This window comes from Burkholderia sp. HI2714 (assembly GCF_002223085.1).
Lineage (GTDB): Bacteria > Pseudomonadota > Gammaproteobacteria > Burkholderiales > Burkholderiaceae > Burkholderia > Burkholderia lata_D.
On the sequence record NZ_NKFM01000052.1, the window covers coordinates 57,672 to 139,996 of the forward strand.

67 protein-coding genes and 1 pseudogene (1 of these 68 only partly in view) are annotated in these 82,325 nt (G+C 66.4%); 30 read left to right on the top strand and 38 right to left on the bottom strand.

What is annotated here, in order from left to right; all coding sequences use genetic code 11:
• The 5 genes from CFB82_RS26440 to CFB82_RS26460 form a co-directional block, all read left to right on the top strand.
• Window positions 1–574, top strand: the 3' portion of a protein-coding gene (locus CFB82_RS26440; RefSeq protein WP_089485918.1) for an ABC transporter permease. Its footprint begins 527 nt before the window's first position; 574 of the gene's 1,101 nt are visible here — the last part of the coding sequence; its start codon lies beyond the left edge, outside the window; the stop codon is at window positions 572–574.
• Window positions 568–1,395: an ABC transporter ATP-binding protein gene (locus CFB82_RS26445; protein ID WP_089485919.1), complete on the top strand. Its 828-nt coding sequence runs from the start codon at window positions 568–570 to the stop codon at window positions 1,393–1,395. Before CFB82_RS26440 ends, CFB82_RS26445 begins: the two co-directional genes overlap by 7 nt.
• A 50-nt stretch (window positions 1,396–1,445) precedes the next feature.
• Window positions 1,446–2,630, top strand: coding sequence for a c-type cytochrome (locus CFB82_RS26450; RefSeq protein WP_089485920.1), 1,185 nt, complete (start codon window positions 1,446–1,448; stop codon window positions 2,628–2,630).
• 36 nt (window positions 2,631–2,666) lie between these two features.
• Window positions 2,667–3,620, top strand: a complete 954-nt coding sequence (locus CFB82_RS26455; RefSeq protein WP_089485921.1) for an ABC transporter substrate-binding protein — start codon at window positions 2,667–2,669, stop codon at window positions 3,618–3,620.
• Between the two features lie 88 nt (window positions 3,621–3,708).
• Window positions 3,709–4,575, top strand: coding sequence for an MOSC domain-containing protein (locus CFB82_RS26460; protein ID WP_089485922.1), 867 nt, complete (start codon window positions 3,709–3,711; stop codon window positions 4,573–4,575).
• 84 nt (window positions 4,576–4,659) lie between these two features.
• On the opposite strand, the gene CFB82_RS26465 is transcribed toward CFB82_RS26460, so the two are convergent.
• From CFB82_RS26465 to CFB82_RS26475, 3 genes are all read right to left on the bottom strand, one after another.
• A complete protein-coding gene (locus CFB82_RS26465; RefSeq protein WP_089485965.1) occupies window positions 4,660–6,078 on the bottom strand; it encodes a sensor histidine kinase in 1,419 nt (472 codons plus the stop codon).
• A gap of 178 nt (window positions 6,079–6,256) precedes the next feature.
• A complete protein-coding gene (locus CFB82_RS26470; protein ID WP_089485923.1) occupies window positions 6,257–6,937 on the bottom strand; it encodes a response regulator in 681 nt (226 codons plus the stop codon).
• 123 nt (window positions 6,938–7,060) lie between these two features.
• A complete protein-coding gene (locus tag CFB82_RS26475) occupies window positions 7,061–8,299 on the bottom strand; it encodes a multidrug effflux MFS transporter (RefSeq protein WP_089485924.1) in 1,239 nt (412 codons plus the stop codon).
• A gap of 102 nt (window positions 8,300–8,401) precedes the next feature.
• Here CFB82_RS26475 and pdxR point away from each other — a divergent pair, with 102 nt between their 5' ends.
• The 5 genes from pdxR to CFB82_RS26500 all read left to right on the top strand — a co-directional run bounded on the left by pdxR (window position 8,402) and on the right by CFB82_RS26500 (window position 15,405).
• A complete protein-coding gene (pdxR, locus tag CFB82_RS26480) occupies window positions 8,402–9,892 on the top strand; it encodes a MocR-like pyridoxine biosynthesis transcription factor PdxR (protein WP_089485925.1) in 1,491 nt (496 codons plus the stop codon).
• Between the two features lie 217 nt (window positions 9,893–10,109).
• Complete coding sequence (locus CFB82_RS26485; RefSeq protein ID WP_089485926.1) at window positions 10,110–11,210, top strand: ABC transporter substrate-binding protein; 1,101 nt, start codon at window positions 10,110–10,112, stop codon at window positions 11,208–11,210.
• A gap of 112 nt (window positions 11,211–11,322) precedes the next feature.
• Window positions 11,323–13,095, top strand: a complete 1,773-nt coding sequence (locus CFB82_RS26490) for an ABC transporter permease (RefSeq protein ID WP_069251434.1) — start codon at window positions 11,323–11,325, stop codon at window positions 13,093–13,095.
• Window positions 13,088–14,155, top strand: a complete 1,068-nt coding sequence (locus CFB82_RS26495; protein WP_089447513.1) for an ABC transporter ATP-binding protein — start codon at window positions 13,088–13,090, stop codon at window positions 14,153–14,155. The genes CFB82_RS26490 and CFB82_RS26495 overlap by 8 nt, the downstream gene beginning before the upstream one ends.
• Before the next feature lie 158 nt (window positions 14,156–14,313).
• Entirely contained in the window at window positions 14,314–15,405 is a 1,092-nt protein-coding gene (locus CFB82_RS26500) for a porin (protein ID WP_089485927.1), read from the top strand.
• 169 nt (window positions 15,406–15,574) lie between these two features.
• Here the strand turns inward: CFB82_RS26500 and CFB82_RS26505 are convergent, their stop codons facing one another.
• Both CFB82_RS26505 and CFB82_RS26510 read right to left on the bottom strand, forming a co-directional pair.
• A complete protein-coding gene (locus tag CFB82_RS26505; protein WP_089485928.1) occupies window positions 15,575–16,540 on the bottom strand; it encodes a quinone oxidoreductase family protein in 966 nt (321 codons plus the stop codon).
• A gap of 46 nt (window positions 16,541–16,586) precedes the next feature.
• The gene (locus tag CFB82_RS26510) at window positions 16,587–16,838 is read right to left on the bottom strand and encodes a hypothetical protein (protein WP_046547662.1); all 252 of its coding nucleotides are present in this window, start codon (window positions 16,836–16,838) and stop codon (window positions 16,587–16,589) included.
• Window positions 16,839–16,933: 95 nt separating this feature from the next.
• Here CFB82_RS26510 and CFB82_RS26515 point away from each other — a divergent pair, with 95 nt between their 5' ends.
• Window positions 16,934–17,725 (top strand): AraC family transcriptional regulator, encoded by a 792-nt coding sequence (locus tag CFB82_RS26515; protein ID WP_089485929.1) that lies wholly within the window; start codon window positions 16,934–16,936, stop codon window positions 17,723–17,725.
• An 81-nt stretch (window positions 17,726–17,806) separates the two neighbouring features.
• On the opposite strand, the gene hpaI is transcribed toward CFB82_RS26515, so the two are convergent.
• The 7 genes from hpaI to CFB82_RS26550 all read right to left on the bottom strand — a co-directional run bounded on the left by hpaI (window position 17,807) and on the right by CFB82_RS26550 (window position 23,870).
• Window positions 17,807–18,613, bottom strand: coding sequence for a 4-hydroxy-2-oxoheptanedioate aldolase (hpaI, locus tag CFB82_RS26520; protein WP_089485930.1), 807 nt, complete (start codon window positions 18,611–18,613; stop codon window positions 17,807–17,809).
• A gap of 12 nt (window positions 18,614–18,625) precedes the next feature.
• A complete protein-coding gene (gene hpaH, locus CFB82_RS26525; RefSeq protein WP_069251426.1) occupies window positions 18,626–19,429 on the bottom strand; it encodes a 2-oxo-hept-4-ene-1,7-dioate hydratase in 804 nt (267 codons plus the stop codon).
• A gap of 20 nt (window positions 19,430–19,449) precedes the next feature.
• Complete coding sequence (locus CFB82_RS26530) at window positions 19,450–19,842, bottom strand: 5-carboxymethyl-2-hydroxymuconate Delta-isomerase (RefSeq protein ID WP_039356869.1); 393 nt, start codon at window positions 19,840–19,842, stop codon at window positions 19,450–19,452.
• A gap of 33 nt (window positions 19,843–19,875) precedes the next feature.
• Window positions 19,876–20,724 (bottom strand): 3,4-dihydroxyphenylacetate 2,3-dioxygenase, encoded by an 849-nt coding sequence (gene hpaD, locus CFB82_RS26535; protein WP_046547658.1) that lies wholly within the window; start codon window positions 20,722–20,724, stop codon window positions 19,876–19,878.
• 209 nt (window positions 20,725–20,933) lie between these two features.
• The gene (gene hpaE, locus CFB82_RS26540) at window positions 20,934–22,397 is read right to left on the bottom strand and encodes a 5-carboxymethyl-2-hydroxymuconate semialdehyde dehydrogenase (RefSeq protein WP_089485931.1); all 1,464 of its coding nucleotides are present in this window, start codon (window positions 22,395–22,397) and stop codon (window positions 20,934–20,936) included.
• 22 nt (window positions 22,398–22,419) lie between these two features.
• The gene (locus tag CFB82_RS26545; RefSeq protein WP_089485932.1) at window positions 22,420–23,184 is read right to left on the bottom strand and encodes a fumarylacetoacetate hydrolase family protein; all 765 of its coding nucleotides are present in this window, start codon (window positions 23,182–23,184) and stop codon (window positions 22,420–22,422) included.
• The gene (locus CFB82_RS26550; protein WP_089485933.1) at window positions 23,181–23,870 is read right to left on the bottom strand and encodes a fumarylacetoacetate hydrolase family protein; all 690 of its coding nucleotides are present in this window, start codon (window positions 23,868–23,870) and stop codon (window positions 23,181–23,183) included. The genes CFB82_RS26545 and CFB82_RS26550 overlap by 4 nt, the downstream gene beginning before the upstream one ends.
• A 152-nt stretch (window positions 23,871–24,022) precedes the next feature.
• Here CFB82_RS26550 and hpaR point away from each other — a divergent pair, with 152 nt between their 5' ends.
• The gene (gene hpaR / locus CFB82_RS26555; RefSeq protein ID WP_039356885.1) at window positions 24,023–24,463 is read left to right on the top strand and encodes a homoprotocatechuate degradation operon regulator HpaR; all 441 of its coding nucleotides are present in this window, start codon (window positions 24,023–24,025) and stop codon (window positions 24,461–24,463) included.
• 55 nt (window positions 24,464–24,518) lie between these two features.
• On the opposite strand, the gene CFB82_RS26560 is transcribed toward hpaR, so the two are convergent.
• On the bottom strand, window positions 24,519–25,730 hold the full coding sequence (locus tag CFB82_RS26560; RefSeq protein ID WP_089485934.1) for an SDR family oxidoreductase: 1,212 nt from the start codon (window positions 25,728–25,730) through the stop codon (window positions 24,519–24,521).
• A 650-nt stretch (window positions 25,731–26,380) separates the two neighbouring features.
• On the opposite strand from CFB82_RS26560, the gene CFB82_RS26565 reads away from it, so the two are divergent.
• The 4 genes from CFB82_RS26565 (at window position 26,381) to CFB82_RS26580 (ending at window position 31,021) form a co-directional block, all read left to right on the top strand.
• Window positions 26,381–26,725 (top strand): DUF3564 family protein, encoded by a 345-nt coding sequence (locus tag CFB82_RS26565; RefSeq protein ID WP_069251422.1) that lies wholly within the window; start codon window positions 26,381–26,383, stop codon window positions 26,723–26,725.
• 409 nt (window positions 26,726–27,134) lie between these two features.
• A complete protein-coding gene (locus CFB82_RS26570) occupies window positions 27,135–29,033 on the top strand; it encodes a peptidoglycan D,D-transpeptidase FtsI family protein (RefSeq protein WP_089485935.1) in 1,899 nt (632 codons plus the stop codon).
• A gap of 208 nt (window positions 29,034–29,241) precedes the next feature.
• Window positions 29,242–30,237 (top strand): arabinose ABC transporter substrate-binding protein, encoded by a 996-nt coding sequence (locus tag CFB82_RS26575; RefSeq protein ID WP_089485936.1) that lies wholly within the window; start codon window positions 29,242–29,244, stop codon window positions 30,235–30,237.
• A 19-nt stretch (window positions 30,238–30,256) separates the two neighbouring features.
• On the top strand, window positions 30,257–31,021 hold the full coding sequence (locus CFB82_RS26580) for an SDR family oxidoreductase (protein WP_089485937.1): 765 nt from the start codon (window positions 30,257–30,259) through the stop codon (window positions 31,019–31,021).
• Window positions 31,022–31,096: 75 nt separating this feature from the next.
• Here CFB82_RS26580 and CFB82_RS26585 read toward each other — a convergent pair whose 3' ends face one another.
• The 4 genes from CFB82_RS26585 to CFB82_RS26600 all read right to left on the bottom strand — a co-directional run bounded on the left by CFB82_RS26585 (window position 31,097) and on the right by CFB82_RS26600 (window position 36,948).
• Window positions 31,097–32,815 (bottom strand): cation:proton antiporter domain-containing protein, encoded by a 1,719-nt coding sequence (locus tag CFB82_RS26585; protein WP_069251419.1) that lies wholly within the window; start codon window positions 32,813–32,815, stop codon window positions 31,097–31,099.
• Window positions 32,816–33,023: 208 nt separating this feature from the next.
• The gene (locus CFB82_RS26590) at window positions 33,024–34,436 is read right to left on the bottom strand and encodes a c-type cytochrome (RefSeq protein WP_089447500.1); all 1,413 of its coding nucleotides are present in this window, start codon (window positions 34,434–34,436) and stop codon (window positions 33,024–33,026) included.
• Entirely contained in the window at window positions 34,433–36,211 is a 1,779-nt protein-coding gene (locus tag CFB82_RS26595) for a GMC family oxidoreductase (protein ID WP_069251417.1), read from the bottom strand. Before CFB82_RS26595 ends, CFB82_RS26590 begins: the two co-directional genes overlap by 4 nt.
• Window positions 36,211–36,948, bottom strand: a complete 738-nt coding sequence (locus CFB82_RS26600; protein ID WP_039356908.1) for a gluconate 2-dehydrogenase subunit 3 family protein — start codon at window positions 36,946–36,948, stop codon at window positions 36,211–36,213. Before CFB82_RS26600 ends, CFB82_RS26595 begins: the two co-directional genes overlap by 1 nt.
• Before the next feature lie 601 nt (window positions 36,949–37,549).
• Here CFB82_RS26600 and CFB82_RS26610 point away from each other — a divergent pair.
• A complete protein-coding gene (locus CFB82_RS26610; protein WP_089485938.1) occupies window positions 37,550–38,137 on the top strand; it encodes an RNA 2'-phosphotransferase in 588 nt (195 codons plus the stop codon).
• A 9-nt stretch (window positions 38,138–38,146) separates the two neighbouring features.
• On the opposite strand, the gene CFB82_RS26615 is transcribed toward CFB82_RS26610, so the two are convergent.
• Entirely contained in the window at window positions 38,147–38,563 is a 417-nt protein-coding gene (locus CFB82_RS26615; protein ID WP_089458066.1) for a DUF3995 domain-containing protein, read from the bottom strand.
• A 351-nt stretch (window positions 38,564–38,914) separates the two neighbouring features.
• Between CFB82_RS26615 and ald the strand changes: the two genes are divergently transcribed.
• A complete protein-coding gene (ald, locus tag CFB82_RS26620) occupies window positions 38,915–40,030 on the top strand; it encodes an alanine dehydrogenase (RefSeq protein ID WP_089485939.1) in 1,116 nt (371 codons plus the stop codon).
• Between the two features lie 54 nt (window positions 40,031–40,084).
• Here the strand turns inward: ald and polX are convergent, their stop codons facing one another.
• The 5 genes from polX to CFB82_RS26645 form a co-directional block, all read right to left on the bottom strand.
• Window positions 40,085–41,854 carry a DNA polymerase/3'-5' exonuclease PolX gene (gene polX / locus CFB82_RS26625; RefSeq protein WP_089485940.1) on the bottom strand — a complete coding sequence of 590 codons (1,770 nt, stop codon included), beginning with the start codon at window positions 41,852–41,854 and terminating at the stop codon, window positions 40,085–40,087.
• A 155-nt stretch (window positions 41,855–42,009) separates the two neighbouring features.
• Window positions 42,010–42,402 (bottom strand): TraR/DksA family transcriptional regulator, encoded by a 393-nt coding sequence (locus CFB82_RS26630; RefSeq protein WP_039357354.1) that lies wholly within the window; start codon window positions 42,400–42,402, stop codon window positions 42,010–42,012.
• Window positions 42,403–42,714: 312 nt separating this feature from the next.
• The gene (locus CFB82_RS26635) at window positions 42,715–43,887 is read right to left on the bottom strand and encodes a glycosyltransferase family 4 protein (protein WP_174943768.1); all 1,173 of its coding nucleotides are present in this window, start codon (window positions 43,885–43,887) and stop codon (window positions 42,715–42,717) included.
• A gap of 153 nt (window positions 43,888–44,040) precedes the next feature.
• The gene (locus tag CFB82_RS26640; RefSeq protein WP_089485942.1) at window positions 44,041–45,426 is read right to left on the bottom strand and encodes an undecaprenyl-phosphate glucose phosphotransferase; all 1,386 of its coding nucleotides are present in this window, start codon (window positions 45,424–45,426) and stop codon (window positions 44,041–44,043) included.
• A gap of 32 nt (window positions 45,427–45,458) precedes the next feature.
• A complete protein-coding gene (locus tag CFB82_RS26645) occupies window positions 45,459–46,241 on the bottom strand; it encodes a Crp/Fnr family transcriptional regulator (RefSeq protein ID WP_089485943.1) in 783 nt (260 codons plus the stop codon).
• Between the two features lie 918 nt (window positions 46,242–47,159).
• Between CFB82_RS26645 and CFB82_RS26650 the strand changes: the two genes are divergently transcribed.
• The 6 genes from CFB82_RS26650 to CFB82_RS26675 all read left to right on the top strand — a co-directional run bounded on the left by CFB82_RS26650 (window position 47,160) and on the right by CFB82_RS26675 (window position 54,081).
• Window positions 47,160–47,942 carry a Crp/Fnr family transcriptional regulator gene (locus tag CFB82_RS26650; RefSeq protein WP_174943771.1) on the top strand — a complete coding sequence of 261 codons (783 nt, stop codon included), beginning with the start codon at window positions 47,160–47,162 and terminating at the stop codon, window positions 47,940–47,942.
• 179 nt (window positions 47,943–48,121) lie between these two features.
• Complete coding sequence (locus tag CFB82_RS26655) at window positions 48,122–48,373, top strand: acyl carrier protein (protein ID WP_046547642.1); 252 nt, start codon at window positions 48,122–48,124, stop codon at window positions 48,371–48,373.
• Window positions 48,370–49,566, top strand: coding sequence for an acyl-CoA dehydrogenase family protein (locus tag CFB82_RS26660; RefSeq protein ID WP_089485944.1), 1,197 nt, complete (start codon window positions 48,370–48,372; stop codon window positions 49,564–49,566). Before CFB82_RS26655 ends, CFB82_RS26660 begins: the two co-directional genes overlap by 4 nt.
• Window positions 49,563–50,537, top strand: a complete 975-nt coding sequence (locus CFB82_RS26665; protein WP_089485945.1) for an amino acid--[acyl-carrier-protein] ligase — start codon at window positions 49,563–49,565, stop codon at window positions 50,535–50,537. The genes CFB82_RS26660 and CFB82_RS26665 overlap by 4 nt, the downstream gene beginning before the upstream one ends.
• Window positions 50,534–51,601, top strand: a complete 1,068-nt coding sequence (locus CFB82_RS26670; protein ID WP_089485946.1) for a DUF1839 family protein — start codon at window positions 50,534–50,536, stop codon at window positions 51,599–51,601. Before CFB82_RS26665 ends, CFB82_RS26670 begins: the two co-directional genes overlap by 4 nt.
• Window positions 51,598–54,081, top strand: coding sequence for a glycoside hydrolase family 2 protein (locus CFB82_RS26675; RefSeq protein ID WP_089485947.1), 2,484 nt, complete (start codon window positions 51,598–51,600; stop codon window positions 54,079–54,081). The genes CFB82_RS26670 and CFB82_RS26675 overlap by 4 nt, the downstream gene beginning before the upstream one ends.
• A 47-nt stretch (window positions 54,082–54,128) precedes the next feature.
• Here the strand turns inward: CFB82_RS26675 and CFB82_RS26680 are convergent, their stop codons facing one another.
• From CFB82_RS26680 to CFB82_RS26685, 3 genes are all read right to left on the bottom strand, one after another.
• Complete coding sequence (locus CFB82_RS26680) at window positions 54,129–55,520, bottom strand: sigma-54 dependent transcriptional regulator (protein ID WP_174943777.1); 1,392 nt, start codon at window positions 55,518–55,520, stop codon at window positions 54,129–54,131.
• Window positions 55,521–55,666: 146 nt separating this feature from the next.
• Window positions 55,667–55,867, bottom strand: a complete 201-nt coding sequence (locus CFB82_RS43395; protein WP_174943781.1) for a hypothetical protein — start codon at window positions 55,865–55,867, stop codon at window positions 55,667–55,669.
• A 343-nt stretch (window positions 55,868–56,210) separates the two neighbouring features.
• Window positions 56,211–57,434 (bottom strand): glycosyltransferase family 4 protein, encoded by a 1,224-nt coding sequence (locus CFB82_RS26685; RefSeq protein ID WP_235986499.1) that lies wholly within the window; start codon window positions 57,432–57,434, stop codon window positions 56,211–56,213.
• Window positions 57,435–57,638: 204 nt separating this feature from the next.
• Here CFB82_RS26685 and CFB82_RS26690 point away from each other — a divergent pair, with 204 nt between their 5' ends.
• Window positions 57,639–58,301: a GNAT family N-acetyltransferase gene (locus CFB82_RS26690; RefSeq protein ID WP_089485949.1), complete on the top strand. Its 663-nt coding sequence runs from the start codon at window positions 57,639–57,641 to the stop codon at window positions 58,299–58,301.
• Window positions 58,298–59,878, top strand: a complete 1,581-nt coding sequence (locus tag CFB82_RS26695; RefSeq protein WP_089485950.1) for a mannose-1-phosphate guanylyltransferase/mannose-6-phosphate isomerase — start codon at window positions 58,298–58,300, stop codon at window positions 59,876–59,878. The genes CFB82_RS26690 and CFB82_RS26695 overlap by 4 nt, the downstream gene beginning before the upstream one ends.
• 36 nt (window positions 59,879–59,914) lie before the next feature.
• Here CFB82_RS26695 and CFB82_RS26700 read toward each other — a convergent pair whose 3' ends face one another.
• From CFB82_RS26700 to CFB82_RS26715, 4 genes are all read right to left on the bottom strand, one after another.
• Window positions 59,915–61,177 carry a right-handed parallel beta-helix repeat-containing protein gene (locus CFB82_RS26700; protein ID WP_089485951.1) on the bottom strand — a complete coding sequence of 421 codons (1,263 nt, stop codon included), beginning with the start codon at window positions 61,175–61,177 and terminating at the stop codon, window positions 59,915–59,917.
• A gap of 44 nt (window positions 61,178–61,221) precedes the next feature.
• Window positions 61,222–62,367: an acyltransferase family protein gene (locus tag CFB82_RS26705; RefSeq protein WP_089485952.1), complete on the bottom strand. Its 1,146-nt coding sequence runs from the start codon at window positions 62,365–62,367 to the stop codon at window positions 61,222–61,224.
• 210 nt (window positions 62,368–62,577) lie between these two features.
• The gene (locus CFB82_RS26710) at window positions 62,578–64,002 is read right to left on the bottom strand and encodes a DUF6418 domain-containing protein (RefSeq protein WP_089485953.1); all 1,425 of its coding nucleotides are present in this window, start codon (window positions 64,000–64,002) and stop codon (window positions 62,578–62,580) included.
• A gap of 72 nt (window positions 64,003–64,074) precedes the next feature.
• Window positions 64,075–66,390 (bottom strand): GNVR domain-containing protein, encoded by a 2,316-nt coding sequence (locus tag CFB82_RS26715; RefSeq protein WP_089485954.1) that lies wholly within the window; start codon window positions 66,388–66,390, stop codon window positions 64,075–64,077.
• Window positions 66,391–66,959: 569 nt separating this feature from the next.
• Here CFB82_RS26715 and CFB82_RS26720 point away from each other — a divergent pair.
• Entirely contained in the window at window positions 66,960–68,141 is a 1,182-nt protein-coding gene (locus CFB82_RS26720) for a polysaccharide biosynthesis/export family protein (RefSeq protein WP_089485955.1), read from the top strand.
• Between the two features lie 127 nt (window positions 68,142–68,268).
• Here the strand turns inward: CFB82_RS26720 and CFB82_RS26725 are convergent, their stop codons facing one another.
• The 6 genes and pseudogenes from CFB82_RS26725 to CFB82_RS26750 all read right to left on the bottom strand — a co-directional run bounded on the left by CFB82_RS26725 (window position 68,269) and on the right by CFB82_RS26750 (window position 76,919).
• Entirely contained in the window at window positions 68,269–69,522 is a 1,254-nt protein-coding gene (locus CFB82_RS26725; protein ID WP_089485956.1) for a flippase, read from the bottom strand.
• A 55-nt stretch (window positions 69,523–69,577) separates the two neighbouring features.
• Window positions 69,578–70,753 (bottom strand): glycosyltransferase family 4 protein, encoded by a 1,176-nt coding sequence (locus CFB82_RS26730; protein WP_089485957.1) that lies wholly within the window; start codon window positions 70,751–70,753, stop codon window positions 69,578–69,580.
• A 331-nt stretch (window positions 70,754–71,084) separates the two neighbouring features.
• On the bottom strand, window positions 71,085–72,860 hold the full coding sequence (locus CFB82_RS26735; protein WP_089485958.1) for a serine aminopeptidase domain-containing protein: 1,776 nt from the start codon (window positions 72,858–72,860) through the stop codon (window positions 71,085–71,087).
• A gap of 581 nt (window positions 72,861–73,441) precedes the next feature.
• Window positions 73,442–73,659 (bottom strand): annotated as a pseudogene (locus CFB82_RS26740) (polysaccharide biosynthesis/export family protein); the annotation flags it as partial.
• Window positions 73,660–73,965: 306 nt separating this feature from the next.
• Complete coding sequence (locus CFB82_RS44120; protein ID WP_256990481.1) at window positions 73,966–74,442, bottom strand: hypothetical protein; 477 nt, start codon at window positions 74,440–74,442, stop codon at window positions 73,966–73,968.
• A 47-nt stretch (window positions 74,443–74,489) separates the two neighbouring features.
• Entirely contained in the window at window positions 74,490–76,919 is a 2,430-nt protein-coding gene (locus CFB82_RS26750) for a glycosyl hydrolase family 28-related protein (protein ID WP_089485959.1), read from the bottom strand.
• A gap of 589 nt (window positions 76,920–77,508) precedes the next feature.
• Between CFB82_RS26750 and CFB82_RS26755 the strand changes: the two genes are divergently transcribed.
• The gene (locus tag CFB82_RS26755; protein ID WP_089485960.1) at window positions 77,509–79,710 is read left to right on the top strand and encodes a glycoside hydrolase family 3 C-terminal domain-containing protein; all 2,202 of its coding nucleotides are present in this window, start codon (window positions 77,509–77,511) and stop codon (window positions 79,708–79,710) included.
• A gap of 76 nt (window positions 79,711–79,786) precedes the next feature.
• On the opposite strand, the gene CFB82_RS43400 is transcribed toward CFB82_RS26755, so the two are convergent.
• Window positions 79,787–79,957, bottom strand: a complete 171-nt coding sequence (locus tag CFB82_RS43400) for a hypothetical protein (RefSeq protein WP_179255457.1) — start codon at window positions 79,955–79,957, stop codon at window positions 79,787–79,789.
• A complete protein-coding gene (locus CFB82_RS26760; RefSeq protein WP_174943791.1) occupies window positions 79,957–80,535 on the bottom strand; it encodes a DUF4865 family protein in 579 nt (192 codons plus the stop codon). Before CFB82_RS26760 ends, CFB82_RS43400 begins: the two co-directional genes overlap by 1 nt.
• Window positions 80,536–80,662: 127 nt before the next feature.
• On the opposite strand from CFB82_RS26760, the gene CFB82_RS26765 reads away from it, so the two are divergent.
• Together CFB82_RS26765 and CFB82_RS26770 are read left to right on the top strand one after the other, a co-directional pair.
• Entirely contained in the window at window positions 80,663–81,520 is an 858-nt protein-coding gene (locus tag CFB82_RS26765) for a LysR family transcriptional regulator (RefSeq protein ID WP_089485967.1), read from the top strand.
• An 8-nt stretch (window positions 81,521–81,528) separates the two neighbouring features.
• Window positions 81,529–82,200 (top strand): DUF2625 domain-containing protein, encoded by a 672-nt coding sequence (locus tag CFB82_RS26770; protein ID WP_235986500.1) that lies wholly within the window; start codon window positions 81,529–81,531, stop codon window positions 82,198–82,200.
• Window positions 82,201–82,325 lie beyond the last annotated feature (125 nt).

Below are 82,325 nucleotides of genomic sequence, written 5' to 3' on the forward strand. Positions count from 1 at the left end.
CGCGCTCGGCTTCGCGTACGGCGTCGCGGTCGGTTTCGCGGTCGGCGTGTCGATCGGCTGGTCGCGCCGGATCGGCTACTGGGTGCATCCGGTGCTGCGCGTGCTCGGCCCCGTGCCGGCCACCGCGCTGCTGCCGCTCACGTTCTACTTCTTCCCGTCGAGCTATTCGGCGGCCGCGTTCCTGATCGCGCTCGCAACCGGCTTCCCGGTCGCCGTGCTCACGTGGTCGGGCGTCGCGAGCGTCAACAAGCAGTATTACGACGTCGCGCGCACGCTCGGCGCGAACGCGCGCTTCCTCGTGCTGCGCGTCGCGATTCCGGCCGCGCTGCCGCACGTGTTCGTCGGCATCTTCATGGGGCTGAGCGCATCGTTCACGGTGCTGGTCGTCGCCGAGATGATGGGCGTCAAGTCGGGGCTCGGCTGGTACCTGAGCTGGGCGCAGGGCTGGGCATCGTACGTGAACATGTATGCGGCGCTGATCGTGATGGCGCTGCTGTTTTCCGGGCTGATCGCGCTGCTGTTCGCCGTGCGCGACCGCGTGCTCGCCTGGCAGAAAGGAACCGTCAAATGGTGAGCGCCGCCGGTCTCGAATCGTCCGTTGCATCGTCCGTTGCCGCTGCGCCCGCCGTCACGGCGCCGCGCGGCGCGCGCATCGACATCCGCCGCGTGAGCCATGCGTTCGACGGCCCCGGCGGCGCGCTGCCGGTGCTCGACGACGTCACGCTGTCGGTCGCGGCCGGCGAATTCGTCGCGCTGCTCGGCCCGAGCGGCTGCGGGAAGTCGACGCTGCTGCGCCTCGTCGCGGGCCTCGATGCCGCGCGGCAAGGCACGATCGCGCAGGACGGCGTGCCGATCGAGCAACCCGATCCGTCGCGCATCGTCGTGTTCCAGGATCCGACGCTGTATCCGTGGCGGCGCGTACGCGCGAACGTCGCGCTCGGCCTCGAGGCGCGCGGCGTGGCGCGCACGGCGCAGCATCGCGTCGACGATGCGCTCGCGCGCGTCGGGCTGCAGGAATTCTCGAACGTGTTCCCGCATCAGCTATCCGGCGGGATGGCGCAGCGGGTCGCGCTGGCCCGCGCGCTCGTCAACGATCCGCGCCTGCTGATTCTCGACGAGCCGCTCGGCAAGCTCGATTCGCTGACGCGGCTCACGATGCAGGCCGAGCTCACCGCGCTGTGGCAACGCGACGGCTTCTCCGCGCTGCTCGTCACGCACGATGTCGAGGAAGCGCTGTTCCTCGCGCAGCGCGTGATCGTGTTCGGGCCGCGCCCCGCGCGGATCGTCGCCGAATTGCACGTCGACCTGCCCTACCCGCGCCATCGCGGCGACCCGCGCCTCGCCGAACTGCGTCACGACGCGTTGCGGCACCTCGGGCTCGATGCGAGCTGGTAGATGCGCGGTGCCGTTCGACGAACGGCCGCCAGGCGGCCGGAACATAGCCGATGAACGCGCCGACGTTCGCCGACTGGGCGCTCGTGTTTCTGCAAGGGCTGTATCGCGCGCAAATCGCGCTGGCGCGCGTGCTGCATGCGATCGGGCTGACGGGCGACGCCGACGGTCAAGCCGCGTGGCCGTGGGCCCATCGCATCGCGCTCGAAACGCTGCGCATCGACGCGGGACTCACGCGGCAGCTCGCGTTCGCCGTGGCGGCGACGGCGCTCGCGGTCGTACTCGCGGGCATCGCACTCGCTTCGCGCAAGTGGCGTCTCGTATCGGCAGTCGCCGCACTGGCGGTTGCGTGGTTCGCGCCGTGGCCGCCGTCGTCGCTGTGGCTCTCGCCTGCCGTACCGACGAGTTTCCAGCGCGATCCCGCGCCGTTTTCCGTATCGAACGTGATGCGCGGCGCACACCTGTATGCGCAGCACTGCGCGGCGTGCCACGGCGCGGACGGACGCGGCGAAGGGCCGCTCGCGGCCACGCTCCCGCACTGGCCGCCGACTTTCGCCGGCGCGCTGCTCGCCCGTCGCCTCGACGGCGAGCTGTTCTGGCGCGTACGCCACGGCACGCGCGACGAACGAGGCGGGTCGACGATGCCCGGCTTCGCCGCGACGCTCGGCCCCCAGGACACCTGGGCCGTGCTCGACTACCTGAAAGCGCTCGCCGCGGGCAGCGGCGCGCAGGCGGAAGGCGCGTGGCCCGTGCCCGTCCCGCTACCGGCGCTCGACGTGCGCTGCGGCGCCGCCGCGCCCCAGCCGCTCGAGCGCTGGCGCGAAGGCCAGCGCGTGCGCATCGTCGCGCTCGCACCGGGCGCGCCGCCGCCGCCGGAAGACGCGCGCTGGCAAACCTTGCTCGTCACGGCAAGCGGCGCGCCCGTGGCGCAGGCAACCGGCACCGCGCGAGCCGATTGCGTCGCATCCACGCCCGATGCGTGGCGCGCATTCGCGACGATCGCCGGCATCCCGCCCGACGCGCTCGGCGGCACGCAGCTCCTCGCCGATCGCCGCGGCTGGCTGCGGGCACGCGCGTTGCCGGGCAGCACCGGCTGGTCGGATGCCGACCTGCTGTGCCGCTCGGACGCCACCGCACGACCGGCCGGACCGGCAGCGACCGGCGATCCGCTGACTGCGCTGCTGCTGCGCGTCGATACGGAGCCCGTGCGCGATGTACAGGCCGGGCTCCCGCATTGATGAATCCCTGAACTTCTCTTCCGACCGAGTTTCCCGATGAATCCGACCCGACGCCATTTCCTCGCACAGGCGAGCGCCCTCGCCACGATCGCCGCGGCCCCGGCTGCCCTGCGCGCGCAATCGGGCACGCGGCCGCTGCTGCGCGCCGGCGACCAGAAAGGCGGGCTGCGCGCGCTGCTCGAAGCGGCCGGTGAACTGAACGGCCTGGCGTACGACATTGCGTGGACCGAGTTCCCGGCCGCCGCACCGCTCGCCGAAGCGCTGAACGCGGCCGCCGTCGACTGCGGCCCGATCGGCGACGCGCCGGTGATCTTCGCGCTCGCATCGGGCGCACGCATCAAGGTGATCGGCGCGAACCGCTCCGACCCGTACGGCACGGCCGTGCTCGTGCAGCCCGATGCGGCATTGAAAGGCGCGGCCGACCTGAAGGGCAAGCGCATCGGCACCACGCGCGGCTCGATCGGCCATTTCGTCACGCTGAAAGCGCTCGATGCGGCCGGCCTGCCGCCCGACGCCGTGTCGTTCCGCTTCCTGCCGCCGGCCGACACGATGCTTGCGCTCGCAACCGGTTCGATCGACGCGTGGGCGACCTGGGAACCCTATACCGCGCTCGCCGAAACGAGCGGCCGCGCGCGCGTGCTCGTCAATGGCCGCGGGCTGTGGTCGGGCCTCAGCTACCTCGCGGCGACCGACGCGGCGGTCGCGTCAAAGCGCGACGTGCTGCACGATTTCCTGCGGCGCGTCGTCCGCGCGCAGGCCTGGTCGTACCGCCATGTCGATGCGTATTCCGCGGCACTCGCGCGCATCATCGGTATTCCGCCGGCGGCCGCGAAGCTGCAGTTCGAGCGCCGCAACACGCGCTGGCTGCCGATCGACGCGACGCTCATCGCGGAGCAACAGCGCACGGCCGACTTCTACCTGAAGGCCGGACTGCTGCGCCAGCCGCTCGACGTGCGCACGACGTTCGACTCCGGCTTCCCGCTCGCATGACCGGTCGCGCGACGGCGCGCAGCCGCCCAAACGGCTGCGGCGCGATCTGGCACAATCGCAGTCTCATTATTCGCCTTCAGCCAGCGTCATGCCAGCCATCGCCGAACTCTTCGTCTACCCGATCAAATCCTGCGCCGGCATCGCGCTGTCGCGCGCGCAACTGCTCGAAACGGGCCTGGCGTACGACCGCCACTGGCTGATCACCGACCCGGCCGGGCAGATGATCACGCAGCGCACGCACCCGCGCCTCGCGCTGATCCGCACCGCGCTCGACAGCGATGCGCTCGTGCTGAACGCGCCGGGCATGCGCGAGATCCGCACGCCGCTCGACGGCGATGTATCGCCCGCCACGCCGAAAATGGCTGCGACCGTGTGGCGCGATACCGTCGACGCGATCGACACGGGTGCCGAAACGGCCGCCTGGCTCACCGAATTCCTCGGCACGCCCACGAAGCTCGCGCGCTTCGGGCCCGACGCGCGCCGCGGCTGCAACCGCAAATGGACCGGCGAGATCGATACGCACACGCAGTTCGCGGACGGTTATCCGCTGCTCGTGATCGGCCAGTCGTCGCTCGACGACCTGAACGCGCGGCTCGCCGCGAAAGGTGCGCCGGCGATCCCGATGAACCGCTTCCGCCCGAATATCGTCGTGTCGGATCTCGATGCGTACGAAGAAGATTTTGTCGAACATCTCGACACCGAAGGCGCGACGCCCGTGCGGCTGCGCCTCGTGAAGCCGTGCACACGCTGCCCGATGCCGACGATCGACCAGGTCACCGGCGCACCCGATCCGGCGTGGCCGCACGAGCCGACCGACACGATGCAGACCTATCGCGCGAACCCGAATTTCAACGGTGAACTGACGTTCGGCATCAATGCGATCGTGGTCGAAGGCGCGGGCACGTGGCTCGAAGTCGGCCAGTCGCTGGAAGCGGAAATCGGGTTCGGCGATTAAGCCGGGCACACTGAACCGCTCGCCCCCTTCACTGCCGGGATGCCGCGACTCACGGCGAGCCGCTTCCCGCTTCGCTGATCGCCATCACGCAGCGCGCGGCGCGGCGTCGTTCGCCGCCGGCAGCCAGATCGTCACGACCAGCCCGCCACCAGCCGCATCGTCAAGCGTCACATTGCCCTGATGCACGCGCGCGATCTCGCGCACGATCGACAGCCCGAGCCCCGTCCCTTCGACCGTCTGTGTCTTGCTGCCGCGATGAAAGCGCTCGAACACCGCGTCGCGCTCGTCCGCCGGAATGCCGGGCCCGTTGTCGATGACGTCGAGCCGCGCGTGCTCGCCGTCGCGCGACACGCGCACCGTGATCACCGCGCGATCGCCTGCATAACGGATCGCGTTGTCGATCAGGTTGCCGATCATCTCGCCGAGCAGGTCGGACTGCCCGTGCACGTCGAGGTCGGCCTCGTGCTCGAAACCGAGATCGATGTCGCGCGCGCGGGCGACCGGCGACCAGTCGAGCGTCACGCTGCGCGCGAGCCGGTGCAGCGCGACCGGCTTGTGCGCGACCGTATGGCCGCTGTCCGAATCGAGCCGCGACAGCGACAGCAGTTGCTGCACGATCTTCGCGGCCTGCCGCACCGCGCCGTTCGCACGCCGCAAGTGCCCGTTCGCGCGCGGCTGCTCGTCGGGCCGCAACGCGAGCTCGACGCCCGCCTGCACGGCCGCGAGCGGCGTCTTCAGCTGATGGGCCGCGTCCGCGAAGAAGCGGCGCCGCGCGACCTGCATCCGCTGCGTGCGGCCGATGTACTGGTTGATCGACTCGACGAGCGGCGCGAGTTCGCTCGGCACCGCGCCGGTATCGAGCGGCGTCGTATCGTCCTCGCTGCGCGCGGCGACCGTCGCCGACAGCCGGTTCAGCGGCCGCAGCCCGCGCCCGACGCCGAGCCACACGATGCCGAGCGCGAGCACGACGAGCAACCCTTCCTGCAGCAGCGAGCCCACCAGGATCTCGCGCGCGAGCGCCTGGCGCGCCTCGATCGTCTCGCCGACCATCACCCACACGATGCGCGACTGCGCGGTCGGCACGTCGTGCACCGGGATGCGCAGCGCGGCCATCCGCAACTGCTCGCCGCGATAGACGACGTCGTAGTAGCGCGTGACGAACAGCGCGCCGTCGCCGGCGTCGCGCCCTTGCGGCAGCGGCAGGTCCGGGTAGCCGGTGATCGTGTGGCCGTTGTCCTCGCGGATCAGGTAGTAGATCTTGCCGCCGTCGCTCGACTCGAGCATTTCGAGCGCGAGATACGGCAGGTCGACCTCGATCTCGCCGTCGTTGAGCCGCACGCCTTCGCGGATCGACTTCAGCGACGACGACAGCGTGCGGTCGAACGCGACGTGCGCGGCGCTCATCGCGCGCTGATACGTCAGCCACGAGTCGAGCGCGAGCAGGCCCAGCAGCGGCAGCAGCAGCCACAACGCGACCTGGGCGCGCAGGTTCGGGCGGGTCACTCGCCCCCCCGGCAGGCCGCCCGATGAGGCATGACGGCGCATGCACGGCGCGCCTCTCCGCGCCCGCGCGGTCGGCCGGGAATGGCATGCGTGTCGTTGGCGGCCCGCGAACGTGTCGATCCGGCGTCGCACGTCAACGCATCCACCGGTCCCGGGCAAGGATCGTGAGCGCGGTGGTTCATTCAGCCGTCTCCGCCTTCGCTTCCAGCAGATAACCGAGCCCGCGCAGCGTGACGATCGCGACGCCCGTGCTCTCGAGCTTCTTGCGCAGCCGGTACACGTAGATCTCGATCGCATCGGCATTGACCGACTCGTCGAGCCCGAAGATCTTCTCCGACAGCGTTTCCTTGTTGATCGCGCGGCCGTTGCGCAGGATCAGCACCTCGAGCACCGAGCGCTCGCGCGGCGTGAGCGACAGCGGCTCGCCCGCGAGATGGAAGCTGCGGTCGATACTGTCGTACGAAAGCGGGCCGCACTCGACCCGCGAATGCTCGTGGCCGAGGCTGCGGCGGATCAGCGCGCGGGCGCGTGCCTCCAGTTCGGTCAGTTCGAACGGCTTCGCGAGATAGTCGTCGGCGCCGAGATCGAGCCCTCTCACGCGATCCTCGACCGATCCGTGCGCGGTCAGGATCAGCACCGGCACCGGATTGCGGCGCGCGCGCAGCCGCCGCAGCACTTCCAGCCCGTCGAGCTTCGGCAGCCCGAGATCGAGAATCACCAGCGCGTAATCCTGCGTGCGCAGCACGTGGTCGGCCGCCTCGCCGTCCGCCATGTGGTCGACCGCGAAGCGCGCCGCGCTCAGCGCGTCGTTCAGCGACTGGGCGAGGTTCGGATTGTCTTCGACGAGCAGCACACGCATGGGGATTCCGGTAAGGTCAGCGACAGGCCGCTACATTACATGATCCTTTCCATGGCGACGCCTCGCGGAAACACGGGTTGCGCCGCCCGCGCGGGCGCACGTCGGCGTCCCGCCGACCGTCGCTCAGCGCTCGGCGGCGGGACGAATCCGCGTCGCGACGCTCGAATCGTCGTCTGCCCGGCGTCGCTCGCGCAGGCCGACCGCGACCGCCAGGAACGCGACGCTCGCACCGGCCGTGACGACGATCATCGGGCGCGCGGTGCCGTCCGACAGCCACGCCAGCACGCCGCCGCACGCGGCCGTGATCGCCATCTGGATAAAGAAGAACAGCCCGGACGCCGTCCCGGCGATCGTCGTGTACGGCTGCATCACCGCAAACTGGCAGGCCGGGATCGCGATCCCGACGGCGACCATCACGAAGAACATCGGGACGACCAGCGCCGCGACCGCCGTCGGCGCGATCGCACCGCCGATCCACAACCCGGCCGCGCTGGCCAGATTGAGGCCCGCCGCCGCCGCGATGACCGAATCGGCCTTCCAGCGGGTACCGGTCCGCGCGAACAGGTTCGAGCCGATCAGGTAGCCGAGCACGGTCAGGCCGAAGATCGCCGCATACACCGGGCCGGATACGCCGCGTTGCCGCTGGAACAGCGTCGACGATTCCGCGATGAACGGGTAGTACGTGCAGTACGCGAAACTGATGGCGAGCGAGTAGCGCAGGAAACTGCGTTCGCGCAGCAGGCCCGCGTACGTCCGCAGAAGCCCCGCGCCCGGTGCTGGCCGTGCGTCGCGTGCGCGCGTCTCCGGCAGGTAGCGCAGCACCATCGCCGTTGCGATCAGCCCGCCCGCGGCCAGCAGTCCGAACACGCCGCGCCAGCCGAGCCATTCGGCCACCGCGCTGCCGGCCAGCGGTGCAATCACCGGCGACAGCGCCATGCCCGCCGAGATCCGGCCCAGCATCGTGGCCTGCATCGCGGTCGGGAAGCGCTCGCGCACGATCACCCGCCCGATCACCGTTCCGCTGCAGCCGCCCAACGCCTGGAAGATGCGGGCGGCGACGATCGCCGTGATGCTGGCCGACCACGCGCAGGCGACGCTCGCGACCACGTAGAGACACAGGCCGCCGAGCAGGACGGGACGGCGGCCGTAACGGTCGGACAACGGCCCCGACACCAGCATCGACAGCGCATAGCCGACCATGTATAGGGTCAGCGTGAGCTGCAACTGGGCGTCGGTGCCATGCAGCGCGTCGGCCATCGCCGGCAGCGACGGCAGGTAGGCATCGATCGTGACCCGCGGCAGGCACACGACGAGCATCAACAGGAGCAGCCAGCCCCACTGGGGTAATGAACGCGTTTTCATGCGGTGAGCCCGTCTCCGGTCGGATTGATGTGGTCGACAGCAATCTAAGGTCAAAGTGATATAAGCTGAAGGGCCATTAAATCCGCAACTGAATAGACCACTATGCCGCGAGGCAAAGCCGCGATTCCGCTTGATCTGCCGTGCCCGGCCGGGCTGTCCACGGGCAGTCCGCAATCGAAGCAGGAGTGCATCGCCGACGCGCTGCGCGACGCGATCCTGAAGCGCCTGCTGCCCGGCGACAGCCCGCTGCCGTCCAGCCGCACGCTTGCCGCGCGCTGGGGCGTCGCGCGGGGGACCGTCGAAGCCGCGTACGACCGGCTGTGCTCCGAGGGCTACATCGCCCGCACGCAAGGGTCGGGGTCGCGGGTATGCGCGGTGGTGCCGGACAGCTACTTGTGCGCGGCCGCGCAATCGCGCGACACCAACGGCCTTCCCCCTCCCGATGCGCGCCCTGCCCAGGCGCGCACGACCGACGCCGCCGCGCCGGAACAAGGCGTGCGCCCGGGCGTTCCGTTCGTCGCGCGGCTTGCCGATCCCGGCCTGCTGCCGATGCAGCAGTGGAAGAAGGCGCTCGGGGCCAGCCTGCTTGCCGCGACCGCGAACGACCTCGGGGCGACGCCGGCACAAGGCGTCGAGAGCCTGCGCGACGAAATCGCCGCGTACCTGCGCGAATACCGCGGCATCCCGTGCGACGCCGGAGACATCTTCATCACGACCGGCATCCGCCATTCGATCGATCTCGTCGCGCGCACGCTGCTCGCGCCCGGCGCGACGGTGCTGATGGAGGATCCCGGCTATGCGTCGGCATGGCAGATCTTCACGATCGCGGGCGCGGCCGTGATCGACGTGCCGGTCGATCGGGAAGGCATCGACACGGCGTCGCTGGACCGCTATCGCGACGCGCGCGCGGCCTACGTGACGCCCGCCCATCAGGCGCCGCTCGGCGTCACGATGTCGGTGTCGCGCCGGCTCGAACTGCTCGACTGGGCGCAGCGCACCCGCGCGTGGATCATCGAGGACGACTACGACGGCGAATTCAGCTACCAGACCGCCCCGCTGCCCGCGCTGAAATCGCTCGACGCGTGCGATTGCGTGATCTACTGCGGCTCGTTCAACAAGACGCTGTTCTCGGGGCTGCGCATCGGCTTCATGGTCGTGCCGGCGGAGCTGCGGCCGGCGCTTTCGGCCGTGTGGCATGCGACCGCGCGCTCGGTCGGCGTGGCGCCCCAGCTGGCGCTGGCGCGCTTCATCGCGCACGGTGATTTTGCGAAGCACCTGCGTGCCGCGCGTCACGCGTACCGCCAGCGGCGCGACCTCGTGCTCGACCAGCTGGCGAAACACGCGGGCGGGCGGTACACGGTGTCCGGCGAGCACGCGGGCTTTCATTTCGTGCTGTGGCTGCCGCCCGGGATGGACGACGCGACCTATGTCGCACAAGCCCGGGCGGACGGCGTCGAATTACAGCCGATCCGCGGATTCTGTCGAAGCGCCCGGTGTGACGCGGGTGTCGTCGTCGGGTACGCCGCGCTGACGGCCGCGCACGCGCGGCATGGCGGCCGGCTGCTCGGCAAGCTGCTCGCGCAACCCGCCTAACCGCTCCTGTCATCGTTGCCGCACCCCGCGGCAACCCGCCACGCTCCCTTGTCCGACCGCGCCGCACGCTGCAAAACGCGCGGCCTCCGCCGCTTCGACCTCGGGAAATCCATGACACGAACGACGCGATTGTGAACAGAAATGAAAGCGGGCTGAAAGTGCGCCGCAATTAACATCCGCTCCACTCGAACAACACTAGACGTAACTGGAGGAAGACATGCCGTTTGCACCGAAGCACCTCGCCGCCGCGCTGGCGGTCGTTCTGGGCACTGCCGCCGGCAGCGCCTTCGCGCAGGTTCCGGCCGGATATCCGGGGAACTACCAGGGCGTGATCGACGCCGCGAAGAAAGAAGGCAAGCTGATCGTCTACTCGACGACCGACACGGGCCTCGTGCGCCCGCTGCTCAAGGACTTCGAAAGCCTGTACGGCGTGAAGGTCGAGTACAACGACATGAACAGCACCGAGCTGTACAACCGCTACATCAGCGAGAACGCGGCGAGCAGCACCAGCGCCGACGTGCTGTGGAGCTCGGCGATGGACCTGCAGGTCAAGCTCGTCAACGACGGCCTGATGGCGTCGTACGATTCGCCCGAGAGCGCGAACGTGCCGCAATGGGCGCAGTACCAGAAGCAGGCGTACGGCACGACGTTCGAGCCGCTGGCGATCGTCTACAACAAGCGCCTGATCCCCGAGAACGAAGTGCCCAAGACGCGCGCCGAGCTGATCAAGCTGCTCGCGTCGCAACCGGACAAGTTCAAGGGCAAGCTCACGACGTACGACGTCGAGAAATCCGGCGTCGGCTTCAACGCGCTGACGCAGGACGCGCACCTGAACGAGAAGGTCACATGGGAACTCGTGAAGGCGATCGGCGCGACCGGCCCGAAGCTGCAGTCGAGCACGGGCGCGATGATGGAGCGCATCTCGTCGGGCGAGAACCTGATCGGCTACAACATCATCGGTTCGTATGCGTACGCGAAGGCGAAGAAGGACAAATCCATCGGCTATGTGTTTCCGAAGGACTACACACAGATCGTGAGCCGCCTCGCGACGATCTCGAAGAAGGCGAAAAACCCGAACGCCGCCAAGCTGTGGGTGGACTACCTGCTGTCGAAGCGCGGCCAGACCATGATCGCAAACCAGGCGAACCTGTACGCGATCCGTACGGACGTGACCGGCGAGACGTCGGCCGCGAGCCTCACGAAGGAACTCGGCGATTCGCTGAAGCCGATCCAGATCGGCACCGGCCTGCTCGTCTATCTGGACCAGTCGAAGCGGCTCGCGTTCCTGAAGCAATGGCAGCAGGCAATCAAGAGCTGATCCGCTGATCGGCTTCGGCCGGCCAACGGCCGCCCGCCACGTCGCGCGGGCGGCCCCTTCCCCATACCGACTTCCTAGAGGCGGCCATCCGGATGGCCGCAGGGGTGAACTCATGCTTTCAACCAGCACACGCGGCACTGCACCGGCCGTTCCGCCCGCCACCGGCCCGCGCGACGCGATTCCCGCGCTGCCGGTCAGCAGCCTGCAGCCGCTCGCCGGCATGCTGCGCTGGATCGTCGTCGCGGTACTGACCATCGCGGTCGCGCTGCCGCTCGGCTTCATCCTGTTCCAGAGCCTGCTGTCCGCGCCGTTCTTCGATGCGAACAAGACGCTCGGCATCGAGGGCTTCCGTTTCGTCTTCAGCGATCCCGATTTCTGGTCGGCCGTGAAGAACTCGTTCATCATCGCCGGCGGGATGCTGTTCATCTCGATCCCGCTCGGCGGCATCCTCGCGTTCCTGATGGTGCGCACCGACCTGCCCGGCCGCCGCTGGCTCGAACCGCTGCTGCTCACGCCCGTGTTCGTGTCGCCGATGGTGCTCGCGTTCGGCTACGTGGTCGCGGCCGGCCCGGTCGGCTTCTACTCGGTGTGGTTCAAGGCACTGTTCGGGGTGCAAAGCGTGCCCTGGAACGTGTACTCGATCTTCGCGATCACGGTGATCGTCGGCCTCACGCACGTGCCGCACGTGTACCTGTACTCGTCGGCCGCGCTGCGCAACCTCGGCTCGGACGTCGAGGAAGCCGCCCGCGTGACGGGCGCCCGCCCGTTCCGCGTCGCGCTCGACGTCAGCCTGCCGATGACGATGCCCGCGCTGCTGTTCGCCGGCGTGCTCGTGTTCTTCCTCGGCTTCGAGGTGTTCGGGCTGCCGCTCGTGCTCGGCGATCCGGAAGGCCACCTCGTGCTCGCGACCTACCTGTACAAGCTGACCAACAAGCTCGGCGTGCCGTCGTATCACCTGATGGCCGCGGTCGCCGTGTGCATCGTCGCGATCACGTTCCCGCTCGTGCTGCTGCAGCGCCGCCTGCTGAAGACCGCCAACCGCTTCGTCACCGTGAAGGGCAAGGCCGGCCGCGCGACGGTGCTGCCGCTCGGCGTATGGCGCTGGGTCGCGCTCGCGATCGTCGCGCTGTGGCTGATGCTGACGGTGATCGTGCCGATCTCGGGCATCGTGCTGCGCGCGTTCGTGACCAACTGGGGCGAAGGCGTCGCGCTCACCGAGGTGCTGACGCTGGCGAACTTCGTCGAGCTGTTCGAGCAGGACAACCTGGTGCGCGCGATCGTCAATACGCTCGGCATCGGCGTGATCGGCGGCGCGCTCGCGATCGGCTTCTACTCGCTCGTCGCGTTCGCCGGCCACCGCCGCCCCGACTGGGCCACCAAGCTGCTCGACTACCTCGTGCTGCTGCCGCGCGCGGTGCCCGGCCTGCTCGCCGGTCTCGCATTCCTGTGGATCTTCCTGTTCGTCCCGGGCCTGCGCGAGCTGAAGAATTCGATGTGGAGCATCTGGATCGCGTACACGGTCGTGTGGCTCGCGTACGGGATGCGGCTCATCCAGAGCGCGCTGCTGCAGGTCGGCCCCGAACTCGAGGAAGCCGGCCGCAGCGTCGGCGCGACGCGCAGCCGCGTGTCGCTCGACGTGACGCTGCCGCTCGTGCGTTTCGGCCTGCTCGCCGCGTGGCTCCTGATCTTCATGATCTTCGAGCGCGAATACTCGACGGCCGTCTACCTGCTGTCGCCCGGCACCGAAGTGATCGGCGCGCTGCTCGTGTCGCTGTGGGCGACCGGCGCCGTCGACCAGGTCGCCGCGCTTTCTGTCATCAACATTGCGATGGTCGGCGCCGGTCTCGGCGTGGCCCTGCGTTTCGGAGTGAAACTTCATGGATAAGCTCATCGTCGACGACCTGCACCTCAGCTACGGCACCAATCCGATCCTCAAGGGCGTGTCGTTCGAACTGAAGGCCGGCGAAGTCGTGTGCCTGCTCGGCGCATCGGGCAGCGGCAAGACCACGCTGCTGCGCGCGGTGGCCGGCCTCGAACAGCCGTCGGACGGCCGCATCCAGCTCGATGACCGCGTGTTCTTCGACGGCGCGCAGCGCGTTGACCTGCCCGTCGAGCAGCGCTCGCTCGGTCTCGTGTTCCAGTCGTACGCGCTGTGGCCGCACCGCACCGTCGCCGACAACGTCGGCTACGGGCTGAAGCTGCGCCGCGTCGCACCGGCCGAACAGAAGCGCCGCGTGCAGACCGCGCTCGACCAGCTCGGCCTCGGCCATCTCGCGGAGCGCTTCCCGCATCAGCTGTCGGGCGGCCAGCAGCAGCGCGTCGCGATTGCGCGCGCGCTCGTCTACAACCCGCCGGTGATCCTGCTCGACGAGCCGCTGTCGAACCTCGACGCCAAGCTGCGCGAGGAAGCGCGGGCATGGCTGCGCGAACTGATCGTGTCGCTCGGGCTGTCGGCCCTGTGCGTCACGCACGACCAGACCGAGGCGATGGCGATGTCCGACCGCATCCTGCTGCTGCGCAACGGCCGCATCGAGCAGGAAGGCACGCCGGCCGAGCTGTACGGCGCGCCGCGCTCGCTGTACACGGCCGAGTTCATGGGCAGCAACAACCGGATCGATGCGCGCGTCGCGGCCATCGACGGCGAACGCGTGACGCTCGCCGGCGACGGCTGGGAACTGCAGGCGCTCGCCCGCGACACGTTCGCGCCGGGCCAGGACGCGCAGGCCGTGATCCGCCTCGAGCGCGTGCAAGTCGCCGACGGCCCGGGCGCGAACCGGCTGCAGGCCGACCTCGTCACGTCGATGTATCTCGGCGACCGCTGGGAATACCTGTTCCATTGCGGCGAGATGCGCCTGCGCGCATTCGGTCACGTGCCGCGCGCAGCGGGCAAGCACTGGATCGAATTCCCAACCAACGACTGCTGGGCGTTCGCGAAAGCGGGCTGACCCACGCGGCGGGCGCTCCGCCCGCCACCTGCGCGCTTTCCGTCGTGTCACGACAAGCCTTTCCGGCGGACGTCTTCTGGCGTCCGCCGCGGCGTGCTGCGCGCCGCATTCGCTTTACCCCGTTTCACCCACTCACAAGAACCAAGGAGACACCGTCAATGAAGTCACGCGCAGAACGTTCCCTTCGCGCCGCCGTCCTGACCGGCTCGGCCGCCGTCGCCGGCCTCGCGGCAAGTGCCGCGCACGCGCAGTCGTCGGTCACGATGTACGGGATCATGGATGCTGGCATCGAGTTCGCCAACCACGCGGCGCCGCAAGGTGGCAATTCGTACAAGCTCAAGTCCGGCAACAAGAACACGTCGCGCTGGGGCTTGCGCGGCGTCGAGGATCTCGGCGGCGGGCTGAAGGCCGTGTTCCGGCTGGAAAGCGGGATCGACCTCGCGAACGGCGCGTCCGACGACGGCCCCGATTCGATCTTCGGGCGCCGCGCAACCGTCGGCCTGAAGGGCAAGTGGGGCGAGATCTCGCTCGGCCGCAACTTCACCGTCACCTACGACTACATGCTGCCGTTCGACCCGATGGGGTATGCGCAGAACTACTCGTGGGCGACGTCGTCGATGGCGACCGGCGGCCGCAAGGACGGCATGTTCACGCGCTCGTCGAATGCGGTGCGCTACGACGGCGAATTCAGCGGCTTCAAGTTCGGCGCGATGTACGGCTTCGGCAACGTGCCGGGCAGCGTGAAAACCAGCTCGAAGTACGACGCGGCGATCGGTTACGAGGGCGGCCCGTTCGCTGCGGTGGTCGCATTCGACCGGCAGAACGGTGCGTCCGACAGCGTGACGCCGGCCGATCCGGTCAACTACATCCAGGGGATTCATGCGGGCCTGAGCTACGACTTCGGCAACCTGAAGACGATGGCCGGCTATCGCAACTACAAGCGCACGTATCGCACGAGCGCCGCGAACCAGTTGAGCGACATGTACTGGGTCGGCGGTTCGTATCAGTTCACGCCGACATTCTCGTTGATCGGCGCCGTGTATCACCAGAACATCAAGGGCGGCACGGATGCCGATCCGACGCTCGTGTCGATGCGTGCGAATTACGCGCTGTCGAAGCGCACGGTGCTGTATGCGGCCGGTGCGTTTGCGATCGGGAAGCATGGGCAGAAGGTCGGTGTATCGCGCGATGTCAATGGATACGGCACCACGCAGGTCGGGGTGACGGCCGGGATTCAGCAGCGGTTCTGAGTCTGATGCGGCGGGCGCGTTGTGCGCCGCCGCCCGCCCGTTCGCGACGGGCCACCCTACCCTTGGTCGTTGCACGAACCGATTCGCAGGACCCGTCGGTATCCTGACGAGATCGCGTGCGCAAACGGCCCCAGCCGTGCGTGCGGACAGGCGGTGCGCTGCCTGTTCGTCATCCGCCTTCGCGCATCGTGAACACCGGGCGCACGAGACTGTTCACATCGCCCCAGTGTTCGCTGACCGCCGACAGCGGCACCATGCGCGTCTCGATATCCAGGCGCGCCGGCCCTGCCGCGTCGAATACGCCGCCCACCGAGGCCAGCAGGCGTGGCAGCGACACACTGCCGAGGCCGCTGCCCATCAGCTCGATGGCCGTCGCCCGCAACACCGCGCCCGGCAACAGCACGTCCGCGCCGCCGATCGAGCCGATCTGCACGAAACGCAGCCGCCGGCCATCGGGGGTCGCCTTCGCGGCGGCAACCAGTAGCGTCTGCGCGCTGCGCCCCCACAAATAGTCGAGCACGACATCCACACCGGCGCGGAAATGTGCCTCGAGCGCACGTGCCAGATGCGCGTCATCCTGCTGCAACGACACGACGGCATCCGCGCCCGCGCTGAGCAATGCCTGCAGCGCCGCCGCGTTGCGGCCCGTCGCGATCACCTTCGCGGCACCGAGATACTTCGCGATCCGCACCGCCAGCCGCCCCGACGTACCCGTCGCACCGTTGACGAGCACCGTCTCGCCCGCGACGAGCCGCGCACGTTCGGTCAACGCGGCCCACGACGACATCCCGGGAATCGCGATCGCAGCGGCCGTGACGTCGTCGAGCGTGTCGGGTAACGGCACGCACCGCGTATCGGGCACGATCGTGCGCTCGGCCATCGCGCCGAACGGTGCGGGCGCACCGAAGAAATAGACGCGCTGCCCATCGTCGAGGCGGCCGACGCCGTCGACGCCGACGACGAACGGATAACGCCCGTCCGACGAGTAATGCGTACCGGACGCACGCCCCTGCGCGATCCGGCTCAGTGCGGACGCCGTCACGTCGATCAGGCGATGGCCCGGCATCGCGCGCGGCGCTTCGAAGTCCATATGGACGGGACGCTCGCCGGCGCCCGTCACGACTGCTGCTTTCATGATTGCTCCTCGAATCGGGGATTTCGATCAACGATTGCGGCGCCCGTCATCGCGCATCGAGCCACGCGCGCAGCGCGGGATCGCGTACGTCCAGCACGTCGAACAGCCCAAGCGCGCGCAACGCGGGTAATGCATCGATCGTGTCGGCTTCCGCGCGCGCCCGGTCGGCAGGCGCGGCGTTCGGGTCGGTCAGCACCCGCGCGTTGACCAGGAACGCGCCGACGGTGCCCTTGCGGATCGTCGTTCCGTCGGCCTCGATCCGGTCGGCATGGTCGGGAAGCATCTGTTCGGCTCGCATCGTGTCGTACTCCGGTTGTCATCGATGGACGCAGTGTAGGCGTGCGATTCCGGCCAATCTCCGGTATAACGGCCAGTCGATCCCGATATCCGGCCATGTCCGATCCACTCCTGCCCGCCCGATTCGTCACGTCCGACGACGGCCCGTTCGTCGTCGCGGCCGTCCTGTCGCAACGCGATCCGCGCGTGACACCCTCCCACTCGCACGGGCGCGGCCAGCTCGTCGGCGCGCTGAGCGGGCTGCTGACGATCGGTCTCGACGATCAGGACTGGGTCGTGCCGGCGATTCACGCGATCTGGATTCCGCCGCATTGCCGCCATTCGTTGCGCTCGTTCGGGCCGATTTCCGGCTGGTCGGCGTTCGTCGCGGAAGCGCGCTGTGCGGCCCTGCCGGATACGCCGCGGGCGATCCGCACGACGCCGCTGCTGCGCGAAGCCGTGCAGCGCGCGGCGAGTTGGGATGGTTCGGCGCTGGATGCCGCTCGGACGCGGATTGCCGACGTGATCCTCGATGAAATCGCGTCGTCGGAAGTCGAGGCGCTGGGGCTGGTGCGACCGCAAGATCCGCGGCTGATGAAGATCACCGATGCGCTTGCCGCCGATCTCGCGGACAACCGGCGGCGGGAGGAATGGGCCGAATGGGCCGGCATCAGCGCGCGGACGATGAGCCGCCGCTTCGTCGCGGAGACGGGGTTGACGTTCGCGCAGTGGCGTCAGCAGGCCAGGCTGCTGCGGGCGCTGGAGCGCATTGCCGACGGCGTGCCCGTGACGACGATCGCGCTCGATCTCGGGTACGACAACGTGAGCGCATTCATCGACATGTTCCGGCGCGCGTTGGGGACGACGCCGGGGAGGTATATGGAAACAGGGCGCCGTGGAGAGGAATAAGCGTGGCGACTTGCAAATGTGAATCCGCCGTGCGGAAGGCTGGCGCCCGGTAGACGGAAAACGCCAGCTCCCGCCATTGGCTCAATACGTCCCATCCCCCTTCTTCACAGCCTCGCCGCTGGTCCCCTTGAACAACGCAGCCAACCGCTCCGCACTCCGCGCCAGCAGCGTCGTATCGACACCGACCGCAACGAACAACGCCCCCGCCTCCAGATAGCGCCGCGCGGCCGCCTCATCAGCGCTCAGAATGCCCGGCGCCTTGCCGGCCGCCTTGATCGTCCGGATCGCGCCGTCGATCGCCGCCTGCACGTCCGGGTGCCCCGGATTGCCGAGATGCCCGAGATCAGCCGCGAGATCCGCCGGCCCGATGAACACGCCATCCACACCTTCGACCCGCGCGATCGCATCGATCGCCTCAAGCCCCGCCCGCGTCTCGACCTGCACGAGCACGGCCATCTCGTCGTTCGCGCGATGCAAGTAATCACCGACGCGATTCCACCGCGACGCACGCGCCAACGCGCTACCCACGCCACGAATCCCATGCGGCGGATAACGCGTCGCCGCCACCGCGGCGCGCGCCTCGTCGGCACTCTGCACCATCGGCACGAGCAACGTCTGCGCCCCAAGGTCGAGCACCTGCTTGACGATCACCGGATCGTTCCACGGCACGCGCACGACCGGATGCGACGGATACGGCGCGATCGCCTGCAGTTGCGCGAGGATCGTCGGCACCGTATTCGGCGCATGCTCGCCGTCGATCAGCAGCCAGTCGAAACCGGCGCCCGCGACCACTTCAGCGCTGTACGGATTCGCGAGCCCGAGCCACAGCCCGATCTGCGCATCGCCGCGCGCCAGTGCGGCCTTGAAGACATTCGAAGGAATCTGCATCGCTCGCTCACCTCATTCGAAGTAGCACTGGATCGTCCCGAGCGGGCCGTAGTCGACGCTGAACGTGTCGCCCGGCCGCGCCGCGCACGGCCGCGTGAACGAGCCGCCGAGCACGATCTGCCCCGGCTCCAGCGCGACGTCGAAGCGAGCCAGCCGGTTCGCGAGCCACGCAACCCCGTTCGCCGGATGGTTCAGCACGCCAGCCGCGACGCCCGTTTCCTCGACCACGCCATTACGCGACATGATCGCCGCGACCCAGCGCAGGTCCACGTCCTGCGGCTTCACCGGCCGCCCGCCGATCACGACGCCCGCGTTCGCCGCGTTGTCGGCGATCGTGTCGAACACCTTGCGCGGCCGCTTCGTATCGGGGTCGATCGACTGGCTGCGCGCGTCGATGATCTCGAGTGCCGGCACCACGTAGTCGACCGCGTCGTACACGTCGAAGATCGTGCAGTCCGGGCCGCTCAGCCGCTTGCCGAGCACGAACGCGAGCTCGACCTCGACGCGCGGCACGATGAAGCGGCCGGTGGGAATCGTGCCGCCGTCGGCGAAGAACATGTCGTCGAGCAGCGCGCCGTAGTCGGGCTCGTCGATCTGCGACGTGTTCTGCATCGCCTTCGACGTCAGGCCGATCTTGTGGCCCTTCAGCGTGCGGCCTTCCGCGAGCTTGAGGGCGACCCACGTGCGCTGGATCGCGTACGCGTCGTCGATCGTGATGTCGGGATGGTCGAGCGAGATCTGGCGGATCTGCTTGCGCTCGCGCTCGGCGTCGTGCAGACGCTGCGCGAGCTGGTCGATGATGGCGGGTTCGAGCATGGTCGGATCGGGAATGGGGTTCAGCCTGCCCGCTTGTAGCGGGCGTGGATGTTGTTGTGCTTGTACGAGCCGCTTTCGCTGAACTCGGTCAGTTCCATCGACAGCGCCAGGTAGCGTTTCGCGTACAACGCCGCGAAATGCGCCTTGATCGCGTCGAACAGTGCGTCACACGCGGCCTTTTTCTGCTCGTCGGTGCGGCCCGAGCCGATCTTGAGCGTCACGTGGACGAATGCGTCGTCCTCCGTGCCGTCGGCCACGCAGTAGTCCTGCAGTTCGATCGCGCGTGAGCGGATGCCGCCCGTCGGGAACACGCCGCCCTGCGCGATCAGCGTGGCGTTGATCGTGCGCAGCAGCGCGGGAATGCGCGCGTCGTCGCGGATGTTCGCGGTGTATTCGACGACGATGTGTGGCATGGCTAGTCTCCTGTCGAATGCGTGGCGCAGCGCTCAGGACAACGGAAAGATCGCATTGATCTGCCCGGTGCCCGAACTCGCGAAATAGTCGGTGACGATCTCGACAGGCTTGTCGTAGCGATCCCAGCCGAGCAAGCCGAGCAGCATCGCCGTGTCGTGCATCCCGCCTTCGCCGTGGCAATGCGTGTTGTACTCGGGCAGCATCGCGCAGAAGGTCTTGAAATCGCCCTGCTTCCACAGCTCGACCACGCGCAGGTCGACCTGCCGGAAGAATTCGCGGCTGATCTCGTGGATCGATTCCTCGGGGCTGCCGTTGTCGTTGAAGCGGTGCGACAGCGACCCGCTCGCGAGGAACGCGACGTTCGAATCGCTCTTCTCGATCGCTTCGAGCAGCGCCTCGCCGAAGCGCCGGCTTTCGTCGAGCTGATGCCACATGCACCAGCCGGCGATCGACACGACCTTGAAGTGCTGGTCGGCGTTCATGTAGCGCATCGGCACGAGCGTGCCGTATTCGAGTTCGAGGCTGTCGATCTCGTGCGCGCGCGTCGCGATCCCGCGCTCGGTGGCCGTCTCGGCGATCAGGCGACCGAGTGCCGGGTTGCCCGGATAGGCGTACTGCATGTCGCGGATGAAATGCGGCAGCTCGTTGCTCGTGTATGTGCCCGAGAACTGCGCATTGCAGTTCACGTGATAGCCGGCGTTGACGAGCCAGTGCACGTCCGACACGACGATCGTGTCGACGCCGAGCGCGCGGCAGCGCTCGCCGATCAGTTGATGGCCGCGGATCGCCGCTTCGCGGCAGCCGTGATGCCTGCCGGGCATTTCCGACAGGTACATCGACGGCACATGCGTGATCTTCGCGGCGAGGGACAGCTTGCCCATCGTTCAAGTCTCCTGTCGGTTGGAGTTAGCGCTTTAGCGGTTACTCCAACCCCATGCTTCGCGGTCGGTTGGAGTTAGCGCTTTAGCGCTTACTCCAGCCCCATGCTTCGCGGTCGGCTGGAGTTAGCGCTTTAGCGCTTACTCCAGCCCCATGCTCGGCCGGCTTGCCGGCCAAGGAATCATTTGTGCTGCCAGACGACCCGCGCCCGTCACACGCCCCAGCGCGGAATGTGGTGCGAACCCATCGAGATGCACACGTTCTTGATCTCCGCGAACACCTCGAAACTGTACTCGCCGCCCTCGCGCCCGGTGCCCGATTCCTTCACGCCGCCGAACGGCTGGCGCAGGTCGCGCACGTTCTGGCTGTTCACGAACACCATCCCGGCCTCGATGCCGCGCGCGAGGCGATGCACCTTGCCGACATCCTGCGTCCAGATGTACGAGGCGAGTCCGTACGACGTGTCGTTCGCGAGCCGCAGCCCTTCTTCCTCGTCCTCGAACGGGATCAGGCACGCGACCGGCCCGAAGATCTCTTCCTGCGCGACGCGCATCCGGTTGTCGACGTCGGCCAGCACGGTCGGCCGCACGAAGTTGCCGTTGCGCAGATGGTCGGGCAGGCCCGCCGGCTTGTCCGCGCCGCCCGCGACCACACGCGCGCCTTCCTGCTCGCCGATGCGGATATAGCCGGTCACCTTCTCCCAGTGCTGGCGCGTGATCATCGCGCCGAGGTTCGTGGCCGGATCGGACGGATCGCCGACCACCAGGTTGTTCGCGCGGCGCGCGAATTCCTGCACGAAGCGGTCGTAGATCGTGCGCTGCACGAAGATCCGCGAGCCGGCCGTGCAGCGTTCGCCGTTGATCGAGAAGATCGTGAACAGCGATGCATCGAGCGCACGGTCGAAATCGGCGTCGTCGAAGATCAGCACCGGCGACTTGCCGCCAAGCTCCATCGAATACTTCTTGAGACCGGCACGCTCCATGATCCGCTTGCCGGTGACGGTGCCGCCGGTGAACGACACCGCGCGCACGTCCGGATGGCGCACGAGTGCATCGCCGGCTGTCGCGCCATAGCCCTGCACGACGTTGAGCACGCCTGGCGGAATGCCGGCTTCGAGCGCGAGGCGGCCGAGCTGGTCCGCCGTCAGCGGCGACAGTTCCGACATCTTCAGCACGGCCGTGTTGCCGAGCGCGAGACACGGCGCCGTCTTCCACGTCGCGGTCATGAACGGCACGTTCCACGGCGACACCAGCGCGCACACGCCGACCGGCTGGTACAGCGTGTAGTTCAGCATCTGGTCGTCGACCGGATAGGTGCGGCCGTTCATCTGCACGCACACTTCCGCGAAGAAGTTGAAGTTCTCGGACGCGCGCGGAATCAACTGTTTGCTCGTCTGCGCGATCGGCAGGCCGGTGTCCTGCGTCTCCAGCGCCGCGAGCATCGGCACGTTCTTCTCGATCAGTTCGCCGAGCTTGCGCATCAGCTTCGCGCGCTCCTTGGCGGGCGTGTTCGCCCATTTCGGGAACGCTTCCTTCGCCGCGCGCACGGCCGCATCGACTTCGGCCTCGCCGCCCGATGCGACGTCGGTTATGACATCGCCCGTCGCGGGATTCAGCGTCGTGAACGTCTCGCGGCTCTCGACTTCGTGGCCGTCGATCCAGTGCTTGATGGTCATGCTCTCTCCTTGGGCGACGGGCTCAGCCGGCGCGATAGTAGTCTGCTTCGCCGACGATCGTGTTCACGAGCCGGCCAATCCCTTCGATCTCGGTCACGACCTCGTCGCCCGGCTTCGTGTCCGCCAGCCCCTCGGGCGTGCCGGTCAGGATCAGGTCGCCCGGCGAGAGCGTCATGAAGCCGCTGATGTGCTCGATCAGCGCGGGCACGTCGAAGATCATGTCGCGCGTGCTGCCGCGTTGCGTCTCCTGGCCGTTCACCGTCGTGCGCAGCGTCAGGTCGCCCGCATCGCCGATCTCGTCGCGGCTGACGAACCACGGCCCGAGCGGCGTGCAGGTGTCGCGGTTCTTCACGCGCAGGTTCGGGCGGTAGTAGTTCTCGAGATAGTCGCGGATCGCGTAATCGTTCGCGACCGTATAGCCGGCCACGTAGTCGAGCGCCTGCGCGCGGCTCACGTTGCGCGCGGGCCGGCCGATCACGACGGCCAGCTCGCACTCGTAATGCATGTGGGTGGCATCCGCCGGGCGCACGGTGCGCGACCGGTGGCCGATGAACGTGCTCGGCCCCTTCAGGAAGATCAGCGGCTCGCTCGGCGCCTTGAACGCGAGCTCCTTCGCGTGGTCGGCGTAGTTGAGACCGAGCGCGAACGTCGTGCGCGGCGCGACGGGCGGCAGCCATTCGACCTTCTCTTCCGCGACGATTCGCCCCGTATCGAGGCGGATCGCACCGTCGCCGGCCGGTTCGGCCGCATGCAGTGCGCCGTTGTAGATCACGCGCGCCGTCTTCATCGTGCTTCCTCCGCAATCAGCGTGTGCCGCAACGTGCCGATGCCGTCAGCCGAAATCTCGATCGTGCTGCCCGCGCGGGCGCGCGGTGCGCCGCCCGGGACGCCGAGCAACAGCACGTCGCCCGCGTCGAACGACATGAAGGCCGTCACGTCGGCGATCAGCTCGCGCACCGGACGAATCAGCGTGGCCGTCGAAGCGGACACAGACACCTCGCCATCGATCCGCACGGTCAGGCCAATCGCGTCGACATCGCCCAGCGCAGAGGCCGGCACGATGGCCGGGCCCAGCGGGCAGAAACCATCGCGGCACTTGAAGCGCACGGCCGGACGGTAGTAATCGGGATGCGGCACCGACACGTCGCTCACGAGCGTGAAGCCGTGAAGGTAGTCGAGCGCCCGTTCGGCCGGCACGCGTGTCGCGCGGCGGGCAAACACGACGGCCACCGACGCACCGATCTCCAGCGCGTCGACACCGGCCGGCACGACGACGGCCGCGCCGTCGCCCGCATGCGTATTGGCGGGCTTGATGTACAGGATCGGCGCCTGTGGCGGGCGCCCGTAAGGCGGTGCGTTCACGGCGTCGCCGAGCGCGTCGAGCGCCGCGCGCTCGTTGAGCAGCGCACCGTAGACGGTACCGATGGCGACCGGCAACGGCGGCGCCGCGGCGGTCGTACAAGACAGCTCCATGCGTCATTCCCCTGCCGCGCGTCGCGGCGCATCGTCAATAGTTAATATCTTAAGTAAACAATCGAACGCTGGCAACCTCGATTACCCTGATAGGCGAAATTCACTCCCCGCGGCTGTTAAGATTGATGCGTCCCCGTCCTCTGCCCTCCCCGATGAACCGTACGCTCGACCACCGCAACCTGGCCATGCTGCTGCTCGAGGCCCGCGAAACGCTGATGGGTCTGTTTCGCCCCATTCTCAAGGAATTCGCGCTGACCGAACAGCAATGGCGGATCATCCGCGTGCTCGACGGCGAACCGGCGCAGGCGCTCGAAGCGGGACAGATCGCGCGACGCTGCTGCATCCTGAGCCCGAGCCTTACGGGCGTGCTGGAACGGATGGAGCGCGACGGCCTGATCACGCGCACGCGCGCGCAGGAAGATCAGCGCCGGCTGTTGGTCAGCCTGACGCCGCAAAGCAGGAAACTGGTCACGGAAATCGGTCCGAGGATCGACGAGCAGTACCGGCAGCTCGAATCGCGGTTCGGCCAGGACGGCCTCGAAGACATCTATCGCGCACTCGACCGGCTCATCGAGCTCGGCGGCAACACGTGAAAACGGCGCCCGTTCCCGCCAACCGCGGGAACGGGCGCCGGTGCGGCGCGGGCGGTCAGTGCACCGTGCCGCGGATCAGCTCGGTCACGGCCACGCCGCGCGACGTGCGCATGCATTCCTCGACGTAATCGATGAACGGCAACGGCTCGAAATCGATTTCGTCGCGCACGCGGCGGTTGTCGAACACGCGATCGACCGTCGCGAATTCCCCGCAGCGCTGCAGTGCCCGGCCGATCACGCGTTCGAGTGCCGGATCGGTCCGCCCCAGCACATCGCGCACCACGAGCGGCAACTCGGCCGGCGCACACGCCGCATAGCGCGGCGCGCCCGTCATGCCCGCCGCCTCGTCCATCGCACGCACGATCTGGGCGACCTGCGGCGCCTCGTCGCCGGCCGACACGTGATACAGGTCGTGCGCGAGCGTCGGCTTGACGGCCAGCAGCATCGTCGCACGCGCCACGTCGTCCACCGACACGATGTCGATGCGCGTCATCGGCCGCGCGGTGAAGCGGCGCGCGGCATGCGCGAGCCGGAACATCCAGAACGAATTCGGCGCGGGCCGCGTACCGAGCACCGTGTGGCCGACCACATGCGACGGCCGCACCACGACGAGCGGCAGCCCGAGCGCCCGCAGGCGCTGCTCGGTCTCGGCCTTCGCATGCAGGTAGCCCGCCGCGAGCACCGCACCCGGCAAGCCTTCTTCGTCGCGCGCGACGTCGTTCGCCGCATCGGCCGCGGCTTCTTCCTGCACGATCCCGCCGCGGCCCGCATGCGCATAGGCCGTGCCGACGTACACGAAGCGCTGCAGGCGCGGCGCCCGGGCGAAGCGTTCGGCGAAGCGCACCGCATCGGCGATATCGGCCCGCAGGTGCGCGCCGTCGGCCGGCGACGCATGGCCTGCGCAATGAATCACGTGCGTCGCGGCGGCGAGGCGCGGGGCGTCGGCGCCCTGCCACACGTCGCCGAGCGCACCGACGATCACGTTCGCATCGGTCAGGCGCGACGCCCAGTACGGCGCCAGCCCCGCGCGCAGCGCCGCTTCGCGCAGCCGCGCGATGGCGTGGCCGCGATCCTGCGCACGCACGACGCAGACGATGCGGTCGAGCAGCCCCGCATTGACGAGCGCCGTCAGTACGGTACTGCCGATGAAGCCGGTTGCGCCGGTCAGCACCAGCCGCCCGACGTTCGCCGCCGCGACCGGTGCGCTGGCCGGCGACACGAGGCTCGTCCGCCAGTTGAGCGACAACGCGGTTTTCCAGATCAGCACGATAGTCTCCTTCGAAGAGTCGGCCGGGCGGCGCGACGCCCGCGGTTGCGGGCTGCGCACGGCTCACCGGCCGGGCCGGGGCCTGACGCGCGCCCCGGCAGTCCCGATCGGGCGTGCGGCCTGCGATCGCGTCGATCGCGTCTCTGGCACGAGGCGGCGGCAGCCGCCGAGGACGGGCGTCCGCGGCACTGGATCGGGAACATCCCAGTGTGGGGCCGGACCGCAGGCAAGTCTGTCCCGAAAGTTTCGTGAAAGTGTGCCGATTTGTATGGGATTGTCGGAGTCTGTCGTCCCGGGCGCGCCGTCAAGACGCCGCAACCTCCGGTCGGGCCGCTTTTCGGCGGTGCGGTACGTCTCGGCTCGACCCGGTTTCCGCAGCCGGCCGCACGCGACAGATCGACGCGCCTCGCGGCCATGTCATCCCATGTCTCGATGATCGGCCCGGCACGCATCAGCACCGCGATCGCCGGTACGCGCGGGTTTGCGCACGGTGCCGGAATAACCATGCATCATCAGACGTCGTTCCATCTGAAACCGCGATGCACTCGATATGAATTTATTGCGGATTATCACTTGCGTTTCACACCAGTCTATCTAGACTGGTCAAGTCAAAACGGTCGAATGCATCACTTTTTTAGGAGACGATCACAATGCGCCTCACCATTCGGATTAATGGCAGCGAATCGGCAACCCGGAACGCCTTCGCGGTACTGTGGGTCGATACCGACGAGGGGCTGTGGTCGCGCGAAGCACACCAAGGCATGGATCTCCCGACCTGGGGCAAGGTCCGCGACGTGGAGGGCGCAATGGCGCTCTGCGCGGCCGACAGCGGGAATGCCGTGTGCCAGTTGAAGGGACTGTCGTTCGACGCGACGCAGCGCGAACAGGGCCCCGCGGTGCTCGCCGGCAATCACCCCGCCGCGTGGCGACTGCAGGCGGTCGACCGCTGCACGAGTGAGCCGGAATACCGGGAATTCATTTCCGTCGACCGATAGAAATTATCGATGTAATTCGTCTGCGGTTTTCGGGTTTATTCCGGTTTCAGCGATATTTATTTCGATATTCAGCATTAACGGCGCCCCGTTTCGGGGCGCTTTTCATTTTCCGGTTTAAAGAAATAACCGCGAACCGATCAATTGATCGCCCACCGGGGAGATCGGCATCGATCCGTACCTGAAATCGCCAGCCCTCCGATTTACAGGTCGCGAATCGCCGGCCTTTCATCGTCCGCCGCATCCGTGAAAGGCCGCTTCCCGCGCACCTTTTCCGCCCTGTGTCAGCGCGCCGATAGCCGCTTTTTCTGGGGGCCGGAACATACTTTCCCCACACGGCGTTTACTCCTTTATTACAATCCCATTATTCAGACTGACTCGCCGCCCTCGGGCGGCCCGACCCGGCCATTGCATGAGCGTGAAAAAGAAGACCCACCCCGCCGATCCGTACGCGGCCGCGACCAAGAATCCGATGCTTGCGTCGCGCCTGCCGATGTGGCGCTCGAAGCTGATCGTGATCATCGTGTTCCTCGCGTTCGCCGCGCTGATCGGCCGCGCCTTCTGGGTGCAGGTCGCGAACAAGGAGTTCTACGTCGGCCAGGGTCAGAAACGCTACCAGCGCACGATCGAGCTCGACGCGACGCGCGGGCGCATCGTCGACCGCAATGGCGCGATGCTCGCCGTCAGCCTGTCGACCTATGAAATCTGGGCGAACCCGAAACAGGTCGCCGACACCGACTACCCGCAGATCTCGAAGCTGCTCGACATGCCGCTCGCCGAGGTCAAGCGGCGCCTCGGCAACGACAAGACGTTCGTGCTGCTCAAGCGGCAGGTCGACGCGGACACCGCGGGCAAGCTGGACAAGCTCGCGATCGACGGCATCACGCAGATCGCCGATTCGAAGCGTTTCTACCCGGAAGGCGAATCGGCCGCGCACGTGGTGGGCTTCACGAACGTCGAGGACAAGGGCCAGGAAGGCGTCGAACTCGCCGCGAATGCGCGCCTGGTGGGCACGTCCGGGCAGCGCGAGGTGATCCGCGACCGGCTCGGCCGCATCGTGTCGGACACGCGCCCGCTCGTCCCGGCGCAGCACGGCGCCACGATCGAACTGACGATCGACCGCCGCATCCAGCAGCTCGCGTTCAGCCAGCTCAAGGCGGCCGTGGTCGAGAACAACGCCGTGGCCGGCAGCGTCGTGGTGCTCGACGCGCAGAACGGCGAGATCCTCGCGCTCGCGAACTATCCGACCTTCGACCCGAACGACCGCGCGCGCCTCACCGGCCAGCAGTTGCGCAATCGCGCGGTGATCGACACGTTCGAGCCGGGCTCGACGATCAAGCCGCTCGTCGTCGCGCTGTCGATCGACGAGCGCAAGGTCACGCCGAACACGATCATCAACACGTCGCCGGGCACCTACAAGATCGGCCCGGCCGTGATCCACGACACGTCGAATCACGGGTCGCTGACGGTGTCGCAGGCGTTACAGAAGTCGAGCAACGTCGCGCTCGCGAAGCTCGCGCTGAACCTGCCCGCCGAAACGATCTGGAACAAATACCAGGAATACGGGATCGGCCGCGCGCCGGAACTCACGTTCCCGGGCGTCGCGTCGGGCCGGCTGCGCGGCTACAAGCGCTGGCGGCCGATCGAGCAGGCGACGATGGCATACGGCTACGGGCTGTCGATGTCGCTGCTGCAGATCGCGCAAACCTACACGGCCTATGCGGGCGACGGCACGCTGCACCCGGTGTCGCTGCTGAAGAACGGCACCGACCAGCAAACGATCGATGCGCATCGCGGCCACCGCGTGACGTCGCCGCAAACGGCCGCGGCGATCCGGTCGATGCTCGAGATGGCGGTCGGCGAAGGCGGCACGGGGCGCCGCGCGCGCGTCGACGGCTACCGGATCGGCGGCAAGACGGGTACCGCGCGCAAGCAGGTCGGCGCAACCTATGCGAAAGGCAAGTACCGCGCGCTGTTCGCCGGGATGGCGCCGATGAGCAACCCGCGCCTGATCGTCGCGGTGATGATCGACGAGCCGCGCGGCAAGGGCTATTACGGTGGCACGGTGGCCGGCCCGGTGTTCGCGTCGGTCACGAGCGGCTCGCTGCAGTTGCTCGGCGTGCCGCCCGACGCACCGGTCGAGCCCGAGAAAACCCCGCCGGCGAAAGCCGTTGCGCCGCAGAAGACGGTGGCGGCACCGAAAACGGCGGCGACGCAGGCCAGGACAGCCGCTGCGCCGAAAACCACCGCATCCCTGAAGACTGCCGCGCCGTCGAGAACACCAGCGCAGGCAAACACGGCGGCGGGGTAATCGACCCAGGCCGAGCGACGCGCCGCCCCGCCGTGTCGCACCCCGACAACCTCGTCGCCGCCTCACACTTCCCCGCCATCGGGCACCGTCCCACTTTCCAGGAACGCCGCGCATCATTTGAGCGTTCCCGCTGCCTCCTCCTACAATTTTTTTGCGCGCGTCGGGCAGCCCTGCCCGCGTGCGCGACTACAACAAAGGAGAGAGACGCATGCGATTCCACTGGAAGACGCTCGCACTGGCCACCGCGAGCGCGGCACTGGTCGTCGGGGTGCCCGCCCATGCCGCCGACCCCGCCGACGTGAAAATCGGCTTCCTCGTCAAACAGCCGGACGACCCGTGGTTCCAGGACGAATGGCGCTTCGCCGAGCAGGCGGCGAAGGAACGGCACTTCACGCTGATCAGGATCGCGACGCCCAGCGGCGAAAAGGTGTCGACCGCGCTCGACAGCCTCGCCGCGCAAAAGGCGCAGGGCGTGATCATCTGCGCCCCCGACGTGAAGCTCGGCCCCGGCATCGCCGCGAAGGCGAAGCGCGCGGGGATCAAGCTGATGTCGGTCGACGACCAGCTCGTCGACGGCCGCGGCGCGCCGCTCCAGGGCGTGCCGCACATGGGCATCTCCGCGTACAAGATCGGCCAGCAGGTCGGCCACGCGATCGCGGACGAGACGAAGCGGCGCGGCTGGAATCCGGCCGAGGTCGGCATCATCCGGATCGCATACGACCAGTTGCCGACCGCGAAAGAGCGCACGACCGGCGCGGTGGACGCGCTCAAGGCCGCCGGCTTCCCGGCCGCGAACGTGATCGACGCGCCCGAAATGACGGCCGACACCGAAGGCGCGTTCAACGCGGCGAACATCGCGCTCACCAAGCATGCGAATTTCAAGCGCTGGGTCGCATTCGGCTCGAACGACGACACGACGGTCGGCGCGGTGCGCGCCGCCGAGGGGCGCGGCATCGGCGCCGACGCGATGGTCGCGGTCGGCATCAACGGCAGCCAGGTCGCGCTCAATGAATTCGCGAAGCCCAAACCGACGGGTTTCTACGGCTCGATCCTGCTGAATCCGCGCCAGCACGGCTACCAGACGAGCATCAACATGGTCGACTGGATCACGAAGAACCAGGCGCCGCCGCCGCTCGTGCTGACGTCCGGCACGCTGATCACGCGTGACAACGAAAAGCAGGCGCGCGCCGCGCTCGGCCTGTGAGCCGGTACAAGGAGCCGACATGACACGCACCACCCTCGTGACGGGCGCCGCCGGCGGCATCGGCCAGGCGCTGTGCCGCACCTTCCTCGCCGCGGGCGACCGCGTGCTCGCGCTCGATCGCGACCGCGCGGCGCTCGACCGCTTCCTCGATACGCTCGACGACGCGCACGCGACGCCGGTCGTCGACGACCTGACCGACGTCGAGCAGCTGCGTTCGCTGCTCGAATCGCAGCCGCCAGTCGACGTGCTCGTCGCGAACGCGGGCACGGCGGCGTCGACCACGCTGCGCGACACGACGCCCGCCACCTGGCGCACGGATCTCGACGCGAACCTGACGGCCACCTACGTGAGCGTCGAAGCCGTGCTGCCCGGCATGCGGGCGCGCGGGCGCGGCGCGATCGCGATTATCGGTTCGGTCAACGGCGTGCATGCGCTCGGGCATCCGGCGTACAGCGCGGCGAAGGCCGGGCTGATCAGCTATACGAAATCGCTCGCGATCGAATTCGGCCGCGACGGCGTGCGCGCGAACATCGTGCTGCCGGGCACCGTGAAGACACCCGCGTGGCAAGCGCGTGTGGCGCGCAACCCGCAGGTGTTCGAGGCGTTGAGGAAGTGGTATCCGCTCGACGATTTCGCGACACCCGACGACGTCGCGCAGGCTGCGCTGTTCCTGTGCTCGCCGGCTGCGCGGATCATCACCGGTGTGGCGCTGCCCGTCGATGGCGGCCTGCTGGCCGGCAATCGCGTGATGGCGCAGGAACTGACGCTGGAGACGTTCTACTGAAACGGAAGCACGCAGGGCCGGCGGCCGCCCGGGCCGCCGCGCCCCGCCCGGCACGCGGCGCGATGCCGCGCGCCGTCAATGCGCAGCGGCCGCAGCCGGCTTCGTCATCCTGCCGAGCACGTGCTCGGTCATTCCGCGCGCGAGTTCGGTCTCGCCCATGAACACGGTGCCGATGCCCTCGTTCGACAGCAGCGCGGCCTCGTCGCCGCTGTTCGTGCACAGCACGACCTCGAGCGCCGGATTCAAGGTGCGCGAGATCTCGACGATCTGCCGCACGTCGAACACGTCAGGCAGCGTGACGACCAGCATCCCGGCACGCGCGATATGCGCCTGCACGAGCACGATCGGCTCGATCGCGTCGCCCGACACGGCCGCCACACCTTCTTCACGCAGCTTCTCGACGAGCTCGCGATTCTGCTCGACGACGACATACGCGATGCCGCGCTCGTCCAGCGCGTGCGCGATGCGCGTACCGACCTTGCCGTAGCCGACGATCACGACCTGCCCCGTCAGGTGCGTCTGCGGCGTCGACATCGGCAGCGCGGCGAGCGGATCGTCGCGCGCCTCGAGCTTGCGCGCGAACGCCGAATGCTTGCGAATCCACGCGAGCGCCGGATCGATCATCGCGAACAGCAGCGTGTTCATCGCGATCGAGATCAGCGCGACGGCCAGAATCAGGCTCTGCCCCTCGGCCGACAGCAGCCCGAGCGCACGGCCGAGCCCGGCGAGGATGAACGAGAACTCGCCGATCTGCGCGAGACCCGCGCCGACCGTCAGCGCGGTATTCAGCGGATAGCGGAACGCGATCACGAGCGCGACCGCCGCGAGCGTCTTGCCGATCACCACGATCGCCGCGACCTCGATCACGTGCAGCGGCTCCGCGAGCAGGATCTTCGGGTCGAACAGCATCCCGACCGAAATGAAGAACAGCACCGAGAACGCGTCGCGCAGCGGCAGCGTCTCGTCGGCCGCGCGCCGGCTGAACTCCGACTCGCGCATCATCATCCCGGCGAAGAACGCGCCGAGCGCGAACGACACGTCGAACAGCTTCGCCGCGCCGAACGCGATGCCGACCGCGGCCGCGATCATGCACAGCGTGAACAGTTCGCGCGAGCCGGTGCGAGCGACGAGCCACAGAATGCGCGGAAACACGCGCTTGCCGACCACCAGCATCAACGCGATGAACGCCGCGACCTTCAGCATCGTGACGCCGAGCGTGCCCCACACGCTGCCGCCGGCCGCATGCGCGTCGCCGGGCGGCGTACCGCCGAGCAGCCCCGCGACGGGCGGCAGCAGCACCAGCACGAGCACCATCACGAGATCCTCGACGACGAGCCAGCCGACCGCGATGCGCCCGTTGACCGTCTCGACCAGCCCGCGCCCTTCGAGCGCACGCAGCAGCACCACCGTGCTCGCGACCGACAGCGCGAGCCCGAACACGAGCGCCGCGCCAACGCTCCAGCCCCAGGTGAGCGCGAGGCCGCCGCCCAGCAGCGTGGCCACCGTAATCTGGACGATCGCGCCCGGCAGTGCGATCTTGCGCACCGCGAGCAGATCGCCGAGCGAGAAATGCAGGCCGACGCCGAACATCAACAGCATCACGCCGACTTCGGCGAGCTGCTGCGCGAGCGACAGGTCGCCGACGAAGCCGGGCGTGCCGGGGCCGATCACGATCCCGGCGAGCAGATAGCCGACGAGCGGCGGCATTTTCAACAGCGACGCGAAATAACCGAAGACCATCGCGAGACCGAAACCGGCCGCGAGCAACGCAATCAGGCTGACGTCATGAGGCATCCCCCCTCCCGAAGTTCTTGTAACTATTTAGTAAGGTTCAAGAATGAAAGGATAAGGGATGAGGCGGAAAAATGGCGCGCCGCCGCGAAAAATTCACGCGGTGGCGCGCCTTTGCGGGGTGCAACCCCGGCGAAAAGAAAGGCGCCGCGCGGATGCGGCGGCGCCCTGAAGCCCATCGGACAGGCGGGGCTGGCGCCCCGCCGCCCCGTCAACGCGACGCTTGCGGGAACCGTGCGCCCGGCGGCGCTTCGGGCCGGGTCGACGGCACGCTCTTGCGCACCTTCGCGACCTGCGCGGCCGTCACGGCAGCACCCGTGTTGCCCCAGCTCGTGCGCACGAAGTTGGACACGTCCGCGACTTCCTGGTCCGACAGGCGCCAGCCGAACGGCGGCATCGTGAACGTCGACGGCGCGGTGCGCGTCCCCTGCAGCGCGCTGCCTTCCAGCACCACGTGGATCAGCGAGGTCGGATCGTCACCCTGCACGACCGGGTTGCCGGCCAGCGCCGGGAACACGCGCGTGTAGCCGTGGCCGTCGCTGCGGTGGCAGGCCATGCAGTTGTCGCGATAGACGGCCGCGCCCGGCTTGCTCGCGTCGCCGGTCTGCAGCGCCTTCGCGGCGGCCGCGTCGTACACGTGCGGCTGCTCGCCCTGCACGCGCGGCGGCAGGGTCTTCAGATAGCGCGCGATCGCGTTCAGATCATCGTCGGTCATGTGCTGCATGCTGTGGCCGACCACGTCCGTCATCCCGCCGAACGCGGCCGTGCGCAACGTGCGGCCCGTCTTCAGGAACTGCACGATCTCGGTTTCCGTCCACGTGCCGAGGCCCGTGCGCGGCTCGCCGCGCAGGCTCGTCGGCACCCAGCCGTCGATCGCCGCGCCGCCGGCCAGGAAGTCCGGGCCGTCCGCGTCGGTCAGCCCGCGCTCCTGCATGGTCGGCGCGCGCGGCGTATGGCATGCGCCGCAGTGGCCGAGACCCTGTACGAGATACGCACCGCGCGCGACCACCGGATCGGTGTACGGCGCCGCGTCGAACGGCTTCGGCGTCGGCGCGAACATCTTGCGCCAGATCCCGAGCGGCCAGCGCATCGACAACGGCCACACGATGTCGACCGCGCGGTTCTCGTGCTCGACCGGCGCGACGCCGTGCATGAAGTACGCGTACAGCGCCTTCATGTCGTCGTCGGTCAGGCGCGCATAGGACGGGAACGGCATCGCCGGATACATCGTGTCGCCGTTCTTGCGCACGCCTTCGCGCACCGCGCGCGTGAAGTCCTCGACCGTCCAGCCGCCCAGGCCCGTTTTCGGGTCCGGCGTGATGTTCGTCGAGTAGATCCCGCCGATCGGCGTGTCGAATTTCAGCCCGCCCGCGAACGGCTTGCCCCCGCTCGCGGTGTGGCACGCGATACAGTCGCCTGCCCGCGCGAGGTATTCGCCGCGCTTGATCAGTGCCGCGTCGGCGGATGGGGCCGCGGGTGCGGCCGCCGGGCCGGAAGCCGCCGCGGGTGCGGCCGGCTGCGCCAATGCCGCCGTGCCCGCGAAGCCGAACGCGGCCCAGGCCGCACCGGCCGCCAGCGCGCGCGTCATCCGGCGCGCGACGTTGTGGTTCATCGTCCTCTTCATACGGTCACCAGCGGGGCGGGATTTTTCAGGTATTGCTCGCGGATCGCACGTGCCGACCAGTAGGCCAGCGCCGCGATGATCCCGGTCGGGTTGTAGCCGATGCCCTGCGGCAGCGCCGATGCGCCCATCACGAACACGTTGTGCACGTCCCAGCACTGCAGGTAGCGGTTCAGCACGCTCGTCTTCGGGTCGGTGCCCATGATCGCGCCGCCGACGAGGTGGGTCGTCTGGTACTGGCGCGAGTCGAAGTGCTTGCCGAATTCGCGCGTCGATACGCCGATCGCCTTCGGCCCCATCGCTTCCGCGATCTTCTTCATCTGGCCGGTCACGTACTGCGCCATCTTGATGTCGTTGTCCTTCCAGTCGAAGGTCATCCGCAACAGCGGCTGGCCGTACGAATCGCGATAGGTCGGATCGAGGTCGAGATACACGTCGCGGTACGACATGTTGGTGCCGTGCGCGTCCATCGAGATCGTGTGCGCGTAGTTGTCCTTGACCGCCTTCTTCCACGCCGAGCCCCACTGCGGCGTGCCGGGCGGCGTCGCGATGCCGCTGATCGGCTTCACGCCGGCCTGGTTCACCCACAGCGGCGAGCCGCCGACGAAGCCGAGCGGGCCGTGGTCGAAGTTGTCCGCGTTGAAATCGTCCACCGCGACGCCGTTGCCGCCCGCGCCGATGAACGGATTCGTGTAGGTGTCCTTGTCGAAGTACGCCTTGATCGTCGACAGGTTCTGGTACGCGAAATTGCGCCCCACGACGCCTTCGCCCGAGATCGGGTCGTACGGCTTGCCGATGCCCGACAGCAGCAGCAGGTGCACGTTGTGATACTGGAACGCGGCCACGATCACGAGATCCGCCGGCTGGTGCACTTCGCGCCCGGCCGGGTCGACGTAGGTCACGCCCGTCGCGCGCTTCTTCGTATCGTCGAGGTCGACGCGCAGCACGTGGCACTTCGAGCGCAGCTCGAAGTTCGGCGCCTGCTTCAGCGCGGGCAGGATGTTCAGGTTCGGCGACGCCTTCGAGTACATGTAGCACGCGTAACCGCTGCAGTAGCCGCAGAAGTTGCACGGGCCCATCTGCACGCCGTACGGGTTGGTGTACGGGCCCGACGTGTTCGCCGACGGCAGCCGGTACGGATGCAGGCCGAGCGACTTCGCCGCATCGGAGAAGCGCTGCGCCGAATAGGTATTGAGCTGTGCCGGCAGCGGGAAGTTGTCGCTGCGGTTCGCTTCGAACACGTTGCCGTCGCCGACCACCTTGCCGCCAACCTTGTACGCCTGCCCCGACGTGCCGAACACCTTCTCGGCGAAGTCGAAATGCGGCTCGAGCTCCTCGTAGGTCACGCCCGTGTCCTGGATCGTCATCCCTTCGGGGATGAACTTCTTGCCGTAGCGCTCTTCATAGTGGCTGCGCAGGCGCAGCTCTTCCGGCGTGATCCGGAAATGCACGCCCGACCAGTGCAGCCCCGCGCCGCCGACGCCTTCGCCCGGCAGGAACGCGGCGAGCTGCCGGTACGGCAGCGCGGTGTCCTGCAGGCCGTGACGGATCGACACGGTCGTCTTCGACAGGTCGAGGAACAGCTTCTTGCGGATGTTGTAGGTCAGCTCGTCGATCGTGTTCGGATACGCGCCGTCCGGATAGGTGTCGCGATACTCGCCGCGCTCGAGCGCGACGACGTTCAGGCCCGCTTCGGTCAGTTCCTTCGCGAGAATCGCGCCGGTCCAGCCGAAGCCGACGATCACCGCATCGACATGCGGTTTTTTCTCTGCGGCCATCAGCTGCGCTCCCCGTTGATCGAGACGGGGCCGTACGGATACGACTTGCCGTTCTGGTTGACGAAATCCATGAAGTCCGCGCGCGCGCCCGGAAAGCCGATCATCTTCCACGCGGCCATGTCGTGATTGCCGCCATGCACCGGATCGCAGAAGTACCCTTCGCGCGTGTTCTGCAGCAACTGACCGAAGAACACGCCGGGCGGCACGTCGTCGATCTGCGCACCGCCCTTCTCCAGCGCGCCGAGCACGGTGTCGCGCGTCGGCGCGTCGAGATCCGCGAACGCCTTGCCGTGGGTCTTCTCGCAATAACGGTTGACCGCCGCGATGCCGAGCCGGTAGATGTCGCGCGGCACCAGCTTCAACTGGTAGCCGAGCTCGGGCACGCCTTGCTGGAACGGGCCCTGCATATACCAGGTGGCGCCGTGCGCATACGGCGTCTCCATCTGGCGGTCGATGAATTCGGGCACGCCCGATTCGAGCGCGCCGGGACCTTCGGCGTCGGCCGGAATCAGCCGGTCGACGGCGGCCTGGACGAACGCCCATTCCTTCGCATCGAAGAAGGTCGGCTTGTACGGCGCGCGTTCGGCGTTGGCCGATGCACCGGGCGCGTTGCCGGTCGTCGCGGAAGGCGACGACGAACGCAGGTCGCAGCCGGCGACCGACGCGATCGGCACGAGCGCGACCGACGTGCGCAGGAAACGGCGGCGCGAGTTGGGTTTGTCAGGTGGCGTGGACATGGTCGGATGTTGATCGTTGGGGCTCGGGGCCCGGACGCGCGCACTCCGCATGCGGCATGTCCGGCATGGCAGCCATGCCGCATGCGGCTGGCCGTCCTGTTCTTTCGTCTGTTGCGAACAACCTCGCTGCAGGCGCCGCCCGTGCCGTGCACGACAGCGCCTTCATGCAGCCGCGCATCGCGCCAATTCAGGTCGCGCTGCACGGATCGGCTTCTTTGCGAGCCTTATCATCTGACAAATACCGGCATCTGCCTGCATCTGCCCTTCATCGCTCATGACCCTCATTCAACTTAGACGCCGCGTTTGCCGACAGCAAGCGCGACGTGCACGACCCTCTTTAGGGTCCGGCGACAAGTGCCGCGAATTATAAATGGAACCGGTTCCATTGAGTGTCGTATCAATGCAATTCAATGCATCGAAAATCGCAACAATTGAAAAATCCGGGAGTCGGAACCGACAAGAATCGCGTGATGACCGCCTGATGCAGGCGTCAGCTAGACGATTGTTGTGTGGCGAGCGGCGCCGAAGGCTGTCTCTTTCCAGCCACGCGGGGTGCCCGGGGGTGCCCTTTTGCGCGGTGCTCTGGTAGCCTCCGCGTCTCATGAAACCACACAAGAAGAATGAACTGCCGGCGACCGACGCGACCGGCATCAGCCGAATGCTCAGCTACCTGCTGCGCCACGCGCCGCAGTCGATCGGGCTGCAACTCGACCCGGAAGGCTGGGCCGACATCGACGAACTGATTACCGGCGCGGCCCGCCACGGGCACCGCCTCGATCGTGCGACGCTCGAAACCGTCTGCGCGACGAACGACAAGCAGCGCTTCGCCCTCTCCGACGACGGCCGCCGCATCCGTGCGGTACAAGGCCATTCGACGCCCGTCGTGCAACGCCGCTATCCGGCCGCGCAGCCGCCCGAGCGCCTGTATCACGGCACGGCGACGCGCTTCCTGGATTCGATTCGGGCGCAAGGGCTGAAACCCGGCGCCCGTCATCACGTGCATCTGTCGCCGGACATCCGGACGGCACTGGCCGTCGGCACGCGCTACGGCGTGCCCGTGATACTCGAGGTCGATGCGCAGCGCATGCATCTGCAAGGCCATACGTTCTTCGTCGCGGAAAACGGCGTATGGCTGACCGACACCGTGCCGGCGGAATTCCTCAAAGAGATGGACGGGCCCGCGCGCTGAGACGCGCGCTCACCACGGCCAGAACATCGACGCGATGGACAGCGCCAGCGCCGCGCAAAGCGGCGAGTAATACAGCGTGTCCATGCGTGCGAAACGCGACCCGCGAATCCGCTTGAAGAAGCCGACGTAACGGAAATCGCCGACGGCCCGCACCGCGAAGATCAGTGCGAACGCAACGACCGCGAACGAGATCGTGCCGGGATACGTGTTCGGCCCCAGCCAGCCGGCACGCGCGGCAACCACGCACGCGCCGCCCAGCAATGCCACCGCGACCGCGAGCGTGCCGATTGCGGTCGGCCGCAATAACGGCTCGCCGTCCTGCTCCGGAATGGCCGCCCCCTTGCCGCGCCGCCCGCCCAACGCCCAGTAGACGTGAACGAGCGCGATTGCGCAAAGCGTCGGCACGCTGAAATACGCTCCGGTCATGTCGGTCAATGCCCTCGTGTCGTTGTCTCGTTATCTCGATGTGTTGCCGGCAGCGTTCCGGCGCGCGGCCTCGGCCCGCGACACACGTGACGATACCGAAACCCGGCAACCCGTGCATTGCGACCGCCGGTCGCAACCCGCCACCCGTCACCCGTCACCCGCGGCAGCAATGTTGCGATGCAGTGCGCGCGCCGGTGCACGCGGCCCGGCCGCTTGACTTCCCTCCGCGCACTACTACCCTGTTATTCCAGTACTGCGGTCGATACGCCGCTGCGCGATCGGCCGCACGGGCATCGTTCGCCGCATGGCGCACCTGCACGACAACGATAACGAAGGCCATGGAGGCGACTCATGCTGATCGGTGTGCCGAAAGAGATCAAGAACCACGAATATCGCGTGGGCCTCACGCCGGCCGGCGCGCGCGAACTGACGCGGCACGGCCATCGCGTATTGGTGCAGCGCGGCGCGGGTACGGCGATCGGCCTGCTCGACAACGACTACACGGCCGCGGGCGCATCGCTCTGCGACGGCGCCGACGAAGTCTTCGCGCGCGCCGACATGATCATCAAGGTCAAGGAGCCGCAGCCGGCGGAATGCGCGATGCTGCGACGCGGGCAGATCCTTTACACGTACCTGCATCTCGCACCCGATCCCGACCAGGCGGCCGCGCTCGTGAAGTCCGGCGCCGTCTGCATCGCCTACGAAACCGTGACGGGCCCGGGCGGCGGCCTGCCGCTGCTCGCGCCGATGAGCGAGGTGGCCGGGCGCATGTCGATCCAGGTCGCGGCGACCCACCTCGAAAGCCCGCGCGGCGGGCGTGGCCTGCTGATGGCCGGGGTGCCCGGCGTGCCGGCCGCGCATGTCGTCGTGCTCGGCGCGGGCGTGGTGGGCACCGGCGCCCTGCAGATGGCGGTCGGCCTCGGCGCACGCGTCACCGTGCTCGATACCAACGTGAACCGGCTGCGCCAGCTCGACCTCGTCTTCGCCAACCGGATCGCAACCGTCTGCTCGAATGCACACACGATCGACGAAGCCGTGCGCGACGCCGACGTCGTGATCGGCGCCGTGCTCGTGCCGGGCGCATCGGCGCCGCGGCTCGTCACGCGCGACATGATCGCGACGATGCGCACGGGAGCGGTCGTCGTCGACGTCGCGATCGACCAGGGCGGATGCTTCGAGACCTCGCATGCGACGACGCACGCGGACCCGACCTTCGTCGTCGACGGCGTCGTGCACTACTGCGTCGCGAACATGCCCGGCGCAGTCGCGCGCACGTCGACCTTCGCGCTGAACAACGCGACGCTCACCCATGCGCTCGCGCTCGCCGACAAGGGCTGGAAGCAGGCGATGACCGACGATCCGCATCTGCGCGCGGGCTTGAACGTGTGCGACGGACACATCACGTACGAAGCCGTCGCGCTGGCGCTCGGCCTGCCCTATGTGCCGGCGACCGGCGTACTGGCATGACGTGACCGCATTCATGACCGGCCAGCCGCCGACGGCACGCGCCGCCGGCTGCGTTCACGCGCCCTTCGCGCCGCCGCTGCGCTTCGACGCGCCGCCCGCTCCCATCGTGCGTGCAAGCAGCGGCTTCAATTGCGCGAGCGTGCGCGTGTTCAGCACGTCGGGCCGCGTGAGCCAGCCACGTCGCGCCTGATCGACGCCGTACGCGAGATTGTCGAGTTCGTCCGCACTGCACGCATCCGAGCCGATCGCCACCGGCACGCCGGCCTTCGCGGCCTCGCGGCACCAGACGTCCGGCAGGTCGAGCCGCCGCGGCTGCGCATCGAGTTCGACGAAGCAGCCGCGCGCCGCGGCGTGCGCGATCACGCGCGGCACGTCGAGTTCGCATGCGTCGCGCTCGCCGAGCACGCGGCCCGTCGGATGCGCGAGAATCGTGAAATGCGGATGGTCCATCGCGCGCAGCATGCGCGCGGTCTGCGCGTCGCGCGACAGTTCGAAGCCGTCGCGTACCGCACCGACCACGAGATCGAGCCGGCCGAGCATCGCATCGGGCACATCGAGGCTGCCGTCCTCGCGAATGCTCGCCTCCACGCCCTTGAGCAGCACGAAATCGTCGAACGACGCGTTGAGGCGATCGATCTCGTCGAGCTGCCGGGCAAGCCAGTCGAAGTCGCCGCGGCTGCCGCCCGCGTGCGGTGCCCGGTCGGTGATGGCCAGGTACGCGAACCCGCGTGCGCGTGCCGCATCGGCCATCGCACGCAGGCTGTCGCGGCCGGCCGACGCGTCGGTATGCGCATGCAGATCGCCGTGCACGTGCTTGCGCTCGACCAGTGCCGGCAGCTCGCCTACCCGCGCGGCGTCGATCTCGCCGCGATCCTCGCGCAACTCGGGCGGCACGTCGTGCAACCCGATCGCCGCATAGACCGACGCCTCGGTCGCGCCGGCAATCCGTTCGTCGCCGCGAAACACGCCGTATTCGTTGATCTTCAGCCCGCCGGCCTGCGCGATCCTGCGCAACGCGATGTTGTGCGCCTTCGATCCCGTGAAGTAGACGAGCGCCGCGCCGAACGCATCGGCATCGACGACGCGCAGGTCGACCTGCAACCCGCTGGCGAGCACGACGCTCGACTTCGTCTTGCCGTGCGCGAGCACGCGCGCGACCTCGCCATAGCCGACGAACGCTTCGGCGACGGCCACCGGATCACGTGCGGTGACGAGGATGTCGAGATCGCCGACCGTCTCGCGCCGGCGGCGGAAACTGCCGGCTGCCACGGCCTGGCCGACGCCCGCGATCGCGCGCAGGCGGTCGAGCAGCGGCAGCAGCGAGTGCGCCGCATCCGGCAGCAGGAAACGTTGGGGTTCGCGCTTCAGCCGGTCGTCGATCGCTTCGAGCAGATGCGCTTCGGTTTTCGGGCCGAAGCCCGGCAACTCGCGCACGTGCCCGCTCTTCGCTTCCGCGCGAAGCTGCTCGAGCGAATCGACGTGCAGCATGTCATGGAGCGCCTTCACCCGCTTCGCGCCGAGCCCCGGCACGTCGAGCAGCTCGACGATCGCGCCCGGCAGCGCGTGGCGCAGCGTTTGCTGTAGTTCGCAGGTACCGGTCGCGGCGATCTCGCGCAGCTTCGACGCGAGATCGGGCCCGATCGACGGAATCTTCCCGAGATCGTCGCCGTTCGCGATCATCGTCGGGATATCGCGCCCGTAGTCGGCAATCGTCCGTGCTGCGTTGCGATAGGCACGCACCCGGAACGGATTGGCGCCCTGGATCTCGAGCATGTCGGCAATCTCGGCGAACACGGCCGCGCATCCGGCATTGTGGATCGGCATGATCGGCGTGGCTCCCTTCCACGTGGATGGCGCCGCACGCATGCGCGACGGCGTCTGCCCGCCCGGCGCCGCATGCTGACGCCGCCGGGCGCCCGTTCATCATCGTACGCCGGCCGCGCCGCGCGTGCAGCGCCACGATCGCGACGACGTCAGCGTCAGAGGGAGGCACGCGGCGTCGTGGCGTATTGCCGCTCGTAGATCGACTGGCAATGCGTGCAGCGTTCGGCGGCCGGGCGCGCCAGCAGGCGCTCGTAGCCGACCGAGCCGTCGCAGTCGATGCACTCGCCGTAGCTGCCGTCGCGCATCCGCTGCTGCGCGCGGCCGATCGCGCGCAGCTCGGTCAGTTTCATGCCGATCAACGCATGATCGACGTCGACGAACAGATCCGCATTGGCCTCGTCACCCTCGTCCGGCGCCGCGCCGGCGAGGTCTGCATAGGACTCCGACGCGCGCTGGTCTTCGCTGGTACGGATCTCCGCTCGCAACGTCTGCTCGCTCTCGTTCAGCCGCTGTTTCAGCGTCTGCCGTTGTTGTGGGTCGAGCGCCATGGCCGTCTCTCCTGTTCCGGGTTCCGCGCGGAGCATTGCGGCGCGCGGTGTCGCGCCGGTGCGCGGCGGGCCGGCGTCACCGCCTGCCACCGTGTCCGGATGTGCGCCCGGCGACACGCAGTGCCGGACGCATTCGACGCAGGATAAACCCATTGAACACGCGTGTGTTGACCGGAATCAGCGTGCGCTGCAGCACTCGCCCGACGCGCGCCGGAACTGGGGACCGACGGTAAATCGCGACATCGTCGAATGCGGTTATCGCAGACGCCGCCGGGGTCGCCCGCCCCGTGTGCAACGTTGCGTCATCGCACGTCAAGCATCGGCACGGACGATGTCGATCAACGTGCGCGCCGAGCGCTGCCAGCTGTACCGGTGCGCGTGCTCGCGGCCCAGCGTGCGCAGCCGTGCCCGCAGTTCGGGATCGTCCATGACGCGGGCAATCGCCGCGGCGATATCCGGCGGTGAATAGGCGTCGCAGAACAGCGCTGCACCGCCGCAGACTTCGGGAAGCGCCCCTTCGTGCGACACGATGACCGGGCAGCCGCACCGCATCGCCTCGAGCGGCGGCAACCCGAATCCTTCGTAAAGCGACGGAAACACGAAGCAGCCTGCGTGCTCGTACAGCGCCTTCAGCTCGCCGTCGGTCACGTAACCGGCCCATGTGACGTACGGATCGTCTTCGCGCAGGCCCGCCGCGCGTGCGCCGAAGACCTTCGCATTGGCGCCCCCCGCGATCACGAAGCGCAACGTCGGGTGCGACTCGCGCATCAGCGCCACCGCAGCCAGTGCGCGCACGAGATTCTTGCCGGGCGCAAGCGACCCGACAAACAACACGTAGCGGTCCGTCTCGAGATTCAGGCGCGACAGCACGCCGGGATCGGCATCGATGCGGTCGATATGATCGACCGCCCCCGGCACGACCGACAGGCGCGCCGGCGGCACGCCAAGCCGCGCGGCCAGCCGCGCCCGCGAAAAATGCGAGACCGTCACGATATGGCGCGCACGTCGCTTCATGATCGAGAACGCGAAGCGGTACCAGAGGCGGAACGCCATCGAATAGCCGGCCGGCAGATCGAAAATCGCCGCGTCATGAATCATCAGCAGTTGATCGCGCTTGACCAGCGGGCCAATGTTGCAAAGGCTCAGCAAGGTCCGGCCGCGCGTCGTGCGCGGCAGCGTCCATTGTTCCCACAGCGTGCCGTGCCGGCGCCCGGACGTCAGCGATCGCGCGCCGGCCGGCATGGCCGCCGGATCGTGATCGGACGGCACGACGAGCGACGGGGCATCGTCGGCGTTCGCGATCCGCGCGAGCTCGGCCGTCAGTTCGTATGCCACGCGCTGAACGCCCGTCATGCGCTGCGCGGTGAATTTCCCGTTGATGGCGAGCCGGCGCGGCCGCGCGGCATACGCGGCCGTGCCGGCGCCCCGCTCCGCGCGCGCTTCCTGCAATACCGGTGCGCTTCGCTCTCGAATCGACGTTGACATGATCGTGACCATTCCGATGGCTGCGGCGCGCCGTTGCGCCGCCGGACACCCCGTTGCGCGGGATGCTGCTGTGCCGTCAGTGTGTCCGTCACCTGCACTCCGGTCGGTACGTTCGATCGCACAACGCGCCGCTTTCCGGATGATTTGACATCCTTAGAATGCATTGCGTCCGATGAATCCCCGCACGATCGTCAACAGGATGATCTTCATGTCGAACCAGAAGCTCCAGTTCTGCATGTAGAACAGATCGAACTTCACACGCGCTTCCATCGCCTCGACCTTGCGCGTCTCGCCGCGATAGCCGTTCACCTGCGCCCATCCGGTGATGCCGGGCCGCACGCGGTAGCGGTACATGTAGCAGTCGATCAGTTGCCGGTAGAAGTCGTCGTGTTCGATCGCGTGGGGGCGTGGGCCGACGACCGACATCTGCCCGAACAGCACGTTGAAGAACTGCGGCAGTTCGTCGAGCGATGTACGCCGCAGGAACGCGCCGACGCGCGTGATCCGCGAATCGTTGCGCGACGCCTGTCGCACGACGCCCGGTTGGTCGCGATGCACGCGCATCGTCCGGAACTTGAGAATGTCGAACTCCCGGCCGTCGACACCCTTGCGGCGCTGCCTGAACAGCACGGGCCCCGGCGACGACAGCTTGACCGCGATCGCCAGCATCGACAGCAGCGGCAGCAACGGAATCAGCACGCCGAATGCGAACAGCCGGTCGAACGCGAACTTCGCCCACAGCTCCGGCGCCGAGCGCGGCGTGGTCGCGAGGTTGATGGCCGGCATGCCGAGCACGTCGGTCGCCGAGCGATCGACCACCGCCATCTGTCGCACGTCGGGCAACAGCCGCAGCTCCACGAACTCGTCGCGCAACTCGCGGACGATGCGCTGGATCCGCCACTCGTGCGACATCGGCAGCGTGAGCCATACCTCGTCGATCTCGCCGCCGCGAATCAGGTCGCGCAACGCGTTCCAGTCGTCGATCACCGGCACGCCGCCGATGCCGCCGGACGCAGCCTGCGCGTCGTCGTCGAATACGCACGCCGCCACGAAAGGCCCCTGCGGCGCGAGCTGCATCCGCTCGACCGCGACACGCCCGTACGCCGTCGCGCCCACCACCGCGACGCGGCGCTGCCGCGCGCGCGGGTCGTCACGCGTCAGCGCGAGCGCCAGCAGCGCGGCGCGGCCGAGCAGCAATGCGGCGTCGCCGGCCAGCACCGTGCGCACGATCCAGTGCGTCGTGATCGTGCCGCCGCGGTTCATGATCCACATCGCGGCAGTCACCGTCAGCACGCTCGCGCAGACGAGCGCCACCATCGTCTGCGTCAGTGCATGCGTGCCGCCTTGCGGCGCCACGCTGCCGCGCACGGTGCGCAGGTCGCGCGGCAGCAAGGCCACGGTCAGCACGCACAGCAGCGCGATCGTGCCGCGCTGCGCGTCGGACAGCGCGTGCCACGCGAGGCCCGACGCCGCCTGCGCCGCGAGCGCGCCTGCCAGCACGAGCACGACGTCGGCAACTGCGATCACAGAACGCCGCATCGAATTCGCCCCACTGGACGTCGATTGCATCTTCACGCACCTTGTGCCGGGAACCCGCGATGCGCGTCCGGCATGCGGGGCCGAACCGGTGTCGGCCTCGCCGTCCCGCGCGTGCCAAGCAGCCTGCGATAGTCCGCGCGAATCAGGTTGTAGCATTCACACGCGTGATGTTCGAGGCCGTCGCGGTCGAGCACCGTGATGCGGCCGCGGCGCTGCCGGATCAGCCCGGCTTCCTGCAGGTTGCCCGCCGCTTCCGTCACGCCTTCGCGGCGCACGCCGAGCATGTTCGCGATCGTCTGCTGCGTGACGGCCAGCTCGTCGCCGTCGATGCGGTCATGCGCAAGCAGCAGCCAGCGGCTGAGCTGCTCGCTGACCGAGTGATGCCGGTTGCACAGCGCGCTGCGCGAGATCTGCGCCATCGCCGCCTGGCAGTAGTTGAGCAGCAGCCGGTAGGTTTCCGGCGAGCGCTCGAATTCGGCGCGCATCACGCAACTCGGCACGCGATAGGCCATCCCGCCGATGCGGACCTCGACCCGGTGCGACGCCGCGGCGCCACCGACCATCGTCGCGAGCCCGACCACGCCCTCGCGGCCGACCTGCGCCACCTCGACCATCGCGCCGTCCTCCATCAGATGCTGCACCGACATCATCGACGTCGTCGGGAAATGCACGTGGCGCATCGGCTCGCCGACCCGGTCAAGCATCCCGGCCTTGGTCCTGACCAGTTCGAGATGCGGTGCGATGGTGCGGATGCTGTCCTCGGGGAGGGCATCGAGGATGGCGTTCGCCGAGTAGCTCGAGTGAAGATGAAGCATGTCTGTATCCCTTTTATCGTCCGCGCCGCCTGCAGCCGCGTACACGGAACTCGTTATCGCGATGCGTGCTCGGACTGACCGTGGTTGCGGCCACAACCCTGATTCCGACTGACCAACGGCTTATCGCCCGGATCGAGTCGGCCGTCCCGTTTCGACACGCCAGCCCGAATAAGCGATTTACGTGCCAAACCATGCCCGTCCTTAATATATGAATCACGCCTGATTTAGATCGCCCGAATAACCGGCCCAAAAACAAAAAAAACGTCTCATTTCCGGACACTCTTCCGTGCGGCGGACACCGCATGCGATTCGACTGATCAATTCACCTGCATCGGACCGAGACAGGCGAACCGGTGCCGCATGGCTTGTCGGTCATATACTTACAGTCGATTTTCAATTGTTTCCATGATGTTCCGGAGAGCACTCCGCTACGGCGTCGCGTCTCACACGGTTGTTTGAAACTGTCTCAAATTTGAATCGGCACACTAATTTCAGGCTCTGTCATCCATCGCACAATTCATCCGCAACCATTTGATTTGTATAGCGATTATTGCGAGCACCATTTAATTGTCAAACAATGTTCAATATTCGCCCGGCACTTTTCCCATGGCGAGGTGCGTCCCAACCCGATTGATTCGCGGCCGACATGGAATGAATCTCCGAAGTTGCATTCAACTTCCGGATGATTAATTTCACGGAAATGAATCATTAAATCCGGATAACGTTTGCATGCACCAAAATCGTCAAACATTGTGAAATGACGTAATGTGCAATTGATCGATTTCAATGGCGTGCTAGCCTTTTCGCCAGTATCGTCACTCCATTTTTGACGAACACAAGTCCGCACGATCGTGCGAATTCCCAATTTTCGGGATATCGCCGGGACGACGCGTGACCGCCACCCTACGAGGATGCGCCGTGACTCACCAGGCCCCTGACGCCGTCGCGTACGCGAACGGCATGATCGAACTGCCCCACAGCTTCGACGCGAACCGCTTTCTCGCGGCCATCGACCGCGACGAGCTCGCGACGCTGGTCCCCCACCTTCAACTCGTCCACCTGAAATCCGGGCAAGTGCTCTGCGAACCCGGCGAAATGCTCGCCGCGGTCTACCTGCCCGTCACGACCGCGATTTCGCTGCAGTACGTGTCGTCCGGCGGCATGACGCTGGAAGTCGCGGAGATCGGCAGCGAGAGCGTGGTGTGCGACGACGTGATCGGCGGCAGCGGGCGAATGCCCTGCCGCGCCGTGGCCTGCCGCGACGGTTTCGTCTACCGGCTCGACCGGCGCGTGTTCGCCGCCGCGTTCGACACATCGCCGGTGATCCGCCATCTCGTGTTCATCTGCGTGCGGCTGCTGATGGCGCAGGTCTCGCAGATCACGTTCTGCAGCCGTCATCACGTGCTCAAACATCAGTTATGCAGATGGTTCCTGCTCGCGTACGACCGGACCCGCAGCATCGAGATCCAGGTGACGCACAGCATGCTGGCGCAGATGCTCGGCGTACGGCGCGAAACGGTCACCGATGCCGCCGGCGAAATCCAGAAGCTGGGCCTGATCCGCCAGTACCGGAGCTCGATCGAGCTCGCCGACCTCGACGGCCTCGAAAAAATGTCGTGCGGTTGCCGCGCGATCGTGCGCGACGAGATGAAGCGCATCCTGTCGGCCGATTCGGGCGTGCCGGCCGCGTCGCGCACCTGACCGGCGTGCCGCATCGGGACCGCACGTGCGGTCCGGTGCCTGCCGGGTCAGCTGTTTGTAGGGTGACGAACAGAACGACGTGTCTGCCAATGGTCTACTGATGCCGGACTGCCGGGGGGACGTCAGCGCGTGTCGCGCGTCTGCCCGAGCGGACGACACCACGCACGCCGGAGCAGCACGTGAAAAACGAAATCAGAACCATCCTGAAGCACGTCGCCCATCTCGAAGCCGCGATCGATTCGATCGGCGACGGGGACGACCTCTACGAAGCGGGCCTTTCGTCACTCGACACGATCCAGCTGATGCTCGCGATCGAGAAGCAGTTCAACATCGAGATTCCCGACGAGATGCTGAACCGCAACCTGTTCCGCAGCATCGACGCGCTCGCGGACACGATCACCACGCTGCAACGCACCGAGCATTCAGCATGAGCGCGCTGCTTCCCGAACTCGCGGCCGACAGCGATGCGCGTCGGCTCGACGAGGCCGCGCATGCCGTCGCGCAGATCGCCGCGCAGCACGCGGACGCGGTCGACCGCGACGCGCGCTGCCCCGTCGAGGCGATCGAGGCGATGCGCGCGCGCCGCCTGCTCGGCGCGATGGTGCCGACCCATCTCGGCGGTGCGGGCGCGTCGCTGGAAGACATCGCATCGGCCTGCTCGATTCTCGGCCAGGCCTGCGCATCGTCGGCGATGGTGTTCGCGATGCACCAGATCCAGGTCGCCTGCATCGTCGATCACGCTGCCGACCAGGGCTGGCACAAGCTGTTCCTGCAGCAGCTCGTGCGCCACCAGTGGCTGCTCGCATCGGCCACGTCGGAAGACGGCGTCGGCGGCAACCTGCGCGCGAGCCAGTGTGCGCTCGAAACCAGCGGCGGCGAGTTCCGGCTGCGCAAATCCGCGCCGACGATCTCGTATGGCGACTACGCGGACGGCATCCTCGCGACCGCACGACGCGATGCGGACGCGCCGGCTTCCGAGCAGGTGCTCGTCACGCTGCTGCGCGACGGCTACACGCTCACGCGCCGCGGCGAATGGGACACGCTCGGGATGCGCGGCACCTGCAGCAACGGCTTCGAGCTCGATGCGCAAGGCGCCGCCGTCCAGTGCCTGCCGGTCCCGTTCGCGAAGATCGCCGAGGACACGATGGTGCCGGTGTCGCACATCCTGTGGGCCGCGGTCTGGATCGGCGTGGCCGGCGACGCGTTCCACCGCGCGCACCAGTTCTTCCGCGCCCAGGCGCGCCAGACCGACGGCGCACCGTCGCCCGCGTCGCGGCGCATCGCCGAATCGCTCGCGCTGATGCAGGCGATGCAGGCCCGCGTCGACACCGTGCTGCGCCTTCATGCGAATCCGGCGTCCCGCTCGTGGTCGGCCGGCATGGCCCGGGCCGCCGAGATCAATACGCTGAAGACCTACGTGTCGACGACCGCGCTGGAAGTCGCGCACCAGGCCATGATGATCTGCGGGATGGCCGGCTACAAACAGGGCACGCCGTTCAGCATCGGCCGCCACATTCGCGACCTGCTCGCGGCGCCGCTGATGATCAGCAACGACCGCATTGCCGTCAACACCTCGAACCTGCTGCTCGCGCTGCGTCCTGCGACGCTGGAGAAACATACGTGAACGATCGCCTTGCCGTGCCCTCCGCCGCCTCCGCTCCCGCCGATGCACCGATCGACCGCGCGGGCGTCAACCCGCTGCGCGACGAACTGATCGACGCGGGCCTGCTGGTCTCGACCGGCATCCAGGGCTTGTTCGGCCGCAGCGAACGGTTCGAGCGCGTGGTCGAAGCGCTCGACGCATTCGTCACGCGCCTCGGCGCCGACCAGCAGGCCGAAGTGCTGCGCTTCCCGCCGGCGATGAGCCGCACCGAGTTCGAGCGCAGCGAATACATGAAGAGCTTCCCGCAGCTCGCGGGCAGCGTGCATGCGTTCTGCGGCGACGAACGCCAGCACCAGCGCGTACTGCAGTGCCTCGATCGCGGCGACGACTGGACGGAAAGCCAGAAGCCGACCTACGTCGTGATGACGCCCGCCGCGTGCTACCCGGTCTATCCCGTCGTCGCACGCGCGGGTGCGCTGCCGGCCGACGGCCGGATTGTCGACGTCTTCTCGTACTGCTTCCGTCACGAGCCGTCGCTCGACCCGACCCGCATGCAGCTGTTCCGGATGCGCGAGTACGTGCGGATCGGCACGCCCGAGCAGATCGTGTCGTTCCGCCAGACCTGGATCGAACGCGGCACGCGGATGATCGAGGCGCTGCGCCTGCCCAACGCGATCGACCTCGCGAACGATCCGTTCTTCGGGCGCGGCGGCAAGATCGTCGCGCACAGCCAGCGCGAGCAGAACCTGAAGTTCGAGCTGCTGATCCCGATCGAGCACGACGATCGCCAGACCGCGTGCCTGAGCTTCAACTATCACATGGACCATTTCGGGCTGCTGTGGGACATCCGCACCGCGACGGGCGACGTCGCGCACACGGGCTGCGTCGGCTTCGGCCTCGAACGGCTCACGCTCGCGCTGTTCCGCCATCACGGCTTCGACATCGACGCATGGCCGCGCGAAGTCCGCGACGTGCTGTGGGGCACGCCATGAGATTCGTGTCCCGCGACGGCGAAGACGCGTCGTTCGAGGATGTGCGCCACCGCGCGCGCCACTACCGGCCGCATCCGCTGCATAGCCAGGAGATGGTCTGGAAGCAGACCAACTGCTACGTCGACATGTGGCTCGAGGTGCTCCGGTGGTGGGGCTTCAATCCGTATGCGGCGCTGCCGTTCACGATCGCGCTCGATTTCGAGGGTGACCAGTTCACGTTCTTCAAGTTTCCGCACGACGAACTGGAGCGGCTGTACGGCATCGTCGTGCAGGAGCACTCGATCTACGAACCGCTCGACCAGCACATCGAGACGCAGGTTGCGCGCGGCCACCTGATGATCGTCGAGGTCGACGCGTGGTTCCTGCCCGATACGCGCGGCAGCAGCTACCGCACGCAGCACACGAAGACGACGATCGGCATCGATGCGATCGACCGCGCGAAGCGCCAGATCGGCTACTTCCACAACAGCGGCTATTACGTGGCCGAGGATTTCGACTACAACGGGCTCGTCGGCGGCAACTCGCCGATGACGCTGCCGCCATACGTGGAATGCGCGAAGCGGCGGTTTGCGCCGCTCGACGAGCGCGAGCTGTGCGAAACGTCGCTCGCCGCGCTGCAGCGCCACCTGCGGCGCCTGCCGGTCGTCAACCCGATCGCCGCGTTCCGGCGGCAGTTGCAGACCGACGCGCGGACACTCGCCGATTCACCGCTCGAGCACTTCCACGCGTACTCGTTCAACTCGGTGCGGCAGCTCGGCGCGAATTTCGAGCTGTTCGGCCATTACTCGCGCTGGCTGCAGGCCAGCGGCTGCGTCGGGCCGTTCGCCGAGATCCGGGCCGCGTGCGACCGCATCGCGTCCGAAGCGATGGTGCTCGAATTCCGGCTCGCCCGCGCCTGCGCGCGCGGCAAGGAGGAACGCGGCGACTCGACGCTCGAAGCCATCCAGGCCGCCTATTCGGATGTGGTCGCCTGCGCGCGGCAGATCGGCTTGCCGCTGCGGCACCCGACGCCCGTGCGCAGCGAGCGCAACGACATCGCGGCACCCGTGCCGGTCATGCGGTGACGCGCCCGCGTGCCCTGCCCGCGTGGTCGATGCTGGCGACGGCCGCGGGGGTCGCACGGGAACCGCGCGACCTCCCCGCCGGCGGCGACGGGTGGATTCCGGCGACCGTGCCCGGCACGGTCGCGCAGTCGCTCGCGCTTGCGGGCCGGCTCGACGAAGCCGCATCGCTCGACGAGCGCGACCACTGGTACCGGATCGAGCTGCGCGGACACGGGCCGCGCGTGCTGCGCTTTCACGGTCTCGCGACGCTCGCGCAAGTGTGGCTCGACGACACGCCGATCCTTCGCTCCGACAGCATGTTCGTCGCACACGATGTATCCGTGTCGCTCGACGGTACGCACCGGCTGACCCTCTGTTTCCGGGCGCTCGCCCCGCACCTGCGCGACACGCGCGCGCCGCGCCGGGCACGCTGGCGCACGCGGCTCGCGGAGCCGGCGACACTGCGCACGATCCGCACGTCGCTGTTCGGACACATGCCGGGCTGGTTTCCGCCGCATGTGCCGACCGGCCCGTGGCGCCCCGTGGACGTGCTCGATCCGGCCGACGGGCCCGTTCTCGTCGATTGCGACCTGCACGCGCGCATCGAAGGCGACACGGGCTGGCTCGACGCGGAACTGACGTTCGCCGCGCCGCTGCCCGATGCGCTCGCGGCACGGCTGTCGTGCGGCCAGCACCACGCCACGCTCGAACGTGCCGGCCCCAACCGTCTGCGCGCGAGCGTCGCGGTGCCCAGCGTGTGCCGCTGGTGGCCGCATACGCACGGCGAGCCGGTGCTCTACGACGTCGCACTGCATCTCGGCGACGCGTTGCGACCGCTCGGTGCAACGGGTTTCCGCACGATCGAAGTCGACGCCGGTGCCGACGGCAAGGGCTTCGGGCTGCGCATCAACGGCGTGCCCGTGTTCGCGCGCGGCGCATGCTGGAGCAGCGCAGCGCCGCGCACGCTGCACACGGACGATGCCACCTACGCCCGCCTGCTCGGGCTCGCGCGCGACGCCGGCTTCAACATGATCCGCGTCGGCGGCACCATGACCTACGAGGCCGATGCCTTTCACGCGTGGTGCGACCGGCTCGGGCTGCTGGTCTGGCAGGATTTCATGTTCGCGAACTTCGACTATGCGCTCGACGATCCTGCATTCGCGGACAACGTCGATCGCGAAGCCCGGCAGTTCCTGTCGCGTCACAGCGCATCGCCGTCGCTGGCCGTACTATGCGGCGGCAGCGAGCTCGCACAACAGGCCGCGATGTCCGGGCTCGGGCCGAAACAGCGCTTCCTCGAGCTGACCGCCGACCGGCTGGCCGGCCACGCGGCCGCATGCCGGCCCGACGTCCCGTACGTGCCCGATTCGCCCGACGGCGGCGTGCTGCCGTTCGCCCCGCGCGAAAGGGTGTCGCACTACTACGGCGTCGGTGCGTACCTGCGCCCGCTCGACGACGCGCGCCGCGCGGACGTGCGCTTCGCGAGCGAATGCCTCGCGTTCTCGAACGTGCCGTGCGACGCGACGCTCGCCGAACTCGGCTGGCCCGGCGTGCACGAGCCGCGCTGGAAGGCAGCCGTGCCGCGCGACCCCGGCACGTCGTGGGATTTCGAGGACATTCGCGACCACTATCTGCAGACGCTCTACGACGTCGTGCCCGACCGGCTGCGGCGCGAGGATCCGGCGCGCTACTTCGAGCTGTCGCGCGCGGTAATCGCGGACCTGATGCGCGAAACGTTTTCCGAATGGCGGCGCACCGGCTCGCGCTGCGCCGGCGCGCTCGTCTGGCAGTTCCAGGATGTGATGCCGGGCGCCGGCTGGGGCGTGATCGACGCCGCGCACCGGCCGAAATCGGCGTGGCATGCGTTGCGCCAGGTCCTGCAGCCCGTGCAGGTGCTGCTGGTCGACGAAGGCTTGAACGGGCTCGACGTGCATGTCGCCAACGAGCGCCCCGCGCCGCTGTCGGCCGCGCTCGAGCTGGTCGCGCTGCGCGACGGCCGCACGCCTGTCGCACGGGCCGGCTGCCCGGTGCGAATCGCCGCGCACGACACGGTGCGGATCGGCTCGGCCGAGCTGCTCGGCCGGTTCTTCGACTGGACCTACGCGTACCGGTTCGGGCCCTGCGAACACGACACCGTCGTCGCAACACTCCGCGCCGACGACGGCACGCTGCTGTCGCAGGCGTTCCATTTCCCGTCCCGCACGCATCCGGCCGTGCTGGCGCGTCGTGAACTCGGGCTGGAAGCGTGCGTGTCGCGCACCGGTGACACATGGCACGTCGACATCGATACACGGCACGTCGCGCGTCATGTGCAGATCGATGCGCCGGGCTATGTGCCGCGCGACGACTGGTTCCATCTCGCGCCCGGCACGCCGGCGCGTGTCGCGCTCGTTCCGCTTGAAATGATCGGGAGGAGTGGCGCCGCGGCCGACGTGCCGCCGACCGTGGAAATCCGGGCCGTGAACGCCGCGCGCGCGGTGCGCGCCACGCAGGCCGGTTGACGCGACGCGCGCGGCTTTCGGCAGCGCGCCCGTCGCCTTGTCGAATCTCAGTCGGACGAGCCCGTGCCGCGCGGCCGCTCGATCCCGTATGCCTCCATCCAGCGGTACAGCGTCGCGCGCGACACACCGAGCTCGCGGGCCGACGCCGCGACGCGCCCGCGCGTGCGCAACAGGGCGGTTTCGATCGCCTCGCGCTCGATCGACTTTCGAATGTCGGCCACCGACGGCGACGCCGCATCGAGACAGTATTCGAGTTCGAGATCCTGCGCGGTAATCAGGCGCCCTTCCGTCATCACGACCGCGCGGCGCACGCGGTTGATCAGCTCGCGGACATTGCCCGGCCAGTCGTGCTTGTAGAGTGCCGTGATCGCATCCGTCGAGAAGCCGCGCACGCGATGGCGCGCGTCGCCGCGAAAGCGTTCGAGCATGTGATGCGCGAGCAGTTCGATGTCCTTGCCGCGCGCGCGCAGCGGCGGCTGGTCGATGCGCATCACGCACAGACGGTGGAACAGGTCAGGCCGAAAGCGCCCTTCTTCCATCGCCTCGCGCAGGTCGACGTGCGTCGCCGACACGATCCGGACATCGACCGGCACCGGATCACTGCCGCCCAAGCGATGAATCGCGCGCTCCTGCAGAAAGCGCAGCAGGCTCGCCTGGCTCTCGTGCGGCAGGTCGCCGATCTCGTCGAGCAGCAGCGTGCCGCCGTTCGCCGCTTCGACATAGCCGATCTTGCGCGCATTCGCGCCGGTAAATGCGCCGCGCTCATAGCCGAACAGTTCGGATTGCAGCAGATGCGAGGGAATGGCGCCGCAGTTGACCGCAACGAACGGGCCATTGCGGCGCTCCGAATGGCGATGGATCGCGACGGCCGTCAACTCCTTGCCGGTCCCCGTTTCGCCGAACACGAACACCGGTGCGTCCGTACGCGCGAAACGCCGCACCGTATCGAACAGCCGCAGCATCGCACTGCAGGTGCCGACGATGCCTTTTTCCTCCGATTCGAGCCGTTCGCGGTCGCGCGCGAACAGGCATTCCATGCCGTACGCGTGGCCGACCGTATCGGCGATCCGCTGGTGCGACGCGGGCAACGTGACGTAATCGAAACAATAGTCGCGCAACAGCGCCCGCACGTTCGGCGAAGCCGTCTGGCCGACGTCGACGAGTGCGACCCAGACGACGTCGCGCATCGACGCGCAGGTCGACGCGATGCTGCCGATCGCGTCGGCATGGCCGCCGCTCAGGTCGAGGATGCCGCAGGTGATTTCGCCGAACGTGTCGCGCAACTCGCTCGCCTGCGCGACGATCGACACTTTCCAGTCGCGCCGCGCCAGTTCCTTTCGCAGCATGACGGACGGCGACTGCGTCCAGTAAATCAGCGGACGCTGCCCGCTACCACTCCCCGCATCGGCGCTCTTATCGCGCGTTATTGGCATATTCATAACGAACCATCACTTTCTCCACTCCGCGAACCGTTCGCGTGCGCTGGGGCCGGCGGCGCATGGCCACCTTTCCGCACTGCGTTTCCGCAGCCTTGGCGAATATCGAAACTGCACACGGCGAGAACCCCCGGAGGTCGAGCCGGATGTCATCCGGCCTCGTTGTCATCGAACTCGAAGGAAACGCGCGGCTGCGGGAGCCGCGACGTTCCCGCTTTGACGCGCCGCGCCGGCAGGCGGAGCACGTCGGCAAACGGAGCATCCGTCCGCATGTGCGTCGCGTCGTACACGACGAGCGCGCCCGATGCTGAACCGGATGGCGGCCAACCCACAAGCGGAATGACCGTCATGCTTCATCCGTTCCTGAATTTACACCCCGTTTCAAGATGGTCTTGTTACCAAAAGATAATCCTGAATCAGCCGGTTACGCAGCCGGTCGCCCCGCGCGACACACCTTTGGCTACTGAGATTTGATTCTCTCTCAACATTCGCGTCAATCAGTGCCAAATACTACATTTCCGCCAGATAGGCTCCCTGGATTGCGCGTGATTTTCACCGAAATCCTTTAAAAAGACCCGCACCGCACGCCACCCGCCGCATAATCGCGCGCGGCGCCGGCCGGCTGCGCCGTCCCGGCACGGCGCACGGTCCGCCCGGTGGTTACATTCCGTAATCAACGGGCGCGATCGTCGCTCAGGTTCGCAGCGCCGTCTCGCCCTCCCGGACCGGCCGGTCACCCATGCCGTCCTCGATCGACGCATCGTCGTGCGGCGTGAAACCGGCGGGCGCGGCCATCTCCGCCTGCAACGCAGCATAGCCATCCATCACGAAGCGCGTGAACGCGTCCCGAAAGCGCGCCGAGCTGAAGTACTCGGCATTCGCGCGACACGCACGCGGATCGATCGCCCCGCGCGGCAGCGCTTCGAATCGGGCAAGCGCATCGACCAGTGCATCGACCGTCTGCGCGCGGTAGAACAGGCCCGTTGCGCCCGAGACCGGCCACGCGCGCACCGACTCGCGCACGCCGCCCTTCCCGTACGCGATCACGGGCGTGCCGCATGCCTGCGCCTCGACCGGCGAAATGCCGAAGTCCTCTTCCGCGGCGAACACGAATGCGCGCGCACGCTGCAGGTGGTCGTGCAGCACGTCGAACGGCTGGTAACCGAGCAGCGTGACGTTCGGCCCGGCCAGCGCGCGGATCTTCGCCATCTCCGGCCCGTCGCCGATCACGACGAGGCGGCGTTCCGGCGTACGCGAGAACGCGTCGACGATCAGGTCGATCCGCTTGTACGGCACGAGCCGCGACGCGGTCAGGTAGAACGCCTCCTTGTCCGGGCGCAGCGACAGGTGGTCGACGTCGACCGGCGGATAGATCACGGTCGCATCGCGCCGGTAGGTCTTGCGGATGCGGCGTGCGATGAAGTGCGAATTGGCGGCCACGCGATCGACGCCGTTCGCCGACCGCGCATCCCAGTTGCGGATGTAATGCAGCAGCGCGCGCGCGATTGCCGATTTCGGCCCGCGTGCGAGCCCCGCCTCGTTCAGGTACTGGTGTTGCAGGTCCCACGCATAGCGCACCGGCGAATGCACGTAGCTGGCGTGGAACTGGTCCGGGCCGCTGAGCACGCCCTTCGCAACCGCATACGAGCTCGACAGCACGACATCGTACGCCGACAGGTCGAACTGTTCGATGGCCAGCGGAAACAACGGCAGGTAGCTGCGGTAGCGCGCGCGCGCGAACGGCAGCTTCTGGATGAAGGACGTGCGCACCGCGCGGCCGCGCAGGCAGTCCCGATCCTCGAGGAAATCGACGAGGCTGTAGACATCGGCCTGCGGAAAGCAGTCGATCATGTGCGCCAGCACGCGTTCGGCGCCGCCAGGCACGACCAGCCAGTCGTGAACGATCGCAATCTTCAAGTACCGCTCCCGATTCTCCAATGACGTTCGACACCGGTGAGCCGCGCAACGCGGCCACCACGCCATGACAATTATCGGAAAGCACCGGCACCGCCGATGTGTGCTAGCGGACACTACGGCGCTGTTGGCACACGACGCCTCGCTCGCGCGAACCCCGAGCATGGGTAAGCTTTCGAACAGACCGGCGCGCCCCGCATCCGCATCATGATCATTGCCGCTTCGCACTGGTCGAACGTATCCGTGCGACAGGGCGTGCTGAAGGTTTCACACGAGGACCGCATCATGGAATGGCATTGTTGTGAATTCGAACATCTGAGCGCCGTCGATCTCTATGCAATCCTGCGCGCACGCAACACCGTGCTGGTCGTCGAGGATGCGCATACCCATCTCGACATCGACGGCAAGGACGCGGGCGCATTGCACGTCTATGCAACCGTGCGCAACGGCGACGCGGCGGAAGTCGCAGCCTACGCACGGCTCCTGCCGGGCGACGACATCGATCCGGACGTCGTGATCGACAAGGTACTGACGAGCGAAGCGTGCCGCGACGGCGATACGCTCGAACACCTGCTCGAACGGGCACTGACCGCCGCACTGGCCGCCTGGCCGGATGCCGCGCTGCGCATGCACGTTCCCGTGCCGCGCCAGGCGTTCTACAAACGCTTCGGATTCCGCAAGGCGTACGGACCGTATCTCGAACAGGGGGCGCCGTTCGTCGGCATGATCCGGCCGGTCGACCGCACCGCCGGCGCGCTGCGCCAGCTGCTGTCCCGGACCGTTTCGACGACCCGGCTCAGGAATGAAGACGCGCGTGCCGACGGACGCGTACACAACCGGCTGCCCGCCGATACCGGAGCCAACCGATGACACGCACCCTTCGCCCCGTTCCCGCACCCGACCTTCCACGCATCCTGCCGGTCATCCTCGCCGGCGGTTCCGGCACGCGCCTCTGGCCGCTGTCGCGCGAACAGTATCCGAAGCAGCTGATCGAGCTGACCTCGAACGAATCGCCGTTGTCGGCGACGGCGCGTCGCCTGAACGGCATCGCGAACGCGGTGCTGGGCGACAAGCTGTTGCTGGTGTGCGGCGAACAGCATCGCGTCATGAGCGCCGCGCAGGTGGTCGACCGTGCAGCGCCCGCCCGTATCCTGCTCGAACCCGCTGCGCGCAATACGGCACCGGCACTCACGCTTGCCGCGCTCGACGCCAGCGTGCTCGAGGACGACCCCGTGCTCGCGGTGATGCCGGCCGATCACGTGATCGCCGATGTCGGCGCGTTCCAGGACGCGATCGCGCGCGCGGCACGTTATGCGCAGGAAGGCGCGATCGTGACGCTCGGTGTGCTGCCGCGCCGGGCGGAAACGGGCTACGGCTATATCCGGGTCGGCGAACCGCGGACGAGCCGCCACGGCGGACAAGGCGGCTATTCGATCGGACGCTTCGTCGAGAAACCCGACGCGGCGCTCGCCGAGCGCTACCTGCAGTCGGGCGACTACTGGTGGAACAGCGGCATTTTTGTCACGCGCGCGTCGGTCTGGCTCAAGGCGATCCACGCGCTGGCGCCCGAGATCCATGCGGCTTGCGAGTCAGCATGGCGCGCGGGCGTCGCCGACGATCCGTTCTTCCGGATCGACGCCGTCGCCTTCGACGCCTGCCCGTCCGACTCGATCGACTACGCGGTCATGGAGCGCCTGGCCGAGCGCAGCGAACTCGGCATCGAAGGCATCGTGGTGCCGCTCTCGGCCGGTTGGTCGGACGTCGGCACGTGGGACGCGATCTGGGAAATCATGCCGAAGGACGACCACGGCAACGTCGCCCGCGGCCCGATCGTGTTCGAGGACACGCAGGACAGCCTCGTGCGTTCGGAGGGCCGTCTCATCGCGTGCGTCGGGATGAAGGATGTCGTCGTGATCGAAACGCCCGATGCGGTACTCGTCGCGAACAAGCACGACGTGCAGCGCGTGAAGAACATCGTCGCGCGCCTGAAGAGCGACCGGCGCCCGCAGGCGAGCGAACACCGCAAGGTGCAGCGTCCCTGGGGACATTACGATTCGATCGATCTCGGTGAGCGGTTCCAGGTGAAGCGGATCGTCGTCGAACCGGGCAAGCGGCTGTCGCTGCAGATGCACTATCACCGCGCCGAGCACTGGATCGTCGTGCGCGGCACCGCGAAGGTGACGCGCGGCAACGAAACCTTTCTGCTCAGCGAGAACGAGTCGACGTATATCGCCGTCGGCGAGGTCCATCGCCTCGAGAATCCCGGCCGCATTCCGCTCGAAATCATCGAAGTGCAATCGGGCAACTATCTCGGCGAAGACGATATCGTGCGCTTCGACGACCAGTACGGGCGCCCGGTCGTCGACACGCTGCCGGACAAGCACACGGTGCCGCTCACTGCTCGGGAGCCGCACGTGCCGGTGGTGGAGGGAGACGTCGTCCGGTAATCGCGTACCGCGCACGCCGGCGCGAGCATCGATTCGTCAGTCGATGCCGCGCTGCCGCGGGCGCGCCTGCCTGAGCGCTTCGCGCACTTGCGGCAACGCCGACGTGTCGGCCCCGACCGCGTCGATCGACGCGGGCTGCGCGGCCGGCATCCTGCACTGCGCGGCATTCGTGCCACCCGGGGGACAGCCTCCGCCCCCGCCCACCTGTACCGGCATCCCGCCGATCGCGGTCAACCGGTTATCCGCGATCCGGTACTGCGACACGTTTCCCCAGATGCGAATGCCGGCAAACCGCGCGCGCGACACGCGGTTGCCGATCACGACCACGCGCGTCACCGAGCCCGACCACGTACTGACGTCGATCGCGGCCTGCTGTGTCAGCGGGCGCGGATCGGTCCGGGCGGCCGCGGTCTGGATGGACGACACCACGTTGTTCTCGACCCGGACGTCGGACGCATCGTAGGTTCGGTAACTGTCTTCCTGTGCGACGAGGATTCCCGCGCTGACCTGCACGTCGCGCACGATGTTGTTCGAGATCGTCACGTCCGTACCGCCGACCACCGTGATTCCGCGCCCCCACGCGTTGCCTTCGAGCGAGTTGCCGGTAATCAGCACGTTGCGGCTCACCACCCCGTCGGCCAGGTAGCTCACCACGGCAATCATGTCGTCGCCGGTACCGCGCACGACATTGCCCTGAACCAGCACATTGCGTGCACCGTGCGTCATGTGAATGCCATCGGCGAGCGTCGACCGCACCTGATTGCCGATGATCGCGACGTCCGATCCACCAAACACGAATATGCCCGCGCTGGCGCCGCCGTCGATGACGTTGTCGAGCACTTGCACGTCGCGCCCCGTCACGTCGACCTTGGTCGACTCCGGCGTGTCGAGACGTGTCGCACCGGTTCCCTTGATATGAAACCCGACGAGCGTCGTACCGTCGCCCCGCATCTCGATCGTCTGATTGCCGGGAACGGTCGCCATCAGCGTTGCGCCGAAACCCGACAGCACGACATGCCGCTGCCGCACGATCAACGAACGACCGACGACATAGCGTCCGGGCATGAACACCAGCCGCTGGCCCGGTTGCAGCCCGTCCAGCGCGCGTTGCAGCGCATCAGCCTGATCGGCCGCATCCGGAGCGGGATGAATGTACACATCCGGTATGTCGGCATGAATTGCAGCCGGTGCGGGTGTGCCGGATACGGCCTCGACGACACCCGGCCACGACAGCCCGCCAGCCATCATCAGGCCGGCTATACCGACGCATATGCGAGACAGGCATTGCGATCCGCGCATATCGAATCATTTCCATGGAACAAGCGAACACACACGTCCGGGAATCAGCCGGTCGCATCACCCGATGCGAACACGCGGCTTCCGCGGCGCGACGTGAGCGTACGCGCAAGCTTCACGAACGGCGCTTCACAGAGTCGGTAGCCGGCCCACGACAACGGAATCAAAGGCACCATCGGGACGATCATGTAAAGACCAAGCGGCCATCCAGTGATGTGGAAACGCTGACACAACCAGAACGCCACGAACAGCGGAAGACTGTGCAACAGGTAGATCGAGTAACTGATCTTGCCGATCCATGAAAGCAGACGGATACGAAGCTTCAGCAAGGTTGCCAGTATCGCGAAGGTCGCGATGCCGATCATGTAAGCGAGCGAGATAGGAAGATGAAACGCGTTGTGATGTCGCCAATCCTCGATGGCCCCCGCCAGCGCAATGCCAACGACCGGTATCGTCACACACGCGACCGCCGATCTGTAAGTCAGCGATAGTCGGGACAGCACACCGCTTCCGGCCAATCTGACACGCAGCAGCTGCGAAGGATTGTCATAGGCCATGCGAAAACAGGCGCCCCAGAACATGATGCCGAGATGATACGGCATGGTCTTGTACTGACTGAGCAGATCGGCCGGGAAGAGCTGCAACTTGAGCGTCAACACGAATAGTCCGCATAGCCCGATCGTGACGAGGCACAGATGGAGCATCCGGTGAAGCGCCCCGCACCAGAACAGGATCAGGCACAACCCGTAGAAATACAGCTCGGTTTCCAGCGTCCAGCCATGAGGCAGGATCAGACTTTCCCCAAACGCCACCGGAATCATGGTCACATTGGCCAGAACACCATGGACGTCCATTCTTTTGTCGAACAAATACCAGTGAACGAAATACCCGGCAGGAAGCGCCAGCCAATAGGCGGGATACAGTCGAAAGAATCGTCGAATGAGGAAGCGCTTCGTGCCCGCGCCGATCTCGCCGTGCAGGCTGGTTGGAATCAGCATGCCGCTGATCGCGAAGAAAAGGACGACCCCGATTCTTCCGAAATTCACGGAACGTTGCAGGGTGTCAAGCACATACTGTGAGCCGGCAAGGGGGACGAACCGCTCAGCATAGTGCGTCCAGATGACGAGGATCACCGCAACGGCACGCATCGCGTCGATATGGTCAAACCGCTCCGAATGCTTCGCTTTTGACATGACGGGAATGATGATGACTCAAGACACAAGGCTGCTCGCATACGCGATCGGAAACGCCGTTTCCGACATTGACGAAGCAGACAGAGACGCATTGCACCGGCTCGCAAACGAGCGAGCGCCGAGCGTGCGTCGACAACCTTCTCGCGGCCCACACCGGTGAACGACGACAACACACGCTTGACGAAAAGCCTCGGAATAACCTGGCGCGGTTCATTCGAGGTTTGAATGCTTCGCATCGACCCAATACCACCAGGCGAGCGCGAGAAGCGCATAAAAAACCGTACGCGAGCCGAACATCATCCAGTATTCGCCTTGCTGGACGGCAAACGTCGCATATGAAAAGACCTTCGCCATCAGCCATAGCATCACGACCCCGCCGCGCATCGCAACGACGATCTGCAGCGCACCGAGCGCGCCGTACACCAGGCCCGTCATCGCGACAAAGAGCGCGCCCCCGGCATAGCCGAACCAGTACACGGGCACGGCCATGTTCCCCATCGTGAAGGTGACGTCGTCGAACATGTAGGCCCGGAGAACGCTCGGTTCGGTGTACGACTTCATCAAGTCACGCAAGCCGCTCGGTTCGGATTCGTCGAAAAACGTCGGCATGGTCCAGGAACCGAGCGAGTTCACGAAACGCCAGAATGCATCCGTGCCACCGAGCCTCGGTGCCATGAACAGTTGGACATCGTTGTCGACCACGTACCACGGCTGGCCCTGCAGCAGGAAGCGCGAAGAGAGCATATCGGCCACTTCAAGCCCCTGCCCCCTGTAGGAGTAGACAATGGAGACGGCGCCCAGCAATAGTGCCAGGCCCGCACCGATACCCAGATAACGAACAACCGGCTTGCCGTTCATCGCGTGAATCGAAATAAACGGGGCAAGCGAGCACAGACCGATGTGCAGCACTGCCATGAATTGCTCGCCATGCATCACATTGAGCGCAAGGTCGACCGCCATCGTCAGGATCGCCGCCACCCGGATGCGCTTGTCGGAACTGGTGGCGATGGTGCCCAGCAGAAAGCCCATGAACGACTGATTGTTCAGGAACAGGTTGAACATCATCCCGTTCGATGAATCATTCCGCAGCGCATATCGATTGATGCCGGAAAACAACGAGAACCCTGACGTCAGACCGGCGATCACGCCGATCGCGATAATCGTCGCCGCGAGCCCGAACCCCATCGCGATGCTGATCGGTTGCAAGGCTATCCGCGCCTTGATCGACGCTCGGACCGGGCGCTCGTCCAGAAATCGACTGAAGGCAACGAGCGCACAGACGACAAAGATCAGGTAGAACGACAGGAGCCGGCTGAAGGCTCCGGTCGCGTCACCGATGACATCGGTTTCCGTCAGGTAGCCACCGTCCTCCAAGCCCACGCCTGCAAGGAATGCGGTCATTCCGATCGCCAGCACGTAAAGCATCGACACGGCAAACACCGGACGCGACTTGACCAGGCCGACGAGGCCGAGTGTTGCCAACAGCAACGTGCACAAGGCGCTCGATTTCGCCATTCCGAGCGCCGGCATCACCGCGTTGAACAGCAATGCCAGCGTGAATAACGTCAATACGATCACGCCGGTAGCGGATACGAAGCCGCGGTTGCCGCCTAATGTTCCCGTCACCTTACCCATCGTGCCGCAACCCGAAATTCGTTCCTTTCTTCACGCACCTGCACCATGCAGCTGCGAGCCGATCAATCGATATCACGCAGCGTTCTTGAGCAGTTCCTTTCTTACTCGCGCCCATGCCCTGAACAAAAACGTCTCGGATGGGACATGACGAGGATTGCTCTGCGTCCGGGTTTCCTTCGCAGGTCGACGCGCGTTCGCGTAATAGCCGTGGCGGAACGGTGAAGGCTCGAAGCCGTTGAACACCAGGCCGTCCACATTCGCGCCGAACTTCTTCAGGTTCTCGATCGCCTCCTCCACGCCGGCGGAGCTGACCGAACCCTGCCGCACCACCATCAATGTGATGTCGGCGAACCTCGACAACATGGCGACATTTGCGGCCGGATGGGTCATTGGCGCGTCCACGATGATCAGGTCGTATGCGCCTCGCAGTGAAGTGAACAGCGCCTCCAGCTTGTCGGTGCCGTACAGGTTCCGCAAAGGCTTGCCCTCTGCTCCGGCGGGCAGCACGTCAAGATTGTCATGAACGCGCGAGATCACCTTCTTGAGATCGAGCGAGCCTTTCAGCACATCCGACAAACACTTCTCGACTTTCACCGGCAAGCATCGCTCGATGCTTGCCTGGCCTGCATGGGCACGCACAAGCAAGGTCTTGACGCCGCTGTCCGCGGACAGACAGGCAAGATTGGCGGCGATCATCGACTTGCCCTGCCCCGGCTCGGGAGACGTAATCAGAACGGTCTTTGCGCCGCCGCGCCCGGTGGTCGTCTTGCAATGCAACAGCAAGGCCAGATCTGCGATCGCTTCGGCGAACGGCGTATCGGGGTGCTCCCTCACGGCCATGAAAGCCGGCCTGCCGTTCAAGTCGGCCTCGATCTGTTGAGGCGATGACGGGAGTACGCCAAGCAGCGGAACGCCCACCATCGATTCCAGATGCTTCGGATCACGAACACGCGCGAAAAACAATGCATAGCCTTGTGCCACGGCAACGCCCAGTATCAGTCCGACCACCGCGCCCAACACGATCACGAGCATTCGCTTCGGGCGAATCGGCTTGTCGCTCACATCGGCCTTGTCGATGATGGACGCGTTGCCGACCGTGCCTGCTTTCGCAATCTGCAACTGCTGCGTGTTGTTCAGCAAGCCGACATATAGCTGGTTATTGACTTCGACGTCCCGCGCCAAACGCAAATAGGTCTGCTGCTGCGACGGCAAGTGCGCCACTTTGCTTTTCAGTTCGGCCGACTGCTGATCGAGCGTCTTCAGCTTGTTGACGACGGCCGCGAGCTGGGGCTGTCCGGCAACATACTTGGATGACAGGTCTTGATACTCGAGCTTGGCTTCGAGCCGCGCCTTGTCGACAAGCGCCAGTTGATCAATGAGCAGCCTGACATCGCCCTGCGAATCGATCGACCCTTGCGCATTGCGGAACGTGTTCAGCGCCTGCTCCGCCTGTTCCAGCCGCGCCTTCACGGCCGGCAGTTGCGCGTCGAGGAATGCCTGGCTGCGCTCGGCATCCTCCGAACGCCTCTTCGCGTTGACATCCAGATAAGCCGCGGCAATGGCGTTGAGCAGTCGCGCAGCAAACACCGGATCGGGATCCTCGAGATTGAGCTGCATGATGCCCGACTGGCGTTTCGTTTCCGCCCCGGTCAACTTGGTCAGGATGGCGTCGAGTCGCACGGGCGTGGCAACCCGCCGTACACGGAACTCCGTACCGGCGCGCGCCACGATCCGCGACACATTCACGCGATAACCGTTACCTTCGCTCGGCGTGCCGATTACCCCCTTCAACACCTCTTGACCATCGCTGTCCTTCAACACGAATCGATCGCCGTCGAGATAATCGAACTCCAACTTCTTGCCGAGCTGTGCATCCGGGACGTCGAACCTGGTGAATTCGAGGCGTTCACCGCCCCACGCCCAGAACGGGGTATTGAACAACGGAATGACGAGGCCATTCGCATCTTTCGACAGGATCGAACCAAGCAAACCCGCGACGAGCGGAATCCGATTACTGACTGAAACTTCCGCCTGCGCCGCGGTTGCCTCGATCGCCTGGGTGACAACCGTGCGCGAGCGGGCGATATCGATTTCGCCGACTACGGCAGAATTCTGAATATCCAATGCGTTCGAAATCTCGGAGAGCGAGCCCAGCGCACTATGCTTGTTTTCCTGGACCTGTATCAGCGTGTCAACAGAGTAAATCGGCGTCGCCGAAATGGCATATAAAAATGCCAGCAGCAGACACCCCAGAAAAACGGAAATAAACGCCCGTCGATAATAAAATACGTTTTCGAGCAATTCGGCCAGTGTAAAGCGGGACGCGTCGCGAGAAATATTTCCCGCTCCGTCCCGGTACTCATTAGGCGAAGGTCGATCCAATGCCATGCAAAAACTCCCAAATTGCCACCTTGCCAGGCTTCCCGTGGCGGCGCGTGCGCTCGGCCATGCGTGCCGCGCGACGCTTACCAGGTCGTGCCATCCCGCGCGCCTGCCCTGCTGCCGACCACAGGTCGGTAGAAAGTACGTCACTGAACCGTTGCCGCAGGAACACCAATGATTCTGCTTGTCGCGATCACTATGCGATAAATGCCCGGCGCGCTAAGTGCGATGGCTTACATTAATAAGCACTGGCGGTGCGAATCACTGGGTTGTCAACCTGTCTCGTGCTATGTTGAGTAGGCGCTGTTTCCGCTTCCCGCAATCCATGACAATACTGTGGCTTGACGGCGCAATCAGACATATGACGTGCGCACGTCTTTTCATGTCATTCATCGCGCCACCTCGTTTTGACGATCTTTATCAAAAAAGGCGACACAGAACCATCGATATCGGGGTGTCGAGATGAAAAATCTTCTGACCTGGAAGGACGACGAGTATCAAATTTATTTAAATTGTTTCTAAATACAGGACTATCCCGCCGGCCGAACGGCCGGCTTACCATGTTGAATGACGATATGAACAGCCCCCTGCTATTCGATGCGCTCGCGCTGAAACAGAACGACCCTGCGGTGCGTCGAATGCGCGCCGCGCTCTCCCTGGCGATGGCCACCCTGCTTTCGGCGTGTGCGTTTGCGCCCGGCCAGCACGTGGCAGAGCGGGCTGCATTGCCGGTCACGACCAACGACGATGGCGACGTGACCAGTGACATGAAGGTCCCGGTCAAGCAGATCGATCTGACGCTGATCAACCAGATTCACACGGAGCAGAAGCACCGTACCCCGTGGTCGGTCCCGGGCAATTTGCTCGGCAAGCCGAGTAGCTACAAGCTTGGTCCGGGTGACGTGCTGCAAATCACGGTGTGGGACCACCCCGAATTTGCTGCCGCTGTCGGCCAGCCGACGCAGAACACGAAGGCCTCCGACGCAGCGCCTGGTTTCGTTGTGGATAGCGACGGCAACGTGCAGTTTCCCTACGTGACCCGACCGATCCGTGCAGCCGGAAAGACCGCGGCGCAGGTCCAGCGGGAACTCGATGCCGAACTCCGGAAGGTGTTCGTCAAACCGCAAGTGACCGTTCGTGTGGCATCGTTCCGTGCCGAGCAAGTGTATGTCGACGGCGAAGTACGCGCCCCCGGCTCGCAGACGATCAACGATATTCCGATGACACTGGTCGAAGCGGTCAATCGCGCGGGGGGCTTTGCGCCGACCGCGGATCAGAGTCGCGTGACGGTCACTCGCAACGGCGAGATCTATCCGGTGAATGTCGCGCAGATGATGAAGACCGGCAAAAGTCCCGCCACCATCATGCTGCAGCCTGGCGACCTGTTGCATGTGGGTGCTCGCGACGACAATCCCGTCTACGTCATGGGTGAAGTGAACAAGCCGCTGGCCGTGCCACCCCAACGCGACGGCTCGCTCACATTGAGTGCGGCGCTTTCGGAGGCCGGCCAGCTCAACCAGCAGACATCGAACGCCCAGCAGGTTTTCGTGCTGCGCAAGGCCGGCGACAGCGAGCCGGTCATCTTTCACCTCGACCTGAAGTCGCCCGTCTCGATGCTGCTCGCGAATCAGTTTCCGCTCGCGTCGAAGGATATCGTGTATGTCGACAACACCGGGCTGGTCCGCGCGAGCCGCGTGCTGAACCTGTTGCTGCCGGCGATCAGCGCGGGATTGACCGGGGCACTTGTCACCAAGTAATCGGCATTTCGGCAGGAGGGCAACGGCGACGCCTGTCGACTCGCCTCTCACACTGGCAGCGGCGTGGAAGAATGGCGAGTCCAACGCGCCACGCTGCCATCGCCGCCGCGACAGCGCGCGAATCGCGTCAGCCCGAACGCGCCGACAGATTGATCAGGCCGACCCGGTCACGACAGAGTACATACGCGAGCGCGACAGCGACGGCCGTTTCGGCGATCAACACCGCAATAGCCGCGCCGCGCTCCGCGAACAGCATGGCAAGCGGCGGCAGCAGTGTCACGTTCAACACACCGGACGAGATCAGGATGATGCTGAAGGCACGCTTCATGCCCATCGGCAACATGGTTTGAACACCGAACAGATCCGTCATGCACGCCATGAACGGCACCAGCGCCAGGCAACGCAGTACGCCGACCGTCGGCGCAAACGAGCTGCCGTACAGGATCCGAACGACGAACGGCGCGCAGGCGTAAATCGTTGCCGACATGGCCAGCACCAACGCGCCCTGCAGGACGATCAGCTTTCGCAAGAACGCAAACGCGTCGTCACGGGCGTGATGCATCAGGTATGTCACGTGTGGATAGGTTGCGGCTCTCAGCGGTTGAAGCAGACCGACTGCGGCCCGAATCAACTTGTCACCCGCGGCAAAATAGCCGGCGGCGACACTACCAGAGACGATACTCAGCAGAACGGTATTGGTCGACGCGTAGAACGAGATCGACGTCGATGCCAGAAATACCTGCGAGCCGCCTTTCAGGGCGGCCGCGATATCTGCGAACCGCACACGGACAGTTTCGATCTCGTGACGCAAGAACAGATAGGCAAGCAACGTCACCCCGCACAGCAACGGCACCGCCGCGTTGATGGCAACCGCGTGCAGGAGATCCTCCGGCGTGCGCACCCACATGAAGAAGGCAACGACACTGCATCCACGGTATACGACCACCGTGGCACTGTAGACGCTCAACTTCTGGATTCCCTGAAAGTACCAGCCCGGCGTGAGCGCGGCACCCACCGCCATCCCGAACGCGATCAGCAGGGCCGTCCGTTCTGCCGCGAAATGCGGGATGAGCAGGGTCAGGACGACGAGTACGGCAAAGCCGGCGATCGTGATCGCCCATTGGGCGCACACCGTTGCCCAGAAAATCCGGGATCGTTCCACCCTGCTGTCCGCCAGCGCGACACGGGGCGTCGCGGTCAGGTCGAAGCTGTAATTGGCCAGATTGATGAAATACGTTGTCACCGCCAGCACGAACGACAACCGCCCGTATTGCAGGGGGCCGAGCACGCGCGTCAGCAGGGGCAACGTGACGAGCGGCACGACGTACGTCGAGATTTGCAATGCGAACAACAAGGCAAAATTTTTTCGGACAGCGGTCATCGTGCTTTCTGGGCTGAGAGTAAACAGTGTGCCGCGGCTGTCAATGTGCCCACGTTCACGGTACATCCCTACCGATGCCGAGTACGGCACGCAGCGACGACGCGTAGCGTTCGACCGAGTAACGCGACCAGTCGTAGTGACGATTGTCGCTATCGAGATGCGTCCGCAGTTCGGCGAGCGCGCGCGAGATGCCTTCGGACGTGCTCCGGTAGAGAATCTTGTTGCCGATCTCGTCGCCAAAAGTCGACAGGCTTCCGATGTCGTGCACGAGCGCCGGCAGGCCGAGCATCGCCGCCTCGACGATCACGAGGGGGGCATTTTCCACCCAGATCGACGGCAACACGAGCGCATCGTGCTGGGGTAGCGCGGCGAACAACGTTGCATGATCCAGGCGCCCGGCGAAACGCAGCCGCCCCGACTCGACGAGTGTCGCGTACCGTTTCTCCAGGTCGGCCCGCTCCGCTCCGTCGCCGTAGACGGTCAGCGAAGCGATCGCATCGCCGGCCGATTCGCTCATGAGCGCGAGAAACCGGCCGAGGCCCTTGTCCGCGTCCACACGACCGACGAACGCCAGATCGAGGCGATCGCCCCGGACGGGTTTGGGCGGATGGGGAACCAGCGTCGAGTCGATCGGATTCGGCACCAGTGTCGCGCGTGTTCGGCCACACCGCGCAATGAGGTCGCGCATGAACGGACTCGGACAGAGAATCTCGTCGAACAGGCCAAGCGGATCGAAAAGCGCATTGACCGCATGCCAGTGCAGCTTCTTCGCGACATCGTGAAGAAAACCGCGCGGGCTCGCCGCAAGCGCGATGCGCCGGCCGCGATGCAGCTGGTCGATCGGCAACGGTTGCGCGCGTCCGCGGGGATAGATCAGCAGGCTCGGGTTGTAGAACAACAAATGGTAATCGTGCGCGGTCATGAACAGACCGCATCCCGAGTGCCGCTTGTAGCGAGCGAGCACGGGCAGAATCGCGCTCGACAGCAGGTTGTGGTAATTGTGCACGAGGATGCGTTGCGGGCGAAATCGATCGAGCAGCGTGAGGAGCGCACGTGCGGCGGAACGTGACCATGCGCGTGCGCGCCCGCTGCCGCCGACATCGGGCAATGCACGCTCGTCGAAGGTCTCGACCACGACGCCGTGGCAAGCACGAAGCACGTCGACGGACACCCGGTACACTTCCTCGCCGCCGCCCTTCCGAACGAAGTCGTTGATCACCAGTACATGCATCACGATCGACCTCGGTGGACGCAATGTCGCGAGTGCATTACCCGCTGGCGGTGATGCCTGCCCCACTTTCGATGTGCCCGACACGCTTGCTTCATTGTCATTCCTGGATGGAGTCGCGATGGCGCTTGCGAACTGGCAACCCCATGAAAACTCGACACCATCAGGATAAGGTGACCGACGCGGCGGATCTGTTCGTCCGGTTACGTTAGCGGGAGACTTTGGCAACACCACCAGCGGCCGACGCCCCGGAGCCGCGCTCCCGAGACGCTCGCCCGGGAGAGACGCGGCGATCGCCGCCCGGTCGCACCTGCATGCGACGTCTGCGCGAACGTCATGAAGGCGCGTGTTCCGGTTGCGCGGGTACCGCGAATTCGGCCGTCGCGTACCAGCCGGCAAGCAGCTCGGCGCAACGGGTAACGACATACTGCGCAGCGGCGTTGCCGTACAACGAATGGTCGAGCGCGTCCTGCATGTCGACGGATACGTTCGGCCAATGCGCGAACGCACGGGATGCGGCGCCGAAATGCCGAACGAGCGCGTCGACGCCCGTATCGAATGTGCCGTAGATGAGATGGGTACGGATGCCGCCGGCCGACATGTCATGCAGCAATCCCCGAGGCGTCTCGTGACCCGGCCGCCAGCCGAAATGCTCGCCGGCACGCTTGACGGGCACGGTCATGACGCCCGCGACCAAACGAAACACGGCACGCAGGACCGGCCGCAGGTCGCGCCCTTCGAGCAGCAGTCGACGCAGCTTGTGGCGGCTGCGCAGCGATGCCCAATAGCCGCGCATCGAGTTTGTCTGGTTATTGACGACATTCGCGAGCGTTTCTCCGCGTGGCCATATGAAAACCGGAAGATTGACCGCAATCACGCCAGCGAAATGCTCGCGCGCGGCGGCATGAAGCGACGCGTACGCGCCAGAGCAAATCCCGAACGCAACGATCTCGCGATGCCCCTGCTCCTTCAGCCAGTCCGCTGCGGATGCGATATCGACAATCACCTGATCCGAATACGGAATGTCCGACTGATCGTCTCTCGCACGCGGGCCGCTGTCACCGATGCCGCTCGAATCGATACGCAGGCTGCTGATACCCGATGCCGCGAGCGACCGCGCAAGTCGAACCGCAAAACGACCGTCGGCGACATGCGGATTGGCCGCCGTATTGGTAATCAACAGGGTCGGCGCGGCAGCGCGTCGGGTGCTGCCGGCCGGTTCGCACAGCACACCGACCAAGCGCCCTGACCCCACGGAGATCATCCGTTCGATACTGCCCTCCCCGGTCAGCGTCACGGCTGGCTCGGCATCCCGCACGGAAACGCGAACGGCCGCATCGGAACCGTCGTCGATCCAGTTCGCAACCGTGTCGAGCAATCCGTCGGGTAGCCGCGACCACACCGGCTCCCTCATGAGGCCGCCCCAATCGGCGCAGGTCCGAACATCGACCGAAACAGCGCGTGCCTGCAGCGCGTCCGACAGGGCAGGCGCGTCGCCGTACGGCGCATCGACGAGCAACGCGCGCGCCGGCAATGCCTGAAATCGTTCCGCAGACTCGCACAGGTTGATGCCTCGGAGTGCCGCGACGAGATCATCGGGATACGCGTGTCCGAGCACGTGGAGAGGCTGCTCCCCCCGAATCGCATCCCGCACGGCCGGCGGCGCATTATCGAGCCAGCGTTGCGCGACGAGAGAAAGCTCGCGCAGGTAGCCGCGGCCGCGCACCACTGGCGCCAATGCGACGAAACGCGTGAACCCGGGGATGCCGTCCGCGGCGAGGAGCGCCAATGCGGCACCGGCGCGCACGCCGACGAGCGTCAGCGTGTCCGACGCGACACGCTCGCGCAACGCATCGACAGCATGCCGAACGCTCGCGAGCATGTGTTCGAAGCGGTCAGCGTCGTGTTCGTCGCCCAGCGAGTCGCCGCTCGCCGGATAGTGGAATCGCAGCACCGGAAAGCCGCGATCGGCGAGATGCTCGGCGAGCGCGCGCACGAGTTTGTGAAGCCAGAGCGCCTCGTGACCGAGCGGCTCGCAAATCACGATGCCGTGCGGGCGATTGCCTGCGTGAAACCAGCCGACACATCCGTTGAACTGAATGGGTGTCATGATCCGGTCCTTGCGCTGCACACCTGATGGCCCGATGCGCTGCTGGATGCCTGCCGCATGCCGCGAAGCAGGCATCCGGGTACCGGAAACGACTGCACGTGCGTCCGGACGAACGTCAACTTGCGGCCACCACGAGGCTGCAGGTACGCTCGGCCGCATAAAGCCAATCGGGAACGACTGACGTTGCGACGATGCGAGCCGATTCCCCGTAACCGGCTCCGTCCTTGCGTATCGATTTGGGTTCCCACGAAAACGCCTGTATGTGAAAACACCCGCATGCCCGACCGGGTCCGGCGAGTGCCTGTCGAGGATCGCCTGACCGGCAAGCGCCTCTGGGTTGAGATTGGTCTTGGTAATTTTTTGGTCGGATGACGTTACATTTCCGTTCCTTCCCCGCGCCAGACGCGACGGCCTGCTCGAATATCGACGATTAGGCCACTCAATCCCGACATATTTCGTACGGCACATTACATTTACCAAACACGCCTTCCCGGACTTGCGGCGCCACGGCCACGCAAGGCTCGCCGCCGATCGTGCACGGACGCCCCACCGACTGCTCCGCACGGATTCTCCGCGCACCCAACGCCGCCCATGCGGCCAAGCGCTTCACCTGGATTCTTCGCCCGTTGGTCAAGGCAAGCGTCGCCGGACGGGGCACTTCGCCCGGCACGAACGCCTTCGCGTCGCTCGCCGCACATACACGCACCAGATCGCCGTCGCGCAGCAGGATGCTGGACGGATTCACGCCGGCCGTATTCATCGCCGACAAGCTCACGTTCACCGTCTTGCCGCCGCGCGTCCCGTGTCACCGCGCATCGTTCCGGGCAAGTCATCATGAGCGGCACCATGCCGCGCTTGCCTGCATCCTGTCGGCCGACGCACCCCGGCCGGGTTGCTCACGCACTGGTACTTGATTGGACACCGTCCGGCGCCTTGCGTATGTGAGCAATCCCACCGAAAACCTGTCTTCATACAAACATCCGATCGGGCCGCGAAGATCACACCCCCGCCCCGCTGACCACACTGCCTGAAACCGGCGCCCGGCCGCCGCGAGCGCGGTCGCAATCGCCACACCATTTGTTCGGCGTCGCGTCGAACGTCAAGGTCAGAACCTGACCATCTGCCATGGCCACAATCGCCCCGGTCGTCTCTGCAGGTTCGCGTTGTTCGCAATCTTGACGGCGGCTCCGCCATTGCTCGAGGCCAATACGGTGGTACGCAACAGCGTGTTCCCGGCGACGTTGTACGCGCCGATTCCGCTCTTCCGGCTTCCACTCGGGGCACCGGCACCGGTCACGGCCAGCAACCCGTAATAGGAGGTATCTGCATTTGCACGAACGGACGAAAGCGAACGGAATCCGGTCATTGCCCCGCAAGAGCGCGCGCCCCCGTGCCGGTAGTCGTCGTTTCCTGAACACGATCCTGAAGCTGGAATGCCATACCGATCCTCGACGTGTGGTTGATGGATACGCTTGATGAATGTCGACGACAACTTCAAATGCGGCCCGTCGATTGGCGCCTTTGAGGCGGTCGTCTCGAAGCCGCAGCGGGAGAGTCGTGCAGCCACCCGGCGGATCGGCATGATCGCGACTGCCCCTCCTCGCCTGAATATCGACGTCAGGACGCGCGTTACTGCCCGAGCCTGGGAATCATCGTGACGGTTGGCGCGGTGCTATAGGTAACCGTCATCGCATCGCCCGGCTTGAGATCGATCAACCCGTTCGTCAATCCGGACGCATAGGCTGCCTGGCCATTTCGCGAGACGCTGATCGACGACACCGAGCCGCCGACGACCGACAGGCTGACAGCACTCGGGTAGCCGTTCGCGAACGTCCACGGTGAAGCACCCACCGATTGCGCAACCGGCGTCAGTTGCACGCCGAAGCCGACAAAACCGTTTTGCGCGATATTGTCTTCACTCCACGACGTGTAGGCCCATGAACTCGAAGAGATAAGCGAATCGATCGCGCGAGGATAATTGACCGGCTGCGCCATATAGTTTCCCCGCAATTTGAGCAACGCCCCGGCCGTGAGGGCCCCGACCGTGATGAGGCGAGCAAAGCCGTTGCAGCAACCGATGTTCTCCCCGGCATTGCCGCTGATCTCCGTGAACGACGTGCAGGATCCGTCCACGTAGATTCCGTCCTTCGAGATGCCGGACAATTGATTCTTCGAGACGATGCACCCTCGGGTGTTGTACAGCGTGATTCCGGAAACGGCGTTCAGTCCGCCGGTCCCGGTGAACGCGATCGACGCACCGCTGGCAACGCCGCTGCCCGTGACATTGCTGGACAGCGTAACGGTCGGGCCATTTCCGTTACCGGAAACCGACGTCACGTAAGTGCCGACCGGGATATTCGCACCAGATACGCCTTGCCCGACCGCACAGCCGCGTGCCGACGGATACGGCGTGAACGTCAACGTGTTGGTTCCCGGCGCCGCGGCAGCCGAGGTCGTGATCGTTTGCGACGTAATGCAGACCATCGGGGTGAAGACGATGGAAGCGCCGCTCGCCACGGTGCCGGTCGTCGGCTTGCTCAGCGTGACCGAATTCGGCGTCACGCCGATCACGAAGGTTCCGGCCGCGATGTTGGTTCCGCTGACGCCCTGTCCGACCGACACCCCTGTCGTTTCATTTCCGGGTGCCCCGAAGCCATAGTTGTCGTTGTAGGTCACCCCCGTCGTGATGGCGAACGTCAACGATGTCGCCGCACTCGGGGCCGACGCGGTGGTCTTGATCGTCGCGCCGAACAGGCCGACACCGGAAAAGATCACGGTCCCGCCGCTCGGCACGGTTGCACTCCGGTCCAGCGTTACCGTCGATGCGCCGGCCGACGCGACCGCGCCGATCGGGACGCTTGTCGCTCCGTTGAAATACCAGGCTGTCATGCCAACGGCAACGCCTGGGGTATTGGCGAAGTTCAGCGTCGTAGATGCCGACGTCGCGGCGATCGTCGTCAACGGGAATCCGTTCTTGTTGTTCGGATCCCATGCGTTGCTGATCATGTTCTGCGAAATGTTGACGTGGATGTTGCTTCCGGCCGGCTGCCACAGTCCGATCGGCGTTCCCGCGGCGTTCTTGATCGTGTTGTTGACGATCGTGATGTTCGAATTATTGAATCCGGCCGTCGCGGTCACGACCAATGCGCCATAGCCGATCGGCCCGTTTGGCGAATTGACTATGGCACCGATGTTGGACTGAACCCCGCACGTATCCAGGACGTTATTGGCGACCGTCACATTGTCGTTGCCGTACGATTGGTAGACGCTCGTCAACTCCGACGCAACATAAATGCCGGCCGCCATCGGATTGTAGATCTGGTTGTCGGTCACCGTGATGTCTTGAGCACCGACAATCGCTATGCCACGCGCATATTTGGTTCCGACGACCCGGTTGCTGGCGATCGTGATCCGGCGGGGCCGGACGCCTTCGTTGAAATAGCCAACCACCGCAAACGCGTCATCGCCGCCGTTGATCACCTCGTTGTTCGTCACGGTGATATCCGAGCTTGCCTTGGTCACATGAATGCCGTCATGCCAGATATTGAGCAGCGTGTTGCCGAACACCTTCCCGTCGGTGCAACTGCGCATGAGCGCGCCGCCGCCGGCCGAGTTGTTGAACTTGCACCCCGAAATTTCAAACTGGCTGCAGTCCTGCAAATTGAGCGAGCCGGCATTCTCGTCCGGGTAATAGGCGGTCGCATTCTTTGAAAAGAACTGCAGATTCTGAATCTTGAAATTACTGGCGCCGCGCCAGTAGATCACCGAATTCTGACCTTGCGATGTCGTGCATTGCAGGATCGCGTCCCACCCGGCTCCGACGATCGACGCCGTTGCAGTCAGCGTATTGCTGTACAGATACGTCCCTGGCGGGAAATACAGCGGGAGTCCGGCGTTGAGCGCCACCTGGAGTGCCGCCGTATCGTCGGTCACGCCGTCACCCATCACCCCGAACCGCCTCACGCTCATCGGGAGATCGACCAGTTCCTGCAGAAGCGGGCGGGCGGTCAGGCCCGTTGCGGTACCCACAACGTATGTGGCCGGAAATTCTGCTGTCATTCAGGCACTCCGTAGCGTCGCAATTCAATCGCGATGCAAAGACATCAATAATGGGGAAATCCGAAGGGAATAAGCACGCGTGATCGTTCGTACGCGCCCGTTTCATAATAAAAGCGGCATTCCCGACAAACAGTGCGCAAAATCACTGAATCCCAATTCGATGCGCACGCAACGATCCGGACTGCCCGCCTCGACATACTCCCCGCAAAAGCGCCTGCACCCAGGTACTTCTTACCCGACCACACCCCCGCCATCGGGAACGATGACCGCCTTTCCACCCGGCTGCGCGGCTCTACCGAAGAAAGATCGGACATATCGGTAAAAATACCGATGCTGTAGTCAAACTACATTTGTACGATTGGTCGCTGCAGAGAATCGCTACATCCGATTCGGCAGCGCCGGGCGGTCCGCGTCGCCGTCCTCGATGTTCGATCGGGCCCAACCGGCCGTAACGATTCCCCGCCTGGCCCGGCATGCCGACGCGCAACCACCCAGCATTGCCGGCCAATGGCGTCCGGTGCGAATCCACCGGACGTGCGCAGCTCCAGACATCATCCGAACAACCGGCAATACGATCATGGAGAGCAACATGCGGGACACACTCTGGCCGGCCGTCGTGCTGGCAGCGACCCTCTGCACCAGCGCCTACGCGGGCGACGCCGATTTCAACGCGCAGGGCGACGCGACCGATGCGTTCGCGTCGGCCGCGGCGGTTCGGCGCGCTGATCTGCTCGTGCGCAAGATGACGCTCGACGAAAAGCTTCAATTCATTCATTCGCAATACGAAATGTCAAAGGTGCCCGGCGGCGGCGCCGGCTACATCCAGGGCGTGCCGCGCCTCGGCATTCCCGACCTGAACATGGTCGATTCGGCGACGGGTTCCGGCAGCACGTCGCAGGCCAGCACGACCTTCCCCGCGACGATCGCCGTCGCCGCGAGCTGGGATCGCCGCCTGTCGTACGACTACGGCAAGCAGGTCGCGATCCAGTTGCGCGCGCAAGGATTCGGCATGGGCCTCGCCGGCGGCACCAACCTCGCACGCGAACCGCGCGGCGGCCGCCTGTTCGAGTATCTCGGCGAGGATCCGCTGCTGGCCGGCGACCTGCTCGCCGAACGCACGCTCGCCACGCAGCGGCAAAAAGTCATCGCGACCATCAAGCACTACGCCGGCAACGAGCAGGAGCACGGCCGCATGGGCGGCAACACGCAGATCGACGAGCGCACGCTGCGCGAGCTCTACCTGCTGCCGTTCGAGATCGCCGCAAAGCGCGGGCGGCCCGGCAGCGTGATGTGCAGCTACAACCGCCTGAACGGCACGTATGCCTGCGAGAACCCTCACCTGCTGAACGACGTGCTGAAGAACGAATGGGGCTTCCAGGGCCAGGTGCAATCCGACTGGGGCGCGACGCACAGCACCGCCGCCGCGATCAACGCCGGGCTCGACGAGGAGGAAGACGTCGGATCGACCGTGTACCTCACACCAGCGGCCGTCAAGCAGGCCATCGCGAACGGCTCGGTGTCGACCGCGCGCCTCGACGACATGGTGCGGCGCAAGCTCGCGGTGATGATCCGCGTCGGCGTGATGGACGATCCGGCCAAGGGCGGCGGCACGATCGATTTCGGCGCCGCGAACCGGTTCGCGCAGGACGCGTCCGAGCAGTCGATCGTGCTGCTGAAGAACGACGGCAACCAGTTGCCGCTCGCCGCGTCGGCGCTGTCGCGTATCGCCGTGATCGGCGGCCATGCCGATGCAGCCGTGCTGTCCGGCGGCGGCTCGGGCAACACGCGCGACCCCGTATCGGGATCGTTCGCGGGATGCGGCGGCCTCACGTTCGGGTCATCGACGGGGTGCAGCTGGTGGCGCAATCCGTGGCTGAAGGTGGACGTGCCGATCGTCGCGGCGATCCGCGCGCTCGCGCCGGCCGCGCAGGTCACGTATGCCGGCAACAGCGATCAGCAGTCGCCATTCCGCGCGTATACGCAGCAGGAGATCGACCAGGCCGCGGCACTCGCGGGCCGTTCGGACGTCGCGATCGTCGTGGTCGCGCAGCCGGCCGGCGAGGATTTCGGTGATCTCCAGAGCCTGAGCCTCGCGAACCCGTCGAACCAGGATGCGCTCGTCGAAGCCGTCGCGCGCGCGAATCCGCACACGATCGTCGTCGTCCAGAGCGGCAACCCCGTGCTGATGCCGTGGAAGGACCAGGTCTCCGCGATCGTCGAGGCGTGGTATCCGGGCGAAGCCGGCGGCAAGGCGATCGCGAACGTGCTGTTCGGCGCGGTCAATCCATCCGGCAAGCTGCCCGTCACGTTCCCCGCGCGCGATCAGGATTCGCCGACCTGGGGGCAAAACGGCGCGTTCGACAACGATCCCGTCTATGCGGAAAAGCTGAACATGGGCTATCGCTGGTATGACGCGCACAACATCAAGCCAATGTTCGAGTTCGGCTACGGGCTGTCGTACACGCACTTCGCATATTCGGGGCTGTCGGTGTCGAAGCAATGGGACGGATCGCTGAGCGTCGCGTTCACGGTGCGCAACGACGGGCGCGTCGCCGGTGCCGAGACGCCGCAGGTCTATCTCGGCGTGCCGTACAAGGACGAACCGCCGAAGCGGCTGGTCGGCTGGGAGAAGATCCGGCTGAATCCGGGCGAGACGCGGCGTGTGCGCGTGACCGTGTCGCCGCGCATGCAGAGCGTATGGGATACGTCGCGTAACGGCTGGCGCGTGGTGCCGGGCGGGACGGTGTACGTCGGTGCGTCGTCACGGGATATCCGGTTGCAGGGGCACTGAGCGGTCATCACCCGCCGGAAGCGCCGCGTGCGTCGTGCGCGGCGCTTCCGTATTCACTCATCCGCAAAGGCGCCCCTTACCGGAACAACAGCGCCAGCACCGTCGCGAGCGCGGCAATCGCGGCGATCCCCGCCGCCATCCCCGCGAGATGCGCGGCGACCACCAGGCCGGCCGGCAATCGCGCGGATGCCGGGCCGCTTGCTCCCCTCGCCGGCCCGGCCCGCGATCGGAACGTAACGCCGGCCATCACACCCCGCTCCCTTCGAGCGTATCGAGCAACGGCCTGGCCAGATGCAGGATCTGGTACACCGTGCCCGCGCCGCGGTCGTCCGGCTCGTGCTCCGAGACGTGTACTCGCGTCAGCCGCCAGCGCAGCGGATCGAGGCTGACGGCGGCCGCGACCGTACCCTGCCGCGCCGCCACGTCGCGATTGCGCTCGACCTCCTGTGCCAGCGTCGCATCGAGGTCGGCGTCCGCCGGAATGTCGATGGCTTCCAGCCGCACGAAGCGTCCCGTCGACGCGCTGCCCTTGCGCGCATCGAGCGCGACCTGCACGTCGATCGGCGCGCGTCCGAAACTGTCCGTCACGACCCGGTAGCGGCCGTCCGTGACGAACCCGGCGAACGCCTGTTCATTGCGCCACAGATAGAGCGATGCATAGCCGTTTTCCGTCGCACCGTAGCGGCCTGCCTCGCGCAGCAGAAACCCCTTGAACACGAGATCCGGCGTGTCGTCCCAGAGCCGGCCGCGCTCGCGCACGCGATTGCGGATGATGTCGAGGTCGTAGTCCGCCGGCAGGCGGTGCACGTAGTACGCGGTCAGCATGATCGACTCCTGGGATTGAACAGGGAGATTCCGAACGGCTCGAGAACAGCGTAGAAGACCTTGAATCATTTGAAAAGGCGATGGCAGAATATTTCAATGATTCATTTCCACAATGGATGAATGCGCGATGAAAACGCTCGACATCGAAGCCGTGCAGGCGTTCGTGCTGACTGCCGACCTCAAGAGCTTCACGCGGGCCGCCGAGGCGATGGACACGACGCAGTCCGCGGTGAGCCTGAAGATCAAGCGGCTGGAAGACGGCCTCGGCCGCCGTTTGCTGGAACGCACGCCTCGGCAGGTTCGCCTGTCGGCCGACGGCACCGCGTTCCTGGAACCCGCGCGCGAACTCGTGGCTGCTCACCAGGGTGCGGTCGGCGCGTTCGGCGCCGGCCAGCGGCGGCTGGTGATCGGCGTGAGCCACCATGTGGTCGGCGCCGATCTGCCGATGCTGCTTCGGCGCATGAGCGAAGCGGAACCGGGGCTCATGCTGGAGATCCGGGTCGCCGCGTCGCGCGACGTGCTCGATGCGTTCGACCGCGGCCAGCTCGACGCCGCCGTCGCGCTGCAGCACGACAGCCGGCGGCTCGACGGGGAAACTCTTCTGTCGGAGTCGTTCGGCTGGATGGCCGCGACCGATTTCGACTACCATCCGCCGCAACCGCTGCGGCTCGCGACGCAGGCCGAGCCGTGCAGCGTGCGTCGCATGGCGATCGGCGCGCTGGACGAGGCCGGTGTCGCCTGGACGGAAGTATTCGTCGGCGGCGGCGTGGCAACGATCGGCGCGGCGGTGTCCGCGGGGCTGGCCGTCGCCGCGCTCGGACATCGCGTGGCGCCTGCCGGGACGGTCGACGTGGGCGCGCGATACGGGCTGCCGCCCTTGCCGGCGCGCGACGTGGTGCTCTACTCGAACCTGACCGATGCGCGGGCCCGGCAGGCGCTGCGCACGCTCGGTGCGGCGCTGCGGTCGTCGGTCGGCGCACGTTGAGGTTGCGCTTGAACAACCTGGGGAACAATATGCGCCCGTTGGACGAACTGATAAACGAACGCAATTCAGCGCTCCCGACGTTGATCGAATGGGCGGCAGCAGCCCGTCACCATTGCGAAATACTGCCGGCATCCGATCGGCGTGGCGAAGTGCTTTCAGCACTTCAGGTATCCACGCGTTCGACCCTGGGAGCAATCGCCTATTCGACCGGCGGCATCCTGGTGGACGGAGGCTACCTTCGTCTGCTCGGCTCAGGCCATCCCAGACTGCTCAGAGACATCGTCGGCTGGAACACCGGGCGATCGTCCGGTTTCCTATTGATCGCAGACGATGCCGTCGGCGGCTTCTTCGCGTTGAACGGAGGCGCATTCGGGGAAGATACGGGTTCGGTGTATTACTTTGCACCCGACACCTTGGGATGGGAGCCCCTCGAGGTCGGGTACAGCGACTTCGTGCGGTGGTTGCTCAGCGAGAAGCTGCGCGACTTCTATGCGAGCTTGCGCTGGGCAGGCTGGCAAGCGGATGTCCAGCATCTGACGACGGATCAATGCTTCAACTTCTATCCGTTTCTGTGGACGAAAGAAGGCTCGGTGGAACACAGCAGCCGCAAGGCGGTCAGCGTGTCCGAGCTGTACGCGCTTCATGTCAGCCCTGGATCCGGGGCGCCACGCCAACCCTGAACCTGTCCGCATTTTTGTGGGCGAGGCGGTTGAACAGCACGTTATCCGCGCGCCTGCATAAATCGCTCTCCGAACAGGATAGCAAACTGGTTCATCGCTGATTTCCAGTCGAAGGCGGACCGCAC

Excerpts from the sequence above, each read along its gene's own strand:
- CFB82_RS26445 (WP_089485919.1), top strand. The coding sequence starts at position 568 with ATGGTGAGCGCCGCCGGTCTCGAATCGTCCGTTGCATCGTCCGTTGCC.
- CFB82_RS26450 (WP_089485920.1), top strand. The coding sequence starts at position 1,446 with ATGAACGCGCCGACGTTCGCCGACTGGGCGCTCGTGTTTCTGCAAGGG.
- CFB82_RS26455 (WP_089485921.1), top strand. The coding sequence starts at position 2,667 with ATGAATCCGACCCGACGCCATTTCCTCGCACAGGCGAGCGCCCTCGCC.
- CFB82_RS26460 (WP_089485922.1), top strand. The coding sequence starts at position 3,709 with ATGCCAGCCATCGCCGAACTCTTCGTCTACCCGATCAAATCCTGCGCC.
- CFB82_RS26470 (WP_089485923.1), bottom strand. The coding sequence starts at position 6,937 with ATGCGTGTGCTGCTCGTCGAAGACAATCCGAACCTCGCCCAGTCGCTG.
- CFB82_RS26475 (WP_089485924.1), bottom strand. The coding sequence starts at position 8,299 with ATGAAAACGCGTTCATTACCCCAGTGGGGCTGGCTGCTCCTGTTGATG.
- pdxR (WP_089485925.1), top strand. The coding sequence starts at position 8,402 with ATGCCGCGAGGCAAAGCCGCGATTCCGCTTGATCTGCCGTGCCCGGCC.
- CFB82_RS26485 (WP_089485926.1), top strand. The coding sequence starts at position 10,110 with ATGCCGTTTGCACCGAAGCACCTCGCCGCCGCGCTGGCGGTCGTTCTG.
- CFB82_RS26490 (WP_069251434.1), top strand. The coding sequence starts at position 11,323 with ATGCTTTCAACCAGCACACGCGGCACTGCACCGGCCGTTCCGCCCGCC.
- CFB82_RS26495 (WP_089447513.1), top strand. The coding sequence starts at position 13,088 with ATGGATAAGCTCATCGTCGACGACCTGCACCTCAGCTACGGCACCAAT.
- CFB82_RS26500 (WP_089485927.1), top strand. The coding sequence starts at position 14,314 with ATGAAGTCACGCGCAGAACGTTCCCTTCGCGCCGCCGTCCTGACCGGC.
- CFB82_RS26505 (WP_089485928.1), bottom strand. The coding sequence starts at position 16,540 with ATGAAAGCAGCAGTCGTGACGGGCGCCGGCGAGCGTCCCGTCCATATG.
- CFB82_RS26510 (WP_046547662.1), bottom strand. The coding sequence starts at position 16,838 with ATGCGAGCCGAACAGATGCTTCCCGACCATGCCGACCGGATCGAGGCC.
- CFB82_RS26515 (WP_089485929.1), top strand. The coding sequence starts at position 16,934 with ATGTCCGATCCACTCCTGCCCGCCCGATTCGTCACGTCCGACGACGGC.
- hpaI (WP_089485930.1), bottom strand. The coding sequence starts at position 18,613 with ATGCAGATTCCTTCGAATGTCTTCAAGGCCGCACTGGCGCGCGGCGAT.
- hpaH (WP_069251426.1), bottom strand. The coding sequence starts at position 19,429 with ATGCTCGAACCCGCCATCATCGACCAGCTCGCGCAGCGTCTGCACGAC.
- CFB82_RS26530 (WP_039356869.1), bottom strand. The coding sequence starts at position 19,842 with ATGCCACACATCGTCGTCGAATACACCGCGAACATCCGCGACGACGCG.
- hpaD (WP_046547658.1), bottom strand. The coding sequence starts at position 20,724 with ATGGGCAAGCTGTCCCTCGCCGCGAAGATCACGCATGTGCCGTCGATG.
- hpaE (WP_089485931.1), bottom strand. The coding sequence starts at position 22,397 with ATGACCATCAAGCACTGGATCGACGGCCACGAAGTCGAGAGCCGCGAG.
- CFB82_RS26545 (WP_089485932.1), bottom strand. The coding sequence starts at position 23,184 with ATGAAGACGGCGCGCGTGATCTACAACGGCGCACTGCATGCGGCCGAA.
- CFB82_RS26550 (WP_089485933.1), bottom strand. The coding sequence starts at position 23,870 with ATGGAGCTGTCTTGTACGACCGCCGCGGCGCCGCCGTTGCCGGTCGCC.
- hpaR (WP_039356885.1), top strand. The coding sequence starts at position 24,023 with ATGAACCGTACGCTCGACCACCGCAACCTGGCCATGCTGCTGCTCGAG.
- CFB82_RS26565 (WP_069251422.1), top strand. The coding sequence starts at position 26,381 with ATGCGCCTCACCATTCGGATTAATGGCAGCGAATCGGCAACCCGGAAC.
- CFB82_RS26570 (WP_089485935.1), top strand. The coding sequence starts at position 27,135 with ATGAGCGTGAAAAAGAAGACCCACCCCGCCGATCCGTACGCGGCCGCG.
- CFB82_RS26575 (WP_089485936.1), top strand. The coding sequence starts at position 29,242 with ATGCGATTCCACTGGAAGACGCTCGCACTGGCCACCGCGAGCGCGGCA.
- CFB82_RS26580 (WP_089485937.1), top strand. The coding sequence starts at position 30,257 with ATGACACGCACCACCCTCGTGACGGGCGCCGCCGGCGGCATCGGCCAG.
- CFB82_RS26585 (WP_069251419.1), bottom strand. The coding sequence starts at position 32,815 with ATGCCTCATGACGTCAGCCTGATTGCGTTGCTCGCGGCCGGTTTCGGT.
- CFB82_RS26590 (WP_089447500.1), bottom strand. The coding sequence starts at position 34,436 with ATGAAGAGGACGATGAACCACAACGTCGCGCGCCGGATGACGCGCGCG.
- CFB82_RS26595 (WP_069251417.1), bottom strand. The coding sequence starts at position 36,211 with ATGGCCGCAGAGAAAAAACCGCATGTCGATGCGGTGATCGTCGGCTTC.
- CFB82_RS26600 (WP_039356908.1), bottom strand. The coding sequence starts at position 36,948 with ATGTCCACGCCACCTGACAAACCCAACTCGCGCCGCCGTTTCCTGCGC.
- CFB82_RS26610 (WP_089485938.1), top strand. The coding sequence starts at position 37,550 with ATGAAACCACACAAGAAGAATGAACTGCCGGCGACCGACGCGACCGGC.
- CFB82_RS26615 (WP_089458066.1), bottom strand. The coding sequence starts at position 38,563 with ATGACCGGAGCGTATTTCAGCGTGCCGACGCTTTGCGCAATCGCGCTC.
- ald (WP_089485939.1), top strand. The coding sequence starts at position 38,915 with ATGCTGATCGGTGTGCCGAAAGAGATCAAGAACCACGAATATCGCGTG.
- polX (WP_089485940.1), bottom strand. The coding sequence starts at position 41,854 with ATGCCGATCCACAATGCCGGATGCGCGGCCGTGTTCGCCGAGATTGCC.
- CFB82_RS26630 (WP_039357354.1), bottom strand. The coding sequence starts at position 42,402 with ATGGCGCTCGACCCACAACAACGGCAGACGCTGAAACAGCGGCTGAAC.
- CFB82_RS26635 (WP_174943768.1), bottom strand. The coding sequence starts at position 43,887 with ATGTCAACGTCGATTCGAGAGCGAAGCGCACCGGTATTGCAGGAAGCG.
- CFB82_RS26640 (WP_089485942.1), bottom strand. The coding sequence starts at position 45,426 with ATGCGGCGTTCTGTGATCGCAGTTGCCGACGTCGTGCTCGTGCTGGCA.
- CFB82_RS26645 (WP_089485943.1), bottom strand. The coding sequence starts at position 46,241 with ATGCTTCATCTTCACTCGAGCTACTCGGCGAACGCCATCCTCGATGCC.
- CFB82_RS26660 (WP_089485944.1), top strand. The coding sequence starts at position 48,370 with ATGAGCGCGCTGCTTCCCGAACTCGCGGCCGACAGCGATGCGCGTCGG.
- CFB82_RS26670 (WP_089485946.1), top strand. The coding sequence starts at position 50,534 with ATGAGATTCGTGTCCCGCGACGGCGAAGACGCGTCGTTCGAGGATGTG.
- CFB82_RS26680 (WP_174943777.1), bottom strand. The coding sequence starts at position 55,520 with ATGAATATGCCAATAACGCGCGATAAGAGCGCCGATGCGGGGAGTGGT.
- CFB82_RS43395 (WP_174943781.1), bottom strand. The coding sequence starts at position 55,867 with ATGACGGTCATTCCGCTTGTGGGTTGGCCGCCATCCGGTTCAGCATCG.
- CFB82_RS26690 (WP_089485949.1), top strand. The coding sequence starts at position 57,639 with ATGATCATTGCCGCTTCGCACTGGTCGAACGTATCCGTGCGACAGGGC.
- CFB82_RS26695 (WP_089485950.1), top strand. The coding sequence starts at position 58,298 with ATGACACGCACCCTTCGCCCCGTTCCCGCACCCGACCTTCCACGCATC.
- CFB82_RS26700 (WP_089485951.1), bottom strand. The coding sequence starts at position 61,177 with ATGCGCGGATCGCAATGCCTGTCTCGCATATGCGTCGGTATAGCCGGC.
- CFB82_RS26705 (WP_089485952.1), bottom strand. The coding sequence starts at position 62,367 with ATGTCAAAAGCGAAGCATTCGGAGCGGTTTGACCATATCGACGCGATG.
- CFB82_RS26710 (WP_089485953.1), bottom strand. The coding sequence starts at position 64,002 with ATGGGTAAGGTGACGGGAACATTAGGCGGCAACCGCGGCTTCGTATCC.
- CFB82_RS26715 (WP_089485954.1), bottom strand. The coding sequence starts at position 66,390 with ATGGCATTGGATCGACCTTCGCCTAATGAGTACCGGGACGGAGCGGGA.
- CFB82_RS26720 (WP_089485955.1), top strand. The coding sequence starts at position 66,960 with ATGAACAGCCCCCTGCTATTCGATGCGCTCGCGCTGAAACAGAACGAC.
- CFB82_RS26725 (WP_089485956.1), bottom strand. The coding sequence starts at position 69,522 with ATGACCGCTGTCCGAAAAAATTTTGCCTTGTTGTTCGCATTGCAAATC.
- CFB82_RS26730 (WP_089485957.1), bottom strand. The coding sequence starts at position 70,753 with ATGCATGTACTGGTGATCAACGACTTCGTTCGGAAGGGCGGCGGCGAG.
- CFB82_RS26735 (WP_089485958.1), bottom strand. The coding sequence starts at position 72,860 with ATGACACCCATTCAGTTCAACGGATGTGTCGGCTGGTTTCACGCAGGC.
- CFB82_RS44120 (WP_256990481.1), bottom strand. The coding sequence starts at position 74,442 with ATGCCGATCCGCCGGGTGGCTGCACGACTCTCCCGCTGCGGCTTCGAG.
- CFB82_RS26750 (WP_089485959.1), bottom strand. The coding sequence starts at position 76,919 with ATGACAGCAGAATTTCCGGCCACATACGTTGTGGGTACCGCAACGGGC.
- CFB82_RS26755 (WP_089485960.1), top strand. The coding sequence starts at position 77,509 with ATGCGGGACACACTCTGGCCGGCCGTCGTGCTGGCAGCGACCCTCTGC.
- CFB82_RS43400 (WP_179255457.1), bottom strand. The coding sequence starts at position 79,957 with ATGGCCGGCGTTACGTTCCGATCGCGGGCCGGGCCGGCGAGGGGAGCA.
- CFB82_RS26760 (WP_174943791.1), bottom strand. The coding sequence starts at position 80,535 with ATGCTGACCGCGTACTACGTGCACCGCCTGCCGGCGGACTACGACCTC.
- CFB82_RS26765 (WP_089485967.1), top strand. The coding sequence starts at position 80,663 with ATGAAAACGCTCGACATCGAAGCCGTGCAGGCGTTCGTGCTGACTGCC.